Annotated in this window: 103 protein-coding genes (1 of these 103 running past the window's edge); 70 read left to right on the top strand and 33 right to left on the bottom strand. The window is 39.7% G+C overall.

The window, feature by feature from the left end; genetic code table 11:
• Positions 1-123 precede the first annotated feature (123 nt).
• Positions 124-849: an ABC transporter ATP-binding protein gene (locus BK583_RS16845; protein ID WP_055735564.1), complete on the top strand. Its 726-nt coding sequence runs from the start codon at positions 124-126 to the stop codon at positions 847-849.
• The gene (locus BK583_RS16840) at positions 846-1,592 is read left to right on the top strand and encodes an ABC transporter permease (protein WP_038477277.1); all 747 of its coding nucleotides are present in this window, start codon (positions 846-848) and stop codon (positions 1,590-1,592) included. Before BK583_RS16845 ends, BK583_RS16840 begins: the two co-directional genes overlap by 4 nt.
• Before the next feature lie 35 nt (positions 1,593-1,627).
• On the opposite strand, the gene BK583_RS16835 is transcribed toward BK583_RS16840, so the two are convergent.
• The 3 genes from BK583_RS16835 to BK583_RS16825 all read right to left on the bottom strand — a co-directional run bounded on the left by BK583_RS16835 (position 1,628) and on the right by BK583_RS16825 (position 4,079).
• Positions 1,628-1,870 (bottom strand): hypothetical protein, encoded by a 243-nt coding sequence (locus BK583_RS16835; protein ID WP_038477279.1) that lies wholly within the window; start codon positions 1,868-1,870, stop codon positions 1,628-1,630.
• Positions 1,871-1,936: 66 nt separating this feature from the next.
• Positions 1,937-2,671, bottom strand: a complete 735-nt coding sequence (locus tag BK583_RS16830) for an NADPH-dependent oxidoreductase (protein WP_055735565.1) — start codon at positions 2,669-2,671, stop codon at positions 1,937-1,939.
• A gap of 109 nt (positions 2,672-2,780) precedes the next feature.
• Positions 2,781-4,079 carry an alpha/beta hydrolase gene (locus BK583_RS16825; RefSeq protein WP_055735566.1) on the bottom strand — a complete coding sequence of 433 codons (1,299 nt, stop codon included), beginning with the start codon at positions 4,077-4,079 and terminating at the stop codon, positions 2,781-2,783.
• A 183-nt stretch (positions 4,080-4,262) separates the two neighbouring features.
• On the opposite strand from BK583_RS16825, the gene BK583_RS16820 reads away from it, so the two are divergent.
• A complete protein-coding gene (locus BK583_RS16820; RefSeq protein ID WP_055735567.1) occupies positions 4,263-4,871 on the top strand; it encodes a DUF998 domain-containing protein in 609 nt (202 codons plus the stop codon).
• A gap of 51 nt (positions 4,872-4,922) precedes the next feature.
• Here the strand turns inward: BK583_RS16820 and BK583_RS16815 are convergent, their stop codons facing one another.
• The 3 genes from BK583_RS16815 to BK583_RS16805 all read right to left on the bottom strand — a co-directional run bounded on the left by BK583_RS16815 (position 4,923) and on the right by BK583_RS16805 (position 7,999).
• Positions 4,923-5,636, bottom strand: coding sequence for a TspO-related membrane protein (locus tag BK583_RS16815; RefSeq protein ID WP_055735568.1), 714 nt, complete (start codon positions 5,634-5,636; stop codon positions 4,923-4,925).
• A gap of 109 nt (positions 5,637-5,745) precedes the next feature.
• On the bottom strand, positions 5,746-6,603 hold the full coding sequence (locus BK583_RS16810) for a phosphotransferase family protein (protein ID WP_055735569.1): 858 nt from the start codon (positions 6,601-6,603) through the stop codon (positions 5,746-5,748).
• 154 nt (positions 6,604-6,757) lie between these two features.
• A complete protein-coding gene (locus BK583_RS16805) occupies positions 6,758-7,999 on the bottom strand; it encodes a hemolysin family protein (RefSeq protein ID WP_055735718.1) in 1,242 nt (413 codons plus the stop codon).
• 225 nt (positions 8,000-8,224) lie between these two features.
• Here BK583_RS16805 and addB point away from each other — a divergent pair, with 225 nt between their 5' ends.
• Positions 8,225-11,671, top strand: a complete 3,447-nt coding sequence (gene addB / locus BK583_RS16800; RefSeq protein ID WP_055735570.1) for a helicase-exonuclease AddAB subunit AddB — start codon at positions 8,225-8,227, stop codon at positions 11,669-11,671.
• Complete coding sequence (addA, locus tag BK583_RS16795; protein WP_055735571.1) at positions 11,664-15,335, top strand: helicase-exonuclease AddAB subunit AddA; 3,672 nt, start codon at positions 11,664-11,666, stop codon at positions 15,333-15,335. The genes addB and addA overlap by 8 nt, the downstream gene beginning before the upstream one ends.
• Positions 15,336-15,393: 58 nt before the next feature.
• Here addA and BK583_RS16790 read toward each other — a convergent pair whose 3' ends face one another.
• Complete coding sequence (locus BK583_RS16790) at positions 15,394-16,611, bottom strand: CynX/NimT family MFS transporter (protein ID WP_055735572.1); 1,218 nt, start codon at positions 16,609-16,611, stop codon at positions 15,394-15,396.
• Positions 16,612-16,860: 249 nt separating this feature from the next.
• On the opposite strand from BK583_RS16790, the gene BK583_RS20865 reads away from it, so the two are divergent.
• From BK583_RS20865 to BK583_RS16780, 3 genes are read left to right on the top strand one after another with little or no spacing between them, the layout of a single operon-like run.
• Complete coding sequence (locus tag BK583_RS20865; RefSeq protein ID WP_160319274.1) at positions 16,861-17,031, top strand: NUDIX hydrolase; 171 nt, start codon at positions 16,861-16,863, stop codon at positions 17,029-17,031.
• The gene (locus BK583_RS16785) at positions 17,019-17,453 is read left to right on the top strand and encodes an NUDIX hydrolase (protein ID WP_055735573.1); all 435 of its coding nucleotides are present in this window, start codon (positions 17,019-17,021) and stop codon (positions 17,451-17,453) included. Before BK583_RS20865 ends, BK583_RS16785 begins: the two co-directional genes overlap by 13 nt.
• Positions 17,454-17,458: 5 nt before the next feature.
• The gene (locus BK583_RS16780; protein ID WP_055735574.1) at positions 17,459-18,427 is read left to right on the top strand and encodes a phosphotransferase enzyme family protein; all 969 of its coding nucleotides are present in this window, start codon (positions 17,459-17,461) and stop codon (positions 18,425-18,427) included.
• Between the two features lie 32 nt (positions 18,428-18,459).
• Here the strand turns inward: BK583_RS16780 and BK583_RS16775 are convergent, their stop codons facing one another.
• Positions 18,460-18,912: a MarR family winged helix-turn-helix transcriptional regulator gene (locus BK583_RS16775; RefSeq protein ID WP_055735575.1), complete on the bottom strand. Its 453-nt coding sequence runs from the start codon at positions 18,910-18,912 to the stop codon at positions 18,460-18,462.
• 90 nt (positions 18,913-19,002) lie between these two features.
• Here BK583_RS16775 and BK583_RS16770 point away from each other — a divergent pair, with 90 nt between their 5' ends.
• The 4 genes from BK583_RS16770 to BK583_RS16755 all read left to right on the top strand — a co-directional run bounded on the left by BK583_RS16770 (position 19,003) and on the right by BK583_RS16755 (position 21,695).
• Positions 19,003-19,437 carry a GNAT family N-acetyltransferase gene (locus BK583_RS16770; protein WP_055735576.1) on the top strand — a complete coding sequence of 145 codons (435 nt, stop codon included), beginning with the start codon at positions 19,003-19,005 and terminating at the stop codon, positions 19,435-19,437.
• 20 nt (positions 19,438-19,457) lie between these two features.
• On the top strand, positions 19,458-20,864 hold the full coding sequence (locus BK583_RS16765) for a DHA2 family efflux MFS transporter permease subunit (protein ID WP_055735577.1): 1,407 nt from the start codon (positions 19,458-19,460) through the stop codon (positions 20,862-20,864).
• Between the two features lie 99 nt (positions 20,865-20,963).
• Positions 20,964-21,233: a hypothetical protein gene (locus BK583_RS16760; protein ID WP_055735578.1), complete on the top strand. Its 270-nt coding sequence runs from the start codon at positions 20,964-20,966 to the stop codon at positions 21,231-21,233.
• 279 nt (positions 21,234-21,512) lie between these two features.
• Positions 21,513-21,695: a hypothetical protein gene (locus BK583_RS16755; protein ID WP_035393082.1), complete on the top strand. Its 183-nt coding sequence runs from the start codon at positions 21,513-21,515 to the stop codon at positions 21,693-21,695.
• A gap of 105 nt (positions 21,696-21,800) precedes the next feature.
• Here the strand turns inward: BK583_RS16755 and BK583_RS16750 are convergent, their stop codons facing one another.
• Positions 21,801-22,505, bottom strand: a complete 705-nt coding sequence (locus tag BK583_RS16750; RefSeq protein WP_038477320.1) for a 3D domain-containing protein — start codon at positions 22,503-22,505, stop codon at positions 21,801-21,803.
• 544 nt (positions 22,506-23,049) lie between these two features.
• A complete protein-coding gene (locus tag BK583_RS16745; protein WP_038477323.1) occupies positions 23,050-23,751 on the bottom strand; it encodes a DUF554 domain-containing protein in 702 nt (233 codons plus the stop codon).
• Positions 23,752-23,810: 59 nt separating this feature from the next.
• Here BK583_RS16745 and BK583_RS16740 point away from each other — a divergent pair, with 59 nt between their 5' ends.
• Positions 23,811-24,203, top strand: a complete 393-nt coding sequence (locus tag BK583_RS16740) for a hypothetical protein (RefSeq protein ID WP_055735579.1) — start codon at positions 23,811-23,813, stop codon at positions 24,201-24,203.
• A 210-nt stretch (positions 24,204-24,413) separates the two neighbouring features.
• Positions 24,414-28,091: a YobI family P-loop NTPase gene (locus BK583_RS16735; RefSeq protein WP_055735580.1), complete on the top strand. Its 3,678-nt coding sequence runs from the start codon at positions 24,414-24,416 to the stop codon at positions 28,089-28,091.
• A 71-nt stretch (positions 28,092-28,162) separates the two neighbouring features.
• Here the strand turns inward: BK583_RS16735 and BK583_RS16730 are convergent, their stop codons facing one another.
• Entirely contained in the window at positions 28,163-28,654 is a 492-nt protein-coding gene (locus BK583_RS16730; protein ID WP_055735581.1) for a primase-like DNA-binding domain-containing protein, read from the bottom strand.
• A 57-nt stretch (positions 28,655-28,711) separates the two neighbouring features.
• Between BK583_RS16730 and BK583_RS16725 the strand changes: the two genes are divergently transcribed.
• Positions 28,712-29,116: a hypothetical protein gene (locus BK583_RS16725; RefSeq protein ID WP_055735582.1), complete on the top strand. Its 405-nt coding sequence runs from the start codon at positions 28,712-28,714 to the stop codon at positions 29,114-29,116.
• A gap of 240 nt (positions 29,117-29,356) precedes the next feature.
• Positions 29,357-30,559, top strand: coding sequence for an FRG domain-containing protein (locus BK583_RS16720; protein WP_055735583.1), 1,203 nt, complete (start codon positions 29,357-29,359; stop codon positions 30,557-30,559).
• Positions 30,560-30,797: 238 nt separating this feature from the next.
• On the opposite strand, the gene BK583_RS16715 is transcribed toward BK583_RS16720, so the two are convergent.
• The 6 genes from BK583_RS16715 to BK583_RS20860 all read right to left on the bottom strand — a co-directional run bounded on the left by BK583_RS16715 (position 30,798) and on the right by BK583_RS20860 (position 38,703).
• Positions 30,798-31,421: a uridine-cytidine kinase gene (locus BK583_RS16715; RefSeq protein WP_055735584.1), complete on the bottom strand. Its 624-nt coding sequence runs from the start codon at positions 31,419-31,421 to the stop codon at positions 30,798-30,800.
• A 3-nt stretch (positions 31,422-31,424) separates the two neighbouring features.
• On the bottom strand, positions 31,425-32,369 hold the full coding sequence (locus BK583_RS16710) for a DMT family transporter (protein ID WP_055735585.1): 945 nt from the start codon (positions 32,367-32,369) through the stop codon (positions 31,425-31,427).
• 1 nt (position 32,370) lies between these two features.
• Entirely contained in the window at positions 32,371-33,555 is a 1,185-nt protein-coding gene (locus BK583_RS16705; protein WP_055735586.1) for a nucleoside triphosphate pyrophosphohydrolase family protein, read from the bottom strand.
• A 1,506-nt stretch (positions 33,556-35,061) separates the two neighbouring features.
• Complete coding sequence (locus BK583_RS16695; protein ID WP_055735588.1) at positions 35,062-36,354, bottom strand: PQQ-dependent sugar dehydrogenase; 1,293 nt, start codon at positions 36,352-36,354, stop codon at positions 35,062-35,064.
• Positions 36,355-37,413: 1,059 nt separating this feature from the next.
• The gene (locus BK583_RS16690) at positions 37,414-38,529 is read right to left on the bottom strand and encodes an RNA-guided endonuclease TnpB family protein (protein ID WP_055735590.1); all 1,116 of its coding nucleotides are present in this window, start codon (positions 38,527-38,529) and stop codon (positions 37,414-37,416) included.
• 3 nt (positions 38,530-38,532) lie between these two features.
• Positions 38,533-38,703 carry a hypothetical protein gene (locus BK583_RS20860; protein ID WP_160319275.1) on the bottom strand — a complete coding sequence of 57 codons (171 nt, stop codon included), beginning with the start codon at positions 38,701-38,703 and terminating at the stop codon, positions 38,533-38,535.
• A gap of 72 nt (positions 38,704-38,775) precedes the next feature.
• Here BK583_RS20860 and BK583_RS16685 point away from each other — a divergent pair, with 72 nt between their 5' ends.
• Complete coding sequence (locus BK583_RS16685) at positions 38,776-39,549, top strand: hypothetical protein (RefSeq protein ID WP_055735591.1); 774 nt, start codon at positions 38,776-38,778, stop codon at positions 39,547-39,549.
• A gap of 96 nt (positions 39,550-39,645) precedes the next feature.
• On the opposite strand, the gene BK583_RS16680 is transcribed toward BK583_RS16685, so the two are convergent.
• Complete coding sequence (locus BK583_RS16680; RefSeq protein ID WP_139366202.1) at positions 39,646-39,891, bottom strand: hypothetical protein; 246 nt, start codon at positions 39,889-39,891, stop codon at positions 39,646-39,648.
• Positions 39,892-40,303: 412 nt separating this feature from the next.
• Between BK583_RS16680 and BK583_RS16675 the strand changes: the two genes are divergently transcribed.
• From BK583_RS16675 to BK583_RS16655, 5 genes are all read left to right on the top strand, one after another.
• The gene (locus BK583_RS16675) at positions 40,304-41,611 is read left to right on the top strand and encodes an ABC transporter substrate-binding protein (RefSeq protein ID WP_055735593.1); all 1,308 of its coding nucleotides are present in this window, start codon (positions 40,304-40,306) and stop codon (positions 41,609-41,611) included.
• Between the two features lie 82 nt (positions 41,612-41,693).
• Entirely contained in the window at positions 41,694-42,635 is a 942-nt protein-coding gene (locus tag BK583_RS16670) for a carbohydrate ABC transporter permease (protein ID WP_206698866.1), read from the top strand.
• A gap of 11 nt (positions 42,636-42,646) precedes the next feature.
• Positions 42,647-43,498: a carbohydrate ABC transporter permease gene (locus BK583_RS16665; RefSeq protein ID WP_038477329.1), complete on the top strand. Its 852-nt coding sequence runs from the start codon at positions 42,647-42,649 to the stop codon at positions 43,496-43,498.
• Between the two features lie 50 nt (positions 43,499-43,548).
• A complete protein-coding gene (locus BK583_RS16660; RefSeq protein WP_038485249.1) occupies positions 43,549-44,163 on the top strand; it encodes a YesL family protein in 615 nt (204 codons plus the stop codon).
• Positions 44,164-44,184: 21 nt separating this feature from the next.
• Positions 44,185-45,192, top strand: a complete 1,008-nt coding sequence (locus BK583_RS16655) for a LacI family DNA-binding transcriptional regulator (protein WP_038477332.1) — start codon at positions 44,185-44,187, stop codon at positions 45,190-45,192.
• Positions 45,193-45,257: 65 nt separating this feature from the next.
• On the opposite strand, the gene bglS is transcribed toward BK583_RS16655, so the two are convergent.
• From bglS to BK583_RS16625, 6 genes are all read right to left on the bottom strand, one after another.
• Entirely contained in the window at positions 45,258-46,016 is a 759-nt protein-coding gene (gene bglS, locus BK583_RS16650; protein WP_078440230.1) for a beta-glucanase, read from the bottom strand.
• A gap of 108 nt (positions 46,017-46,124) precedes the next feature.
• A complete protein-coding gene (locus tag BK583_RS16645) occupies positions 46,125-46,640 on the bottom strand; it encodes a type 1 glutamine amidotransferase domain-containing protein (protein ID WP_176463710.1) in 516 nt (171 codons plus the stop codon).
• Between the two features lie 77 nt (positions 46,641-46,717).
• Positions 46,718-48,136 carry a sodium/glutamate symporter gene (locus tag BK583_RS16640; protein WP_055735594.1) on the bottom strand — a complete coding sequence of 473 codons (1,419 nt, stop codon included), beginning with the start codon at positions 48,134-48,136 and terminating at the stop codon, positions 46,718-46,720.
• A gap of 223 nt (positions 48,137-48,359) precedes the next feature.
• Complete coding sequence (locus tag BK583_RS16635; protein WP_038477341.1) at positions 48,360-49,325, bottom strand: N-acetylglucosamine kinase; 966 nt, start codon at positions 49,323-49,325, stop codon at positions 48,360-48,362.
• Positions 49,326-49,402: 77 nt separating this feature from the next.
• Positions 49,403-50,254 carry a MurR/RpiR family transcriptional regulator gene (locus BK583_RS16630; RefSeq protein ID WP_038477344.1) on the bottom strand — a complete coding sequence of 284 codons (852 nt, stop codon included), beginning with the start codon at positions 50,252-50,254 and terminating at the stop codon, positions 49,403-49,405.
• Between the two features lie 81 nt (positions 50,255-50,335).
• Positions 50,336-51,484, bottom strand: a complete 1,149-nt coding sequence (locus tag BK583_RS16625; protein WP_055735595.1) for an exo-beta-N-acetylmuramidase NamZ family protein — start codon at positions 51,482-51,484, stop codon at positions 50,336-50,338.
• Between the two features lie 188 nt (positions 51,485-51,672).
• On the opposite strand from BK583_RS16625, the gene BK583_RS16620 reads away from it, so the two are divergent.
• The 14 genes from BK583_RS16620 (at position 51,673) to BK583_RS16555 (ending at position 66,225) form a co-directional block, all read left to right on the top strand.
• Entirely contained in the window at positions 51,673-52,935 is a 1,263-nt protein-coding gene (locus BK583_RS16620) for an AAA family ATPase (protein WP_055735596.1), read from the top strand.
• Positions 52,936-53,053: 118 nt separating this feature from the next.
• Positions 53,054-53,428: a GntR family transcriptional regulator gene (locus BK583_RS16615; protein WP_038477350.1), complete on the top strand. Its 375-nt coding sequence runs from the start codon at positions 53,054-53,056 to the stop codon at positions 53,426-53,428.
• A gap of 5 nt (positions 53,429-53,433) precedes the next feature.
• Positions 53,434-54,306 carry an ATP-binding cassette domain-containing protein gene (locus BK583_RS16610; RefSeq protein ID WP_055735597.1) on the top strand — a complete coding sequence of 291 codons (873 nt, stop codon included), beginning with the start codon at positions 53,434-53,436 and terminating at the stop codon, positions 54,304-54,306.
• Positions 54,307-54,311: 5 nt separating this feature from the next.
• Positions 54,312-55,037, top strand: a complete 726-nt coding sequence (locus tag BK583_RS16605) for a hypothetical protein (protein WP_055735598.1) — start codon at positions 54,312-54,314, stop codon at positions 55,035-55,037.
• Between the two features lie 183 nt (positions 55,038-55,220).
• Positions 55,221-55,922, top strand: a complete 702-nt coding sequence (locus BK583_RS16600) for a GntR family transcriptional regulator (protein WP_236702359.1) — start codon at positions 55,221-55,223, stop codon at positions 55,920-55,922.
• 57 nt (positions 55,923-55,979) lie between these two features.
• The gene (locus tag BK583_RS16595) at positions 55,980-57,029 is read left to right on the top strand and encodes a Gfo/Idh/MocA family protein (protein ID WP_055735600.1); all 1,050 of its coding nucleotides are present in this window, start codon (positions 55,980-55,982) and stop codon (positions 57,027-57,029) included.
• A gap of 22 nt (positions 57,030-57,051) precedes the next feature.
• Positions 57,052-58,059 carry a TRAP transporter substrate-binding protein gene (locus BK583_RS16590; protein ID WP_139366201.1) on the top strand — a complete coding sequence of 336 codons (1,008 nt, stop codon included), beginning with the start codon at positions 57,052-57,054 and terminating at the stop codon, positions 58,057-58,059.
• An 8-nt stretch (positions 58,060-58,067) separates the two neighbouring features.
• Positions 58,068-58,601, top strand: coding sequence for a TRAP transporter small permease (locus BK583_RS16585; protein ID WP_038477364.1), 534 nt, complete (start codon positions 58,068-58,070; stop codon positions 58,599-58,601).
• A gap of 8 nt (positions 58,602-58,609) precedes the next feature.
• A complete protein-coding gene (locus BK583_RS16580; protein ID WP_206698865.1) occupies positions 58,610-59,890 on the top strand; it encodes a TRAP transporter large permease in 1,281 nt (426 codons plus the stop codon).
• A gap of 83 nt (positions 59,891-59,973) precedes the next feature.
• On the top strand, positions 59,974-60,798 hold the full coding sequence (locus BK583_RS16575) for a citryl-CoA lyase (RefSeq protein WP_055735601.1): 825 nt from the start codon (positions 59,974-59,976) through the stop codon (positions 60,796-60,798).
• Positions 60,798-62,240: an aldehyde dehydrogenase family protein gene (locus BK583_RS16570; RefSeq protein ID WP_055735720.1), complete on the top strand. Its 1,443-nt coding sequence runs from the start codon at positions 60,798-60,800 to the stop codon at positions 62,238-62,240. Before BK583_RS16575 ends, BK583_RS16570 begins: the two co-directional genes overlap by 1 nt.
• Before the next feature lie 13 nt (positions 62,241-62,253).
• Positions 62,254-63,246: a zinc-dependent alcohol dehydrogenase gene (locus BK583_RS16565; protein ID WP_055735602.1), complete on the top strand. Its 993-nt coding sequence runs from the start codon at positions 62,254-62,256 to the stop codon at positions 63,244-63,246.
• On the top strand, positions 63,246-65,009 hold the full coding sequence (locus tag BK583_RS16560; protein WP_055735603.1) for a thiamine pyrophosphate-binding protein: 1,764 nt from the start codon (positions 63,246-63,248) through the stop codon (positions 65,007-65,009). Before BK583_RS16565 ends, BK583_RS16560 begins: the two co-directional genes overlap by 1 nt.
• A 16-nt stretch (positions 65,010-65,025) precedes the next feature.
• A complete protein-coding gene (locus BK583_RS16555; RefSeq protein ID WP_124741490.1) occupies positions 65,026-66,225 on the top strand; it encodes a CaiB/BaiF CoA transferase family protein in 1,200 nt (399 codons plus the stop codon).
• A gap of 98 nt (positions 66,226-66,323) precedes the next feature.
• On the opposite strand, the gene BK583_RS16550 is transcribed toward BK583_RS16555, so the two are convergent.
• Both BK583_RS16550 and BK583_RS16545 read right to left on the bottom strand, forming a co-directional pair.
• Positions 66,324-67,607 carry an ArgE/DapE family deacylase gene (locus BK583_RS16550; protein WP_055735604.1) on the bottom strand — a complete coding sequence of 428 codons (1,284 nt, stop codon included), beginning with the start codon at positions 67,605-67,607 and terminating at the stop codon, positions 66,324-66,326.
• A 100-nt stretch (positions 67,608-67,707) separates the two neighbouring features.
• Positions 67,708-69,456, bottom strand: coding sequence for a glycoside hydrolase family 13 protein (locus BK583_RS16545; RefSeq protein ID WP_055735605.1), 1,749 nt, complete (start codon positions 69,454-69,456; stop codon positions 67,708-67,710).
• A gap of 208 nt (positions 69,457-69,664) precedes the next feature.
• Here BK583_RS16545 and BK583_RS16540 point away from each other — a divergent pair, with 208 nt between their 5' ends.
• The 5 genes from BK583_RS16540 to BK583_RS16525 all read left to right on the top strand — a co-directional run bounded on the left by BK583_RS16540 (position 69,665) and on the right by BK583_RS16525 (position 75,853).
• The gene (locus BK583_RS16540; protein WP_055735606.1) at positions 69,665-70,921 is read left to right on the top strand and encodes a sugar ABC transporter substrate-binding protein; all 1,257 of its coding nucleotides are present in this window, start codon (positions 69,665-69,667) and stop codon (positions 70,919-70,921) included.
• Entirely contained in the window at positions 70,918-72,198 is a 1,281-nt protein-coding gene (locus BK583_RS21035) for a sugar ABC transporter permease (protein ID WP_055735607.1), read from the top strand. Before BK583_RS16540 ends, BK583_RS21035 begins: the two co-directional genes overlap by 4 nt.
• Before the next feature lie 3 nt (positions 72,199-72,201).
• Positions 72,202-73,044 (top strand): sugar ABC transporter permease, encoded by an 843-nt coding sequence (locus tag BK583_RS21030; protein WP_035393052.1) that lies wholly within the window; start codon positions 72,202-72,204, stop codon positions 73,042-73,044.
• Between the two features lie 77 nt (positions 73,045-73,121).
• Positions 73,122-74,774 carry a glycoside hydrolase family 13 protein gene (locus BK583_RS16530; RefSeq protein WP_055735608.1) on the top strand — a complete coding sequence of 551 codons (1,653 nt, stop codon included), beginning with the start codon at positions 73,122-73,124 and terminating at the stop codon, positions 74,772-74,774.
• A 38-nt stretch (positions 74,775-74,812) separates the two neighbouring features.
• Positions 74,813-75,853 (top strand): LacI family DNA-binding transcriptional regulator, encoded by a 1,041-nt coding sequence (locus BK583_RS16525; protein ID WP_055735609.1) that lies wholly within the window; start codon positions 74,813-74,815, stop codon positions 75,851-75,853.
• 16 nt (positions 75,854-75,869) lie between these two features.
• Here the strand turns inward: BK583_RS16525 and spoIIP are convergent, their stop codons facing one another.
• Positions 75,870-76,961 carry a stage II sporulation protein P gene (gene spoIIP / locus BK583_RS16520; protein ID WP_055735610.1) on the bottom strand — a complete coding sequence of 364 codons (1,092 nt, stop codon included), beginning with the start codon at positions 76,959-76,961 and terminating at the stop codon, positions 75,870-75,872.
• A 159-nt stretch (positions 76,962-77,120) separates the two neighbouring features.
• Between spoIIP and BK583_RS16515 the strand changes: the two genes are divergently transcribed.
• From BK583_RS16515 to BK583_RS16485, 7 genes are all read left to right on the top strand, one after another.
• Entirely contained in the window at positions 77,121-78,467 is a 1,347-nt protein-coding gene (locus BK583_RS16515) for a TrkH family potassium uptake protein (RefSeq protein ID WP_055735611.1), read from the top strand.
• A 15-nt stretch (positions 78,468-78,482) separates the two neighbouring features.
• Entirely contained in the window at positions 78,483-79,148 is a 666-nt protein-coding gene (locus BK583_RS16510; protein WP_055735612.1) for a potassium channel family protein, read from the top strand.
• Between the two features lie 98 nt (positions 79,149-79,246).
• The gene (locus BK583_RS16505) at positions 79,247-79,423 is read left to right on the top strand and encodes a helix-turn-helix transcriptional regulator (protein WP_055735613.1); all 177 of its coding nucleotides are present in this window, start codon (positions 79,247-79,249) and stop codon (positions 79,421-79,423) included.
• Positions 79,424-79,816 (top strand): hypothetical protein, encoded by a 393-nt coding sequence (locus BK583_RS16500; protein WP_055735614.1) that lies wholly within the window; start codon positions 79,424-79,426, stop codon positions 79,814-79,816.
• Positions 79,817-79,978: 162 nt separating this feature from the next.
• Positions 79,979-81,133 (top strand): DUF418 domain-containing protein, encoded by a 1,155-nt coding sequence (locus tag BK583_RS16495; RefSeq protein WP_055735615.1) that lies wholly within the window; start codon positions 79,979-79,981, stop codon positions 81,131-81,133.
• Positions 81,134-81,245: 112 nt separating this feature from the next.
• On the top strand, positions 81,246-81,698 hold the full coding sequence (locus tag BK583_RS16490; protein WP_169789531.1) for a GNAT family N-acetyltransferase: 453 nt from the start codon (positions 81,246-81,248) through the stop codon (positions 81,696-81,698).
• 50 nt (positions 81,699-81,748) lie between these two features.
• On the top strand, positions 81,749-82,210 hold the full coding sequence (locus tag BK583_RS16485) for an NUDIX domain-containing protein (RefSeq protein WP_038477414.1): 462 nt from the start codon (positions 81,749-81,751) through the stop codon (positions 82,208-82,210).
• Positions 82,211-82,333: 123 nt separating this feature from the next.
• Here the strand turns inward: BK583_RS16485 and BK583_RS16480 are convergent, their stop codons facing one another.
• Positions 82,334-82,900: a flavin reductase family protein gene (locus BK583_RS16480; RefSeq protein WP_038477417.1), complete on the bottom strand. Its 567-nt coding sequence runs from the start codon at positions 82,898-82,900 to the stop codon at positions 82,334-82,336.
• 156 nt (positions 82,901-83,056) lie between these two features.
• On the opposite strand from BK583_RS16480, the gene BK583_RS16475 reads away from it, so the two are divergent.
• Positions 83,057-84,742: a M3 family oligoendopeptidase gene (locus BK583_RS16475; RefSeq protein ID WP_055735616.1), complete on the top strand. Its 1,686-nt coding sequence runs from the start codon at positions 83,057-83,059 to the stop codon at positions 84,740-84,742.
• A gap of 45 nt (positions 84,743-84,787) precedes the next feature.
• Here the strand turns inward: BK583_RS16475 and sda are convergent, their stop codons facing one another.
• Positions 84,788-84,940 (bottom strand): sporulation histidine kinase inhibitor Sda, encoded by a 153-nt coding sequence (gene sda / locus BK583_RS16470; RefSeq protein WP_078440228.1) that lies wholly within the window; start codon positions 84,938-84,940, stop codon positions 84,788-84,790.
• 162 nt (positions 84,941-85,102) lie between these two features.
• A complete protein-coding gene (locus BK583_RS16465; RefSeq protein WP_038477423.1) occupies positions 85,103-85,456 on the bottom strand; it encodes a YolD-like family protein in 354 nt (117 codons plus the stop codon).
• A gap of 151 nt (positions 85,457-85,607) precedes the next feature.
• Between BK583_RS16465 and BK583_RS16460 the strand changes: the two genes are divergently transcribed.
• Entirely contained in the window at positions 85,608-88,652 is a 3,045-nt protein-coding gene (locus BK583_RS16460) for an efflux RND transporter permease subunit (RefSeq protein ID WP_055735617.1), read from the top strand.
• Positions 88,653-88,716: 64 nt separating this feature from the next.
• Here BK583_RS16460 and BK583_RS16455 read toward each other — a convergent pair whose 3' ends face one another.
• A complete protein-coding gene (locus tag BK583_RS16455) occupies positions 88,717-89,181 on the bottom strand; it encodes an Asp23/Gls24 family envelope stress response protein (RefSeq protein WP_055735618.1) in 465 nt (154 codons plus the stop codon).
• 374 nt (positions 89,182-89,555) lie between these two features.
• On the opposite strand from BK583_RS16455, the gene BK583_RS16450 reads away from it, so the two are divergent.
• From BK583_RS16450 to cysI, 8 genes are read left to right on the top strand one after another with little or no spacing between them, the layout of a single operon-like run.
• Complete coding sequence (locus BK583_RS16450) at positions 89,556-90,260, top strand: phosphoadenylyl-sulfate reductase (protein WP_038485278.1); 705 nt, start codon at positions 89,556-89,558, stop codon at positions 90,258-90,260.
• Entirely contained in the window at positions 90,260-91,393 is a 1,134-nt protein-coding gene (sat, locus tag BK583_RS16445; protein WP_055735619.1) for a sulfate adenylyltransferase, read from the top strand. The genes BK583_RS16450 and sat overlap by 1 nt, the downstream gene beginning before the upstream one ends.
• On the top strand, positions 91,390-91,995 hold the full coding sequence (gene cysC, locus BK583_RS16440; protein WP_055735620.1) for an adenylyl-sulfate kinase: 606 nt from the start codon (positions 91,390-91,392) through the stop codon (positions 91,993-91,995). Before sat ends, cysC begins: the two co-directional genes overlap by 4 nt.
• Positions 91,996-92,005: 10 nt before the next feature.
• Positions 92,006-93,391: a uroporphyrinogen-III C-methyltransferase gene (gene cobA, locus BK583_RS16435; RefSeq protein ID WP_055735621.1), complete on the top strand. Its 1,386-nt coding sequence runs from the start codon at positions 92,006-92,008 to the stop codon at positions 93,389-93,391.
• Positions 93,339-94,106 (top strand): sirohydrochlorin chelatase, encoded by a 768-nt coding sequence (locus BK583_RS16430; protein ID WP_236702354.1) that lies wholly within the window; start codon positions 93,339-93,341, stop codon positions 94,104-94,106. The genes cobA and BK583_RS16430 overlap by 53 nt, the downstream gene beginning before the upstream one ends.
• Positions 94,103-94,735 (top strand): precorrin-2 dehydrogenase/sirohydrochlorin ferrochelatase family protein, encoded by a 633-nt coding sequence (locus BK583_RS16425; protein WP_055735623.1) that lies wholly within the window; start codon positions 94,103-94,105, stop codon positions 94,733-94,735. Before BK583_RS16430 ends, BK583_RS16425 begins: the two co-directional genes overlap by 4 nt.
• A 13-nt stretch (positions 94,736-94,748) precedes the next feature.
• Positions 94,749-96,569 carry an assimilatory sulfite reductase (NADPH) flavoprotein subunit gene (locus tag BK583_RS16420; protein ID WP_055735624.1) on the top strand — a complete coding sequence of 607 codons (1,821 nt, stop codon included), beginning with the start codon at positions 94,749-94,751 and terminating at the stop codon, positions 96,567-96,569.
• Positions 96,570-96,582: 13 nt separating this feature from the next.
• Complete coding sequence (gene cysI, locus BK583_RS16415; RefSeq protein ID WP_055735625.1) at positions 96,583-98,307, top strand: assimilatory sulfite reductase (NADPH) hemoprotein subunit; 1,725 nt, start codon at positions 96,583-96,585, stop codon at positions 98,305-98,307.
• 116 nt (positions 98,308-98,423) lie between these two features.
• On the opposite strand, the gene BK583_RS20505 is transcribed toward cysI, so the two are convergent.
• Complete coding sequence (locus BK583_RS20505; RefSeq protein WP_124741506.1) at positions 98,424-98,564, bottom strand: lmo0937 family membrane protein; 141 nt, start codon at positions 98,562-98,564, stop codon at positions 98,424-98,426.
• A gap of 221 nt (positions 98,565-98,785) precedes the next feature.
• Between BK583_RS20505 and BK583_RS16410 the strand changes: the two genes are divergently transcribed.
• From BK583_RS16410 to BK583_RS16370, 9 genes are all read left to right on the top strand, one after another.
• Positions 98,786-99,220, top strand: a complete 435-nt coding sequence (locus BK583_RS16410) for a stage II sporulation protein P (RefSeq protein ID WP_055735626.1) — start codon at positions 98,786-98,788, stop codon at positions 99,218-99,220.
• A gap of 145 nt (positions 99,221-99,365) precedes the next feature.
• Positions 99,366-99,983 carry an NUDIX hydrolase gene (locus tag BK583_RS16405; RefSeq protein ID WP_055735627.1) on the top strand — a complete coding sequence of 206 codons (618 nt, stop codon included), beginning with the start codon at positions 99,366-99,368 and terminating at the stop codon, positions 99,981-99,983.
• A 123-nt stretch (positions 99,984-100,106) separates the two neighbouring features.
• Positions 100,107-100,970: a M23 family metallopeptidase gene (locus BK583_RS16400; RefSeq protein ID WP_055735628.1), complete on the top strand. Its 864-nt coding sequence runs from the start codon at positions 100,107-100,109 to the stop codon at positions 100,968-100,970.
• 74 nt (positions 100,971-101,044) lie between these two features.
• Entirely contained in the window at positions 101,045-102,832 is a 1,788-nt protein-coding gene (locus BK583_RS16395) for a S9 family peptidase (RefSeq protein WP_055735629.1), read from the top strand.
• Positions 102,829-104,055: an MFS transporter gene (locus BK583_RS16390; RefSeq protein WP_055735630.1), complete on the top strand. Its 1,227-nt coding sequence runs from the start codon at positions 102,829-102,831 to the stop codon at positions 104,053-104,055. The genes BK583_RS16395 and BK583_RS16390 overlap by 4 nt, the downstream gene beginning before the upstream one ends.
• Before the next feature lie 87 nt (positions 104,056-104,142).
• Positions 104,143-105,504, top strand: coding sequence for an NADP-specific glutamate dehydrogenase (gene gdhA / locus BK583_RS16385; protein WP_055735631.1), 1,362 nt, complete (start codon positions 104,143-104,145; stop codon positions 105,502-105,504).
• Positions 105,505-105,622: 118 nt separating this feature from the next.
• Positions 105,623-106,156, top strand: coding sequence for a dihydrofolate reductase family protein (locus BK583_RS16380; RefSeq protein ID WP_236702356.1), 534 nt, complete (start codon positions 105,623-105,625; stop codon positions 106,154-106,156).
• Between the two features lie 258 nt (positions 106,157-106,414).
• Positions 106,415-107,782 carry a sodium-dependent transporter gene (locus tag BK583_RS16375; protein ID WP_038477462.1) on the top strand — a complete coding sequence of 456 codons (1,368 nt, stop codon included), beginning with the start codon at positions 106,415-106,417 and terminating at the stop codon, positions 107,780-107,782.
• 355 nt (positions 107,783-108,137) lie between these two features.
• Positions 108,138-108,551 (top strand): PaaI family thioesterase, encoded by a 414-nt coding sequence (locus BK583_RS16370; RefSeq protein ID WP_038477465.1) that lies wholly within the window; start codon positions 108,138-108,140, stop codon positions 108,549-108,551.
• Positions 108,552-108,590: 39 nt separating this feature from the next.
• Here BK583_RS16370 and BK583_RS16365 read toward each other — a convergent pair whose 3' ends face one another.
• Entirely contained in the window at positions 108,591-108,803 is a 213-nt protein-coding gene (locus BK583_RS16365; protein ID WP_038477468.1) for a hypothetical protein, read from the bottom strand.
• Between the two features lie 132 nt (positions 108,804-108,935).
• Here BK583_RS16365 and BK583_RS16360 point away from each other — a divergent pair, with 132 nt between their 5' ends.
• The 3 genes from BK583_RS16360 to BK583_RS16350 all read left to right on the top strand — a co-directional run.
• Positions 108,936-109,991: an MBL fold metallo-hydrolase gene (locus tag BK583_RS16360; protein WP_055735632.1), complete on the top strand. Its 1,056-nt coding sequence runs from the start codon at positions 108,936-108,938 to the stop codon at positions 109,989-109,991.
• Positions 109,978-110,265 carry a DUF3006 domain-containing protein gene (locus BK583_RS16355; RefSeq protein ID WP_160319276.1) on the top strand — a complete coding sequence of 96 codons (288 nt, stop codon included), beginning with the start codon at positions 109,978-109,980 and terminating at the stop codon, positions 110,263-110,265. Before BK583_RS16360 ends, BK583_RS16355 begins: the two co-directional genes overlap by 14 nt.
• A gap of 159 nt (positions 110,266-110,424) precedes the next feature.
• Positions 110,425-115,343 carry the 5' portion of a DNRLRE domain-containing protein gene (locus BK583_RS16350; RefSeq protein WP_078440226.1) on the top strand. The gene runs 2,161 nt beyond the window's last position, so only the first 4,919 of its 7,080 coding nucleotides appear in the window; its start codon is at positions 110,425-110,427; the stop codon falls past the right edge of the window.

Here is a 115,343-nt window from a genome sequence, read left to right as displayed (position 1 = left end):
GTAAATCTCTTCTTATTTATATTGATTATTAATTAATATTTGTTATAATTAATTAGTGAAAGTCGCATAGAAGTAAGAAAATCGGAGAATAGTATGGATATCTCCTTTGAAAGGAAGCAATCAATGAACGACGACAAAGTAATTGAGCTTAAAGGCATTACATATAAGGTTGACGAGACAACGATTCTTAAGGATATTACCGGTTCGTTGAATAAAGGGAAGATTACGAGCATCGTTGGACCTTCAGGAGCAGGGAAAACGACTCTCTTTCGTTTATGCAATGGTATGAGGACGCCAACAGCTGGAACCGTTACATTCAATAACGAAAAGATTGAAACTTACGAACCATCCGCGTTACGTAGAAAAATTGGCATTGTGTTACAACATGCTACCATGCTAACTGGTACAGTAAAGGAAAATTTATTACTGCCCCTTACGTTGGCGAATCAACAAATTAGTGATCGAACGATTAAACAATCATTAGAAGAAGTAGGACTTTCAGCGGCGTTACTTAATCAACAGGCAAAAGAATTATCTGGTGGTCAGAAACAAAAGCTGTCTATTGCCCGGACGTTGTTAAATCAACCGGAAGTTCTGCTGTTAGATGAAATTACGTCCTCGCTAGATCGTGTGTCGGTTCAAGAAATTGAACGTTTAATTGTCACAATTAACGAAAGCTACGGCACAACCATTAGCTGGATTACGCACCAAATTGAACAAGCAAAGCGTTTATCTCATAATAGCTGGGTTATGATGGACGGGGAATTAGTCGAACAAGGAACGGTGGAGTTGTTAACAAAACCTAAAGAGGACCGGGTGAAGGCATTTCTCCAGGAGGAGCCTGTATGAGTTTGACAACGCTAATTCTTACGCTCATTTTCGTGCTCATACCGTTGCTCATGTCTCAAGTGCTAAAGCTTGGCTTAAATCGTGATATCCTTGTGGCTACGATACGTTCAATTGTTCAGTTACTTGCTGTTGGCTATATTTTGCAATTTGTTTTTGACTCAGAAAGCTATTTGTATATTTCCCTTATGATTGTCTTAATGATTACGGCGGCAACACAAAATGCAAGAAAAAAGGGGAAAAGGATCCGTGGCATAACTTGGAAACTAATTGTGACGTTTTTAACCATTCAAACGCTAACTCAAGGCATTTTGTTAGGGTTACACATTACACCTGCTACAGCACAATACATTATACCGATTAGTGGGATGGTCATTGGAAATTCCATGGTCTTAGGCATCTTATTTTTAAATCGATTTACTGCCGAGGTAGAAGCAAAGAAAGATGAGGCAGAATTGATTTTAAGTCTAGGAGGAACACCAAAACAAGCTGTACAGAAGCAATTGATTTCTTCTATTCAGGCGAGTACTATTCCCACGATAGAGAGTCAAAAAACGATCGGGCTTGTCCAACTTCCAGGAATGATGAGTGGACAAATCATTGCTGGAGCTGATCCAGTTCAAGCTGTACTGTTTCAATTGCTCATTTTATTCCTATTATTAACAACAGCGATTGTAACAAGTATTATGCTCGGTTTTTTATCGTACCCTTCATTGTTCAATGAACGGATGCAGTTCCTGCGTTAAAGAATAAAAGGAACATGGCCTAGGCCATGTTCCTTTTATTCTGCTTGTCTCTTGAATGATTCAATTAACTGTAAAGTTGGTTGTAAATCTTCAAGGGTAATCTGATCCGCATCTTTCTTGTGTTTAATGATGGCTTCTAAGGCATGGTAAAAATTACTGTAAATGTACAAGTGCTTGTTTTCATCAATAGAGTAACTATTCATGTACTCTTTGATTCTTTTTTTCATGGTCGTCTCGAGAAAGTGTAAACCGTCTGATTTCGTTTCGATCTCTTTCATTTACATCCCTCCTACTTATCCACTTCCCTCATGAATGTGTTGTGAAACAACAGGTCAGGTGTTTAATTACTTCTTCTTAAAGTGAAATCCTTGTTTATTGAGTGATTCAGTCGTCTGTGGAATTCCTTTATCATGGCTATAATAACGTGCAACTGTTTCCGTCCACGTTTTTTGAATAGGGCGAGACTGCATGTATGTTTTCATTTTATCTTCGTATGCTCGGATATGTGACAAGTGATCGTGTTGATAGGTTTCTTTATGATAAAACGAATCAAGAGGCAAACGAGGCTTTAAGTCATTTTCTTCAGCAGGGTGACCAATGACAAGCCCAACAATAGGAAAAACGTATGATGGCAAGTCTAAAACGTCAATAATGCGATCTGACTTTGTTCGAATGGCTCCAATTGGTACTATACCAAGCCCAAGAGACTCAGCAGCGGCAATGGCATAGCCCATCGCAATTCCTACGTCAGTTGTACCTACTAGCAAGGTATCAACGTTTTCACTAGCTTTAAATGTTTGCCCATTTTGTTCTAACGCTTGACTAATTCGATGAAAGTCTACATTAAACGAGAGAAATACAGGCGCTTGGTCAATCCACGGTTGACCAATGATTTCAGAAATCTGCTTTTTTTTCTTTTGATCTGTCACGCCCACAATGCTGAGTTGTTGCCCGTTTCCCCAAGTGGGAGCCGCTTGAGCCGCCTCAATAATTGTTTGAAGTTGTTCCTCTTCAATTGGGTTTGGTAAGTAATTTCGAACAGAATAGTGATTGGTCAATACTGATATGGTTTCATTCATTTGTGATCCCTCCTATAGCTGTTATAACAAAAAAAGAGAAGGAACGCATACCAGAAGGATTCTATGCTACAGATGCCAGTCGTTATCTACAAAAGAAACGACGAAGCGTTTACTTCGTCGTATGAATATGGTTTTCAAGAATGGCTGTTGTGAGAATGGTTAGTAATTCCTCAGATAAAGGTGTGTCATGACTCATAGCAGCGATACTTTCTTCTTCTATATCGTCTGAGACATGACGCAGTCCGTGTCCCATTTGATCGATCAAGTAAAGCTCACTAGTTTGATTTGCGTCATGTAGTAGCTGAGCATCATGAACAGGAATTTGCTGGTCGTTATTTCCATGAATGATGTATGTGGGAAACGTAGCCTTCTCAATTAATTTAGCTGGATCGACCGCCATCCATGAGGACAAAAACGGTTGCACACTGTGATTGAAAAGGGATTCAAGTTCTAGGCTAACCTCTTGAACCATGTCTCCTTGGACAAGCTGTTCAAGGATGTCTGCAGATTCTTCTAGAAGTTCTGGTGTGATAAAAGGATCATTTTCTAATTGCTCAACTAATACTTTATCAATGGTTCTTCCAGCACCTGCAACGGAAAAATACGACTGAACCCCTTCTTGAATGGCTGCTGCTAAGCCGATTAACGCCCCCTCGCTATGTCCGATCAGGTGGACAGAAGAAAACGATTCCTGCTCTTTAGCATACCGGAGCCAAGCTTGAGCATCGGTAATATAATCATCAAAGCGTGTTTCGATACTATTCGGTGCCAGAGAAACGTTATCGCCGATTCCTCGTTTGTCATAGCGAATTGTGGCAATCCCATTGTCATTTAGATGTTCTGACAAAAGTTTCAAGTTATCATTTCGCCCAGGCATTAAATACGAGTTACCATGTTTATCTGTTGGCCCCGAACCAGGGAGGATAAGAGCAACAGGCATGTCCTTCGATTCGTTTGCTGGTAAATCTACCTTTGCTTTTATAACTTCAGATGCATCAAGGGAAATCTCTGTTAACAATTCCTCTTCCTTAAAACGCAGTTGGAAAGGAAGCTCTTGACCAAGCTGAGTAAACTCTCCTTGAATGTTATCTCCATCTCGTTTTCCAGTAAATAGAATTGTTTGATTTTGAATCGTTGTCTCCAAGGATAATGAATCTTCATCTGCATCTACGACGTCAAAAGGTTCATCCAATATTCCTTGAATTGGAATCGATAAAGTTGCCGTCTCGTTCTCGACAGAGACTTCAATCGAAAGCGGTTGCATAGGAATAACAATTTCACCTTCCCATGTACCTGCATACGCTTCTAATGGATTTATCTTAGGCTCTTCACTGGTTTCTTGTTGACAAGCAGTGAGAAAAACAACTAAAAAAATACTGGTTGTGTAGAAATAGGATGGTTTTTTCATCCAATAAAGCCTCCTTCACATGTACCAATGGCTATATGTACAGAATTAAAGCGTAATCAATAAGGCGTTCATTCGTCAAGTGTCTACTAGATAGATTCGGTGTGTATTGGTAGAGTCCTTGAAATTTACTAGAAGTTTACAGAAAAAAGATACGGGTAATAGTCAAAGAAAAGAGGTGTTGCCATGAAAATTCCTTTTCGTATCGGTGTAGGAAGCTGGATTGTCTTGCTTAGTTATTTCGTTTATGAGCCGTTTGCTATTCGCGCTTCTATTGCCCCGTATTCTTATTTATCCCAGCCAATGAGCGACTTAGGAATAACAGAGTGCGGTGTGGGAACCTATCCGTGGGCTGACTATTTTATTTGTTCACCCCACGCACCAATTGTAAATAGTCTTTTTCTTTTAACTGGAATTGTTCTCTTAATAGGGTTGTGGGCTCTGAAAGAAAGGTTAAAGCTGAGCAGAATAGGAAAAGCTGGATTTGTCTTCTTGTTCCTGTTTGCAGTGGGCTTTAGCTTTAGCGTCATACCTGCAAATGTAAGTTTTGAATGGCATACGTATCCTGCGCTCGTAATGTTCGTAGTCGCACCAGCTCTTTTTTGTATCAGTGTAAAACTAAATAAAGGAAAAAGGCTAACCATGATAAGCGCAGGGCTATTAACGATGATCAAAGTAGCCATTATGGCTGTCGCTTTTCTTCCAATTGAATGGGGCGGGTTACTTCAACGCTTGTTCTACTTCGTCTTTTATTGTTGGGGCCTTGGCATGATGGTTCGTTTGAAAGGAAAATAATAAGAAGAAGAAAAACCAAAGGCCTCAAGTAAAGTAGACCTTTGGTTTTTTTCATTTCTTGCGAAGTAGGATAAAGACAACCAGGGCAAGTTGGATGGCAATACAAATGACGGTTACGACGATAATACTTGGCATACTGTTCTCTACAACAATCGCTGAATAAGCCCAGATGAACACGAGAGGATAAAAGATATCTCGATATGCAAAAGCAATCATGACAGCAAGTAATGTACCAACCAGAAGCATAATAATCGTCCATGGTACTTCACTCAATCCTAAAAAGGTTGTGGTATTACTTTGTACAAACCATGTAAATACATTGACAATAGTAGCAACAGATACCCAGCCGAGATAGATAGAGAATGGTAAGCGATCGTACCAACGAAAATCAAGACGATTGATTTTGAAGTAAATGACAATTAATGTGAGTAGCAATCCAATGATAATAATGACCGATAGGAAGACCCATTCCTGTGTAAATGCAATAATCCATAAACTATTTAAAAGAAAATTTGCTGGCAACCAATACCCAATGCGAGTGTAAATCTCTCCGCTCCAGCGATTCACAAAGAAGATACGCATAATCCAAATGAATAAGAGAAAATAAATTATTCCCCAAATGGAAAATGCAAATCCTGCGGGTTGAATCAATGCTTGATCTTGATTCGCAACAGTGCCAACATTTGTCGCAGACATATAATTTGTCACAATCATAAAAGCAAAAAAGAGTAAATAGATAACGCCTAAGCGTGTGGTTTGTTTCATGGTGGTCCTCCTTTTAATATTCCTATTTACCTCTATTCACTCTTTTATTTCGACATAAACGTCGGATTGTAAATATTTTTATTGAAACAGCCATAATCGTTCTATTGCGCTACTTTCCATATATCCACCTATGTAATTGTTCCTTGGAATCAGAGGCAACATTTTCAGATAAACGTGCACACGCAAGGATGGGAAGCCAATTTAATACTTCTTCTTCATCCAACTTCCCTTCCGCACAGTAAAGGTATAAGTAAAGTGTGGCTAGCGCTTGAGAAATGCTTGCGTACAGTAAGTAAGAGCGACAGGCATCAGCGCAGGGAAAGCCAATACTCGCATCTACCCAATCGATCATGCTTATTCCTTTTTTTGTTTTAATCAGATTAAAGAAGTGAAAATCTCCATGACAGAGACTCTGGGAAGTCGATGATTCGACGAGCTGTTGTAAAAGATTCAGGAGATGATGCTTTCTGGAGGAAGAGAGATCATCGACTTGATGAATTTGGCGTCTTAGCTTCTGTGGCATTAATTCTATTTTTTCTGTCTTTTTTAGTGGGATTCTGTGTAGGTGATGTTGTTGCTTAACTGCAGTTAACATACATTGATCCAATGTGTATAGAGATTTCCAGCAATTTGTACCTAATGGTTCTCCATCCACATAGTCGAGAATTAAAGCGTGTTGTAGTTGATACGAGGTAATGCGGTGAACATCAGGAACAAAGAGATTAAGCTGATATGCAAAATGATGATTTCGATATTCTTTTTCAACTTCTTCAGCGGGTAAATGAGGATGGTATAATTTGATAGCGAAATTTCCTTGGCGGTAGAGAGTAGCTGTATTCCCAAACGCAAACGGCTTCCCTAACGTTGGGTGTGTAGAATCAGTCTCAGCATTTGGTTTCTTTTTTTCATTAAAAAGCAAAAGATCTTCTCTGGCTTGTGTTAATAAAGCAGCATAGGGATAGGCCATAATGTTGCACTCCTTTCGACTTATCTTCAGTTAATCATATAGCAGGTTATTTGGACATGGTTGTTTGACTACTGTTTCCACTTATAAAGCAGACCATGTATTCTCTGGAATTAATCGTAAGAAACAGCCGAGTAGCTACTTCGGCTGTTATGGGTTATTGAGAAAGCATAGGGTCAATTTTTTTAGTGAGTTGTACGCGATTTACTTTTTTGTCGTCCATATCCAAGATCTCAAAGCGTAGTTCTTTATAATCTAGTTGTTCTCCTTCTGTAGGCAAGTAGCCGAATTGCTGGATTAGGAAACTAGCTAAATTATCTTCTTCTTCTGGTATGTTGACATGAAACACATTATTTAATCGACGAAGGGAGATTTTGCCGTCGCAGACAAGCCGTGACTCTGACTGTTCTTCAATTAAAACATCGTCAACATCTGTTTCATCTTCAATATCTTGCCCAATCATCGCTTCAATTAAATCTTCGTGTGTAATGATGCCTTCTGTCCCACCGTATTCATCTAAGACAATAGCAAAATGCTTCTTTTCCTGTAACATTTTTTGGAAGACGCGGTTGACTGGATGAAATTCATAGACATAGAGAGGCTGTAAATCTGCCATTTCTTTAAGTGGCTTTGAGGGTTCTTGGCTCCATTTCAATACAAACTTTGAATGGAAGACACCGATAATATGATCAATATCTTCTTCGTAAACAGGGTATCGTGTATATTGGTTGTTCAAAATAATTTCTTTTGCTTCTTCGAATGTACTCTCAGCTGGTAATCCTTGTACGTCAATACGTGGTGTTTGTAGCACATCTGCCACATTTAATTGATCAAAATCGAGCATGCCCTTTAACCGATACACTTCATCATTTTTAAACGTTCCTTCTATGTGCCCAATGTCCACCATGGCCCGCATTTCCTCTTTTGAAAAAGTCGTTTCTGTTCCAGCATTTTTTCCTAGCATCCGAATGACAAGACGTGTAAATGCGTTAAGAAGAAAGGTAAAAGGCTTTAACAGCTTTAGTAATAGGTTGGTAAGCGGGTAAACAGCATAGGCAATTCTTTGTGGATAAGCAGCAGCCACAGATTTGGGAAGTACTTCTGCGAAAATGATAATTAAGACTGTTAATACACCCGTTGCAATTCCGACGTTTAAGCCATAATCAATGGCGACAATGGTTACAAGGGAAGGCAGAATAATATTTGGGACGTTGTTTGCAATAAGAATGCCTGGAATAAATTCTTCTGCGTTGTTTACTAGCTTTAATAAACGCTCGGACTTTTTATCTCCTTGAGCGGCTTTTGTTTGTAGTTTTATTTTATTTGTTGCAGTTAGAGCGGTTTCACTACCAGAAAAGAAACTTGATGCAATAAATAAAAGGATAATCGCAACGAATATCAAGATGTTTCCTCCAATTTTAAGTTGTCAATTGTAACAGACTTCAGTAATGAAACATTGTACCAAGAAAACATGCAGATGAAAAGAACGAACAACAGAATGTTATCATTAGTGTTCGTTATTTAAAAACGTTTATACCCAATAAGGTGAGGTTAAAAGGGATATAGTGTTGAAGTTGTTTCATGGTAAGATGGAGAAAAGTTTGAACGAAATGGAGTCGGTAGCGTGATTCACTTTTATCTAGGAAGAAGTGGCAGTGGTAAGTCGACGAAGCTAAAAAAAGACGCGATCGACCAACTGAATCGCTTCCCAATAGAAGGGCCTGAACAGCTGTTTTTGGTTCCAGATCAAATGTCATTTCAAGTTGAATATGAGCTGGCAAAGGAGTCAGGTGGTTTTTCGAAGTTAAGCGTTCTAAGCTTGCATTCATTAGCAGAGAGAATTCTTGTGGATTCGGATCAACCAGAACTGCCGTTACTTGATCGAACGGGTATGCACGTTTTACTTAGGAAAATCATTGAAGACCAAAAGGAAACGTTACGCATATTTAAGCGTTCAAGTCATGCAATCGGTTTTGTTAAAGAGATGGAGCAGGTCATTCTAGAGCTTCGTCAACAAGAGCTAACCGCAGATGCGTTCTATAAGGCAAGTCGTAATCAGTCACAATTGATGCAAGAGAAGATGCATGATATCTATGTTGTTTATAAAGCGTTTGAACAAGCTTTTCAACAGCAGTTTTCGGACAAAGAAGATCAATTAAAACGTGCTACGGACGTTATGGCAACGTCCACTATTATAAAAAATGCCATTATTTATGTGGACGGGTTTTATGATTTTAACATGCTAGAACGTCGCTTTTTAACGACACTGTTTAAAGAAGCATCGTCTGTACAGATCGCCTTCACTTTAGACAAGGATGCAACAGTAGATACGTTTTTCTACACGAATGAAACCTATCATAAATTCGTCGAAACACTTCAAGAACAAGGGTTATCGTATAAAATAAGTTGGTTTGAACCGTGCTTGGAATTTAAGAAAAAAGGTATTGCCTCATTAGAAGAAGGCCTCGTCTATCAAGATCGCGAAAAACGAGAGAATGATGGAAGTGTCGAGTTACTAGAAGCAGTAAATCGACGGGTTGAAATAGATGCACTGGCGCGATCCATTCGGTCTTATGTTCGAATGGAAGGCTATCGATATTCAGACATTGCCGTTGTCACAAGGGATTTAACTCTTTACAGTAGCTTAATTGAACGAATCTTTCCGATGTATGACGTGCCGTTTTTCATTGATCAGGCAAAGCCGATGATTCATCACCCATTGATTGAATGTATTCGCTCTTCCTTTGAAGCAATCATGCAACGCTATCCTTATGAAGCGCTTTTTCGCGCTTTTAAAACCGATTTATTCACTCCCCTTGATGAAGATTCAGTACGCTTTCGCGAACAAATTGATCAGCTAGAAACAATTGTTCTAGCGCAGGGAATCAAAGGGAAATTATGGTCAACAGAAGTAGAGTGGCGAGTGAAAACGGTGCGACATGGCTATGAGGATGAGCCAACAGAAGAAGAAAGGGAAACGAATCGTGCTGTAAATGAATTAAAAAACCACTTGATTGCACCTCTAAATCAATTAGAGAAGCAGATAAAGCAAAGTAAAACCGTTGTCGAGATGAGTCGAGCTGTTTATACCTTCTTTGAGGCTTTATCTGTTCCTGAAAAGGTACAACAGTTTAAACAACAAGTGGACGCGGAAGGGGCTATTCAACTAGGTAGTGAATACGAACAAGTCTGGGAAGGCGTCATTCGAATTCTAGATCAGCTGGTTGAAATCGGTGGAGATGATGTCACAACTCCCCAATCGTTTTTCAAGACAATAACCGCTGGTTTTGAGAATATGCGCTTTCAAATGGTGCCACCAGCAATTGATCAAGTGACGATCGGTGATATGGAGCGATCCCGCTTGCCGAAAGTACGGGCAACCTTTGTCATCGGTGTAAATGAAGGTGTGATTCCATCGAAGCCACGAGACAATGGGATTGTTCGTGCGCAGGAACGCCATGAGCTAAAAGAAAAAGGTGTCTCTTTTGGTTATAGCTCGTTTGATCGAATGTGGCACGAACATTTTTATGCTTATATGGCGCAAGTAAATGCGTCAGAAAAGCTGGTTGTTTCTTATGCTTTAGCTGATGAAGAGGGCACCGCGTTACTACCTTCGCCTCTTATACGGCATATAAAGGACACCCTTGATTTTGTTCCGTTAACCTTTGTTCAAAATGAGGCTGATGCTGATAGTGAGAATCATTCTATTGAATCTGTATCTCATCCAAAGCAGGCTTTTATGGAACTCATCCGTCAGCTGCAAAAATGGAAGCAGGGTGAAACAATTGATTCCATTTGGTGGGACGTGTACCACTGGTTCATACAGCAGGAACAATGGCATAGCTCCTTAAAGGCAGCGTTAGAAAGTCTAGACTATGCATATAAAGAAGTGCCATTACCTATTGAAAAAATAAGAGACTTATATGGTTCGGAGCTTGTGATGAGCGTAAGCCGTATGGAATTATTTAAGCAATGTTCATTCCGGCATTTTGGGCAATACGGTTTAAAGTTAAAAGAAAGAGATGTGTATAAACTAGAAGCATTTGACATCGGTGAATTGTTTCATATGGTACTGAAGTTAATGTCGCATAAGCAAAAGGATCGTAATAAAACATGGAAGAAGCTATCGTTCGACGAGTGCCGTGAAATGACGATAGCGGCAGTGGAAGAAGTCGCTCCTATCATTCAAAGGAAGATTTTACTGAGTACCAATCATTATCAGTATATCAGTGACAAGCTAGAGGAGATTGCGTTAAACGTAACAGAAGCAATCCGTCAACAAGCGTTACTCTCGAAGTTTGAGACCATTGGGCTAGAGGTTGCCTTTGGTCCACAGACGAACTTGTCTCTCCCCTCGTATCCACTTGAACACGGTATGAGTATGACTGTACGAGGGAGAATCGACCGGATTGATCAGGCAACCGTTGATGGACAATCTTATTTAAGTGTCATTGACTATAAATCAAGTGCAACAGCGCTTGCTTTCTCTGACGTAATAGAAGGGCTATCCTTACAAATCCCTGTCTATTTAACTGTCGCGTTAAAGGGTTCCGAAGCATGGTTAGAGCAATCATCCCAAATTGGCGGCATGTTCTATTTCCATATACACAACCCGGTGCTAGAAGATACAGAACAGGAAGAAGAAGAACGCCTAAAAGCATTTAAGTTAAGTGGGTGGATGCCTAAGGATCGTCAACTCGCAACGTTATTTGATCAGTCGCTAGAAGAAACAACGAAGTCAAATGTTGTGCCCATAGAATTTAAAAAAGACGGTACGTTTCATAATCGCTCAAAAGTCGTAACGGAGGATGATTTTCGTACACTCTTTGCTTACACTGAACAAAAAATTGTTGATATTGGCAATGAGATTGCTAACGGAAAAACAGAAGTAAAGCCGTTTCAACGTGAAAACGGTCATGTCGCTTGTAGCTTTTGTCCAATGCATGCAGTGTGTCAATTTGACCCGTCCTTACCTGGCTATGGCTATAATGAAATTTACAAAAAAACGAATCAACATGCACTTGAAGAAATGCGAGATCATCTCGGTGAAGGAGAGAATGAAGATGCCTAAATGGACATTACAAGAAAAGCCAGTAGATGTGAGCTGGACTGATGAACAGTGGCAGGCAATCTCTCTGACAGGTGGAAATATTCTCGTCGCAGCAGCTGCTGGTAGTGGGAAAACCGCTGTTCTAGTTGAACGAATTGTGAAGCGGGTTATTGATCCAGATGATGAAGTTGAGATGGATCGATTGCTTGTTGTCACATTTACAAAGGCAGCCGCAGCCGAGATGAAAGCGCGTATTGGTAAACGGATAGAAGAGGAGTTAAGCGTTCGTCCTACTCCTTATTTAAAACGCCAATACCGTTTATTAAACCGGGCGTCCATTTCTACTCTGCATGCCTTTTGTTCTGAGCTCATTCGTGCCCATTACTATGAAATCAATGTTGATCCGACAATTCGATTGGCAAATGACACGGAAAGAGAATTGCTTAAAGAAGAAGTACTTGAAGCGTTATTAGAGCGTTATTACGCTTTCAATAAAGAAGAGATGCCCGACTTCTATACAATGGCAGAAGCGTATAGCGGCGACCGGTCAGATACAAGCCTAAGAACGCTCCTGTTACAGCTTTATACGCGTTCCAGATCTCATCCAGATCCGGATAGGTGGCTCGAGGAAAGCGCAAGGATGTATGAACAGCCGTATGACGATGTAGGGGAAAGTCCGTGGGGGAAGGTGATTTTAGAAGAAGTGCTTAGCTTTGTCTCAGGTGCTATTGCTAATCATTCACGAGGTCTCCAGCTTGCTGAGCGAGGGGACGGACCTGCCTTTTATCGTGAACGGCTAACAGAAGAGCTTGAAGCACTACGAGGGTTTACGAATTGTCAAACCTGGGATCAATGGCAACAGCGGCTACATGCTTTTACATGGAAACGGCTACCTAGTAAGAAAAAAGATGATCCATCTGATCCTCAATTGGCCGAACGAGTAAAAGGACTACGGGACAATAGTAAAAAATTAGTCCAAAAAGCACAAGAACTTTTAATGACGAATTCAAAAGGAAATCAGATGCGGCTACAACAGATGCAAGGGCGCGTTCGAATGTTAACAACTCTTGTAAAAGAATTCGCTAAAGCGTATCGAGAAGAAAAGGCAGAGCGCTCGCTGATGGACTTCGACGACCTTGAACACTTTGCTCTCGATATACTCAGTGAACAATCCATTGCAGAACCCTCCGCCATTGCACGTCAATATAAAGCTCGGTTTCAAGAAGTGTTAACAGATGAATATCAAGATACAAATCAAGTCCAAGAAGCAATTTTACAATTAGTCGCAAATGGTGAGAACCGGTTTATGGTAGGGGATGTAAAACAGAGCATCTATCGATTTCGATTAGCTGAACCGGGTTTGTTTATAGAGAAACAAACAACGTATGAAAAGCTAGCGTTTCCTCTTGATACACTAAGTGAAGCAAAAGGAATTCGGATTGATTTAGCGCATAATTTTCGTAGCCGAAAAGAAGTTCTAGATGCTGTAAATTACGTTTTTGCAGAGACAATGGACAAGCATGTAGGTGAAGTGGAGTATGATCAAACGCAAGCGTTGCAGTATGGCAATCAGGATTATCGAAAAGAGGATGAAGGCTACGACGTTCATGTTGCTTTAGTAGAAAAAGAAGATGAGGAAAACATGAGTGGTTTTGAATTATCCGCAGAAAAAGAAGCGAAATGGACAGCAAATAAAATTAATGAGTTACGAGAGAGTGGCTATCTCGTTTATGATAAAAAGCAAAACCACATGCGCCCCATTGAGTACCGAGACATAACGATTTTAATGAGATCCCTTCCGTCAGCGCCCGTTTTTGTAGACGTATTCAAAAAAGCGGGTATTCCACTTTTTTCAGATCGAGATGAAGGGTACTTTCGCCATGTAGAAGTGCAGATCATGCTGTCGCTACTGAAAATTATTGATAATCCATTTCAAGATATTCCGTTAGCATCGGTACTGCGCTCGCCAATTGTCGGGCTGAAAGATGACGAGCTAGCAAGTATACGCCTACATGATCAAGATGGGTTCTTTTATGAAGCGGTGCAAGCCACCCTAATGAATGAAAAGAAAAAAAGTGAATGGATGGAGAGGCTTACTCATTTTAATAAGCAACTTCAAAATTGGCGGACGAGAGCACGAACAACTGCAATATCTACATTTATCTGGGAACTATTCACAGAAACAGGGTACGATGTGTTTGTAGGTGGATTACCGGGAGGAAAACAGCGTCAAGCAAATGTGCGAGCCTTGTATGATCGTGCAAAGGCGTTTGAAGATACATCGTTCCGCGGCATCTTTCGCTTTTTGCGCTTTGTTGAGCGGATGGAAGACCAAGGAGACGATTTTGAGAGTGCACGTACTGTTAGTGAGCAAGAAAATGTTGTTCGCTTAATGTCGATCCACAAAAGTAAAGGGCTCGAATTTCCAGTAGTCTTTGTAGTAGACATGTGGAAGCAATTTAACTTAATGGATACGAGACGTCAAACACAAATTCATCAAACACTAGGATTTGGCTCTACTTACTTAGATATAGAACGGCGGGTAAAGTACCCTACTATGGCAGAGACAGCCATAAAGAAATTGCAAGAAAGAGAACAAATCTCAGAAGAACTACGCGTGCTATATGTAGCTCTAACAAGAGCAAAGGAAAAACTGTTTCTCCTAGGTAGTGTTAAAGACAGAGAGGCAAAGATGGAAGTGTGGATGGAACAAGCGGAATCTTCCCTTTCTCTACATGAGCGCAAGCAGGCTCGTCGGTTCTTTGACTGGGTCGTACCTGTTGTTCTCCAACATGAAGGTGTGAATCGTGTTTCGAACAAAAAACAACATCCGTCAAAGTGGACGTTAGATGATTTAGTAGAAGTCCCTACATTAGCGCTTACTCAACCTCAGTCCACGAACCCAACTGTTCAATTACTAAAGCAGTTAGAGCGAGTGGACGGAAGAACTGCTGGAATGGAGTTCGAAGTGGAGCGCCGGCTGGCCTTCCATTACCTATATCCTGAAGCGACCAAGACAGCTGCTAAACAAAGTGTGACCGAATTAAAACAAAAAACAAACTGGCATTCCCTTAATGATACGTATGAGAAGAACATTTCCCATTCAATAAAGGAGCCAAGGTTTTTAAAAGGAGAACAGAAGCTAAGCTCTACTGAAAAAGGATCGCTTATGCATCGTATAATGCAGAGGCTATCATTTCAGACAAGCGATCCGTCTCACATTAAACAAGAGATTGAAGCCATTTCGAATCGGCTCTCGTTGAATCAAGAAGAAAGACGGGTTATCTCTTACCAACGTATTATTGAGTTTCATCAATCATCAGTAGGAACTCGTTTACTCCATGCGAAAAAAGTAAAAAAAGAGGTGCCTTTTTCATACATCCAACCTAAGGATCGATTCTCCTCTCATGAGGAGGGGGCAGAAGATGATGGCGTTTTAATTCGAGGAATTATTGACGTATTATGGTGGGATGAGAACGGTGAGTTATGTTTACTTGATTATAAAACCGATCGGATTCCATCTTCTAGCTTAGATAAACAAGAAGTCGAAAAGGTCTTAAAAGAACGTTATGAGCATCAAATCGCGTACTACAAGCAAGCAATCGAAACAATTTGGCGTGTGCCGGTAAAGGAATGCTGGCTGTATTTCTTCGACGGAGATATGGACATTCAACTATTCAAATAAAGGCAACTGTTGTACAAAGGTAAAAGCGCCTGACTCATGGAGAAAGGCGCTTTATCATTTAAGAAGGTGTAGGATTGTCAATTTTTTGATCCTTACCAGCAGCATAGCCAAATAAAGAAATGCCAATAGCCGCAACCATAAGAATAAAGAGTGGCACAGTCCAACTTTTTGTACTATCCGCGATGAATCCGAGAAGAAATGGTCCTGTAGCGGCAATCATATAGCCAATAGATTGGGCCATACTAGAAAGCTGTGAAGACTGTTCGACAGTATGCGTACGCAAGACAAAAAACATCATGGCTAAACTAAAGGTTGTCCCCATTCCCATACCTGTAACAACAAGGAATAGAAGAGTTAACGACGATGCAGTTAGAGTGACACCAGCAAGCCCTATTAAAAATAGTAGCCCTGATGCAACAGCAAGCCACGCTTGACTCTTTAATTTAGCTGCAAAAATCGGTACAAAGAATGTAGCTGGAATGAGCCCTACTTGCATTAACGCCATAAACCATCCTGCCTCACTTTCTGTAAAGCCTTTATTTAGCAGAATGTCTGGTAGCCAAGTGAACAAGCTATATGGAATGAACGACTGAAGTCCCATAAATAACGAAACGCACCAAGCGAGCTTCGATTTAAAGATGGAAGAAGAAGGTTGGTTATCTACTTTTCCAGGAACTTTTTTTCGAGACGACAGCATAACAGGCAGCCGTAAGCAAATAAAAAGAACAGCAATTGCCGATAAAACAGCCCATAAAAGCAAAGCATGTTGCCAATTAAAAGCGTTTGACTCAGCTATTGGAACAGATAAGCCAGATGCAAATGCGCCAAAGAGATTCATAGAAACAGAGTAGATGCCCATCATAATACCAATTCGCAATGGAAAACTAAGTTTAATTAGTCCAGGCATTAGAACGTTTCCGACTGCTATACCAAGACCAAGTAAAAGGGTACCTACTAACAAGAACGGTGTATATCCAAGGGAGCGGAACACAATGCCAATGGTTAAGACAATCATAGCGAATAAAAGCATGAATTCCATCCCTGTTTTCCGAGAAATTCTCGGTACGAGAGGTGAAAATAAACCAAACATTACTAGTGGCAATGTATTAACCAAACCAATGGTTACATTTGAAATGGCTAAATCCTCTCTTATAAACGGAATTAACGGTCCGAATGAAGTCATAGGAGATCGTAAGGTAGCGGCAATCAATAAGATAGACGTAAGGAGCAAAAACGTATAATAGTGTTCCTTGTTGTTGGTTCGCAGTTTTTGCATAGTAATCTCCTTCACAATGAGTAAACATTATTAAGTCACAATGTATTATTTTACTCCTGAGGAGAAAGGGAAATCAAGCTTTCTTTCAGCGCAACCATTAATAGGAAATGTCAGTGGTTTAAACGAATAGCTCAGAGTTTTAGAAAACGCTATCAATGTTAACTCGTTTAATGAAATGAAACGAGTTAACAAAGAGTGAAGGGCTTTTTTTATGTTATAATTAAAACTATTCAGTCTAATAAGGGAGGAATGAGTGGGGTTTTTGAACACAGTGAGTATCGCTGGCTGACTTTTGAAGACGCAAAGAGTATGTTGTCAATACCAGGGACAGAAGATGTTCTATCGTTTATTGAAGACCATTTTGTGAATAAAAAGCCAAAGAATTTTTTGAGAATTGAGGTGGAGGAATGTTCATTGTAAATGTAGAAGGGGCAGTTTGGAATGATGGAAAATGGCTTGTTATTGAAAGAAGCTCAAAAGAAGCACATGCAGGAGGACTACTGTCATTAGTAGGTGGTAAAGTCGATGCATCTGGAATCGATAAAGATGTATTAGAAAAAACGATACAGCGTGAGTTTTTAGAAGAAGTTGGTTTGAAATTGAAAAATGATATGGTCTATGTGCGAAATACGACTTTTGCAGTGAACGGAAAGCCTGTCATTGACATTGTGTTTCTATGTGAACGAGAAGAAGGAAGCCAACCTTCAATCGTAAGTGCAGATGAGGTTGCAGACATTCATTGGATGACCTTTGAGGAGATCCAATCACATAGCAAAGCACCGGATTATTTTATAGAAAGTATTTGTATGGCAGAGAAAGTACGATTACGCCAAAGGGAGTGATACATTTGGAACAGCTGTTAAAGCAAGCATTAAGAGAATCTTATGAACTGAATATGGATCAGGTGAAGGCCGTTACAAACGAAATGTTTTCGTGTTCAAGTGGTCATAAGCGTTATTTTGTTCGCGTAACAAATTATAAAACGATAGTAGAGCAGCAAGCAGAAGTAGACTGGACTGTTTGGCTACATGATAAAGGGCTGGCTGCACCGGAAGTTCTGTTTTCGAAAAGAGATCGTTCAATTGAATCAATCACTTACAAAGATAAAGAAATACGTATAGTTGTATATCGGGCAGCACCAGGTGAGCATGCAAAAAAAAATCAATGGAATAAGGAGACGTTTGAACGATTAGGAGAAGAGATTGGACGGATTCATACAATGTCTAAATTGTATCAAGGAAATACGCGGGCCATTAATGATTGGCACATGAATGATGAATACAATTGGAGGAAATACATACCGAAAGTAGAAAAGAGAGTACGAGAGACGATGGAGAGCATTTTTCGTGATCTTGAAGCAGTGCCAAAAACGAACGATACATACGGACTCGTTCATGGAGATGTATGGTTGGAGAATGTTTTGGTAGAGAAGAATAAACTCACCCTTATTGATTACCAAGATTGTGAGAAGCATTTTTTACTGTTTGATTTAGTTGTGCCGGTTTATAGTGCAATGGAATATTCCTTTCATGGAAATGGAAGCATTGTGGCATATGTTCATGAACTGACCAAAGCAATCTTTCAAGGGTACGCTCGAGAATGTTGGCTACCGCCCACTTATCTAGATCATCTGCTGCTTATGTTCCGATTAAAGGAAGTAGCGGATTACTTGCTCATGCATATCTATGGCCATGAGGTGCGAGGAGAAGAGGAAGAGCGTCTGTTTAATCTGTATCGCATAAAGATTGAACAAAATCATCTTCAGTACTTGATTACAAAGGAGCTTATTGAGGAATTAAAAACGTTAGTTGTCTAAGAGAAAGGGATCCCTCCCTCTCTTTTAGAAGTTTAATAGCCACGTTTGTTGCCTTTTTTCACTTCATTCCAATCCACATCAATATTTTTCCGCACGGTTTGAAGTAGGTTAAAGAGGGTTTCTACTTCGGTAGATGATAACCCCTTTAAAGCGACCGCCTCTGAATGGTTATTTTCTCTAAGTAAAAATTGATACACCTCTTTTCCTCGCTCAGTGGGGAAAAGCTTTTTTATTTTTCGATTGGATGGATCTTCTTGTTTATAGATAAAGCCTTGATTTTCCAGCTTCGTAATGGCTCTGGCTGCAGTCGTTCGATCGACTTTTAACATTTCGGCGATCTTTTCTTGAATAGAACCGGGGTGTTCATAAATTCGAATTAAATAAAGGTATTGGCCCTTTGTAAGATCAATTTCTTTAAATTCAATATTACTTATTGAATCGAGGGCACGAGCAATGGTCCCTATTTCGCGAAGAATTTCTTTCATAGAAAAACTCCTTTCATTTTTTGTTGCAAATACAACAAAAATACGTTACGTTAGATTGTGAGTACATGAGAAAGAAATGAGGATACGTTTATGAATAAACAGATTATTGTTAATCAAGAGCAGTTAGAGCTTGCTTTTTCTATTAGAAAGAAGGTTTTTGTTGACGAACAATATTGCCCAATAGAAGATGAATTTGACGCCTTTGATGATTTAACGTCCCCTTGCACACATGTTTTAGTTTATTATAACGAAAAACCAGTTGGAACGGGAAGAGTTCGTCAAGTAGAAGGAAAAGCAAAGTTAGAGCGAATTTGCCTACTTAAAGAATATCGGAAGCACGGGTTAGGTAAAGAGATTATTACGTTGCTAGAAGAGATCGCTCGAGAAATGGGTTGTGTGAAGGCTCTTTTACATGGTCAGACACATGCAGAAGGGTTTTATGAAAAGCTCGGTTACGTGACAACCTCTGACGTTTTTGAAGAAGATGGCATTCCTCACGTTAAAATGGAAAAGTCATTTCAATAAATGAAAAAGGAGGGGGATGTATGTCAGTTGAGTTATTAACACCCTTTCGAAAAAAGATGCTTGTTGTTTCCATACTCTCAGCATCTTTTTTATTTTTGCTCAATCAATTTTTGCTTATTACGGCTTTTCCACAAATTATGGAAGATTTTTCGATTAATGCGACCCAAGTTCAGTGGTTAACCACTTCTTTTCTGTTAACGACAACAACGTTAATTCCAACAATGGGTTATTTCATGGGAAGGTTTCAAGCACGTACGTTAACGTTCGTTGCTATTTCGTTCTTTATTTTGGGAACCCTATTAGCCATTTTCGCACAAACGTTTACGCTTCTCATTGTAGCAAGAGTTATTCAAGCAGTTGGTGCTGGGATGATGCTTCCCCTCGTACAAACTGTTCTCTTGCTCGTCTACCCAATTGAAAAACGTGGTTATGCGATGGGCCTGATGACCATGGTTGTGAATGTAGCACCAGCTATAGGTCCTTCCATTGCAGGCTATATCGTTGATTTATCAAGCTGGCGTTTCTTATTTTGGCTCGTGCTTCCTCTGGCGATTGCCCTTTTCGTATTAAATAGTATATTCATGCAGAACATTACAGAGAAAGGGCAGGCGAGGTTAAGTATACCGTCGCTGTTTTTCTCAGCCATTGGCTTTGCCGGTACCATTCTGGCGATAAGTAATTTCAGTGTGTACGGACTAGCCAGTATGTATGTCATCATACCTGCAGTAATCGGCATGCTAGCGCTAACGACGTTTATTTGGATACAACTTATATCTGATCAGCCGATGTTAAATGTGCGGCTATTTCGTTTAAAATGGTTTGTCCATGGTACGTTATTGTCATTTGTCATTTCGATCTTACTGTTATCAACAGAAACACTCCTCCCGTTGTTTATTCAAGATGTACAAGGGCGGACTGCTTTTATTTCGGGCATGACCTTGTTGCCTGGCACATTGTTACTATCTGTAACTTCTTTTCTAGCTGGAAAATGGTTTGATCAATACGGTGGCAAAGTGCTCGGTATCATTGGCTATTCGGTTATGGCCGTGACATTTATGTGGTTTACGATAATGGGGGCAGACACAACTGTAATCGCTATGATTGTTTGTTTTAGCTTATTTATGGGAGCCGTTGGGATTGTGATGACACCGGCAACCGCTATCGCTATGAATGCTTTACAGCAAGAAGACCTTCCTCATGGGACAGCGATAGTGAACACCGTTAAACAATTTGGAGCTGCACTCGGCGTTACAATTTTAACAACCGTTGTAAGTATTCAAGCGGCACAGCCGGAATACTCTTATATTGAGGGTACGTTAAGAGGTCTCTCGATGGCTTTTGCTACAATGGGCGTTTTTTCTTTTATCGCATTACTGCTTGTGCTCTATACAAAGAATCGTAGTCGATCAAAAAATACACTTTTGTAGGAAGTACCCCACTAATGTTGTTGGGGTATTTTGTTTAATGAAAATCGTTACAGGTGGGAGTTAATCTATTATAGTAAGTAGTGAAAGGGGCGGAATAGAGTGAAGGAAAATGGAAATCGAGGCCTTTTAACGGCCATTTTAGTTTGTTTGATTTTACTTGTACTTGGTTTTGGTAATGGTGGTACTGACATGGGGTCTGATTTTCCTCAACAAATTGAAACCTTCGCAAATGAAGATCAAGTGCTATCATTAGGGGATGATAAAATCATTATACACACCAGCTACAATGAAATCATTGTGTTGCAGTGGAACATTGATACGCAAACGTTTGAAAAGATTCAAACCTACGACTATATGTTGGAAGAATAAGCAGTTAAACAAATGAGTTCGTTTCATATTGGATGAGTGGAGAACGCTTCCCCTTTAAAGCGTTTGGTAAGATAGCTATCTGTTCGTTCTAAAGCCTTATTTTGGAATCAGCCAACTCATAAATAGGCGCATGGTTTTCAATCATGTTTAAAAATTAGACAAAAAGGGTATGAAAATTTAATTATTTTTAAAATATACTGTCTTTTTATCTAATTGTGTGCCACAATGTAGATACAGCAATCACTTTAGGCTGAATAAATAGTAGGGAGGTCCCGTACATTGTATAAAATTATACGAATGTTAAACGGGGCAACAGAAACCCTTAAAGACACGAACAGCCAACTAGATAAGGTTTTTATTGATCCTGTTGCCGCGCAATCTTTGGCAAGTAAATTGAACAATCATCTATACTCGAATGCTGAACGTTGGAAAGTGACAACCATTAATGGCGTTGATTATTAAGATATAAAAGCAATTACAGCTTATGTAATTGCTTTTTTGTTTCGCTAAAAAGATGATTTGTATAAAACAAGCTAGCCCTTACACAGGCTAGCTTGTTTTGATGATTTATTCATAAACGTGGATCGTTACGTTTTGACGACCAAAGTTTAATGCATCTTGACGTTCAGGCATAAACAGGTCAATTTTGTTGCCATTAATAGCGCCACCAGTGTCACCAGCAATCGCTTCTCCATAGCCTTCTACGTATACTTTGCTACCAAGCGGTATAACGTTAGGATCAACAGCAATCACTTTTTGATTCGGATTCGCTCTTAAATCAATCCCAGTAGCTGTTACCCCAGAGCACCCTTCACAGAAGGCAGTGTAGGCCGTAGCTTCCACACTCATTGTTGTAGTGCCTTCAGTTTGTGTTGGCTCAGAACTAGTGGATTCAGTTGAATTCGTTGATTCAGTCGTTTCAGCTGGTGCTTCAGAAGAGCTTGTTTCATTTGAAGCACTTGTCGATTCTGAATTTGTTGACTCAGCTGCAGTCGATTCATTTGAAGTTGTTTGAGGTGCAGATTCATTCGATTGAATTTCACCTTTCACTTGACCTTGTTCACCTTCACCAGGCATTGTTAATTGTTGACCGATAAAGATTAAGTTCTTATCGTAAATGTCTGGATTTAATTCTACTATATTTTGTACGTCTGTTTGATGCTTGTTAGCAATTTGACTCAATGTATCTCCGCTTTTGACTTCATATGCAAATGCTGGAGTGGCAACAAGTATTGATCCTAAGACAGCAAGTGACGTGACTAATTTTTTCATACTGTAAAACTCCCCTTATAATGTAGTATTCATCCCCAAGTAATGGAACTATGAAAATGTGTAAGATGAGTCGTTCTTGTGTGTAATTCCATTTTTGTGCGGAATGTCTCTCGCAAGATCAAACTATACAGAACATAAGTTACTCTTTCAACCCATTTTCCGCGAAGTAATGAACTTGTAAAATGACTGTAATCCGCATAGGTACAGGGATTATGCGTGTAAATAAGGGGAACTATAATAGTAGTAGGACGTTCAGCTTGTTCGACAAAACTTGATATTACATAGATATTACAGGAGAAAAGTCATGGGAACGTGTGATTTCGTCTAAAACTGACATAAAGAGACGTACTCAACAAACTCTACTTAAATCGCGTATGCTGAGGTTTAACTAAAAGCAGGAGATGAATAAAGGAATGACAAGGTGAGAAAAAGAAAGTAAGGCGATCGAATGTGAGACTATTAATGAAGAAAAAGAAAATCGGTGCGTTGAGTTTTATAGAAAAGGTCATAAAAAAACACAACTCAGTAGAATTGTGTTAGATCATTAGAGTAACCGTTGAAAAGAAACAACAAGAAGAACAACGATCACGAGACTTGGAAGCAAGTTAGCAATTTTAACATTAATCACATTTAATAGGTTAAGCCCTATGGCAAGTATGAGAATGCCTCCAATACATGTAATCTCTGCGATGATCATGTCCATTAGCATATTCGGTACAAAAGCATCGATTTGATTGGCTAGCAACGTAATACTAGCTTGATAAAGAAAGACAGGAATGGCAGCAAAGAATACGCCGATCCCTAGTGTTGAAGAGATAATAAGTGCAGAAAATCCATCAATGGACGATTTTGTAAATAATAAACTATGATCACCACGAAGTGCTGCTTCTAGTGGGCCGATAATAGCCATTGCCCCTGTTGCAAAAATAAGTGTAGAGCTAACAAAAGCTTGAGCTACGTTACCTTGGCTGTTCTTACCAATTTTTGTTCCTAACCATTGACCAAGCTGATTTAAGCGTTCATCAATTTGGAGCCAGCTACCGAGTAATGCGCCACTTGTCAAACTTATAATGATAATAAGGAAATTTTCACCTGTGACGGCCATTTGAATCCCGATGACAATTAATGCAAGGGAGAGTGCTTGCATGATAAGCTTACTTATCTCCTCAGGTACGTTTCGAATTCGTACACCAATTAATGAAGCAACAGCAATGGCTGCTGCATTAATAATCGTTCCTAATAACATTTCACGCCTCATTCCATCTAGCAATGCTTCATTATAGCAAATTCGTTTAGCATGTTAAAGTGATTCTGAATGCTAAAGAGTATTCAGTTAATTGGAAGAAGGATAGAGAGGTTTTCCTTTATATATATGGAAAAAAGCGCACAGGTGAGCCATTCAATGTTGCTGTTACATTTGAGTTAAAGGAATTTGAAGGGAATAAGATGTGGGGAATTGAGCCGCATTTCGAACCAAGAAAAGATCCGAGCTCATACACCAGGGCAGACGCTCCATTTAAGCCTGAGTTCTTGGGTTATACACTGACAAAAAAAGAGATCCAGGATGTACGAGCTGGTGGGAAAGTTATGATTACAGCAACAAGTAAAAAAGGAAAGAGTTTTGATTGCAATGTCTCACTTGAGCTTAAAGAATTCAAAGGGAACAAGTTCTGGGGGCTAGAGGCTCATTTCGCTTAATAGAGGTTAGATGTTACGTTAACGACCAGACTTTTGTCTGGTCGTTTTTGTGGTTTTGAAATAGTCATTATAAGGAGTCTATTGAGGTATTTTAATATAAAGTGTTACAATTTCACTATGGTTAAAGATGGAACCACGATAAAATTTATGTGAAAGTATGCAATAAGTATCTAGTTAAATAAAGATTAAATAATTTAGGGAGGTTAATATTTGAATCAGTGGAAAGTGAAATCTAAAAAATGGATAGTCCGCTCATTAGAGAAGGTTATTGGTAAGTTGAAAGACCTTCCTGTGACACCTCTATATGATGATTTAACGCCCGATGATGACGTTGATAAAAACGGTATCTACGCTGGGGCTATTAGGTCTGGTTTAGAAAATAAGAAAGTATATAACATTGCAGTTACTGGTCCATATGGTTCTGGAAAAAGTAGTATTCTGAAAACCTTTGAAAAGAATCATGACAATACCTATCACTTCTTAAACATCTCACTCGCCACATTTAGTAATAACACATCTAATAATTTTCAAGATGAAGAACACATGGAAAAACATAGAGCGTTAGAGAAGAGTATTCTCCAGCAGATGATTTACAGAGTTTCAACTAAAACCATTCCGTTTTCGAGATTCAGAAAAATTACACACGTAGACAATGGAACGACAATTAAACAAGTCTTTTTATTTATGCTGTTTATTGCAGGGCTTATCTATTTTTTTCTACCAAACCTCTTCGGATCAATCTTTGAAAATTCATTGTTAAACCAGAGCGAAGAAACAATATCACTTATATTTGCGCTTTTGTTATTCGCTTTTATTAGCCTATATGCGTTTTTTTTTATTAGCAAATTATATCGATCTTTGCGGGGAAATATCAACTTTAATAAGGTGACACTGGCCAATTCTTCAATTGAAATGGAAAAAAGAGTGGATAAGGATTCAATTTTTGATCGATTTATTGATGAGATACTTTACTTTTTTCAATCAACTAAATATGATGTTGTATTTTTCGAGGATTTAGATCGATTTGATAGTTTAGATATTTTCGAACGGTTAAGAGAACTTAATTCACTTATTAACAATTCCGAACTTGTAAATAGACGTGTGGTTTTCATTTATGCGATTAAGGATGATATCTTTGGAGAAGAAGAAGTTGATACAATTGAGCAGAGTCGCAATCGGACAAAGTTTTTCGACCTTATTATACCAATAGTTCCTATTATACATAGTTCTAATTCTGCAGAAAAACTAAGTGAAAAAATTAACAGTTCATCGTATAAAGATGATATAAATCCTGATTTACTTCAGGATATAAGTCTTTATATTGATGATATGCGTATTTTAAAGAATATATATAACGAATTTGACATTTATATGAAAAAGCTTGGAGGAAAGATTGCACTCGATGCAAATAAGTTGTTCGGATTAATTATCTATAAAAACCTACATCCAGTTGATTTTTCACAACTCCAATACAATCAAGGCCTCGTCTATCAAATGATAAATCAAAGGGGTATGATTATTCAGCAAAGATTGTCGTCATTAGACAAGGAAATAAACAATATAGAGAAAAGAATAATAGCGGCTACGGATGAAGAACTAAACTCTATTGAGGAATTACAGCTAATTTATTTGAATGGTTTGAATGCAAAAGTTAGCCCTTCTAATGTTTATCACATTAAGTTAGAAGGAGAGGATTTCGGAAGAAGCAACTACTCAATTAAACCACCTTTTTTTGAGAAATTAAGAAACTCGGAAAGAGTTGATTATAATATTGGAAATAACCATAAAAGGCATAAGGGAATTTCTAAAAAATCTGCTATTGCAACAGTGTTTGGAACAAAGGAAAATTACTTTGAACGAGAATCAAGAATTCAAGATAGAACAGAGGGTAAAGTAGAAGATTATAAAAATCAGCTTTCAAAATTAAAGAGAGAGAGAGCAGATGTCAATGATCTAAGCCTAAAAGAACTAATTGCAGAAAGCGGTAGAGATATTTTTCCAGAAGATTTGTTAAATAATGATTTACTCATCTATCTCGTTCGTCATGGGTATATTGATGATACATACAATTATTATATCTCTCGTTTTCACACAGGCAGTCTAACAAAGAATGATATGGATTTTATTCTTAATGTTAAGAACTACAAAGAGAGTGGTTTTTCGTACTCTCTAAATAATATTGGTAGCGTTATCTCTCGACTTAGATTAAGTGAATTTAAACAGCGAGAGATCCTCAATTATGATTTATTGGACTTTGTATTAGAGAAAAAAGAATTTCAGGCACATGTGAGCTTTATACTTTCTCAATTAACAAATGAAGAGGGAGGTACTCTTGAATTTATTACAGTGTTCAAAGAAAGAACAAATCATAAGGAGACTTTTATCAAACATATTTGTCATAAATGGAGCAACATGTGGGTTTACATCGAGGAGAGTTCTAACCTGCCAGAAAAAGACATTCAGGCCTTTTTAACTGACATCTTAACTTTTGCTGATGTGTCAGACATTGGTGAGTTAAATAAAAAGGATCACTTAGCAAACTACCTCTCAGAGTTCACAAATTACCATAGAGTATCGGAGAACTTACCTATCGAAAAGGAGCAAGCTATTCTCCGTGAGCTTCAGGTGAAATTTAAAACTACAGAGCATCTTAGACAGAAGGAAGATGTGTTTAACTTTGCTGTGCAGGAAGATTTATATCAAATTAATAAGGAGACACTGTCTGATATTTTACAAGGTAAGGTCAACAACTTAACTTATTCGGAAATCAAAGGTGCGAATATGGAAGGCGTGATTGCTTATGTTGATCAAAATATAAACGAGTATGTCCGCAGAGTGCTGCTAGATGCAGAAATACATCAAGAAACAGAAGAGATGATAATAGAGTTATTAAATGAGGAATTACTGGACAGAGACTTGAAGGAGCAAATTGTTCATCAACAAACTGTACGCATTCAAGATGTGACCGAGGTTGATCAAGATTTATGGGAGGTTTTATTTGCACAAGACAAGCTCTCAATCAGTTGGCATAATGTTTCACACTATTATAGAGCGGTAGAAAGCTTCAATGAAACAATGACTGGCTATCTAAATGATACGCACCGTGCAGATGAACTTTCCAAAGAGAATCTATCTGATGTTAAAACAATAGATGAAGTTGACCGTGATATAGTATCAAGCGCAATTATTGAAATTGAAGGTATTAAGAATTCTTCATATAAAAAATTAGCAAGTAGTGTTATCCATTGGGATTTCTACTCGACAGATAAGTTATCTGAAGAACGCGTACAGATCCTAATTGAACTAAAAGTATTGACCCTAACAGTAGAGAATTATAAGGATTTAAAAGAGAAACACCCTAGTCTACATGTTAAATTAATTGAAGAGAACATTACAAGCTTTATTAACTTTATTAACGACCAGGACAAATATGAGTTAGATATACACGATTTCGAAACTCTTTTCAATTCACAAAAAACCAATGCCTATAAAGAGGAGTTACTTTACATTCTTTCAAAATCGCTCGTTTCAGATTTGAAGGAAGAAGGATCACGTGAGCTAGTGATGACATTAATTAAGTTTATAGTTAAATCACGTTTGGAGATTAATTCAGATTTGACAGAAGTGCTGTTTTCGTTTCGAGGGCAACAAAGTCTAAAAATCATGTTTCTGACTAGCCAGATACCATACTTGGAGCATCAAACAATTACTGGACTGCTACAACAGTTAGGCGAACCTTATAAAAGCATTACAGAGAATGGAAGGAAGCCAACCCTTGATGATAACGAATGGAATCAAGCGCTTTTAAGCGAATTGGTGGAATCTGATTACATTTCATCTTACAAAATTGAAAAGGATAAACTTAGAGTGTATACAAAAGCTGCATAATGTTTGAGGTAGTACGCTTAATTTTATTTATATCGCAAAAAAAATCCGTTAAGCATATGCTTAGCGGATTTTTATTCGGTCACTACCGCCTCACTATCCCACAGTACTTTGATTTCTTTGTAAATTGATTTAATTTTCCCCTTATTTGTTCCGTTGTAATTCGAATCGACCCAGGGGGAAGGAGCGCCATTCCGATAGGGCTTATCGAGTCCATATTCAAAGATAAGCGGTTCATCGGTATCCATCTTCGTTCCTGTTCGTATATTCGTTTTATCGGCACCGATGTGATTATCCCAATTGCCATCTGCATCAATAATAGGAGAGAGTTGATCAAAGAATGTCCGTTGACCAATAACGGTTCCACTTGGGTTGCTACGTTCAAACCACTTTACATACAAATCATAAAGGAATTGCTTTGGTATCAGGTCCCATTTAAACTCTTCGTTTAATTCATTCCAGAAATCGAGGATAGGGTTATTCTTCTCTCTATATTGATCTAGGAGATACGCTGAGGCTTGTGGGACGATGAATTCATCAAACTTGAGCGATAAGGCTTTAAACAACACATACTCCAGCATTTCTTTTCTCGCTATATAATCACTCTTAATATAAGACTTCTCGTGGCTCAATTCGTCAATGCGCTTGGTTTCTCAGTTGGAAATTTATCACAAGGAGATGTTGTTTTACTTCATGGTGCTGAACAGTTAGCCCCTGGGATTAAACAATATGTTCGTGATGTGTTTGATCAGCTAAATGACAACGGGGTCAGCGTGGTTTTCATTTATAACAGCATAGACCGAATGCTTACTGACCGTGGTTTTAACCAATTCGAAAGCTCTGATTATACGCTGCTCGGTGGGATGACTAAATCGACGATTGCGGATTATGAAGACCTACTTAAACAAGAAGTTCCGATTGCATTAAAAACACTATTGGAGCACAAAGAGAAGTGTCGATACTATTTGCGTCGAGGATTTGACAATTTGGTCTTTTCAAGTGATATCCAAATGGGGTTTAAATGTTAAACCTGTTACGTAATATGTAATATGTTTACTTAACTGAATTAGTAAAACAAAGCCTTTTCCTAATCTCACAGGAGAGGCTTTTTTGTTTTGCTGGTACTCGCTTTAGTTGTGTGAACTTTTAATTTATAATTAAGTGAAAGAAGTAGTTAAGGCTACTCTGTTGGTATTTTATTTTTGGTTATAGAGATAGTTTTGGTTGTTAAAAAAGAATAGTTACTATTAATATATGAGGTGGGTTCATTGAAAAAAAGAGTTGAAATCAACACTATTCAGGAATACATATCGGCTTTAGAAAACTTGGACGGTGATAAACATTATTTTAGAGGTGAACCGAGTATAACCTACGAAAAAGTAATGGCTTCTGCGTACAGACCACATAATTCTTTATTCACAGAGAAAGAGGTGTATATAGAATATCAGAAAGCATTAAACGAATATTTTTTAGAGATAGCTCATGATATTTCTGAAATAGAAAGAGATAACTTCATGCATTATGCTCAACATCATGGACTACCTACACCTCTAGTCGATATTACATCTAACCCAAGCACAGCATTATTTTTTGCAACTAGTTCAAATTTTGAAGAGAATGAAGCGAGGGTGCATGTTTTCGACAAGAGAAGATTTCTTGATTTTTCTAAATTTAAAAAGAAAGATAAAATGACTTTGAACGATTTTTATTTTAATAACGATTTTACAAAATACTTGTACATTACTATGAGTAAACTTCCTAATGTTATTAAAGATCAACTTATAATAGAATGTGCGGAAAATTTATCTGCACAGGAACATGTGTGGAAGAATCAAAACTATGATGAAGAAGTTGGTAAGTATCTAGAATCTACAGTGAGACATGCTTTAAATGAGGCCTTAAAGTCAAATAATGATTTTTCAAGTGTAACCGTAGGGGAAATCATTAATCAATTTGATAAATATTTTAATTATGATCGTTCTTATATTAATGATGAAAATACATACAAGCACACATTTAATTCTCCAGGCAGCCCATTTCCACACTTAGTATTAGAACTACCTTTTAAACACAACAGTCTAGATAAGAAGACAATAATTACTTTAACATTAATTAAAGTTCAAATTATGTTCCTACTAGAAGATCTATTTTCAAGGGGAGGTACACCTGAAAGATATTTAAGTTTGAAAGATCGTTTTGACATTGTATTTCCACTTATAGTGGATCATCCCGCGATGAGATCAGGAAGAATGAAATCTCAAGAAGGAACTTTTCTTTTTCAACTTACTCATTATGCTATAGATTTTCCTAGATACATTAGTTTTAGTAAAATTGAAAGTGACATTGAATTCGTGATAAAAGATAAAGAAAAAGTCTTCAGAACCTTAGATAGAATGGGGATTAATCAGAAAATTATATTCCCAGATCACGACAACATTGCAACGTTTTTAAAAACAAAACATTTAATGTAACCGATTGCCATTTTTTTAACTAACCGGTGCAATATGAGTATATCTTCTATAGGGAGAATTTTTATTAGGGAGGAGAATGTTTGTTGCTATAAACGATTCCTTTAGGGATTGGTCTTGCTATTGGTCTTAGGGGATGTTAGTTAAAGAAGACCAAAGAAAAAGCACTCTAATTCGAGTGCTTTTTTTAAATCTTTTGGATTAAGATCCACATTTGAACAGGGCTTAGTCCAATCCTTTTCTAAATGTCACACGCGGTAGGATTTCTTCTCTCATTCAATGTGAGTACCAATTTATGCGCAATATCTAGAGAAGTACTTTCATCTTGCATGTCTAGAACTATATCTGATGTTAATTTGTTTGGTTCAATGTAATCATTATGCATCTTTTTGACCGACAGAAAATACTGTTCAACTACACTTCGCAACTCTCTTCCTCTATCAGTTACATCTCTAAGCACCCTTCTTGCAAGACGAACATCTGGTTCTAAATCTAAAAAAATTTTCAAATCAAACATATTGTTCAAAGCTTTTATGTTAAATAAAAGAATACCTTCGACTATGATATATTTCTTCGGAAAAAATTCCTCATAGTGCGTCCTTGTGCTAGTGATAAAGTCATAAAAAGGGATATCGGAGCGTTTCCCCTTCTTAAACTCTTGCAAGCAACGGAACAATAAATCAGTATCGTAAGCTTCAATTCGGTCAAAATTAATCGAGTGCAGTTCACTCCCAACTGGATTCTTATAAAATCTGTCCATACTCAATACACAAGCATCAGTAAAACCTATTTTACGAGCTAATAACTCAGAGAACGTTGATTTGCCTGAGCAACTTCCTCCTGATATACCTATTAAGTATGTCATGAGCTATACCTTCCTTTTTAAAACCAGCGGATCATATTGTCCATTAAGGTTTTTGGCTTTTTTCTTGAAATTAAATTGAACTAAGAAGGTGCCAACACAAGTTAGAACGATTCCGATGATTTCAATTGTTGAAACCCGTTCCCCATAGAAAATCGCAACCATTAATGTTATTTGTATAGGCATCGTATTTGTCGTAATGCTTGACTCAGCTGCGGTTAGTTCTCTCAAAGAAATGTTCCAGAGTGTAAATGCAAAAGCAGTATTAACAACTGCTAGCCAGATTACCAGAGACCATTGGTTAAACCCAAGGCTCGGCATCGTTTCTCCAACTGATAGACTGGTTAGGGAGAGCAGTGCGGACCCAACAATCATGCTCAAACACGTTATAACGACTGCTGGGATCTTTTTTGCCCTATTTACACTCCGACCTAAAAGACTTGAAACAGCATTGAAGAATACTCCTATTAAAGCAATGGCCAGACCAAATATACTCAAAGTTAAATTACCATTTGGAATGAAGAATATAATGATTCCCGTTACGTTTATTGCAATACCAATCCATTTCTTCATTGATAATTTTTCAGATAAAAAAGTCCAGCTCATTAGAGCTACTAGCACAGTCGTAAAATTTAGTAAGAGAGTAACCATTGAAGCTGGAAGGTGATCTAAAGCGACAAATTGAGCACCTTGTGTGAACGTATAGTGTGTAAGACCCAAAATTGCAATTAAAATCCAATCTTTCCTGGACAAATTTTTTATGGCAAAGAGGTTCTTTTTAAAAAACAAAAATGGCAGTAAGCACAGGCTAGCTATTCCATACCTCAGAGCAGCATATATTAACGGAGGAATGTCTTCTAAACCATACTTTATAAAAACCCAAGAAGTCGACCATAAGAAAGTAACAAATATGGCAATGAAGATGGCTTTTGTGTGGTTACTTATTTTCATGTTACCACCATGCTATTGGCTCAGAACCAACTTCAAGCGGTTTAATGTATTTATAAGCTTCAATTGGTTGCTTTATCAAATCAATGTCATAATAACCACCTGTCTTGATAAATTTATCTCTGATAGAGTCCTTAATGTTGTCTCTTTTCTCGTTTCCCTTATGAATTCCATGGTGGTCAAATGAGAACTCGGGTTGTAAAAAAATAAAGTAAGAGCCCTCTATAGGAGAGTATCTCGGATGGTTTTTTGGATAAAAAGAAGCAAAGGTTGTAGTGAAAAGTCTCACACCATTAAAAGTAAATTGCCAGTCACTATGATCTATTTGCGTTTGCATAACGTTTTCTCCAGTTGGGTCAAAGGCAGATAGGTTATCCATCGTATTCTTCAAGACCGAACAAAGTCCGTCAAAACTGTCCTCTAGATTAGAATTTTTAATTTCAAATACATACCCATCTAACCCTTCCGCATCCGCAGCCTTTGTAAACCTTATCAATGAAGGAAGGCTATTTTGAATGTTTCTTTCAAAACTCAACATTTCATCCCATTCATAATTACCCCAAACTTTCGCAGTCCTCGCAAAACTGCATTTTGTATTAAATACTATACCTTGGAAGTTTTTCAGAGAGGGTTCAGTAATCGGATCATGTGCGATATCAAACCTGTTTTTATCACGATGAACAGATTTTTCTAGAACTTTATCTATATTTTTAAATAAATTAATATTGTGATATTTAGAGATTATGAAGAGCTCTCTATGTAATTTCGATATTTCACAACCAAGAGTCATCACTGTTTCTGTTTTCTTTTTCTTTTTGTCTCCCTCGTAATGGTTGATAATGCGTGAAACTTTCCCTGAAGCGATGACAATATTTAAGAACATATCTTCAGCGGATTTCTCTTCAGAATTTAAAATAGATAGTTCATTTATTGCTCTAGGTAATCCCACCTGTTTGTACTCTTCATCTAATCTGTTTAAGTACTGGTTCGATATACAAGTAGATATCACAAAAATATCCGCTAATTCCATTGCCAGCTCTTCCATATCTAACTCTGGTTCTAATAAGATTTCTGCGAGTTCTCCCACCTCTTCATTCAATCTTGCCAATGCAGATATGGATCTCCAGTAACCACCCAGGCTTCTTATATGCTCGTCAATCCTCAGTTGATAGTCTCTTATATTTTCCACACACAATCCTCCTAATTTTTGTCGTTTCAGTTAAATATTTTAACATATTAGTGTAAAAATTGTAATTTATTTATTAAGTGTGTATTTTATAACAGATTCTGGATAAGTGAACATGGTTTGATTATATGTATGAAGCTTCAATTAATGGGTAGTCGACTGGCTACTTTTTTTCTGTTTAAGTGTGGATGGTGCGATACTCATCACTGAAATGGATAAAAGCATAGCTCGTGATGAGCTATGCTTAACTTGTCGGTGAGAGACCAGAATTATCGAAAAAGATCTCTTTTATTTGATAAAAAGAAGGGAATTCTATAATCTTCAACCTTCAAGATAGAACTCTTTTTATTGCTAATTTCTTGCCAAAAAAGTCTTTGAATTATTAAATACGTTCGCTCAGATAACGGTGGTTCAAAGAAAGAAAAAAATATGCTTATTATGACAAAACCTACGATTAAAATTACAAAAAATATAATTACTATTAAATAAAAGAGATGGCTCGCCTCTTCATAAGCTGACGTATAGCTAAATACAGTCAACATGAGATTTGTTAAGAATATGGATACAGTTAAGATAGAGCTTGTTAGAACGAGATGTACAATCGTTTTTAATGAAAATCTGTTCTTTTCAATAAGTATTCTATCTAGATAGGGGAGTAGTTGTAGTTCAATTTGTTCCTTAGTGATTCCTTTATTGGTTATCCAGCTTTTTATTTCAATTTGAGCTATATGCTCAGTGACTTCATAAAATTTCTCGTTATGACCATGGGGATATAACTTAACGATCTTTACCATAAAACGCTTCAATGATAAAGAAAGGATGAACAGTACTGACGGGAAAAGAATTATACCTAAGGAAACTTTAAGATCGAGTGCTATATTCATATTCATAATTGCACCGCATACTAAAAAAAAGAGAAGTAATATGACCAAAAAGAAAAAACCATGACAATAAATTGCTTTTTGTTTATCTCGTCTATGTTTTTTAGGTAATTTTTCATCCCCCTTTATAAAAATATTGTACCAACGTATACGTTTTTGCAGTTTTTATGCTAAACGATCTAATTCTCGAAAATAGTTCACAGGACACCTCGATAATTTTTTTATTCCTCAATGGTTCTATCGGATGTAATGTTCCTGTAATTCACCCACCTTGATACAAAGATCGCTGAGTGGTATCTACTATAATACATCATTCGAGGAATGAGTCCTTTTAAGTGTGTGGTGTTTAAAAATAAAAACCCCAACAAACACTGTTTGTCGGGGTGGTATTGTGATTTTGAATTAAATGGATGTCGGTTCAAAGTACGCCGATTATCTAATTTCATCTTCTTATCTGACTACTCCTGTGAGGTTCTATTCTACGACTTTCTTAGCTAAAAAAAGAAGCAGACATTCATGGATTTCCATGAACACCTGGCTTCTTTACTATTTTCAAGCACCTTACGTTAATGACATCGACATATAAGGTTAGGTGCTTTTAGAGAATAATAAATGATTCAGCGTCACCTTAACCTGCTGCAGCAATCTTATAAATCTTACCGCCATCAGTGATGGCAATAAGTGCGCCATCCTCCGTTACAAGAATATCACGGAAACGTTCGCCTTCGTCAGTTAGTAGGCGTTCTTCTCCAACGATGAGGTCATCTTCAATCACGACACGTGCAATATAGCTTGACGCTAAACCACCGATGAACAAGTTGTTCTCCCATTCAGGAATGGCGTCACTATCATAGAATGACATCCCACTTGGTGCACTTGTTGGATCCCAATAGTATCTTGGTTCAACAAAGCCTTGCGCTTCGTGTTCTGAAATACCATCATTAATTAATTCACCACTGTACTCGATCCCATAGGAAACAATTGGCCAACCATAGTTATTACCTGGTTCAATAATATTCAGCTCATCCCCAGCTTGTGGACCGAATTCAACAATCCACAAGTCTCCTGTTTCAGGGTGGAAGTCCACACCTTGAATATTACGGTGACCGTAGCTGTAAATACCATCTAATGCATCTTCATCTTCAATAAATGGATTCGTATCTACTGCTTCTCCATCTTGTGTAATGTGAATGACTTTACCGAGGTAAGCATCTAAGTCTTGTGCACGTTCGCGAATTGGATCATCTGAACGTTCACCAGTTGTTAAGAACAGGTTGTCTTCATCGTCAAAGATAATACGTCCACCATAGTGTAAGTTACCTTCATATGCTGGTTCTGCTTGGAAGATTACTTCAAAATCTTCAAGTGAAGCTTCGTCGTCTGATAAAACACCTTTACCGACAGCCGTTACAGTACCACCTTCAATATCTTGAGCAAACGTCATAAATACTAATCTTGATTCGTCAAAATCTGGCGCAATGGTTACATCAAGTAAACCACCCTGACCTTCGCTATTTACTTCTGGTGTACCTTCGATTGGATCTGAAACAGAGCCATCTTCAAGGTCCACAATCAGAAGTTCTGCTGAATCTCTTTGCGTAACAAGTAAGCGATTTGTATCAAATTCTTCCATACCCCAAGACACGCCAAGACCCTCAGCAACAACTTCCACATCAAGTTCTGCTTCAGTCTCTACTGCAGGTGCTCTTGTTTGTTCTGGAAAAGCTGGTTCAAATTCAGTAACTTTTGGTTCAGACTCTGCACTTTCATCAGCGCCCTCGTCAACACTTTCTTCTGTATCAGCATCCGAGTTATCCGTTGATTCTTCGTCTGAAGTATCACCATTTCCACATGCTGCCAAAGTTAATACAAACATCACCATTGTAAAGAACATTAATCTTGACCACGAAACTTTCGTCATTGTTTTTCCTCCACGTTTCAAAATAGTAAATTGGCTATATGATCTGAAAGTCATAACCTGTATTTGATACTGAGTTTCAAGGGACTGAACTTTACAAAAAGAAAACTCCTTTGAAAATAACACTATCAATACTATACCCAGATGACAAATAATCAAACGAATGTTCTTAAACAATGCCAGAAAAAAGCATCAGCAAGATGCCGATGCTTTAACACTTTTAAGTAATTTGTGAGATTCAAGCTGATTTGCACCAACTTGAACCAAAAACCCTCTCTGCTCCATAGAAGCAAAGAGGGTAAACATTGATATAGCAAGTATATTAACGTTTGTAAATTTGTCTGAAAAGATAAAGCTACTTGATGCAGAAGATGAAATTCCTTTTTTTGTGATTTATTTATATAGTTTCTTAATTCCTAAGTTGAAGTCCTTATATAACTATGCTTCAACTCAGTTTTTAGCTGAAGAAAAAAAACAATTCTCAGTAAAGATAGGTCTAGAAGTTATCGAATCAATAATTAAACACAATCAATTGAATATGAATGACGTTTCAGCTTTATATAATACAAGTTCAAAAACAAATAAGAAAATCCAAATAAAGTGAAACTAAAATATGAATTCTTACTTATCATGTTTTACTTTGAAGATATTTTCCGTGTACACCTTCGTTTAAAAATAAAAACCCCAACAAACAGTGTTTGCTGGGGTGGTATTGTTAATTTATACATGATCACTATATTAGCTCTTGGATAACAGGTTACAAATGCTTGAGGAAAAAAATAGCGATAGTCTCTTAGTTAGCCGGAAACGCGGGCTCATTGCTTGGGTATGCCGATATTTTATCTGACGATACGGGAATTATTGGCTGGCTGATCAACACTCTAGATTTAATGACCTTTTAGGATTCACTAAATCTGAGTTTGCGTCTGTTAAATTTACAGTGCTTCTATCCTCATAGAAAACAACTACGCTTGTTCCTACCCAGTAGTGCTAATGAGCTGGGCTCTCCTACCTTGAGGTGGTGGAACGTAAGGACGGTTGACTTCGCCCCTACCGCAAGAGCTATACTCCTGCAGTAACTACACCAATCTGTTTCATTCCTATTTGATGTAGATTCATAGCACCAATACGGTCATCATTTGATTGGTATTGACAATTTTTACATTTAAAAATGAGTAGCTTTTTATTTCGATTTGCTTTCTCAATGTGTCCACATTTAGGACATGTTTGGGATGTATACTTCGGATCAACTACAATTACTTTCTGCCCATTTAATTCAGCCTTATACTCAAGCATCAGGCGAAATTGATAAAATGCCCATGACACAGACACATATCTATTTTTCACACGTACTTTTTTAGTAGCCGAACGGACACCTGTTAGATCTTCTAAAATAAACAGTGTACCTCTCGGATATTGATTAACGATTGCCTTTGTCGTTTGATGATTTACATCTGTGACAAAACGGCTTTCTCTTGAACCAATTTCCTTTAACCGCTTACAAGCAGAAGGTGTCTGTCTCATTTGTAGTTGTTTACGTATAGCTTTATATTGACCACGCTTATGTTTTATAACACCACCACTATAAAAAGTAGTCTTCCCTTGACTATCGTAAGTAGTCGCTAAGAAATTAATCCCTAAGTCAATACCCACTATGTTCGTCACTTCCGACGTATCTAACACTGGAAATGCTTTAGTCATCGGTATGTGCAAAAACCATTTTTTATCTTTACTCACTAATTTAGCCGTGCCGAATTTCCAAGTACCATTAAAGTATTTTTTCATACCTTTCCGCTCATAGTTTAGCTTTAGCCGACCACCAAGTGTGTTTACAATAAATTGATTTTGAGTTAGTGAGTAATCGCGTTTCCATACAAGATCAATTAATGGACGTTTAAATTGAACTAAAGACCACTTGTGCTTATTCGACTTATTAGACTTGTACGAGGCGACGACGGTTTTTATTACAGATTGAGCCATTTGACTTTTTAAATTAAACCGTTCTCGTAAACTCGAATAATGCAACTTATTAAGGTAAAATTTATCTAAACATTTCGTCTCAAATATATATTTAGATAACCAATTGCAAGCTTTTTGATAAGCATCACGTGTCAGAACCAACATATTTACTTGTTCATCAGGTACATAGATTTGTACTTTTGCATAAATTATAGTCATGTGTTATTCCCCCTCCATGTTTTTAATCAAGTTCTTCATCGCCCGGCTTGCCGGGAAGGTTTGTTGTTTTTTATTGTTACAACTTCGTTGAGGTATTTCTATCTTTCCATGACTAAAGCTAGTTTCAGCCTTCAATAAGGTAAATTCCCCCATTAATGCTGTTTTTTTCTTCACAAGTCCTCTTATAAAGTCGATAGTAATGTTGAGTGGAATGTTGACTTAATTAATTGAGGGGGAGTTAATCCAATGATTAAAAAGATAAACGGTTTAGTGATACTCACAACGATTACTGCTCTATCGCTTTTAGGGGCGTGTGGTAGCGAAGAGAATTCTAGCGAGGTTCAAGCGAATGAAGGACGACAAGACTATTCACCAGAAGATTTCAAGAAGATAAGTGATGGCTTTGAAGAATATTCTGTTTGGATAGAGACTAGCAATACGCCATCGAGAGAAAGTTCTATTCGTGCTCTTTTTGTTTTTTCAGATGAAAATTTAACAAGTTACGGTAATATTAATGACGAGGATAAACTGACACTTGAGGAAGTTAATGAATTAACCGATGATGAGTTAATCAAACAAGTCGAAAAACATGCAACAAGAATAAGTGAAGGAGAGTATACATTAGATATAACTTTAGATGAATTTGGTCAGAATACAAAAGAAATCTCTCTTATATTAGAAGAAGATTACAACCATATAATAACTTATGATTTAAAATCTTTGTATTGGGAAAGCGGTCTCTCAAGCGAAGTAGAATACATAGCATCCTTGGAAGAAAAAGGAGATCAATTTGAAGTTAATAATGAGGACATCACATTCACATCTATTGAGGACGAACCAAAAAATTTACTTACTATAAACGGAGGGATGATCTCCCAAAGAATATTTGATACAACATATTCAGGATTAAGTATTGGCGAACAGACGGCGTTACTATCACGTGTAGATGAAGGATTTATTGGTTTCGTAATAGATAGTCCAGATACTACTAATAATCGTGTAACAATTGAAGGGAAATAAGATGTTTTGCATCATAAAAAAAGAATTGCACTCGATAAGCCTGGAAAGGTTAATTTTTCTAAAGAGAAAAGAAAGTATCACTAAAGGTACTTTCTTTTACGCACTTATTTTTTCTAAATAAATAAAATTCCTTGTGTCTGCGCTTATTGCATCCACCGCTAGTTGTTCATACCCGAGATCATCTTTATCTGGCGCCTCAATGTTTACTAATTTAATAAATTCTTCTTCTCTCTCATCATTGAGAATACTAAATGTATTTTCATCACTGATTCCACTTATACCCATTAGCACCGCATTCTCTTCCAATTCACTGGTGTCCATTTCCGAATACGTAGGTTTCACATTCTCTTTCTCAGCTACCTCTGGTCAGGGTCCTTAGGTTCAGGGATGGCATCAGCAGCATCACCGCATGCAGTCATAATAAATGCAGATAATAAGCACGAAAAATAGAAGTGAATGTCTTTTTAATTTGTTTGTTTTACGCATATGTACACCTAACCAATCAACAGTTTAGACGATGGATCATGCCATTCTGAACGTTCCGATAAAAAAGGTATTGCTAAATAGAAACCTGCCCTATATAATTATTTACGAAAGCGGTTTCGTAGAAGTCTTACAGCGAATATTACTTAATAAGTAGTTACAGTTGTATGTAGACATTCTTTGTAAGCGCTTAATTAAAACTCTTTTCCGAAAGCGCTTTCTGGTTGTCTTTTATGCAGTACTCATTCAATGATTAGAGGGGGAAATGGCAATGAAAAAATGGTTCATTTACAGTGCAGCACCTTTGTTATCAGTTTCTTTATTGGCAGCTTGTGGAGGTTCAGACGGTGATGATGGCGGTAGTAGTGAAAGTGTAGAAGGGGAAACAACGAGCGAAACGATCGGTTCAGGGGATATTGAATTGGTTTTTTGGGAGTTTGGAAATACTGGATATGATAAATTAATTGAGGAATATGTAGAAGAAAATCCAGACATTACCATTAATCTTCAAAATAGCGATATGAATGATATGCATGATAATTTGTTTACATCGATTTCTGCCGATACTGGCGCACCTGATATCGCGATGATTGAGGAAGCGCAAATTGAGCGGTACCGAACAGCGGAAGATTCATTCAACAACTTATATGACCTAGGCGCTGGAGATGTTCAAGATGAATTTTTAGACTGGGTCTGGAACAATAGTGAAAGTGCGTCTGGTGATTTTGTGTTTGGTTTGCCAACAGATATTGGTCCGACCGTTATGTTTTATCGCACAGATGTGTTTGAAGAGGCAGGTTTTGACTCTTCGCCTGAGGCTGTTTCTGAATTAATTCCAACGTGGGATGCTTATGAAGAAGTGGCTGTGCAAATTTATGAAGAAACAGGAAAGCTTATGACGGATGCAGGTGAGCTTATTTACAATGCGAGAAGAGACCAAGCCTCCCAGCAATACTTCAATACTGATGAAGAGTTAATTATAGATGATCATCCAGAAATACGTGAAGCGTATGACTATACAGCTGATTTCTTTGATCAAGACTTAGCAGGAGATATTCCGCTATGGACACCAGAGTGGTTTGCAGGTATGGCTGATGGTTCTTATGCAACGATGCTTGCCCCAGCTTGGATGCAAGGGGTTATTAAAGACAATAGTCCTGAAGAAGGTATTTGGTCGATTACAACGATGCCAGAAGGAGCAGGAAACTGGGGAGGATCGTTTTTGACGATTCCAAGTGAATCTGAGCATGCAGAAGAAGCATATGCGTTTATTTCGTGGTTAACAGCTCCAGAGCAACAGCTAAAATCATTTTTAGATTATGGATTGTTCCCTTCAGCCCCAGCGGTGTACGAGATGGACGAATTCATTAATTATGAAGATGCATATTTCGGTGGAATTCCAACAGCACAAGTATTCTCAGAAGCAGCTCAGCAAGTTATTCCTGTTTATAAAGGACGCAACTACTATTCGATTGATGATGTCATAAAAGAAGCAATAGATAACGTATCTGCTGGTGATGATCGCGATGAAGAATGGTCGGCTTCTTTAGATACGATAGATCGTATTTTAGCCCGTTAATCTTTGCGATTTTAGGGTGGCTCTCATGTTAATGAGTCATCCTTTTTACTACTCTTAAAAAAACCAGTAGGGAGGTTTAACGTTGAAGGCAGCTCAATCAACTCAAATAGACCCAAACATAAAGCCAAAAGGCAATCGAGAGAAAAGACGTACAGCATTAGCTGCGTACTTCTTTGTTTCACCATTTTTTATTTTGTTTTTAATTTTTGGGCTTTTTCCGATGGTGTTTAGCTTCTACTTAGCTTTTTTCCGGTGGGATGGACTTGGAGAGATGACGTATGTGGGTCTAGCAAATTTTCAATTTATTTTCAATGATCCTGTTTTTTACTCCTCTATTCTAAATACCTTTATTATTGGTCTATTAGGAACGCTACCACAAATTATCTTCGCTATATTAATTGCCTTTGCTTTAAATTCGGCGTTAATAAAGTTTAGAAATACATTTCGCACGATTATTTTTTTACCATACATTACGTCTGTCGTCGCAGTAGCGATTATTTTTGGAGTCGTTTTTAACAACCAGCCCTTTGGTTTTGTGAACTATCTTTTAAGCTTAGCTGATATTGACCCAATCAGATGGAATGCGGAATATTGGCCAGTGAAACTAGCAATTGCAACAATGGTGTTTTGGCGTTGGGTTGGATACAACACCATAATCTTTTTAGCAGGTATGCAAAGTATTCCGAAAGAATTATATGAAGCTGCCAAAATTGATGGAGCGACAATTAGTCAGCAAATACGTTTAATTACATTGCCGATGTTAAAACCAATTACACTTTTTGTCGTCTTTACTGCAACCATCGGAAGCTTGCAATTATTTACTGAACCACTTATCTTCCTTGGTCGTAATTTAAGAGAAGAAGGTATTACAATGGTTGCTTACTTATGGCGGGATGCGTTTGTCTATAATTCATTTGGCACTGCTTCTGCAGCGGCAATTGCTCTATTCTTTATTATTATTGTATTAACAGTTGTGAATTTACTTATTACAAGTCGAATGGGACGGTCTAAAAAAGTCGGATAGGAGGTTAGGCAATGGGAAAGGAAAAGAATCATGGGAAACGAAAATTTTCTGTTCAAAAACTGTTTGTCTATCTATTTTTAATTGCTGGTTCACTCGCGTCCCTGTTTCCGTTTTATTATATGTTTGTTATGGCAACTCGTATTAACCGTGAAATTAATCAAGTGCCACCTCCATTTACACCGGGAGCAGATTTAGTATCAAACTTTCAAAAAGTCCTAAACAACATTGATTTCTTTGGGGCAATGTGGAATAGTTTTTTTGTCGCAACCGCTGTTACGGTTGGGACGTTGCTATTGTGCTCTCTTGCTGGATATACATTTGCGAAACTTGAATTTAAAGGAAAAGCCTTTCTCTTTACAGCTATATTGGTAACGATGATGGTACCACCACAGCTCGGTTTAATCCCGCAGTATTATATTATTACGTCCTTAGGATGGTTAAATGATTTTAAAGCAATCATCATCCCAGGACTTATTAACGCATTTGGGATCTTTTGGATGAGACAATATATTAAAGAAGCCGTACCATTTGAAATTATTGAAGCGGCTCGAATTGACGGTTGCTCGCATTTTCGTACCTATTGGAATATTGTTGTACCAACCGTGTTGCCAGCGTTCGCAACATTAGGCATTATTGTGTTTATGACCGTGTGGAATGATTTCCTTTGGCCACTAGTAGTACTGAGAGATCCATCTATGCAGACTCTACAAGTAGCGCTTCGTTCATTAAATGATGCTCGTCAATTAGATTATGGTATGTTAATGTCAGGAACATTTTGGGCAACGGTTCCGTTACTAATTGTCTTTCTACTCTTTAATCGCTTGTTTATTCAAAGCTTGTCTGAAGGTGCAGTTAAGAGTTGAGTTGTAGGAGGCTGGCTATTTGTCAGCCTCAATCATGGAGGTGAAAAGTGTTGACAAGTATCGTAATAAAAGTGGCAGAACGGATTTATGCATTCGTCGCGTTAAATGTTTTATGGTGCTTTTTTGTTTTGCTCGGACTCGGTGTTTTTGGTTTTATGCCGGCTACTGTTGCGCTTTTCCGAATGATGAGAGAGTGGAATAGCGGGAAGAAAGACCTGCCTCTTATGAAAAGTTTTTTAACATTTTATAAAGAAGCGTTTATACGAGCAAATCTATATGGTGCTATGTTTTTCAGCGTGTTCTATATTATCTATGTCAACTATCAGTTCGTTTCATACTTTTATGAAGCGTCCATTCATTTCTTTTTATATGTAGTCATTTTTAGTATCACTGCAGTAGCGATCATGACATTTGTCAATTTATTTTCCGTTATGGCTCACTTTGATCATCGTCTCTTTCACTATTTGAAGCTTGCTTTTGGGATGGTTTTTGCTCATCCATTTAAATCGTTCTTGCAGTTGTTTTGGCTCATTGCTTATGCGCTAGTTGCGATGTTCTATCCAAAAGCATTTTTACTTATTGGCGTAAGCGTCTTTGCTTATGTGATCATGAGCATTAATTTTACTACTTTTAATCAATACAAAAAAAATACCCCTGTCCCGTAAAAAAGGTAGGAAGGAGAAGCAATGATAACGATATACGACATCGCAAAGAAAACGGGATTTTCTATTAGTACCGTTTCTAAAGTGTTAAATAAACGAAATGACGTAAGCGAAAAAACAAAAAAAATTATTAATGAGGCTGTAACGGAACTAGGTTATTTGCCGAGTTCAAATGCTCGCTCTCTTTCAACCAAAAAATCATGGACGATTGGGGTTGTGTTTGTCGAAGATGCTGGAAATGGTCTTGAGCATCCTTTTTTTAATGCGGTTATTGAAAATTTCAAGAAAACGGTTGAAATTGAAGGATATGATTTATTATTCGCTTCAAGAAAAATTGGTAAAGAGAAGCGATCGTATTTAGATCACTTTATGTATCGTGGTGTTGATGGCGTTGTTGTTGTCTGTTCTAGTCATACGCCAGAACTTCAAAGATTAATCAATTCCGATATACCCTCTGTTGTGATCGACTTGGATACACGCGGAGTCAGCGTTGTTTATAGCGACAACTTCTATGGTGCTGAATTGGCTGTGAATCATCTCATTACTCTAGGGCACAAAAAAATTGCCCATATTTCTGGACATAAAAAGCTCTATGTTGGAGAGGAACGGCTTCAAGGCTATAAGCAAACGATGGAAAAACACCAGTTGCTCATTCCAAAAGACTATATTGTTGATGGCGGTTATTTTACATACGAGGGGGGAAAAGCAGCGATGGAAACCTTGCTAGCTGCAAAAGACACTCCAACGGCCGTTTTTGTAGCAGGTGATTTAATGGCAATTGGAGCGATGGCAGCAATATACGAAGCAGGTTTAACCATTCCTAATGATATCTCCATTGTGGGATTCGACGATATCCAAATCGCAGAATACGTACATCCACCCTTGACAACGATACGGCAAGATACGAAATTGATTGGGAAAACAGCCGCTACATTAATAATGGACCAAATGGCAAATAAAAAGAAAGCGCATATGTCGGTCAAGATTCCTGTATCCCTTGTTACGAGAAACTCTTGTAGGGAGCGCAAATAGTTCATTCTTTGGCTGGCAGTTTCATCTATGAGAAGAATGTGCGTGCTTCAGCAACATGACAGCGGTTAGTGAACAGTTCGTGCAAACGTACTTGGCGTGTATCGAACCCACTCGTAGGTTGCTTGGGTGGCTTCACCTGTATACCGTCCTGCCCATTCGTCGATTCCATATGTGTTCCATAAATTCATCATTATTTTTCCTGGTGTTGTTGGGATGTTTTCCGTTCGAGTTGCAATTGGCACCCCATTGACATACCACGTGATGGAGTGCGGTTGCCAATCAAATGCATACGTATGAAAATCTTGGGAAGCATCAAAGCCTAAATCGTGTAAGATTTCGTTGTTCCCAACTCCGTTCGTGTAATAGTTAAATTGCACTTTTGTTGTATCTTTTCCTAAAAATTCAATGTCAATCTCATCCCACGGATCTCCATTATACGATGGACCTGTATAGGTGAAAAAAGAAGAAATCATACCCGGCACATTTGATGGCTTCATTGATACTTCATATAAACCATAGCCATAAAAGTCGTGAGTGGTGTATTCGGCACATTCATAAGAATAGGGGGCGGCCAAAGAAGGGTTACTTCGAATGGAGAGTTCTAACTGCCCGTTAGGGAAATTAACACGATCGGCCCGCCAGTGACAGCCGAAAAAGGGATCATTATTGCGCCACCCGTTTGACATTTGCCAGTGTTGTTGATCATGTTGAGTAAAAACAGTAAACAACTCTTGCTGCTGAGCAGTTGCATTTGCAGGTGGAAGAAGAAAGAAACAGAAAAAAATAAAAACGAAACTGACGAAGTAGTGCTTCATACAAATCATCCTCTCAAAAAAAATTATGACACTCAATCAGTGTACGGAGTGGTTGAACAGAATATGAATAAAAAAGCCTCCAAAACCAGAATAGGCGTTGGAGACTCATTCTTTCACTTATAATTGATCTAACAAGTTAAGAGATTCCTTATTAAATGCTGGGATATCATCAGGAACTCGACTCGTGACGAGATGACGTGAGACAACTACTTCTTTATCTACAACAGTAGCCCCAGCGTTTTCTAAATCTTTTCGAACCGAAACAAAGCTTGTCACTTCGTGGCCTTTTAATAAATCAGTGTCTACGAGAAATTGGGGTCCATGACAAATAGCAAAGACTGGCTTTTCCTCTTTCATAAAGTGTGCAGCAAATTCCGCGTTCTTAGGATCTGCTCGAAGCATGTCTGGAGAAAACCCACCTGGCACAAGTAATGCATCAAAGTCTTCTGGTTTTACATCATTTACGTTTTTATCGGCTTTAAATGTTTCACCGTTTTTTCCTGTAATCTTGCTGTCTTCATTCGAATTGACTAACGTAACTGAGTGACCAGCTTCTTCATACGCTTTAACTGGATCGGTTAATTCAACTTCTTCTACCATATCCGTAACAAGTACTGCTACTTTTGCCATAATCAATCACTCCTAAATGAATCTTGTCTATTTTATGTTTACCCGATTTGGATTGTTAAAAACATCAATTTTTGAAAAGATTAGTCAGGTTTTTTATCGGAAGGCTTCATTTTGCCTGTATGGAAGACACCTAAGCACCAAAAAGCAATCATCAAAATAAGAGCTGCAATAAGTACAGGAACAGAACCGAACTGAATAATAAATGGAATCGCTGCTGCCGTTACGAGACCGCCTCCGACCATTGGTTCAAATAGGATTTGTTTGTAGCCAAATGCATCAAGGGCAGGTGTCTTATTTTCAGGGTCAACAATCCGCATGAGCATAATACCGGTTGCGGCAACACCCATACCTTGTCCAAAGTCACCGATCCCTCGTTCAAACCAATAGGTTGGGATCATTTTCGGACCTAGCCAAAGAAAGAATACAATATTACTAATAATACCAGCTAGTGCCAATAGGATAAACGGGACGATATGATCTCCTATGACCGTTAGAGAAAGGGAAGCAATTGCACTTATAATTAAAAGGTCGAGTGCAAGCCCTTGAATGCGTGAAATGGTCTTACGGTCGACTAGTTTTCGTTTATCAAATTTGGCTAAAAATACTTGTAATAGAATACCACCAATCATGGCCATAGGAAATAAAGGGACATACTCAAATAAGTAAACGTTAAATGTTTGGCCATATGTAACCTCTTCCAACCAAACGAATGCCTCCAGAATGAGATAGCCAATAAAGATGGCAACAGCAATAAATCCAACGTGAAGTGCTAACGGTTCAATCGAAACAGGAGAGGTTGTTTGAACACCAGAAGCTTCTCGATTCTGTTCTTCAATGACACCGCTTTTTTGATCAACAGAAATATCCTTTGGATGATCGAGGGTGGTTGTTTTTCCTCTACGAGCCGCCCAATTCACTAACACCATTCCAATGATTACTCCTGAAAGCATGCCAATTGTAGCTAAACCAATAGCGAGGTCATAGCCTTCTTCAAAGCCGATGTCTTCAAAAGTTCCCGATAAGCCAGCTGCTGTTCCATGCCCCCCGACAAAACTAATTTCGATTAGGGCCCCTGCTGCTGGATTCAGTCCGAAAAGGGGCGTGAGAATTGTGATTGCGAGTAAAAGTCCAATTACATAGTGTGCCCAAGACATGGTATAACCTAGTGCGATTTGAGGTCCACCGGTTTGCCAAATTTCCTTTGGTTTCGGTAGCACGAAGCCAATAAATAATGAGGCAAAGACGACATTTATTAATAAGCCAGGAAGCTCTCCCCAAACATCAACAATAGAAGCAGTAAATAATCCACCGTCACTAAGAAAGTCGCCTCCAAATCGCCCAATGACTTCCGGTCCTATTAGAAGGGCTAAGAAACCTCCGATTAACGAACTAGGAAGAAATAAAGATTGAAACAAAGGAACTTTCAGGCGTATCCACTTTCCAATTACGAGCATGATCGCGATAATGACAATGGCCATTCCGATAACCTCAAGACTCATGTACAGATCCCCAATACTGAAAAATTAGCTCAAAAAATGCTTTTAATTCGTGAAAATAACGATACACAATTTTTAAGCCTGGTAATGACGCTTTTTACCCGTAATGGGTCGCAAGAAAACCTACACGCCGCTTTAGAGATCGGAACGTTCACGACAATGTGTTTAATTGATTTGCTCCGAAGGATGGAAGTTAATAGCAAAAATTCGGTGAAATGGGTGGTGGTTACATAGAGTCTGTATCTTGATTTAGAAGGTGTAACGCATTGGTCACGATTGCTTTAGTAACGTTTTCATAAGGCTGGATAGCAGCAATTAGGGCACCGATCACCGGTGGGACGGTAGGAGTCAGAATGGACCAGGAAGAGGCTTTTTGGGAAAGTGTATGCTTAATCATCGAGACGATTGCTGGCTGATTCATGACACCTCCTGCTAAAACGATTGTCCAATCCTCAGCGTTGTGAACTTTGCTCATAAGAGAGGCAAGTTGTACAGCAATCCCATTTGCAGTGTCCATTAGAATCTGCTTTGCCATGACATCTCCCTCTTCATAGGCTTGAAAGACGTAAGGACAAAGCTTTGCAACTGCATCGCGACCATTTTCTTGATACACTGCAGGAATAACATTCTCTATGGCATCGGTTGAAAAGTGTTGGAGGATTAGCTTTTGTAGTGGTGACTTTCTTTCATTGTGAGTCAAAGCAGCCCGAATGGCTGAACGACCAATGGCAAATCCACTACCTTCATCACCTAGCAAGTAACCCCAGCCACCTAAACGGTGCTCGTTCCCTAATGCATCCAAAGCGTATGTGACAGAACCTGTTCCTGAAATGTGAATGATTCCAGGTCGTCCAAGTGTGGCGGAATAAAGAGCAGCAATCCCATCATGATGAACAGTAATGGTACTATGTTCTGGTAAAATAGGGCGTATTGAGGCCGTAATCGCTTGTTGATAACTAGAAGAACTACCGCCTGCTATTCCGCAGTAGATTGATTGAACATGGGCATAGGCAGTGGGATGATGTTCTTTTAAATGAGTAAGCAATTCATGTAGTCTGGCTAGGCAAGTATCAAGCCCAGCTCGATTAGGATTAGTGGCACCGGTTCGTCGATACGCTAAGATGTGACCTTTTGAAGTGCCTAAAACTGCCACTGTTTTCGTTCCGCCACCATCAATTCCGATATAATACATAGCCTTCCGCCTTTCTTTACTTCAATGTGTAAAGGTTTTTGGGGAAATCGACGAAACCCGCTTGTTTGAATGAAGCCCTAACGTAAAAATTCAATCGCTGCACGGGTTTCATGTAAGTGAGTCACTGTTTCCTCATATTGATGAGAAGCGACACACATAAAGAGAATATCAATCACTTGCAGTTGCGCAATTCTTGAAGAGGTAGCGCCGCTTCGAAATGTCGGTTCCTTTGTCGCAGATGTATATAAAGGAATGTCTGCTTGCTCAGAAACAATCGATTGGCCATATTTGCATAAACTAATCGTCGTCATTCCTCTCGAATTAGCAATCTCCAAGAACTGTTTTACTTCTTTTGTTTGACCTGAAAAAGAGATTCCCACAGCGACGTCTTGCTCATCGCCTGTAGAAACAAGCGTTGCCGCCATATGAAGGTCAGAAAATGCGTATGCGGTCTTGTCAATACGGAGCAATTTTTGCATGGCATCTTGAGCAATAATGCTCGAAGCACCGATTCCAAAAAAATGAATCTTACGTGCTTTCCTTAATGCTTGAACAGCCTTTTCAAGCTGATGAGTGTCAAGAAGTTCTGCAGTTTCCTGAATCGTCTGTATGGTGTTGGTTGTCATTTTATCAATTATGGAAATGACCGATTCGTTCGGTTCAATATCACGTAAACCAGATTCCTTTGTTTTCTGAAGATCACCGGCAATTCGAAGCTTTAAATCAGGTAATCCCTTTAGCCCTAATGATTTACATAAACGGATGACGGCGGCGCCACTAGTATCGCTTCGTTTCCCAATTTCATTTGCTGTAAGTGAAATGACTTCTTTTGGATGTTGGATCATGTAATTGGCAATTTTTTTCTCGGATGGTGGAAGGGATGAACGCATTTCGGTAAGCATGACTAGACCGCCGGTCATAAAGGCCATTATAATCAACTCTTTCTATTTTTAAACTGATGCCTCTAGTATACTAAATTTTGAGTAATGAAGCATACAACCATTGAGGACTTAGGAATAGAGGAGGTAGCGACTTCGTTGTTTTAAGAATGCCTCGGATTGTTTTTTACTTGTAGTGAAAAAGGATGTCAGATCTCCGTTTCGTATGGCTCTTCGTAAGCTGTCTGTACCAGCAAGGAGATCAAACATATAATGACCACTTGTCGGCTTATTGAAGCGGAAATGCTCAGGGTAACGCTCAGCGATGAGTTGGATGATTTTAATTCCGCTTGAAAAAGGTTCATAGAGACTTGTATCGGTTAAATGAAGTTGAACCCCATGACATTGTGTACCATTATACTTTTGATAGGTTGGTACAAAGGAGGCTTGTCTGGCAATGACTCCTGGTAGATGAAGACGATTAATAGCTTGAGCAAGTTCAAATCCATTTATAAATGGCGCACCGAATTGTTCAAAAGGTTTGGCTGTGCCTCTGCCTTCTGATAGGTTGGTTCCTTCAATCAAGCAAGTTCCTGGGTAAAGGAGAGCCATGTCAAGGCTAGGTGCATTTGGTGAAGGCGGTACCCAAGCGTATCCTGTATCGTTGTGAAGCCTATCTCGTGACCAACCTTCCATTTTCACAATATGAAGGTCGCATTGGTAACCAAACTCATGCTTAAACAATAAGGCAAGTTCACCAACGGTCATGCCGTGACGATTAGGGATAGGCAAAAGACCTACAAAGGATTGAAAGCCTTCCTCAACTAAATTGCCTTCAACGTTAAGACCACCAATTGGATTTGGTCGATCAAGTACAATAAAGGTTTTATTCTGTTCCTGACAAGCTTCCATCATATAAGCCATTGAATAAATGTACGTGTAATAGCGAGAACCAATATCTTGTAAATCAAAAAGAACAACATCAATGTTTTCAAGCATTTCAGGGGTGGGTTTTCGAGTTTGACCGTAGAGGCTATAGACTGGTAAACCAGTATGAGGGTCAATGCTAAATTCAATGTGCTCGCCTTCTTTTGCATCTCCTCGAATGCCGTGTTCTGGAGCGAAAAGAGAGACCAAGTTTACTTTTGAGTGTTGATAAAGAAGGTCGATCGACGGTTGGAGCGATTGATTCACTCCTGTTAGATTGGATAGAAGACCAACCCGTTTTTTTTCAACTAATGAATAATCCCTTTCAAGAAAACAATCTAAGCCGAGTTTCATTTGTATCCCTCCATAGCGTTTTAACGTGTATTCCCTATTTAGAAACAAACAATCATCCTGGTATCTATAATCTCTCTTTCTAATTTATGCAGCTAATCGCTTCATCAATTATAAAAATAAAGTGACGCAAGCGAGTATGACAATGTATAGTAGTACTGTATTCATGCGAAATGATCGGAGAGGTTAGAATGGAATCTATTATTTCATTTAAAAATGAAAACAATCAGAGTGCATCTGGTTACCCAGCTTTATCAATGATAGTAAAAGGCATATTAGATCGATTAGAATCTACATACAATGAGACATATGAGGTATTCACAATAAATGAATATCATTTTGAATTGTGGTCTCTATTTGAAGAGGACCTCATGACGAATAACGATCAGTTGGAGCATGTAGCGATGATTGTTGAAAAAATGGAGCGTTATTCGTTTACTTATGATGCAGAAGGTGATGAACCAATTTACAAAGTGAAGCAGGCGTTAAGCAATAATGTATATGCCTATCGTGAACAAGGCATTGCTTTTGCACAAATTCCAATAATGGATGGTGCACATTTAACAAATGTGGAATGTGTTTTTGCTACAAGCTCACTCGCTATGGAACGTTTTTTAGAAACAATAAAAGGACGATTATGGCAAAAGAGTCGTAACGAGCTGCTTATTTTTACAGATGGAATGGATGGTCTTAATCATGAGCATCAACCAATCACAAAGCGGGTAAAGCGGGAAGATGTGTTATTGAAACACGAGATAAAAGAAGAAATTTATCAAATGCTCGATTGTCTCTTTGAAGAAGATCGATCCTTTTTTGAAACCTATCAGATTCCTTATAAACGCGGCATTTTACTTTACGGACCTCCAGGAAATGGAAAAACAACCTTAGCAAAGTCCATTGCTCATACGGTAGATGCCCCAGCTGCTTACTGGCAGATTACAGAGTTCACGTCTAGTGAGTCCATTGCCCAAGTATTTCAAATGGCGAATCGTTTAGCTCCTATTATATTAATTATTGAAGATATCGATTCTATGCCAGATGGAGTTCGTTCCTATTTCCTTAATACTTTAGACGGGGCTACATCGAAAGAAGGCATATTCTTAATTGGGACAACAAATTATCCCGAAGAAATTGATCCGGGATTGATGAATCGCGCTGGCCGATTTGACCGGGGATACGAATTTGCGCTACCGGATGAATCACTGAGAGAACAGTATGTTCACGAGAAGAAGTTCGACAAACTCTTGTCATCAGAGGAAATTGCTGCAGTGATCAAGCATTCTGAAGGTTTTTCTTTTGCTCAATTAAATGAGCTTTTTGTAAGTTGTGCACTAGAAAGCCATCAAAAAGGAACCGTTGATCTCTACCGTTTGATCAAGCGGATGAAAGAAGATCATAAGAAGAGTAAGACAGGTAAGTGGCAAGAGGAAGATGGTCAATTAGGTTTTTATTAAAAGATACAATGCTTTGGCATAAATGAGCCAAAGCATTTTTTTTTGTTGACATGTCACATTTATACTGATACGGTTATATACATAACTATATAACCATAAGTCGATTATGGAGGTGCGAATGAATCATCTAACGAATAGCGATAAACCCTTGTATTTGCAAATTAAAGCGTTACTAGAGGATCAAATCGTGAATGACCAACTTAAAGAAGGGATGCAAGCCCCGTCAACTAATCAACTAGTGAAATTCTATGGCTTGAATCACGTTACGGTAGCAAAAGGAGTGAACATGTTAGTCGATGAGAACATTCTTTTCAAAAAGCGAGGCATTGGTATGTTTGTTTCAGAAGGAGCCAAAGAAAAATTGCTTTATAGTCGTAAGTTAGATTTTGTGGATAAATACGTGCTGAAAATGGTCGAAGAAGCAAATCGTCTAGGCATTAGTGAACAAGAAATCATTCAATATGTAAAGGAAATTAAGAAAGGGGAGTTGTGAAAAGCATGATTACAATTAAAAACCTTTGTTTCTCATATGGAAAAACAGAGATCTTAACGAACGTTTCTAGCCAATTCGAAGAGGGCAAAATATATGGTCTATTAGGAAGGAATGGAGTAGGAAAAACAACGCTCCTTTCATTGCTAGCAGGTGCTCGAGAAGCAAAAGAAGGTATGATTTTATATAACAATAAGCCACTGTTTGAAAACCAAGACGCCATTTCAGCAATCGGATTATTCTATCAGCGAAATGATTTAGATCGTGATATGGATCATTCAAAGGTAGAAGACGTGTTTAAAAAAGCGAAGCAATTTCGTGAACACTTTGACTTGGATTATGCCTATGAGCTTGCACGAAAATTCAACTTAAAAACATCGAAACGAATGAATAAATTATCAAAAGGAAATGAAGCTGTGACCCAAGTAATTTTAGGCCTCGCCAGTCGTTTACCTGTTACGATTTTTGATGAAGTCTATCTTGGGATGGACGCACCTTCAAGAACGCTTTTTTACAGTGAACTGTTAGACGAGCAAGAACGGTTTCCGAGAGTGTTTATCGTATCGACCCATCTTGTTTTGGAAATGGAACATTTATTTGATGAAGTGAAAATTATAGAAAATGGTCAATTTACTCTCGACGAATCCTATCAAACAGCAGTAGAGAAAGGGAACACACTGACAGGAGATGCAGAAATAGTATCCAATCTCACAAAAGGATTAAAGGTTATACGGGAACAAGTACTTGGAACAACAAAAGCTGTTTCTGTCTTTGGTGAATTAGGAGAGCATGTTCGTGAACAATGCAATACACATAAGATAACGATTAGTCAAATGCCTTTACAAGATTTATTTATCGCTTTAACAGAAGAAAGAGGGTGACTAGAATGAATCAATTAACAAAAGTCCTTTATCAAGAGCAATTTAGATGGTTCTTATGGTTTCTGCTCTTTGTACTATTGTTTCAAGGCGCGTTGCTTGCTTTAGCTTTTTATTTTGAAGGAACGATTCAGCCGTTTATCCTGTTATCGTTTGGACCTTCAAGAATTTTTCTGCTTGTCCTGGGGATTATATCGGCATATGCGTTTTTAGGTTACTATTATCAGCTTGGACAAACGCGAAAAAGATACTATAAAAGTACGATTGTCTCTTCCATTTTGTTAGCCGTCACAATGGCATTTATAGTGAAATTGCTCTCTCTAATAGAGGCATTTGTAGTTGGAAATCAGTCAGTTATTTCCGATCAAACCGAAGGAACGACTATAGCAAATGACAGTCAATCCATTACGATAACCATAGATATTTTTTCAGAGGGGCTCCAATTTCTTGACTCTTCCCTTTTGTTCATGCTCTTTTTTGTCTTGCAACTCTTGTTTTATTATGCGGTAGGCTGGTTTATCAGTGTAGGCTTTTATCGGTATGGATGGGTAATTGGCTTAGTATTTATTGTGTTTGCCCTCGGCTTTTTAGGGCTGAATCAATCTATGTGGTCTAGTTCGCTCGTTGATGATTTGCCTGCTATTCTTCAATTCATTGGAACTGGTGCTTTAGTTACCATTGTGTTTTCCTTTGTCTATCTCGTTGTGAAACGAACGCCTATAAAGTTAAAATAAAAGGAAAATCCCCCTCTGTAACGTTTGGTTAAAAAGGGGGATTTTTATTGCTATTGACCATGAACTGCTGGTAGTGTAGGTATATAAAGGTAAAGCGACAAAGACATTCTAGTAGCTATTGACATGTATACTAGTACCCATATATAATTTGGAGTATTCAGGACAAATAGTGAGTTGAATCGAGTGAAAAAATTATCTGTTGAGCGAAAGACGTTAGCTAGTGAAGCTTATCATTATCTTTATAAAGACATTATTACGCTGAAATACAAGCCTGGACAAATGATTTATGAAAATGATATTGCGAAGGAATTAGGCATTAGCAGGACACCAGTAAGAGAAGCGATCCATTTGCTTGCATCTGAAGAATTTCTTGCTATCAAGCCACAGAAAGGCATACAAGTTCAATACATTTCCAAGAAAAAAGTACAGGAATCTTATCGGGTAAGGGAAAGCTTAGAAGTGACAGCTTTTAAAGAAGTAGCGAACCTCTGGGATAGTAGCAATCGCATCTATAAAGCTGCAAAAAAAGATTTGCTTGCTATAATAGCTGAACAACGCTATGCCGCTGAAAACGATCAAGTAGATGATTTCTACCAGTACGACGAAGTGTTTCACGACAAAGTGTTAGACATATGTGGAAATCAAACGTTAACAAGTATTGTCCGTCAAGTGCGTGGACATGTGAATCGGATGCGTTATCTTGAATTTTTTGAAACGCGAGAAATGGACCGAATTATTGAGGATCATGACCAACTGGTCACACTAATTGAGCAAAACAACGTTTTAGAAGTTGAAAAGCTTTTAGTAAGCCACTTGCGCAATGTATCCAATTATTATGATGACATTATGAGGAAATATCCTGACTATTTTAACGCCCAATCGTAATTGGGTTTCCTTTTTAAGTATACTTGTATACTAGTATTGAATGGTGGTGAGGGAAAATTGAAATTGGCTGTACTCGGCTTAAATCATGGTTTTCAATTTGCTGAAGCAATTGTAAAGATGAAAGGGGTTTCACTAGTTGCTGTAGCTGGTATTAACGATTTAGCGAAACAACGTGCGAATTGTTTAGATGTTCCGTTATATGAGAATTATAAACAATTAATTCAAGAACAGTCGTTAGACGGAGTAATTATTACATTACCAAATCAACTACATCATGAAGCTGTAACGTATTGTGCTGATGCAGGCGTGCATTGTCTAGTGGAAAAACCAATTGCCGACACAACGGTTCAAGGTGTTGAAATGGTTCAGTATTGTAAGAAAAGGAAGGTAAACTTACTAGTAGGCCATCATCGTCGTTATTCGAGCAAGATAAATCTATTGAAGCAAACACTTGAAACAAAAAAAATTGGCGACATTATTGGTGTAAACCTCATGTGGGCATTAGCAAAAGATCGGCCATACTATGATGAGACATGGCGAATGAATGAAGGCGGCGGCCCGTTACTAATTAACGGGATACATGATATCGACAATTTACGTTATGTAACTGGCAGTGAAGTTGAAAGCGTTTACGCGACAGCTAAGAGTTTAATACGCGGCAACCGTGTAGAAGACTCGGTATCGGCTATACTGCATTTACATACAGGTGCGACTGTCAATTATTTTTTAACAGATGGTGTTCCTGCTCCTTGGTCGTATGAGTTAACCATGGGAGAAAATAGCAAATATCCATTTTATGAGGAAGATTGCTACTACTTTTTTGGAACGAAAGGAAGTATTGCTTTTCCTAGCATGCGTATGTATCGCTATGATGAGTCTGCGTATGGGTGGGAGCATGCTTTAGTTGAAGAAACATTGACAATAGACCAGTTCATTGATCCTATTGTCGAAGAGCTCAAGCACTTTATCCTTGTTATAGAAGGAATTGAACAGGCTCGGGTTCCTGGTGAAGACGGAGTAAAAACGTTGGAAGTGATTGAAGCTATGCGTCTATCCATTAAAGAAGAGAGAAAAGTGAATATCCTTGCGAATACGCTAATAAAGTAGTCTGTTAAAAGGGGGAACAGGTATGAAACGTCAATTGTTGTTAGCCAGTTGCTTCATTTCACTGGCTGCGTGTAGTGTAATTGGTCATGCTGAAGAGCCAAAGATGATGAGAATTGCCAACACAACACCTGAAGATCGTTCTTTAAGCCAAGCACTCTATCACTTTGCTGACCGCTTAGAGGAAGAAACAGACGGCTCCATTCATGTAGAGGTCTATACGAATAGCCAAATAGGTGGGGATCGAGAGTTATTTGAAGGGATGCAATTTAATACCATTCAAGCAGCAACAATGTCTACGGGCCCGATTGCACAATTTGCGCCAACGTTTAATGTGTTAGAACTACCTTTTTTGTTTGAAAACGAAAGTGAAGCGTATGAATTACTAGATGGTCCAATCGGCGAAGAGTTGTTATTTGAGTTAGAAGCGCAAAAGGTAGTTGGTATTAACTATTTTGAAAACGGATTCAGAGTATTGACAAACAATGTAAAGGAGATTAAGGAGTTAGAAGACGTAAAAGGATTAGACCTTCGTACACTTGAAAATCAGTGGCATATGCAAATTTGGAGTGAATTAGGAGCTAATCCAACACCAATGAATTATAGCGAATTGTACATTGGCCTAGAGCAAGGGACGATTGCAGGGCAGGAAAATCCAATTGGAAACGTTGTAAACAGTCATTTCTATGAGGTTCAGCAATATTTGACGATGACCAATCATATCTATAATGCTAGTCCGTTTATGGTTAGTAAAGCGTTTTGGGAAATACTTACGCCTCAAGAAAGACAAGCCATTGAAGAAGTGGCAGACGAAGTGCAAGCCTCTCAACGTTTAGCGAATCAAGAAGAGGCACGGGTCAGTCGTGCTTATCTGGAAGAGAAGGGTATTACGATCACTGAATTAACTGATAAAGAACGAGAACGTTGGATTGCAGCAAGCAACCCGGTTAGAGAACGGTTTGGAAATCAAGAAGATCATCATGGTTGGGTTCAGCGTATTGAGCAAGCATTACAAGCTGACAGCCAGGAATAGGAGGGGCTATGAAGGTCTTCCAGTTAATTGAACGTCATGTAGAAGAAGTTCTGTTAGTCGTTATTTTATCTACCATGGTGATAGCTATATTTCTCCAGATTGTTATGCGGTTCGTTTTAGGAACCTCTTTAGGGTGGTCAGAGGAATTAGCTCGCTATAGCTTTATTTACCTTGTCTTTATTGGAATCAGTTATGGTGTCAAACAAGAAAAGCATATAAAGATTGACACGATTATATCGTTTTTAACTGAAAAGAAACAAGTCATCCTACACTTGATTGTCTATGGCCTTTTTCTGTTATTCGCTGTATTTATCATCATTTATGGCGGTGCGATGAGTATGGAAATCTTTCGGCTTGGACAAGTGACCCCGGGCCTTGGAATAAAAATGGGGTATGTGTACATGGCAGCGCCTCTTGGTATGGTTTTAACAACCTTAAGGATTAGTCAAAAGATGAAGCAAGAATTTGAGCATTACTTGTATGCTAGACCATACAAACTGAATGGAGAAAAGAACGTTCAGGAGGTTCACAATGAACAATAGGGGGAGGGATGATCGTGACGGCAGTGGTTTTATTTGGTAGTTTTGCAAGTTTGCTCGTTCTAAGTGCTCCAATCGGCATTGCGCTCATCTTAGCTTCATTACTTGCTTTAGTAGTAGCCGGAAATATGCCATTTGAGTTTGCTATCCAAAGTTTTATAACAGCCATCGATTCCTTTCCGATTATGGCTGTACCGTTTTTTATTTTGGCTGGAGAACTTATGGCTAAAGGAGGATTGTCACGACGGCTATTTGTGCTTGCAAAAACACTTGTCGGTAATTTCACCGGCGGATTTGCCATGGCTGCGGTGATAACGTGTCTTTTCTTCTCCGCAATTTCTGGTTCTGGACCGGCAACGGTAGCTGCTGTAGGTGGGATTATGATTCCAGCAATGATTGAAATGGGGTATGATAGACGGTTCGCAACAGCTCTGATCGCTGCCGCCGGTGCACTTGGTGTCATTCTGCCGCCGAGCATTCCGTTAATTGTTTATGGTGTGACCAGTGGTGTTTCTGTAGGAGACTTGTTTATTGCGGCGGTGATCCCAGGACTTATCGTCACAATTAGTTTAGTCATCTACTCGTTTCTCTATGCAAAAGTAAAGGGACATAAGGGGTCAAAAGAAGGCTTCTCAATGAAAGAAGTAGGAAGAGCGTTTTGGGATGCGAAATGGGCTTTACTTGTCCCGTTTATTATTCTTGGTGGGATTTATAGTGGCTTTTTCACCCCAACAGAGGCAGCTGCTGTAGCTGTTGTCTATGGCTTATTAGCTGGATTCTTCCTTTACAAAGAATTAAAGTGGCATCAACTATTTGCTATTTTAAGAAATTCAGCGCTAACAACGGCAACGATCCTCTTTATTATAGCTGCAGCGACGGTGTTTGGACGAGTGATGACCATTGAACAAATGCCAGGGCAAATTGCTTCCAGTATTCTTAGTATTTCCGATAACCAACTCATCATTATCTTGTTGATTACTGCGATGTTGCTAGTAGTCGGGACCGTAATGGATACAACGGCAGCAATTATTATTTTTACTCCTCTTCTGGTACCAGTAGGAATGGAGTTAGGTTATGATCCGATTCATTTCGCCATGCTCGTTGTTTTGAATTTAGCAATTGGCTTTATTACACCACCAATCGGTGTCAATTTGTTTGTAGCATCGAGTCTTTCAAATCTATCCATCGTCACTGTATCAAAAGCAGCTCTACCATTTGTCTGTATTTTAATTTTTAATTTACTGCTAGTCATTTTCATACCACAGCTCTCATTGTTTTTGCTAGATCGATAGTGGAACAAACGAAAGATGGTATGATACACTTATACTTGTATACAAGTATAATCTAAAAATTTAGTAAAAAAGGTTGTGAGGATATGGCAGGACGGAGCGCATTAGAAACGTATAAAAAAGGTGGCGCTTGGTGGGAAACGGAGATTAGCGATTGTAAGAAAAACAGCATTATCATTAGAGGCAAAAGAGTAGAAGACTTAATTGGAAATGTGACCTACAGCCAAATGCTCTATTTTCTTCTGGTCGGTGAAGAGTTAAGCGAACGTAAAGCTACATTGTTTGAAAGCGTTCTTGTTGCTGGCTCTGATCATGGTCCGCGTGCGCCATCCATTGCAGCAGCGAGAATGGCTGCTACATGTGGCGTTACATTTAATTCGGCAGTTGCGACAGGGATAAATATGCTTGGTGATGTGCATGGTGGTGCGGTGGAAGGGGCTATGTCCATTTTGTATGCTACAAAGGAGGCAGTTGACGAAGGACGGGGAAGCGTTACAGAAGAGCTAGATCGACTTTTACAAGCAGGAAAAAAACTGCCCGGCTTTGGACATCAATTGCATGATGACGATCCGAGGGTGAAGCGACTTATTGAATTGTCTCAATTATTGATTGAGGAAGGTGATATTTCAGGGGTGTACTTACGCTTGTTAGAAGACTTCCGTCAAATCATATCTCATCGAAAGAAACGTACCCTTACGATTAACGTTGATGGTATTTCAGCAGCCATTCAGTGTGAGCTAGGTGTACCATCTGAAGCAGCAAAAGGAATTTTTGCTTTATCAAGAGGCATGGGAATTGTTGCTCATGCGTATGAGGAATTACAAAAAGGCATGTTAATAAAAGGACCTTGTCCGAATGGAGAAGCTCTTGTGCGCTATACAGGTAAGAGCGCAAGGGAGGAAGGAGAATGATGACAGTGAAATCTGCACAGTCGTTTATAGATGGACAATGGGGTGCGACCTTAGAAGATCAAGGTGTAGAAGTAAGAAGCCCTTATTCAAACGAATTAATTGGCTATCAATACGAGACAAATGAACAGGGCGTAGAAGAAGCACTTGCTTCGGCATTTCGATATAAGAATGAGTTGAAGAAACTAGAAGCCGTTGATCGTTCTGCCATTCTTTATAAAGCGGCAACGTTAATGGAAGAGCGTCAAGAAGCGTTTGCTCAATTAATTTCTTTAGAAGTAGGAAAAGCGTTAAAAAATACCCGAGATGAAGTGGGGCGTTCAATAGAAACCCTCATTCAGTCAGCAGAAGAAGCAAAGCGCCAGTTTGGTGAAACGATTCCAGGCGGTGCATCTTCAAGAGGGAAAGGTTCGACTGCGCTTACATTCCGTGTGCCAGTTGGGGTGATAGCAGCAATTACGCCATTTAACGCACCGTTAAATTTAATTTGCCACAAAATTGGTCCAAGCTTTGCTGCAGGCAACGTAACTATATTAAAACCTGCACCACAAGCACCTTTTATTGCGAAAGCATTTGTAGAGCTACTGCTTGAAGCTGGTATGCCGAGTAAAGCCATTCAAATGGTGCTCGGGGGGAGAGAAATAGGCGAAATCATTGTTGCCGACTCTCGAACAAATCTTGTTTCGTTCACAGGTAGTGTGCCTGCAGGCCAACAAATTAGTAAGCTAGCTGGGATGAAAAAAGTGTTAGTAGAACTTGGTGGAAATGCTGGCACGATTGTCCACGAAGATGCGGATATAGAGCGGGCAGCAACCCTTGCAACAAAAACTGCTTTTAGTAACTCAGGTCAAAGTTGTATTTCTGTGCAGCGTGTCTATGTACATGAATCGGTCTTCCAGAAATTTAGCGAAAAGGTAAAAGAAAAAACAGAAGCTCTTCATGTAGGAGATCCTCTTGAGGAGAAAACGGATATCGGCTGTGTTGTATCAAAGGAAACAGCTAAACGTATTACGAGCTGGGTAAAGGAGGCTGTTGCTGACGGTGCTGATATTCTTTACGGTGGGTCTGCAAATGGAGCACAGGTACAACCGACGATTCTTGTCAATCCAAAGAAAGAAAGCAAAGTAGTTTGCCAAGAAGTCTTCGGCCCGGTGGTTAGTTTAATACCTTATCGTGACGTAGAGTGGGCCATTCATGAGGTTAATGAGTCAGCGTTCGGTTTGCAAGCGGGGGTGTTTACCCAGTCGTTAACAGTTGTAAGAAAAGTTGTTCAAACCCTTGATATGGGAGGCATCGTCGTAAATGGAACCTCAAATTTCCGTTTGGATCATTGGCCGTATGGAGGCGTTAAGCAGAGCGGAATCGGTCGGGAGGGTCCTCGCTTTGCCATTGAAGAAATGAGTGAAACGAAGATGGTTGTTCTACAAGATTTTTTAACACTATAAGGAGAGATGTACGTTGAAAGAGATCTACTTAGATCAACCACAAGTCATGCACGTTCGCGATGCTTTGCCACTTCCGTTATTACAAGATGGAGAAGTCAGAATAAAACTCCTTTATGGAGGCATTTGTGGATCGGATCTATCTGTTTTTAAAGGGAGATTACCGCACGCCCAGTATCCATTGCGTCCCGGTCATGAGGTAGTCGGTGAGGTAATAGAAAGTCGAGCAAGCCATATAAACGAAGGTAAGCGTGTCGTGATTACGCCAAACACGTTTTGCGGAAAGTGTGAGTTTTGTTTAAAAGGGAAGCCGAATATTTGTCTAGAGAAACAGTCAATTGGTATTACATGTGACGGTGGATTTGCAGAAGAGCTCCATATTCATTCTCGTTATTGCCTACCCATACCTGATGAATTATCAAATGAAGCTGCTGTTCTCATCGAGCCTTTATCCGTCATTGTCCATGGTATGAAACAAATTACAATTCAGCCAAGTATGAGCGTACTAGTTGTCGGGTGTGGTACGGAAGGGTTACTTGCAGCTGCCTTAGCAAGACATGTTGGTGGAGAAGTGACAGCAATTGATATAAATGCAAGCAAGTTAGCTATGTTAAGAAGCTTTCATGATATAACGCTAGGTCATCCAATGGATATAGCGGGCAACCAATATGATGTTGTTATTGAAGCAGCTGGAACGAAACAATCAGTAGAATCGTGCTTCTCGCTTTTGAAGCCTGGAGGTGAGCTATTGCTCATTGGCATTACGCCAGAAGCAACAATACCAGTAGCGCAAGTTGTAAGAAAAGAGCAAAAAATAGTCGGAAGCATTATTTATGAATTTCCAACTGATTTCCAAACAAGCGTGACGTATCTTCTGGACGAACAGTTTGATCCAACGGTCTTTATATCAAAAATAAAACCGTTTTATGAATATGAAGAAGCGTATCAGATGGCGTTAAGCGGGAATTACGCCAAAATCGTATTACAATTTAAAGGAGCTGCTGTCTAATGAAGAAACTAGTATCTGAACAACTTGTAACGTATTTAGAGAGTCGTGGTGTAGAGTACGTTTTTGGTTTATGTGGACATACGAATATTGCCGTTTTAGCTGAACTTGATAAGAGTCCCATTACATTTATTAATGTGCGCCACGAACAAATTGCGTCTCACGCGGCTGATGGTTATGCACGAGCAAAGCGGGAAACATCTGTGGTTCTCAGTCACTTAGGTCCGGGCTTAACAAATGCGGCTACAGGTGTAGCCAATGCTGCCCTTGATTCCATTCCGATGGTCGTTATTGCCGGAGATGTGCCTAGTCATTACTACGGCAAGCATCCACATCAAGAGGTGAATATGCATGCTGATGGCGCACAATGGGAGATTTATCGACCGTTCGTTAAGCGTGCATGGCGTGTGGATCGGGAAGACTTATTCCCGGAAATTATTCAAAAAGCATTCCAACTAGCAGAAAGTGGTCGACCTGGACCTGTTCTAGTATCGGTACCGATGGACATCTTCTCAAAAGAAGTTGATGAAGAGAAGTTTGCTCTATTAAAGCACCACACTCAAGTGGTTGAGAAACCTGCATTAGATGAAGAAACGGCTGAACGGATTGTTGAAACGTTAGCCAATGCAGAACGTCCTGTTATTTATGCAGGTGGAGGCGTGGTTTTATCCCAAGCGGAAGAAGAGTTAAGAGAATTTGTTGAGCATATGAATATTCCAGTTGCCCACTCGTTAATGGGGAAAGGTGTTTTACCTGATGACCATCCGTTAACAGTAGGGATGACAGGTTTTTGGGGAACGACATTTATTAATGATCAAACAAAGAATGCGGACTACTTATTTGGTGTGGGGACACGTTTTTCAGAAGCAGATTCAAGCTCTTGGTATCAGAATGTCACGTTCAATTTTCCGAAAACAAAATTAATCCATATCGATATTGATCCAAGTGAGATTGGCCGAAATTATCCAGTCGAAATTGGTGCAGTAGCAGATTTGAAGCGTGCTCTTGTTGCTTTGAATCGAGTTGCGAAACAATTGTATCCAAATGGAATGGATCGCAATGAGAAGCTAAAAGAAGACATTCAAGAATATCGAAAGTCATTACGCGCTTCAATTCATGAAAATGTAACCAGCGATGCTTTCCCAATGAAACCGGAACGAATTTTAGCTGATGTACGTGAAGTGTTACCACGAGATGCTTATATTACAACAGACGTCGGTTGGAATAAAAATGGTGTTGGACAGCAGTTTCCAATTTATACACCAGGCTCGATTCTAACGCCAGGTGGCTATGCAACAATGGGATTTGGATCTGCCGCCGCACTAGGAGCGAAACTTGCACAACCAAATAAAGTAGTTGTTTCCCTTATTGGCGATGGTGGATTTGGTCAAAATCCGTCTTTGCTTGCAACAGCTGTAGAAGAGAAGATCCCTGTTGTATGGGTGGTCATGAATAATAGCGCATACGGAACGATTGCTGGTTTAGAGATGGCACATTATGACACAACATACGGCACGTTGTTTAAGAAAGACGGCGAGAGCTACACACCTAATTTTGCCGAAATCGCAAAAGGCTTTGGTGTAAAAGGAGTAAAAATCACGTCTGCCGCTGAATTTAAGCATGAACTGAAGGCTGCGATTAAAGTAAACGAACCAGTCGTTCTTGATGTAGCAATGCGGAACGAGCCAGTACCAACTGATGGACAATGGAACATTAATGATATTTATTCACCTAATAGTGAAAAGTCCCACGTCAGTATTCCATAAAGTAATAGAGGAGTGTATGAGAATGAGAACACCATTAGAGGGCGTTAAAGTACTTGACGTCTCCACAATGATTGCCGCTCCTTATGGAACTGCCCTACTTGGAGACTTTGGAGCTGATGTGTTAAAAGTGGAGATTCCAGGCAGAGGAGACACATCGAGAAGTGTGGGACCCTTTAAAGGGGATGAACCGCTTCGATGGCCTGGCTTGTCACGTAATAAGAAATCGTTAACTCTTGATCTTCATCAAGAAGAAGGAGTAAGGATTTTAAAGAAGTTAGCTGTAACGCATGATATTCTCGTTGAAAATTTTCGACCGGGAACATTAGAGAAATGGGGAGTTGGCTATGATGTGCTGAAAGAACTAAACCCAAACTTAATTATGATTCGGGTTTCTGGGTATGGGCAAACAGGTCCTTACAAGAGTAAAGCTGGATTTGGAACACCTGCGACGGCGTTTAGTGGGTATACGTATTTACAAGGATTCACTGATCGACATCCAGTTAGTCCTCCTTTTTCATTAACCGATTACATTTGTGGAATATATGTAGCGTTTGCCGCGGTAACCGCTCTTTATCACCGTGATGCCCACGAAAACGGGGAAGGACAAATGGTTGATATTGCCCTTTACGAGACCGTTTTTCGGATGATGGAATTTCTTATAGCAGAATATGACCAGCTAGAGAAAGTACGTGAGCGTGCGCCTGGATTGGCAGGTCATTCTTCCCCCTCTGGCACGTTCCAAACGAAGGACGGTCACTGGGTTGTCCTCGTAACAAGTACAGATACAACGTTTAACCGTTTGGCAAAAGCGATGGATCGTGAAGATATGCTAACAGATCCGCGCTATCATACGAATGCCTGTAGACTAGAACATAACGATGAAACGAACGGAATTGTGGAAAAGTGGATTCAAGCGCAGGAGCGAGAATCCTTGCTTGAAAAACTGGACCATTTCGGTGTTCCAATAAGTCCCGTTATGAGTATTGCTGATATAGTTGAAAATGAACAGTATAAAGCGAGAGAGAACATTGTCGAAGTAAAGCATCCTCGTTTAGGTTCAATTAAAGTACCAGGCATTGTACCGAAGTTTGAAAAAACACCGGGGAGTATTCGATCCATTGCACCAGACCTTGGTGAAAATAATGAAAGTGTTTTACTGGAGCTTGGTTTTTCTAAAGAAGACATTAAAACGTTAGAACAAAAAAACGTGATTTAACGAATACCTTCTTTATTTACTAACGGCAGCTTAAAACTGTACACATTTAAGGGTTTACGAAAAACAGGATGTGCGCCATTAGGGCCCATCCTGTTTTATTATTTTTTTTCAACGCCACACCAATTAGCTAAAAAAGTGGCATACACTTTTGTCACATCTTTTATGCTGTTTAAATCAACCCATTCATTGACTTCGTGAAATTGACCGCCAACCGGTCCATAACAAATCGTATCGATGTCGTAATAAAGCTGAAAGTGGCGTGCGTCTGTTGTAGACGGAAGTGTACGTCGCGTTGGTTTCGTTTTTGTCACACGTTCGTGAGCGGCATCCAGTTCTTGAAACAATGGAGAAGTGTCATCGCTTAACGTACCTTCGGCATGAAAGCCGTAGAAGTCAATAGTTGGTGGATTTTCTTTAAACCATATGTCATTCTTCGTCTCTTGCTTAATCCAGTCGAGTAATTCTTGTTTTCGTTCACTAATCTGTTCCCCGGGTAGTAAAGCGACGCGTCCTTCTATCGTGGCATGTACCGGTTCATTTGAAGCGAAATCGCCAGCTGTTACTTTACCAATATTTAAATCGATTGGATTATCTTGATCGGAAAAGGCAAGATGAGAGCGAGTTTGGTTCAAATAGCGTTCAAATGCCATTAGCGAAGATGTAATGGTATGAAGTTTTTCAATAACGTTTGTTTGGGTTTGCTTATATTCATCTTTTTTTATGGTACGTAAAGAAATTTCAAACCAAAGCGCTCCCACTTGACCAACAGATGCTTGTAAGCCAAACGGTTCTGGGATAAGCGCAGCATCGGCAGTATAGCCAGCTTCGAGGGCTGCTAAAGCACCATTTCCTGTGCGCTCTTCATCAGGAACGACTTGGATCATAAAGTCATTTTTAGGCATATAGCCACATTCAATAACAGCACGATAGGCAAAAATCATAGCGGCAATGCCGCCTTTCATGTCCGCACTTCCCCGCCCGTAAAGGCGTCCGTCTTTTTCAAATGGTTCCCAAGGTGAAGAATCCCATTCTGTGGCAGGTTCAGCACTGACAACATCAGCATGCCCTTGGAAAATAAGGGTTTTCCCTTCTGAGGGGTTAATTCCTTTATGGGTACCAATAACAATATCACTGTACTCATATGTCCACTTTGGTGGAGAGTAACCGGGATGTTTTTCAATCTGTTGAATGGCTGGTGTAAATCGATCAACCTGTAATTTTAATTTCGTCGTTAAATAATCCGCTAAAAAGAGCTGTAAGCGGTGTTCTTTTCCACTTAAAGAAGGGAAGCGAATCATTGTTTTTAAAAATTCAAGCTCTTCTTGCCATAACTCCTCCACTTTGTGGTTAAGTTGTTCGTGTAGTGAACGCGAATCGACCATTTCAGTTAGTATCCCCTTTATATTTGAACGTTATCATTTGTTTCATACGTGTAAAAAAACTTGCCAGCGCATTCATACGCTTGGCAAGTTAATAAAGCAATTATGATGTGCGCTTTAATTGTAACACGCGGAAGCTTTCTTGTTCTAATAAGAAGGTGGTCGAACAAGCTTTTTCAGTAAAAAGATCCATCCATTGCTCTTGGTTTTCCTTAGGAAGTGTAATCGACTTGGTTGCTAAACTACGGTTGAATACGAAATATAAGGTTTCATCAGCTGTAGATGTTTGATAGTGAAGTACTGCTGGGTCGTCAGATTGATGAAAGAAAAGCTCGTCATACGTGCCAAATGCAGGATGATGTTTTCGTAATGCGATCAGTTGTGTTAGAAAAGCAAGCATGTCTTTGTCTTGCTTTGCTTCATCCCATATCATGCAAGCCCGACAGCCTGGGTCGTTTTCTCCAGCCATGCCAATCTCATCTCCATAGTAAATACAAGGGGAGCCAGGGAATGAAAATAAAAGGGCGTACTGTAGCTTCACTAACGCTTTATTTTCTTTGCTCGTCGTTAAGATTCGTGCTGTATCATGACTGTCGAGCATATTAAATTGAACGGCGTTGACGGACGCTGGGTAGCTCATTAAATGTTTGGTTAACGCAACTTGTGCGTCGTGACTTGATTGTTGGTGTAAAGCATATCCCTGTATGGCATCCGTTAAAGGATAGTTCATAACTGCATCAAATTGATCCCCTTGTAACCACGGACTTGATTGATGCCAAATTTCCCCGAGAATATAAACGTCTTTTTTCAAATTCTTTACTTCGTTTCGAAACGAACGCCATAAATCATGATCAACTTCATTGGCAACATCCAGTCTCCATCCATCAATATCAAACTCTTCAACCCAATACGTTGCCACTTTCAAGAGATATTGTCGCACATCTGGGTGTTTCGTGTTTAATTTAGGCATAGAGGATACAAACGCAAATGTCTCATAGTTAGGACGGTCTCCATCTGGTTGAAGTGGGAGCTCAAAAGGATGGAACCAGTCTTTGTAACGCGAGTTTTCCCCGTGCTGTAACACATCTTGAAATGGGGCAAAATAATACCCACTATGATTAAAAACGGCGTCAAGCATCACGCGAATGCCTCGTTTGTGACTTTCTTGAATAAGTGTGCGGAGCGTGTCTTCATCGCCAAAGTGAGGATCAATAGATAAGTAATCAATCGTATCGTATTTATGATTTGAAAACGCTTCAAAAATAGGCGTGAAGTAAATACCCGTAATACCTAGTTGCTGTAAGTAATCTAGATGCTGAATAACGCCGTCTAAGTCACCGCCAAAGAAGGTGTCTGGTTTTGGTGGTTCACTCCCCCATGGTAATGTCGTATCTGGATCGCGAGAAGGGTTTCCATTTGCATAACGTTCAGGGAAAATTTGATACCAGACTGTGTTTTGTACCCATGGAGGGGGTGAAAAAACTTCTGTATCATGTGCATAAGGAAGACAGAAATAGGCAGAAATCTCGGCAGGACGCTCGGTATAAAACCCACGTTCTGTATAGAATAAAGTCTCTGTCTCTGTTTTAATTCTAAATCCGTAGCGCATACGAGAATACGGCATAGAAACGCTCGAAGACCAATAATCATACAGGTCATCGGTTTGAAGAAGCTTCATTTCTGTTTGTGTTGCTTGCCAGCTACCGTCTTTCCAATCGTAAGGATCTCCGTGAATAATAGTCACGTTTACACTTTCCCCTTTTGGCGTTTGTATTCGAATAATCGCTTCATGAGACGACGCTAAATAAAGGTGGTGGTGTTGCTGTGTATGAATAATGCCAGCTCGATTCATCCTATACCTCCTGCTTGTTTTTAGTAAATCATATAGTTGATTTAGGATCTGTGTCAATCTTTTTTGCAAACGATTTCCTAATAGAAAATTTATATATTGCCTATTGGTGAAATTAGCCGTATACTATGGATGTAAATTGATATGTAAACGGTTTAACTTTTTATGCAAACGTTTGCCTTTGTTAACGATAGAGTAGGGGGGATTTAAGATGAAAAAATGGCAGTATCCAATTAGTGCAATAGCAGTTCTTGCCTTGTTCAGTGCATGTGGTCCTGATCGAGAAGGGGTTTTGGAAGAGCTTGAAACGGAACCAGCTACAGAAGAAAATAAACCAGAATCACTTCATATATGGGTTAATGATGATGAACGTGAACTTGTTGCCTATCGCGAAATTGGTGATAATTTTGAAGAAGAGACAGGAATCGAAGTGCGAATTACCCCTTTTGGTATGGGTGATCAATTAGAAGCAATGTCGCTAGATGCACCTGCTGGCGGAGGACCTGATTTATTTTATCAGCCAAACGATATGGTTGGAAGTATCACACTTCAAGGGTTGGCAGCTGATATCGAGTTGACTCCTGAGCAAGAAGCTGGTTATTTAGAAGGAACATTGGATGCGCTTACGTATGAAGGGGAGCTTGCTGGCGTTCCTGCTGCTGTGGAGACCTATGCTTTGTTTTATAATACAGATATTCTTTCCGAACCACCTACAACGATAGAAGAGCTCGAAGCCATAGGGGAGGAATATACAAATGCAGGAACAAATGAATTCGGTTTTCTATTAGAGTCGAAGGAGATGTACTTTGCTTATCCATTCTACGATGCATACGGGGGGTACATTTTTGCTGAAGATGGTGGCGATTACGATACCCTTGATTTAGGCTTAGCCAACGATGGTGCCGTTGAAGGTGGAGAAGTCTTGCAACGGTTTCACCAAGAAGGGTATTTGCCTCAAAATCTCAATGCAGATATTTTAAACGGATTGTTTCTAGATGGTAGCGTTGGAGCAGTCTTTTCAGGGCCATGGAATATTGCTGAATACGGAGAAAATCTTGGAGATTCATTAAAAACAGCTCCACTTCCAACGGTTAATGGAAATCCGATGCGCTCACTTGGCGGTGTAAAAGCGTGGATGGTTAATGGGTATAGTGATCACATTAGTTGGGCAACAGAATTAGCTGTATTTATGACAAATGATGAAAGCGCTCAAATTTTCTTTGAGCATAAAAGGGAGATTCCAGCACGAGCAGAAGTGAACCTAGATGATGAGCTTTATGAGGGGTTCCAAGAACAGTTAGAACATGCTTATTTCATGCCTAATGTTCCAGAGGTTTCAGCGGTTTGGGGGCCAATGGGGGATGCGAATGTTTTTATATCTCAAGGACATGATGTAAGAGAAGTATTAGAAGAAACTGTGGATCTAATTAATGATGAAATACAAATTATGGGGGCTGGTCGAGAATGAAAGAAGTAGCGCCGATGAAAAATCACAACCCCAAACTAGCTGGCATTCTGTCTATTGTGCCTGGCATTGGACAACTATATAATCGTCAATGGTTAAAGGGGAGTTTACTTCTCCTTATTACGGCTGCGTTTATTTTTGTGTTTTACGATATTTTTAATATGGGCTTTTGGGGGTTATTTACCCTCGGCACATTAGATGGCGTCGATGATTCTCGGGTTTTAATTGGACAAGGAATAGTCGCTGTCTTTCTAACGGTATTTGCAGCAATTATGGTGTTGTTAACGATGAAAGATGCTCGTCGTGTCGCGAAGATGCGAGTGGAAGGAGAAGCGATTCCGTCTTTACGTGAGAGAACGAAGCATTCCTGGGATAAAGGATTTCCGTACTTACTTGTATTGCCAGGCTTAGCATTACTATTACTCGCGGTGGTATTTCCGCTTCTTTATATGATTATACTTGCGTTTACGGATTACAATTTGTTCAATTCCCCACCGAGAAATGTTTTGAATTGGGTTGGTTTTCAAAACTTTATTGATCTAGCAACGATTCCAATTTGGCGTCAAACGTTTATCTCAGTACTATCGTGGACGATCGTTTGGACCGTTGTGGCAACCACTCTTCAAATTGCACTTGCGCTTTTTCTTGCAGTGATTGTGAATGATAAGCGTATTAAGTATAAAAAACTTATCCGTACCGTACTTATTTTACCTTGGGCTGTCCCGAGTTTCGTTACGATTCTTATCTTTGCTGCTATGTTTAATGATGGATTTGGTGCTATTAACAGCGATCTTTTTGTGCCATTGTTTGACTTTGCAGTGCCGTGGTTGTCTGATCCTTTCTACACGAGAATTGCGTTAATTATGATTCAAGTGTGGCTCGGCTTTCCATTTGTTTTTGCACTCTTTACTGGTATTTTACAAAGTGTATCTGATGACTGGTATGAAGCAGCTGATATGGATGGAGCAAGTCGTGTACAGAAGTTTCGGTTTATCACGCTACCACACGTCCTATTTGCAACAGCGCCACTATTAATTATGCAGTATGCTGGTAACTTTAATAACTTTAATCTTATTTATCTATTTAATGAGGGTGGACCACCAGTACGAGGGCAAAGTGCAGGAAGCACCGACATTTTAATTTCGTGGGTGTACAGCCTTGCATTTGAAAACTCTCAATATAGTATGGCTGCAGCAATCTCCATTATTATTGGAATTCTCGTCGCGCTTTTTGCCGTCTTCCAATTCCGTCGCAGCGCGTCATTCAAGGAGGACAGATAAACCATGAATCTTAAAACAAAGTCTAAAATCGAAGTCTTTCTTATGTATGCGTTTATCTTCTTTATGTTCGTAATTATTGCATACCCTTTACTATGGACGATTGGTTTATCCCTTAGTCCAGGAACGAATATCTATGGAGCAAGTTTGTTACCGGAAAATTGGTCATTAGAGAATTATCGTTGGTTATTTTTTGATGAACAAAGTCAATACACAACATGGTATATGAACTCGTTGTTTGTTGCTACGATTACATCCATTTTATCAACCATTGTTGTTTGTTTTACGGCTTATGCGTTTTCACGCTATCAATTCGTCGGCAAGAAAAACGGTTTGTATCTGTTCCTTGTGTTGCAAATCTTCCCAGTAATTATGGCCATGGTAGCCATTTATGTATTGTTAAATACAATTGGGTTGCTTGACAGTTTATGGGGATTAATCCTTATCTATGTTGGTGGGTCCATACCGATGAATGCGTTCTTAGTAAAAGGTTACTTTGATACATTACCAAAAGAATTGGATGAATCAGCTAAGCTGGATGGTGCAGGGCATTTTCGGATTTTCTTCCAAATTGTTTTACCACTTGCCAAGCCCATTTTAGCGGTTGTTGCTTTATTTAACTTTATGAATCCTTTAATGGACTTTATTTTACCTAGAATTGTTTTAAGAAGTCCGGAAAATTATACATTAGCACTCGGTTTGTTTAATTTCGTAAGCGATCAATTTGCAACAAACTTTACCCGATTTGCGGCTGGAGCGGTATTAATCGCTGTACCGATTTCCATCGTATTCTTATTCTTACAGCGCTATCTGATTTCTGGACTAGCGTCAGGTGCAACAAAAGGATAATAAAAATTCAAGAAGGTGCAGAATGATTTTGCACCTTTTTCTACAGAAAGAGAGAAAGTAGATAGGAGTCGATTAACATGTCCAAGCAATGGTGGAAAGAAGCTGTATGCTATCAAGTATATCCTCGTAGTTTCTATGATGCGAATGGAGACGGAATAGGAGATTTAAGAGGTGTCATTGAAAAACTAGATTATTTGCAGTGGATGGGAATTGATGTTATTTGGATGAGTCCAATGTATGACTCGCCCAATGATGACAATGGCTATGACATTCGAAATTACAAAGAAATTATGGCAGAGTTCGGAACAATGGCTGACTTTGATGAGTTGCTAGAGCAAGTGCATGCGAGAGGGATGAAACTTATCATTGATCTTGTCATCAATCATACGTCTGATGAGCACGAATGGTTTGTAGAATCTCGTTCTTCAAAAGAAAGTGAAAAAAGAGACTGGTATATTTGGCGTGACGCAAAGGAAGATGGAAGTGAGCCAAATAACTGGGCGTCCATCTTTAATGGATCTGCTTGGCAGTGGGACGAAAAAACAGAGCAATATTACATGCATATTTTCTCCACAAAACAGCCTGATGTAAACTGGGAAAACAAAGATGTGCGCACAGCTCTTTATGAGACGATGAACTGGTGGATGGATAAAGGAATTGATGGTTTCCGTGTTGATGCAATTAGCCATATTAAAAAAGTAGACGGTTTCCCGGACCTACCAAACCCAAATGAAGAGCGCTATGTAGAATCCTTCGATGGTCATATGAATCGTCCAGGTATTCATGATTATTTGCAAGAAATGAAAGAAAACACACTTGATCATTACGATGTTTTTACAGTTGGTGAAGCAAATGGCGTTCGAATGGAAAATCCTGAAGACGTGGCAGCATGGGTTGGGGAGCAAAACGGTGTTTTTAATATGGTGTTTCAATTTGAACATCTTGGACTATGGAACAAAGAGAATGAACAGAAGTTAGATGTTCCTGCTGTGAAAGAAGCACTGTCTAAGTGGCAATATGGTCTTGAAGGTGTTGGCTGGAACGCTTTGTTTATTGAAAATCATGATCAGACTCGGGTTGTATCTTCTTGGGGAAATGATCAGGAATATTGGAAACGCTGTGCAAAAGCGCTTGGTACCATGTATTTCTTCATGAAAGGCACACCGTTTATTTATCAAGGTCAAGAGATTGGAATGACGAATGTTCAATTTGAATCAATTGATGAATACGATGACGTGTCCATGCGTAACTATTATAAACAAGAAATTGAAAAAGGGGTTCCGCATGAAGACATTATGCACGTGATTTGGGAATCGGGACGTGATAATTCTCGGACGCCGTTGCAATGGAATGCATCAAAAAACGGGGGTTTTAGTTCAGCCGATCAAACGTGGATGAAAGTAAACCCAAATTATAAAACCAATAATATTGAAAGTCAGCAGGACGACCCAGACTCCATCTTGCACTACTATGTGAAAATGATTGAAGTTCGTAAACAATTTGATACACTAGTATATGGAAACTATCAACTGCTTAAGACGGCAGATCATATAGTTGCGTATAGTCGAACAAGTCAAGATGAAACATTTTATGTAGTCGTTAATTTATCGGAGAAGGAGCAACCTTTTTCTACCATTAAGAATGCTGAACTTGTTTTATCAAACGTAGATACAGAAGTGAGTGATACACTTAAGCCGTATGAAGCCCGTGTGTTTCGTACAAAGAACTAAGTGTCACAGCTGGACAATGATAAAAGGGATGAAGTCTAGTGAGTACAATTAAAGATGTTGCAAAGTTAGCAGGCGTGGCACCGTCAACCGTTTCTAGGGTGATTGCCGATAGTCCGAAAATAAGTAAACGAACAAAAGAGAGAGTCAAAGAGATAATGGATGAATTAGGTTATTATCCTAATGTTCATGCCCGCAATCTCGTAAATAAAGAAACGAATGTCATTGGTGTTATTATGCCAAGTGCATCCTACGCTCCTTTTCAAAATCCTTTTTTTCCAGAGGTGTTGCGAGGTATTACAGCGCAAGCGAATAAAGATAAATATGGCTTATATTTATCAACTGGACAAACAGAAGAAGGGATTATGGAGGAAGTAAAGGAAATGGTATATAGCCGTCGTGTTGACGGTATTATCTTATTGTACTCTACTACATCTGATCCAATTATTCCTTTCTTACTTAGAGAGAAATTTCCATTTGTTGTGATCGGTCGTCCACCAGAAGACTATGCAGACGTTGTCTCTTATGTAAATAACGATAATGTGAAAGCGGCTAAAATGCTAACTGAGTATGTGTTGCTATTAAAACATGAACGCATTGGCTTTATTGGTGGAAGAAAAGATGCATATGTCACACTTGATCATAAGCATGGATACGAGCAAGCACTAAAGACAGCTGGTATTGATATAAATCCGATGTACTTTGTTTATCATGATGAAGTGTTTGAAGGTGGGGAACAAGCCGTTATCGAATTAATGGCACAAGCAACACCACCGTCAGCTCTTGTTGTAGCAGATGATCTTATGGCTCTAGGTGTCTTGCGAATGTTAACGAGTATGGGCTACCGTGTACCAGAGGATATATCTGTTGTCAGCTTCAACAATGTACTCATGTCAGAGCTTTCGGCACCACCATTAACAACCATGGACATCTTTATTTATGAATTAGGCTTTCAAGCGGCAACCCTTGTTCGGGAACAAATTGCCTCACCACCATTGGATGCTCAAGCTAGAATTGTCGGACATAAGCTCGTTCGCCGTTCATCAACAAGTAGAAGAATAACAAAAGAAAGCACGCTTTAAACGGCGTGCTTTCTTTTTATTCACCCATTGTCTCTTTGTAATAATCAGCTAACAAATCTGCTACGGCATCAGCGCTTCGTAAGCTTTCTTCCATTGTATTATCGACTCCACCAAACTCGATCAGCATAGCAGTATTGGCTAAGTCTTGATTGTAAATACCATTCCCCTGTGATTTGTCTTTTGTAAATACGCCACGACTTAAGCCGGGATAGGCTTCTTCAATGCGGTTATGAAGTTCTGTTGCGGCAGCTAGTTGAGCATCTGAATTCGCGTGTGCCGTTCCGACAACGAAAAGAATACGGGCGAAGGTTTCATTGTTAATGGTCACTGCTGTGAGATCACGACGAGCAGAGTCGCGATGAAAATCAAGCAGTAAATCGTATTGCTGTGTCTCTAGTTTACCCTCGATTATCTGACGAGAAGCCGAATAATAATTGGTCATACTACGCTCTTGCATGTAGGCATTCATATTGGTTTTGTCTACATCAGCAACAATTCCATGGGTGGAGAGCCTGTCCGCAAAATGTTTCCCAACGTTAATGATGTTTAAATCAGGATTGCTGGAAATGGCTTGATCCGCATTTTCTGCACCTTCTAATCCTAATTCTGGTAAAAATGATTCATAGCTGTGTGTATGATAGATGAAAACAGATGGATCGGTATGTTCAGATTCTTGTTCAGGCGATTCTTCTTCATTTGTATGTTCTTTTGCGAGTTCTGCTAATGCTTCTTCAGGGGGCAACGTTTCTCTTGGCATATTGGTAACATCTGTTCCTTGTCCCGCAACAGCAATGGTTGTATCAAATGCCGCCATAGCTGGAATCCCTTGTGAAAGCAATGAAAGAGGATGACTGAAGTCTAAACTTGTTGCGGTTGATACCATAACGTTACTTAACGATTTTGCTTTAAATTCAGGAGGGAGTGCTTCTTTAAAAATAGGATGTTCAAGTGAAATTAAATGGAGTAAATCAACGCCTTCTAAAGGCGATACAATCGTATTCAGTCCACGGTTATACCAGGTTTGATTTGTTGCTAGAATGCTAATAATAAGAAGTGTGGATAGAAGCATAATAGAAATACTTCCTAACCATTTAACGACTACGTTCACAACACAATCACCTTCCTCTACTTTACTCTATGAAACTAACAATTAAATTAGCACAAAATAAAAAGAGAAGAGGCATTGGAAAATTTTTATTGCATTCCTGATAGGTTAAGCCTAGTATAAGACGTATCTTTTAACGTGAACGAGAATAAGGAGTCTATAATGAACCGAAAAAAGAGTAATCCCTTTCGTGTAATTCTCTTCGCTTATTTACTTTCCATGTTCGTGTTTAGTGTTCTGTTTTATTTGCCGGTGTTTCATGAACCTGGTGTTTCGTTGACGTATCGTGATGCATTATTTACGTCTGTTAGTGCAGTGAGTGTAACGGGACTAGTGACCATTAATGTGGTCGAAACGTTTAACTGGGGTGGGATACTCGTACTATCTCTTGCTATACAACTAGGTGGAATTGGTATTATGACACTTGCCACTTTTGCATGGATGATGCTAGGAAAACGAATTAACCTTTCACAGCGTTTGCTGATCATTGTCGACCAAAACCGAGTACAAAACCAGTTTTCGGGTCTTGTTCGTCTAATGAGCAGTCTTATAGTTATTGCACTATGTATTGAAGGAGCAGGCGCTCTTATATTAGGGACCTACTATTTACGTTTCTTTGACGAACCCTTTGAAGCTTACTTACAAGGTGCCTTTGCCTCGTTAAGTGCTTTTACAAACGCTGGTTTTGATGTAACAGGTCAATCGCTAGCTCCATTTGTGGATGATTACTTTGTTCAATGTATAACTATTTTACTTGTTTTTGCAGGTTCAATTGGTTTTCCAGTTATTTTAGAATGTATTGAATACATAAAGAGCCGAAAACGCACATTTAAATTTAGCTTATTTACGAAACTAACGACAACAACGTATTTTCTTGTGTTCTTAATTGGAGCCTTTGGGATCTGGTTTTTAGAGAGAGACTTAGCGTTTGCTACCTTAAGCTGGCACGAACAGTTATCACAAGCGGTCTTTTTTTCGGCAACAACAAGAAGTGCAGGTCTATCCACAGTTGATTTAGCTGCATTTCACATCCCTGTTCTCTTATTTATGTCACTATTAATGATAATTGGAGCGAGCCCATCAAGTGTTGGTGGAGGTATTCGAACAACGACGCTAGCGGTTATGGCCCTTACATTACGAAGCTTTGCCATGGGAAAAAAACATGTGCACGTATTTGGCCGGAGAATTCATGAAGAAGACCAACAAAAGTCATTCGTGGTGCTATCCATTTTTGCGGGTCTTTTGTTTCTAGCCATTTTGCTTATTATGGCTTTTGAACAAGACACACAGGTTACACTACTGCAAGTCTTAGTTGAAACGGCTTCGGCATTTGGAACGTGTGGCTTATCTTTAGGGATCACATCTGAGTTGTCTTTACCAAGTCAAGTTGTATTAATGGTCTTAATGGTAATTGGACGAGTGGGAATTATCGCCGTGCTATTTTCATTTAGAGGCGATAGAAAAGGGGAACACTATCAATATTCTACAGAACGGATTTTAATTGGATAATAAGGAAAGGTGTGGATGGAGTTGCGAAAAAAACAATTTCTAGTCATTGGTCTCGGTCGATTTGGAACGAGCGTATCAAGAGAGCTCTATAAACATGGGCATGATGTTGTTGTCGTTGATTCAGATGAAGAACGAGTAGAAGATGCAGACGGATTTACAAGCCGAGCCATTATCGCTGATACCACCCATGAAAAAACGTTGCGCTCTCTTGAGCCGGAAAGTTACGACGCCGTCATTGTTGCCATTGGAGATCATATTCAAGAGAGTATTTTAACGACTCTTTTGTTGAAAGAACTAGGCGTTCAGAAGTTATGGGTAAAAGCACGTAACCAACAACACCATCGCGTCCTTGAGAAAATTGGCGCAGATCGCATTATTCATCCGGAGCTTGATATGGGGATACGCATTGCTCACAGCTTAGATTCCGATAAAGTCATAGATTATGTGGAAATTTCGGTTGACCATAGCATTGTCGAACTTGTCGCCACAAAAAAAATCGCTGGAAAAACGTTGGCAAAATTAAATATACGTAAGCGCTACAAGTGTAATGTGCTTGGCATAAAATCAGGCGAAAACCTGACCATTACGCCAATGCCGGACGATATGCTGAGCGCAGGAGATGTGTTGATTGTTTTAGGAGGCAATCGTGATTTGAAAAAGCTTGAATCCGATTTGTTATAAGGTGGGGCGAGAAAAAAAGAAAGACATTCGATAGTGGATGTCTTTTTGATTGTCGTTTACTAACTTGGGAAGGACATTGATTTGAATGCCACCTTGTATTGCGAGGAAACTACGGTTTAACCCAAGATGAGTTAGCAGATCAATTAGATGTTTCAAGGCAAACGATTATTTCATTGGAGAAAGAACGCTATAATCCTTCTATCACGTTGGCATTCAAACTGTCACGTATCTTTAGCTGTACGATTGAAGATATTTTTATTTATGAGGAGGACTAAATGATGGAGAAAAAAAGAAAAGTAAAGGAAAACCAACTACTGTTTTTCATTACTGGTCTCTTTTTAACTGGAGTTGCCATTTACATCATGATTGATCCACTACTCCATCGTCAATTTACGATGGCAGTGGCATTAATGGCGTTAGGGATGAATCAGCTATTGATGGTTTACCTATCCCCTCACTTATTCCCAAAGGATGAACGGGCAAAAACAATAATAGGAAAATCGATGGTGGTGAATTATTTCGTTCTCTTCAGTAGCATCTTTTTGTTATTTTTTGTAGCCGGATTTAGTGAGATTCATTGGGACGCCCAACAAGTCTTAGTCTTTTTAGCGTCTATTTTGTTGGTAACGATTCCATCGACGATGGTTTTTTATGCAAGACGAATCTAAGTAGGGCTAATGAAAGTCTTCCTGAAAGCACACTAGTTGTGACAGCTGTCATGTGAATGAAGTGACATCGATGAATAGGGAATCAAGTGAAACATTTGTAAACTAAGATCAGCGACATCGTGTAGAGTGAAGTACAAATAAACGGTGTGCAAGGAGCTTAGGATGGAACAAAGTGAAAAGCGAATTCGTTTGATAGACGTCTTAAGAGGTTTTGCCATTATTGGCACATTAGGAACGAATATTTGGTTGTTTGCGCAACCGGGAAATCTTCTTGGTGTCTTTGTAAACGCAAATTGGTGGGAGGATATACAGTCTTTCTTACAGGCGTCTCTTTCTGTGTTTGTAAATGGGAAGTTTCTAAGTCTGCTGACAATTTTATTTGGAATAGGCCTAGAGTTAAAATACCGTAAAACAAAAAGAGACGAATTACCATGGATACCGTTGTATCTATGGACGATGGCTCTCCTCTTTATTGATGGTTTTTTGCACTTTGTTTTTGTTTTTGAGTACGATGTGCTCATGAGTTACGCCCTCACAGGAGGAATCGTAGCGTTCATGATAAGTAAGCGTGAAAAGCTTCTAAAGAAGATAATGATGATAACCGGATTCATTCATCTTTTTGGTGTGGTGTTGGTGTCGATTCTCTGGTTTTTTATTTTAAAAGATGATTCATTTCTTTTTGAAATGGAGCGTATGGGTGAAGAGATAAGCTCAGTCTATCAGAATCAATCCTATTGGCAACAAGTCCGCTATCGTGTGGGTCATTTTATAGGATTGCGAGCGGAAGCCATTCTGATTCTTTTTATGAATATCACACTGTATTTAGTTGGCATTCACTTGTATCGCGCAGGTGCTTTTTTAAACAATGAACGTGGAAGAGTCATCCGTAAGAAACTAATGATCTATGGTTTGGGGATAGGAATACCCTTAAATTTATTGGCGCTTGTGTCAGGTGGTTATTTTGACCTTGCGACGAGGTATATCTTTGCCCCTGTTTTAGCATTAGGTTATATTGGACTGTTTGCTTGGGTTCTTCATAAAAAGATGGTCCCGTGGATCATGAAGCGGTTTGAAGCTATAGGAAAAACAGCATTAAGCTGTTATATTTTACAAAACATTGTCGCATCTCTTATGTTTTATGGTTGGGGTTTCAATCTTGCCCCCGTTTCTTCTGTCTATGTTGTGCTTCTATGTTGGTTGTTCATAACAATAATTATGATGGTAGCAGCAGAGCTGTTTGTTACATATTTAGGAACGGGACCTTTGGAGTATGTATGGAAAAAACTATCGTCTGCTCCGTTTAAAAATAGAGATTAGCCCTCAGTAAAAAGTAACGTAATCACGTTTCTATTATCGCGTGCAGTAAGGTTGCATAGGGGGAGAGCAAAGAATGAGGATCTTGTGATTTCATGAAAACGATACAGAGGAAGTGGTTTCGCTCTTTTATGAAACCGTTCATTCTGTTAATGCAAGAGACTATTCACGAGAGCAAGTAGAGGCTTGGGCGGCATTAGAGGATATAAGTGAAAGAATAAACCTGTGGAAAAGGTCATTAAATGAAAACCTAACGTTTGTTGTAAAAGTAAACGATCGAATCGTCGGCTTTGCTGATCTAACGTTTAAGGGTTACTTAAACCGATTGTTTGTTCATAAAGAGTATCAAAGACAAGGGATAGCATCTCTACTAGTTGATAAACTTGAGAGGGAAGCAAAGGGATTAAAGCTGCAAGCAATTGAAACAGAGTCTAGTATAACAGCAAAGGTATTTTTTACACATAGAGGCTACGTGACTGTTCGCCAACAAACCGTTGAACGAAAAGGTGTGAATCTAACAAATTTTAAAATGAGAAAAGAACTAAGTGCGACTTCGTTTCATGAATAATCATGAATCGGAAAGCATTTTTTACTAGTGGATGGAAAGGAAAGGTGCTCATGGGTATTAGAAATTCAGCAAAAGGAATTATGATTAGCGAAGATAAGATCTTAGTAACAAAAAACCGAGATGCTGAAGGGGATTTTTATCTTTTTCCTGGAGGTGGACAGGAGTGGGGTGAACCGCTGCATAACACCTTAAAAAGAGAGTTTTTAGAAGAGGTCGGGAAAGAAGTAGATGTGAAAGAACTCCTTCACATCCGTGAATACATCGGGAAGAATCACGAATATGCTGCATTTGATTCCAACGTCCATCAAGTTGACTATTATTTTTTGTGTCATGCAGTAAAGGAGTGTCGTGATCAAGCACCTACTCAACCAGACAAAAATCAAGTCGGTATAGAATGGCTCCCTATAGATGCGTTGCTTGAATATAGGATATACCCTAAAAGTTTGAGAAGTTATCTCATTGAGTACCACAATCATAAAAAAACGATTGTTTATCTAGGAGACATAAATTAATCGTCTTGACTGAGACCCTCTTGGAATAAAGGTAGAGATCCAAGAGAGTGCGTTTGTCAAAGTAAGTAGATTTTTATTATGTAAGTTGTTTAAATCGTTCTTTCTGAAGGCGTCCTGTATTGGCTACAAATGATTGGGTGGTTGATGGAGCATTTGGGGTGCCTCTTTTGTAAGCGCTCGATATTCAGATCGTCCAATATACATTGGAATCGATAGTTGCTCAAAGTCGATTGTATTGCTTGAAGTAAATGCCTGCTCATGTCGATAGCTTTGTATGACTTCACCGACAATCCATTCATGAGTACCATAGGTATGCTCGCCTACTACGTTGCATTCATAAGCAAAATAAGCTTCTTTAATAATAGGAACAGCACACAACTCACTTAAGTGGTAAGGAATATTAAAAAGATCAAATTTGTTCTGTTCTCTGCCACTATATGTTCCACTAAGTTGAATCCACTGGGAATATTCGCTCGGGAGAAACTGTACTGCAAAGGTTTTACTTTGTGAGATTAGCTCATATGTAAACGTTTCTTTTCGTAAAGCGAACCCATAATGTCCCGGGTTTGTTCCCATAAAGGTGTGCCAGCCTGATGCCATTACATTGACTTGATCATTTGATTGACTCGTTATGACAGCTACCATACTTGGATAGGTATGCCATGAAGCTTTTGAAACAGGTTTTAACATGTGCCCTACTCCTTCTTTTATCCTCGTCTTGAGTTCATCTTAAAAGGACTTTGCGTTTCGATCAACACATTTTCAATAAAGTGACGAGCAGAAGTGCCTTGAACTAGTCCCTGCTCTGTATGAATGCTAAAATGGGTGGAAAGGAGTTGGTAGACGATGACAACCTTTTATAAGGAACCTTTTTCACTTGAAGAGACGGATAAGCTTGAAGCACGGTACAACGAGTTGTTGAACATTCCGCTTGATTCAGTGGAGCAGGTGGAAGTATTTCTCCAAAAGGAATCGGACTTATCCGATGAACTGGAAGAAATGATGACAGGTCATTATGTTGAATTTAATAGTTATAACGACTCTAAGGAAGCAAAGCGTGTATTTGAGCATGATCAGCAAGTTGTGTTGCCAATTGTAAAGAAATATTCCGCTTTATTAGATGATGCGTTTCTCTCATCAAACGTTTTAGCTCAATTACCAGAAGAACAGTATGGCTACTTAGTAAAAAGAAGAAAAAGTGCACAGGCATTATTTCAAGAAGCAACAATTCAGCTAGAGGTAGAAGAAGATCAACTAGCCACTACCTATTTTGAACATACTGGATCAATGACCGCTGATTGGGATGGAAAAGAACTAACCCTTCCTCAATTAGCTGCTTATGCTGAAAGTGTTGACCGTGATCAACGAAAACGTGCTATGACAAAATTACGTGAGGCTTACATAAAAAAAGAAGAGCCTTTGCAGGAAATTTTATCAGAGCTTATTCAACTTAGGCAGAAAAAGGCTGAAAATGCTGGGTTTACGAATTTTGCAGATTATATGTTTCAGAAATATGATCGGTTTGATTACACACCAGCGGATTGCAAACGCTTAGCAGAGAATGTGGCGACGTATGTGAAGCCGGTTGTTGAAAAAATTCATAAGCGCCATCAGCAAGGATTAGGGTTAGATTCGTATTTACCATGGGATCGTAGCGCTATCAAGCCTGGTGAAGAGCCGTTAAAACCATTTGACACAACAGAAGAGCTTATTTCAAAGACAGAAAAAGTGTTAAATCAGCTTGACCCTTCTTTTGGTCAGCTTCTTTCTCAGCTTAAAGAAGGAAACACGCTTGATCTTGAAAGCAGGAAAGGGAAGTCGCCAGGTGGGTTCTGTTCGTCACTGCCACTTTCGCAGCTTTCTGTTATTTTTATGAATCATGCGAACCAGCATGAGGATATGATTACCCTTATCCATGAAATGGGGCATTGCATTCATAACGATAGGAAGAAAGAGCTTTCGTTAGCGGCTTATCGTGATACGCCGATGGAATCAAGTGAACTCGCAAGTATGTCTATGGAATTATTTACGTTGCCGTTCTGGGATGTTTACTATGAGAACCAGGAAGAGTATGAGCGTGCCAAACAGAAGCAGTTAGAATCAATTGTAACGTTCTTACCAATTGGAATGGTGATTGATTCGTTTCAACATTGGCTGTATGAACACCCGAACCATTCAAAGGAAGAGCGCAACAAGAAGTATCGTGAGTTGCTGACAAAACTTCAGTCGAATGTCGTTGATTGGTCTGGTTATGAAAAGTGGCAAGAAACTCAATGGCTTAGCGTGCTTCATATTTTTGAAGTGCCATTTTATTATATTGAATATGTTATTGCCCAGCTTGGAGCCATGCAGCTATACAAGCAATATAAAGAACACCCAGAAGAGACATTAAAACGGTATAAAGCCGCGCTTGCCCTAGGCAGTTCAACGTCATTAACGGATGTCTATAAAGCAGCAGGAATAGCGTTTGATTTCTCAGAAGACATGATTCGTTCGCTTATGGCGTTTATGGAAAAAGAATTAAAGTTATAAAAAGCCTACCACATAAAAGGGTAGGCAAAGAAGATCGTTCTACTACTAAGAACGATCTTTTTTCATATGTATATGTTTCAGGAGTCCTCGACGCCGAAGTTCTTGTTTAATAATGGAAATAAAGTCAGCATTCAAACAATGTTGGATCGCACGATCATATGCTTCTAGAAGAAGATCATCGGATAGTTGCTGTAACATGACGAGGCTCCCCTTTGTTTTAGGATTCTGCTTGTATACATGTAATTTATCACAATATATAGTGTTTATCAATATAATCTCACACTATATATACTTATTTTTTGTGCTTAATCGAAGTTCGACATAAAGCGACTGTCTTCCATCATAACAGTCAAATAGAGGTTAATGTTTTCGACAAACATCTTTGATCATACGAAGGTTTAACCATTCGTAGTCGTCTGATAAAAGGAGTTTAATGCGCTTGTTCAAATCATCGTACTTTGTGACCTTTCCATCTAGTGAGTGGTAACGACCATCATGCCAGAATGTTACGGTAGTGTCGTACTGTTGCCTAATCGCATCCATAATGATTTCACCTAGCTCCTGCCAGCTGTCTTCGGATAACGGCTCATGTAGTGGAATATAGCTTTCCTGTTGTTGTAGTTTAAGCCATCCTTCTTTGTGCTCTGGCAGCATCATCCGACTGCCTTCCCAAAGCAAATTTCCTCGTTTAACGAACAATTCTTCTTTACGCATAGCGAACGTCCTTTCGTCTTTTTCTTTTTATTATAGACGAATGTGCGTTCGTTATACAATGGTGATTGTTGGATATTTAGCAAATAGGATGTTTTTCAAGCTCCTATAAAGGGTATGAAGTGGTGATACTTACTTAGAAAAGAGGGAATGTATGCGCTGGATTATTGATCGACCAAAGCTAACGGTCTTATTCTTTACCATGCTAACGATTGTCGGAGCGATTAGCTTTACACAGCTTTCACAACGGGAAATACCAGAATTTGAACCACCAATTGGTCAAATTATAACCGCTTACCCTGGTGCTTCATCAGAAGAAGTGGAGCGGCAAATTACAAGTCAAATTGAAGGTATTTTAAGCGAGTATGAAGAAATCACTTCCTATGAATCGGTTTCTGCGCCTAGCTTATCTCTTATTACGGTTGAACTCGACGAAAGTGTCGGAAAAGAATCGACTATTTGGAATGACGTATCTCAAAAAGTAAATGGGCTCTCTTCTACGTTACCAGACGATGCTTTAAATCCTGAGGTAGAAACAGATCTAGGGGATCAAGGGCTCGCTACATATCAAATAACCTATAATGACGATGTAGACATGGATGAGCTCCTACAGCTCATTGATCTGTATGAAGAAAAGCTGTCATCACTTGTTGATATAACAGGTGTTGACGTACAGGGAGTCGTGGAGGAAGAAATAGCGGTTAGGCTCGATGCGGAAGCAATGGAAGAAAATAACCTTTCATACGCACAAGTACTTGGAGTCTTGCAAGGTGAAGAAAATACATCACCGATAGGCGAATGGGAGACAGAAGGGGCCATCGTTCCTGTTAATATGGAGACCTATCAGGATGTGTCTTCCTTTAATAATCTGCCTGTTGGTGTAGATGAAGAAGGCAATATCGTTCGACTGCAAGATGTTGGAGTAATGGAAAAAAGCTATAAAGCACGTGAAGAAGCTGTCCAATTTAATGGGGAGCGAGCGTTGTCATTAACGTTTACGTTACAGTCAGGCAGTAGTGTACCTGCCGCACAAAATGAACTCGACGGGTACGTTGATGAACTCGAAAGCGAGTTACCCGCGGGAGCAGAAATGGAGCTGTTATATTCCCAAAGTGACCTCGTATCAGAGCTTTTTGTAGATTTAGCGTGGTCATTTGGATTTGCTTTTCTAGCTGTTCTCATTGTGTGTTCATTAGGCTTGCGAATAGGGTCTGCGATTAGTGTGGCGATTGCCGTTCCAGTATCGCTTAGCATTGGCTCACTGGCACTACCATTTGCAAATGTTGATTTGAATCAAATTTCGTTAATTGCCTATATCCTTGTGTTAGCTATCTTAGTCGACGATGCCATTGTCGTTAATGATAATATTGAGCGTCAATTAAGGTTAGGAAAACCAGCAAAAGAGGCAGCGAGAAAAGGAACGACAGAAGTACTCGGTTCTGTTATTACGTCAACCATTATTGTGGTGTTTACATTCTTTCCGATTTTATTCTTACCAAGTGGAGCAGGTGAATTTATTCGTCCGCTACCTGTTGTTGTTATTAGTGCCATCGTTGCATCGACGGCTGTTGGCTTAATCGGTGTCCCTGTTTATCGTGTATGGAGGGAGAGACGAAAGCCAACAAAGCAAGATGGGCGATCAGCAGGTCTTGCAGGACCACTTTTAGAAAAAGGTGGAAACTGGTATGGGCGGAAATTAATGAAAGGCGTTGTCAACCATCCCTTTATTGTTGCTTTCACGGGTTTAATTGTTGGGACAGCTGCATATGCTCTTATCCCATGGATTCCAATTGAGTTCTTCCCAGATTCTGATCGAGAAGAGGTGTTTGTTGAGACGACGTTAGCTGATGGTACACCACTTGCACAAACAGAGGAAGAGGCGGAAGCCATTGCTAGTTGGTTAGGTCAGCATGACTTTGTTCGGTCTGTATCTACCTATTCAGGAACATCCATCCCACGTTTGTTTAACGCCAATGGTGGCAGCGAAGAAAGTCAAAACCTAGCAAACTTCCTAGTGTTCATTGATAAAGAAGAGATTGAAGCAAGAACAGCAATGGATCTGTGGAGCGAGACGTTACCTGAAGCTTTTTCTGTTATTGAAACGTACGAAGTGTCCATTATTGAATCTGGTCCTCCAGTAGGTGCACCCATTGCGATTGACATTAGTGGACCATCTATTGATGAATTAATGATGAAAAGTGCCGAGGCTAAGGAGCTTTTACTGAATGTAGACGGCGTGTTAAACGTAGATGATACCATTGGGAATCCCGTTCAATCGTATGTAGTTGAATTAAATCGAGAGGCAATGGAGGAGAATGGATTAACAAGTGATGAGCTTTCTCAGTCGTTGGCAGTACTCGGCGAAGGCATTCCGCTTGGAACATTTGATGAAGACGGAGAGTTGCTTGATTGGCGTCTTGTCATTGAAGGGGATGAGCGTGAACTACTTGAGACGGTAACGATAGCTGGTGAAACAGGAAACCGAGTTCCGTTAGCTGACGTTGTTTCTTTCTCAGAGGAAGAGATCCAACCACGAATTCCTCGTCAACAAGGAGAGCGCACCGTTACCGTTCGTGCTTTTCCAGCAGAGAATCAATCAGCTGATGATATTATTGCAGAAGTTGAAGACGAGCTACTTGCGTTAGAAGAAAGTGACTACAGTGTGCAGATCGGTGGGGAAACGTCTGAGCGTACGGAAGTTTTTGTACAGATTGGCCAAATTTTTCTTATTGTAGTCTTTCTTATTCTGATAGCGATGGTCATTCAATTTTATTCATTAACGATTCCGTTCATTGTTCTTAGTGCAGTGTATTTGGCTTTTTCAGGAGCGATGATTGGGCTGTTTCTAACACAAACAGGTTTAGGCTTTATGTCGTTGATGGGTGGCGTTAGTCTAGCTGGGATTGTGGTTCGAAACGGGATTGTGCTCATTGAATTTATTGAACAGCGAAGAAAAGAGGGGCTTCTACCTAAAGAAGCGGTGATGCTTGCAGCGGAACAACGTTTTCGACCGATTGTATTAACCTCGCTTGTAACAATTGCTGGTTTAATCCCAATTGCGTTTGGAAACAGTACGTTGTTTCAACCACTAGGTATTACCATTGTGTCGGGTGCATTATTTTCAGCGATATTAACGTTATTTGTTGTTCCAGCCCTTTATCTAGTAAGAGTTCGTTGGAAAGAAGGAGAACTAGAGTAAAGAAAAGAGTAAAAAAGCTGTTTTAGTAGGTGAGTTCCTGCTAAAAACAGCTTTTTTTTGCGTTTTATTCAACTCGGTTTGAATCTGGTCGAGATTTTGAACTTGAACGGTTCTCTTCAAATTCTTCACGTGTAAAAACATCGTCTACATTCATATTGAATTCAACAAGCTCTAATCCAGTCATTTGGTGAATATTTCTTGCTACACTCTCTTTAATATCCTTATAAATAGCTGGAATGCTCTTCCCGTACTCAACATATACTTCAAGGTCAATAGCGACTTGCTTTTCACCGACGTCTGCGCGAATGCCTTTTGTAATACTTTCTTCTCTGCCGAATGTCTCTTTCATTCCTTGGAAGAAGCTTCCGCTCATACCGAGAATACCGTCTGTTTCAATGGTTGCTAATGCGGCAATTTTTTTTATGACTTCATCATCGTACGTTAAATGATTACGATTTTCTTGTTGCGTATTCTGTTGTTCCTGTTCTATTTGTCCTGTTTTTGCTGTTGAACCAATTGTTGAGGCCATAGAGTATCTCTCCTTTTTATCGTTCATCCTACCGAGTAGGAACGATGACTTATCCTGTGTGTAACCGTTCTTTAACAAGATTAAACATTTGAGTGATTGAACTCCCTACACACTTCTTGAAGAACATCTTCTTTTACTAACAGGAGGAGCTCTCCAACATCAGTCTGAAGGAGAGGCGCTAAAAGCTGCTCGCTGTTTCACATGCATAGGAAAAAAACAGTCAGCTTACAGAAAGAATTATTAGAAAATAAGTAGTTGACAGTCTATTTAATCAAGAGTAGAATTTTCTTAAATCATATTAAATTACAAGGGATTATCGGAATAATGCGAATGGAAGAGAAGGAGGAGCACGATTGAGCTATCTCTATAAAGAAATGCAAGGTGAGGACTATGCGGTGCTGAATTCGAAGTTAAAGAGTCGGGATAGTATCGATATTTTACGTTTTGCTCACCAAACTTATGGAAAAAACCTTGTTTATGCGTGTAGTTTTGGAGCAGAAGCAATGGTCATGCTAGATTTACTGTCCAAAGTTCAAAAAGACGCACAGATCCTATTTTTAGATACAGACTTTCATTTTAAAGAAACGTATGAACTTATTGAAAAAGTAAAGCAACGGTATCCTCATATGCAAATTAAGTTAGCAAAATCCTCTCTTACCCCAGAAGAGCAGGAGAACCAATTTGGATCGAAGCTTTGGTTAACCAACCCTGATCAATGTTGTCAAATTCGAAAACTAGACGTGCTAGAGCGTGAGATGGCACCGTTTGATGCGTGGCTGTCTGGCTTACGTAGAGAGCAGTCACCCACAAGAGCGAACACTGAATTTATTAATCAAGATAATCGATTTAAAAAAGTGAAAATTTGCCCACTTATCCATTGGACGGAAGAGGAAATTTGGATGTACATTGAGCTCCACAAGCTTCCGTACAATCCGCTTCATGACCAGCATTATCCAAGTATTGGCTGCACTTATTGTACGAAGCCGGTTATGCCAGGTGAGGATAATCGAAGCGGGCGTTGGCAAGGCAATCAAAAGACAGAATGTGGGCTACACGCACCGACGAAAGGGGAAGAATAATGGTAGTAAAAGAGAAGGAACTTGTACAGTTATACGAGCCGACTTACACAATAAAAGGGATAGAGGCAGAGATTGAGCTGGATGCTTTTGCTTTATCGGACTTGGAGTTAATTGGGATTGGTGGGTTTTCTCCATTAACGGGTTTTTTAAATGAAGAGGACTATCATGCAGTTGTTGAGAGTATGCGCTTAGTGAATGGAGAGCCATGGAGCATCCCTATCACATTACCAGTTGATCAACAAAAAGCCGAAGCATTGAAACATCATACGAAAGCAAAGCTTGTCTATAAAGGCGACGTTTATGGTGTGATTACGATTGAAACCATCTATCAACCTGATAAAAAGCGAGAAGCGAAACATGTGTACCGAACCGAGGATACTGAGCATCCAGGTGTTGCAAAGCTCTTTTCTAGACCGAGTGTCTACGTCGGTGGCGATATTGTACTAATAAAGCGATTAGAACGCGAACAGTTTGGTTCATATTATCTAGATCCAGCAGAAACCCGAAAACAGTTTGCCGAAAAGGGTTGGAAAACCGTTGTTGGCTTCCAAACGCGCAACCCGGTTCACCGCGCCCATGAATACATACAAAAAGCAGCACTAGAAACGGTGGATGGGTTATTTTTAAATCCACTTGTTGGTGAAACAAAGGCAGGAGATATTCCAGCAGACGTTAGAATGGAAAGTTACGAGGTCTTACTAGCAAATTACTATCCTGAAGAGCGTGTTCATTTGTCTGTTTTTCCAGCGGCAATGCGTTACGCTGGGCCAAGAGAAGCAATCTTCCACGCCCTCGTTCGAAAAAATTACGGCTGCACCCATTTCATCGTTGGACGTGATCATGCTGGTGTTGGAAATTATTATGGAACATATGACGCGCAGGAAATTTTTAAGGAGTTTCAGCCTGACGAACTAGGCATTAAACCTCTTTTCTTTGAGCATAGTTTCTTCTGCAAAGCATGTGGCAATATGGCTTCGTCTAAAACATGTCCACATGAGCCTACTCAGCATGTCATTCTATCTGGTACGAAGGTTCGTGAGATGCTAGCAAACGGAGAGCTGCCACCGGCGGAATTTAGTCGGAAAGAAGTCGTTGAAATTTTAATTCGTGGGCAACAGGAGGCAGGTGCATGAGTAAATCGGTTGACAATCTTGTTTGGCACGAAGCAACGATTACAAAAGCAGACCGCCAAGCGAAAAACAATCATAAAAGCTGTTTACTTTGGTTCACTGGCTTATCAGGATCAGGAAAATCGACATTAGCAAATGCTCTTGATCAAGTGCTGTATAACAATCATCTAAACAGCTATGTGTTAGACGGTGATAACATTCGCCAAGGACTGAATCAAGATTTAGGATTCACTGATGCAGATAGAGTGGAAAATATCCGTCGTATCGGTGAAGTGAGTAAATTGTTTGTTGATGCAGGCACGATCGTATCCACAGCTTTTATTTCGCCATTTGAAAACGACCGTCAGCGTGTGCGGGAGCGTTTCACTGAAAATGAATTTATTGAAGTGTATGTCAAATGTGATTTAGAAGAGTGTGAAAAGCGAGATGTAAAAGGCTTATATAAAAAAGCAAGGGCAGGAGAAATACCATACTTTACAGGCATTAGCTCCCCTTATGAAGCACCGAGTCAACCAGAAATTATTGTAGACACAGCAAATGAAACGATTGAACAGTCGGTAGAAAAACTGGTGAACTACTTAAAAGGAAAACAGATTGTAAGGTAGGGGGCAACACATGAGTAGAGGAACCGTTTACCTTATTGGAGCAGGTCCTGGGGATATTGGGCTTATTAGTTATAAAGGAATGCAGCGATTGCGACAAGCTGATGTGGTACTGTACGACAGACTTGTTAACCCTTTGCTTCTAGAAGAAGTAAAGGAAGGAGCAGAGTTGATTTACGTCGGTAAGCTACCAAATCGCCACATTCTTAGGCAAGAGGCTATTCATGATGAACTGGTACGTCAAGCCGATCATCATCAAACCGTCGTTCGATTAAAAGGAGGCGATCCTAGTGTATTTGGCCGGGTAGGAGAAGAGGCGGCGTTTCTGGATCGCTATCAAGTCCCCTTTGAAATTATACCAGGTATAACATCTGGCATTGCAGTACCAGCTTATGCAAATGTCCCAGTCACCCATCGAACAAAAGGTACGAGCTTTGCTGTTGCAACCGGGCATAGTCAAAAAGAAAACTCACTTGAGCTGGATTGGTCAGGGCTTGCCAAAATCGACACGGTTGCTTTTTATATGGGGGTAAAAAACCTTCCGCGAATTGTGGAAAATTTTATTCAACACGGCCGACCTGAAAGTGAAAGTGTCTTATGTATTCAATGGGGGACGACGAGCAAGCAAAAAGTAGTGAAAGCAACATTAGCGACCATTGTAGAAGAAGTGAAAAGTCATGGGATTGGCAATCCAGCCATTACCCTTGTCGGCAAAGTGGCGGAGCTTTATAAGGGTAAAAGTTGGTTCGAGGATCAACCTTTATTTGGACATTATCCACTTGTTTTAGCAGAAGGGGCTTCGAGCTTGGTAAGTGATTTAAGACAAGCTGGTGCCGAGGCATTCGCTCCTAAAGTAGCGCTTCAACACGATGAAAATTGCGTTACATTTTATTCTAGTGATGATGTAGAGGTATTTATTGAACAGCTAAGAGAAGAGGCGGTGGATATTCGGACCATTTCCCTCGACCTTGTTGCAGTGACAGCAAGTGCACAAAATGCACTTAAGCACTATGGTCTTCTAGCCGCCTCGTTAGAAAGAAAAACGGAGGACGAATCAATACTGTCAAATTTGGATGAAAAGTGGACAACAGCAACAAACGTTATTCTAGGACGTTTGCAAGAGGAGCAGTCTATTACCGATATTATTTTATCCTCTTCTCAACAGCTTCCACACTTATTTAGAATAGTTGAACAGTACCCTGAATTAAGAGAGGTTCCTATCTATAGTGACCAAGAGGAAGTAGTAAAAACGTTATGTACATTAGGGTTTCTTGGAGTAAGAGTGAGCGGGCAAACCCCAAGTGTATTAGGGCAGTGGTTACACGCAAGGCAAGGGAAGGTGATGAATGATGCAAGCTATTCTTTACGTCGGTCATGGCAGCCGAGTCCAAACTGGTAATGAGCAGTTTAAGACGTTTATTGACCGTATAAAGTCATCCTTTTCTCATTTTCAAACTTATGCCTTTATAGAATTAAGCGCGCCGACCATTCAAGAAGGGATTGATCGTTGTGTAAAGGCGGGAGCGACAAAAATTGCTGTAGTCCCGGTCTTGTTGTTAACAGCGTACCATGCTAACAAAGACATCCCAGATGAATTAAAAAAAGCAAAGCGACGGTACCCATCAATAGAGCTTACATATGGGCGCCCTTTTGGCATTCATCAAGATGTCATTCAAGTAGCTATGGATCGTCTTAAACAGGCAGGGTTACAAACCATGAATGGTACTCGTGAAGAGGGGACGACCATTTTAGTCATTGGTCGAGGATCAAGTGATGGCAACCAACCAAGTGATGTAGCAAAAATTGGACGACTTCTTTATGAACGTCTAGCGTGTGATAACGTGGAAATCGGGTTTCTTGCTGCGACAACACCGACTGTAGAGCAGGGGTTATTGAAGTGTGAGCGATTACGTGCAAAGAATGTTTACGTGTTGCCCTATTTATTATTTACAGGCGTACTAATGAATGAGCTAGCACAACAAATTAAAGTGAGAAATCAAGGTACAGATACAAACTACATTCTCTGTGACTTTCTAGGTTTTGATTTCGGTTTAGAAGGTGTACTAGAAGCGCGGGCAAAGGAAGCGATCGAAATGGAGCCAATGAGTCTATGAGCCATGCTGCCCTTCCTTATATGATTCAAGTTTCACAACTATCGATTACAGTCGTTGGTGGAGGAATGGTTGCGAAGAAACGCACACAATCACTCATTGATGCTGGTGCGCATATTCATCTCGTTACCCCGCGTTTAAAGGGTGATTGGGATGAACTTATTCGTTCACACAACCTAACGTGGGAAGCGCGCAAAGTAACAGATGAAGAATGTCTTTTAGCAGATTGGGTTTTTCTTTGTACCAATAATTCAGCTTTACATGATAGGTATAAACAAAACAAAGCACCCCGCCAAATGGTTTATCGTTGTGATCTAGCCCAAGAAGGGAATTTCTATGTACCAGCGTCTATTGAACGAGGGCTGTTAAGTGTGAGCGTATCGACAGCCGGTGCAAGTCCTTCATACACGAAACATATAAAAGAAACACTTGAAGCCGTCTTGCCTTCACATGCAGCTGAGGATTTACAATTTTTACAGCAGGCGAGAAAAAGGATACTTGCTCAAAAAGGCGAAAGACAAGCTAAACTAAAAGTGTTAAAAGAATTAGCGTCAAAGGACCGTTTGAGAGATCCTAACCGGGAAGAGTGGTTAAACGAGGCGTGCGCGTTAGTAGAAAAAGAGAGAAGATAAGAGGTGGAAGAACTTGCAGTTGCAACCAACGAATAGCCCATTTACTCAACAACAAGTTGAATGGCTAAATCAATTACTACCAACCTTAACGCCTGAACAAAAAGTTTGGCTGAGTGGCTTTATGGCGGCGTCAGGAAGCACAGTCAGTCTCGAAGTAGCGGCTAGTACGGAGGTAAAGAGCGAGCCAACAAAAGAAGAGGCTATCGCGGCGAAGCGTGAGGTAACGATCTTATATGGCTCCCAAACAGGGAATAGTCAACAGCTAGCAGAGCTAGCAGCGACTCAGTTAAAAGAACAAGGCGTAGACGTGATCTTGTCGTCTATGCATACATACAAACCAAAACAATTAAAAGACGTCAAGCATCTACTTATTGTCGTAAGCACACATGGAGAAGGTGATCCGCCAGACCATGCGATTACGTTCCATGAATTTTTATACAGTAGGAAAGCGCCTAATGTAGAGGGATTAGCTTATTCCGTTCTCGCTTTAGGAGACTCTTCTTATGAATTTTTCTGTCAGACAGGAAAAGACTTCGATGAGCGTTTAGCAGCATTAGGTGGAACCCGATTATACCCTCGTGTTGATTGCGATCTTGATTTTGATGAAGAAGCAAATGAGTGGCTAACAGGTGTGGTGAAAAGCTTAGCTGAACAAAGTGGAGAACCTCAGGCGCAAACAGAAACAAAAGGACCATCAACAACAAGCACCACCTATTCTCGTTCAAACCCTTTCCAAGCAGAGGTGCTTACCAATTTGAATTTAAATGGTCGAGGCTCAGCTAAAGAAACTCGGCACTTAGAATTGTCACTCGAAGGGTCGGGACTATCTTATGCACCTGGAGACAGCGTTGGTATTTTTCCAGAGAATGACCAAGCGCTTGTGGAAGCATTATTAGAGAAAACAGGCTGGGATGAAGAAGAGGCAGTTACCATTAACAAAAAAGGCGATGTAGTACCTTTAAAGAATGCACTTTGTTGTCACTTTGAAATTACGGTGCTCACAAAGCCTCTACTCGAAAAAGCGTCTTTGCTGACAGATCATCAAGGGTTGAAGACGTTGCTTCATCCAGATCATGCAGAAGAATTAAAAGCCTATTTAGAAGGAAGAGATCTTCTTGATTTATACGAAGACTTCGGCCCATGGAACGCAGGAGCAGCTGAATTTGCTGGGATTTTAAGAAAAATCCCACCTCGCTTGTACTCGATCGCAAGTAGTTACGAAGCAGAACCAGAAGAAGTCCATTTAACCATTGGGGCTGTGCGCTATGATGCAAACGGTCGTAGCCGTTCAGGGGTATGTTCTGTGGAATGTGCTGAGCGGAAAGAACCAGGCGATACAGTATCTATTTTCATACAAAAAAATGAAAGCTTCCGTTTGCCAAGTGAAGAAGCACCTATTATTATGATCGGTCCAGGAACAGGAGTAGCACCTTTTCGTGCTTTTTTAGAAGAAAGAGACGAGCGTGGTATTGAAAGCCCAGCTTGGTTGTTTTTCGGCGATCAGCACTTCACAACTGATTTTCTGTATCAAACTGATTTTCAACGCTGGTTAAAAGACGGTGTTCTCTCGAAAATGGATGTGGCATTCTCGCGAGATACAGCGGAGAAAGTGTATGTGCAGCACCGAATGAAAGAGCATGGGGCTGAACTATTCACATGGTTAGAGGACGGGGCTTATGTGTATGTATGCGGAGACGAAAAACGCATGGCAAAAGACGTACAAGATACACTGATTGCCATTATTCAAGACGAAGGTCAGAAAACAGAGGAAGAAGCCGTTGCGTATTTAACGGCTATGCAGCAGCAAAACCGCTACTTGCGAGACGTATATTGAGGGAGGGATACAATTGACGAATAAAGATGCAATTCAAGCACAGGATGGACCTCCGAGTGACGTAGAGCGGATAAAACAGGAAAGCAATTATTTACGAGGAACGCTAACAGAGGCGCTGGCAGAACCTATTTCGTCAGGTATTAATGATGATGATAACCGCTTATTGAAATTTCACGGCAGTTATTTGCAAGATGATCGGGACTTAAGAGAGGAGCGCAGACAGCAGAAGCTTGAGCCTGCTTACCAATTCATGGTTCGAGTTCGATTGCCAGGAGGGGTGGCAACACCTGATCAGTGGTTAAAAATGGATGAACTAGCGCACCAATATGGAAATGGTACATTGCGCTTAACAACGCGACAAACGTTTCAAATGCACGGCATTTTAAAATGGAATATGAAAAAAAGCATTCAAGGTATAAACGAGGCATTAATGGATACCATTGCCGCGTGTGGAGATGTGAATCGAAATGTCATGATTACACCGAATCCTTATCAATCGGAATATCATCAAGAAGTATACGAGTATGCACGGAAATTAAGTGATGATTTATTACCGAAAACAAGAGCCTATCATGAGATATGGCTTGATGAGGAGAAAGTGGCAGAGACACCGAAGCAAGAAGAAGTGGAACCGATGTATGGGGCGCTCTATCTCCCTCGTAAATTTAAAATTGGTGTAGCGATTCCACCAGCAAATGATGTAGATGTGTTTTCTCAAGACATTGGCTATATTGCGGTTATTGAAGATGGGAAGTTAAAAGGCTTTAACGTGGCTGTCGGTGGAGGCATGGGGATGACCCATGGAGATCAACAGACCTATCCTCAGCTTGGGCGTGTCATTGGCTTTTGCAAACCAGATCAAATGGTAGACGTTGCAGAAAAGCTCATTACGATTCAGCGAGATTACGGGAATCGTTCTGAACGGAAATATGCGCGCTTCAAATATACAATTGATAAACGTGGTCTTGATTGGTTAGTAACAGAACTACACAATCGTTTAGGCTGGCAGCTTGACGTAGCGAAACCGTTTCAATTTGATCATAATGGCGATCGCTATGGTTGGATGAAGGGCATTCGGGGGCGTTGGCATTTTACATTATTTGTGCAAAACGGCCGAATTAAAGACGATGCCGACTATCAACTGATGACTGGATTGCGAGAAATTGCCAAGGTTCACACAGGTGATTTTCGTTTAACAGGAAACCAAAACGTCATTATTAGCAATGTGCCAACTGCGAAGAAAAAACAACTAACAGCGTTAATCGAACAGTATGGTTTATCAGACGGCACATATACGTCTGGATTACGGAGAAATTCAATGGCATGTGTTGCCTTTCCTACATGTGGCTTAGCGATGGCAGAATCAGAACGGTATCTTCCTTCTCTTGTAACGAAGCTAGAATATGTACTAGATGACGCGGGCTTAAAAGATGAAGATATCACGATTCGAATGGCAGGCTGTCCTAATGGCTGTTCGCGAGCCGCGATTGCAGAAATTGGCTTCATCGGTAAGGCCCCAGGGAAATACAATCTTTATTTAGGAGCCGGTTTTGCCGGTGAGCGTCTGAGTAAAATGTATAAGGAAAACATCGGCGAAGCTGAAATTCTGGATACGTTGTCTCCAATCATTCATGAGTATTCAAAAAGTCGCACAGAAAACGAGCGCTTTGGCGATTTCGTCATTCGTTCGGGTTACATTAAGAAGACAGAGGGAGGAACGGATTTTCATAAGTCATGAGGCGACACTTTTTACTAGGATGGAAGGTCTGTTGTCTTAGCTGATGTACAAAGCATGAAAGAGAATAATGAAGTACGAAACAAAACCCCGACACGATAAACGATGTCGGGGTTTTGTTATTTTCGACCTTTCACGAGCTGAACGATTAATACAATTAATGCAACAATTAGAAGTAAATTAATAAAGCCACCGGCAACATCAAGCACAAGTCCGACGAGCCATACAGCAAGAATGATGCCAAGAATGGTCCAAAGCATAATGAAGTCCTCCTTATTTGAAAGTCATATTACTATAATCCCCTATTGTGTAAACAGATAAACATTGGCTGTGATTTTTACTGCTTTGTTATCACGCCATTTCAACCAATGGGTCATTTGGAGAAGGAACCTCACTTTAAACATAAAAGAAAAAAAGACATATTATGAACGTTACTTTCATAGAATACTAGGACAGCATTTATTTCTAAGGAGGACGAGTCGTGCACAAATGGTTGATAACGAGTCTGTTAATCATGCCTTTGTTTCTAGGAGGGGAACAGGAACAAGAAGACAACATCGGAGTAGATTGGACAAGCTCTATAGAAGTAGATTATCGAGTAGGAGAAGAGCAGTTATCAAAAGCATATTCTACCTTGGCTACGAACCAGGGTAGCCAAGCGAGAATTCTAATTGAGATTGATACAGCTTCTGCGCATGGTGAAGAACTGCTTTTGCTGGCAAAAGAACTTCACTTGGAATTGGAAGAAAAGGAACCCGGTTTAAGTCGGGGCATTATTGCTAAATCCGATTTATCTCCACAGCAGCGTCATGTGAAAGTGACGATTGGGGGCGTTGACAACACAAGCGAAGAATTAGAGAATTCATTGTCGTTAGTGAAAGAACTAGTAAATCAGCTTGAACAGAAGGCGTTATAAGGCGTTTGTCCGTTTAGCGGCAAACGTTTTTTTTTTTGCTTACTGTCCTGACGATTGACATTTCTCTATTGTAGGTACAAACTCAAATGGTAGAAAAAGGAACAATGGAACAAGATTTAATAATGAATAATGAGGTGGATGAAACGTGGAACCGAAATGGTTATTATGGGCAAAACAAATCCAAGGGATTGCGCAATCAGGAAGAGCTTTTTCAAAGGATCCGTACGATCAAGAGCGATACAAAGAATTACTAGATTTAAGTGCTGACATCCTAGCTACTTATGGAGATGTAGATACAGAGATTGTGAAAGCATTATTTGCTAGGGAATCGGGCTATCAAACCCCAAAAGTGGATGTCCGTGGCGTCGTCTTTCAACACGAAAAAATCTTGTTAGTTCGTGAAAAAGCAGAACAAAAGTGGTCGTTACCGGGAGGTTTTTGTGATGTTGGACTGTCGGCAAAGGAGAATGTTGAGAAAGAAATAGTTGAAGAGGCTGGGTTTCGGACGAAGGCAAGCGAGCTACTAGCTCTTTATGATATGCAAAAGCATGGACATCCTCCTCAGCCCTTTCATTATTATAAAGTGTTCTTACAATGCGACATTATAAATGGTATTGCAACAAAAGGTCTCGAAACCGATCAAGTGATGTTTTTTTCAAAAAACGAGTTGCCTGAACTATCGGCGAATCGGAATACAGAAGAACAGATTTTGTCTATGTTTTCTTTTATGAATGAGCCAAATCAACCTCCATATTTTGATTAAATAATTCGTGACGAAACTGGGAACAGCATTTACAAAAACAGTAGGGACTGCGAAAATAAAATGAAACCTTTTTCGGAGAAGCAAAGTAAAGAAAGTAGATTAATGTATGATGGAGTGTGAAAAATGAAAAAAACGGTTAATGTGACACCCTCCCATTTCATAGAAAACTTACAAAAGAAAGACTATCGTTCTATTTATGAGCAATTAAGTGTGAATTATCAAGGTGAACTAAGCTATGAAGCGCTTGAAGCTATCTGTGAAGAGGTAATGAAGGATCATCCAACATTCGAACTGGTTTCTAGGATGGCTTTACAGGAGTTTATGGAACATCAGTGGTTGGCAAAAGAAGAACGACTTGGTATTCGAGCCTGGTTTACAGAAGATGGACGTATTCATTTCCTTCATTTTATGCCAGTAAGCATGAATGCAAACAGCGACAATGTTCTTACAGCAAACACCTATCAATTTCCTTTTAAAGGAGAGTGGATGACATTTTGGGGCGGACAGAATGAAATCCTTAATTATCATTATCCGTTTGAATCACAGCGCTATGCCTATGATTTTGACGTTAACCGTAATGGCTTTACATTTGATGGTGCACCTGATCAAAACGAAAACTATTACGCTTTTGGCAAAGAAGTATTCGCACCTTGTAAAGGGAAAGTGGAAGCGGTTGTATCGAATCAAAAGGATGTGACACCGGGAACGGTGACAAACGAAACAGAACCGTTTGGAAACTATGTAATTCTAGCCCATGAGCATGATGAATACAGTCTCATTTGTCATTTAAAAGAAAATAGTATAACGGTTAGAGAAGGAGACAGAGTAGAGCAAGGTGCTTTGCTTGGACAATGTGGCAATTCTGGTCATACCTCTGAGCCTCATATCCATTTTCAAGTGATGAACGGTCGTGACCCGTATAGTGCGGTATCCATTCGTATAAAAAGTGAAAAGGAGCCTGTTCGAGGTACATTCGTTTGTGTGTAGGATGAGGCGTCCTTCCTTTAAAAAACTGAAAGTTAAAATGATTCTATCCAATGGGAATAAAAGGGGCGATCAACATGATACCATTTAAAAAGCCAGATGTACGTGCATTTCTAAAATCATATTCCATAAAAACATTTGCAGTCAGTCCTGATGCGCAAACCATTGTCTTTCAAGCAGACTTCACAGGAGCTCCAGAATTATGGGCGATGGAACGAGGGACAGGGTTTCCATACCAGTTAACAACGATTGGTCAAAGTGTATACGATCTCCGCTTTAGCAAGGATAGCAGCTACATCCTTGCCAGTTTTGATTATGATGGAGATGAAAAACCACAAATTTATGCACTTCCTTTAAAGGGTGGGGAACTTACACCAATTCGAACCCTTCCAGGAACACACTTTTTTGTTCATGCCCAGTCTGAAGATGGAAAACGATTGTATTATACATCCGATGAGTCGAACAAAACGTATTTTGATATTTGTGCGTACGATATTGAAACAGAACAAGAGCGTACATTGGTAAAAGGAGACGATGCAAGACTTTATCTATCTTCTTTGAGTCAAGATGAAAAAGTATTTACCTATGCTAAATTTTACAGCAACACATCGATTGTCGGATACTTATGGAACAATGGAAAAAGTGAGCCATTAATTCCGGGAGCTGACAATGAGCATGTGACAGGAGATAGTACGTTAGGAAAAGATGGAACCGTTTACTTTTCAACGAATGCGGGAGAGGAATTTAGCTATCTTGCTCGGTATAGCCCAGTGTCAAAGACGTTTGAAAAGTTGTTTCAACTCGATCAAGAATCAATAAAGAGTGTACATCTATCAGAGGACGAATCTTTTTTATATGTCGTGGCTTCAGCAGGTGTGCAAGATAAATGTTATTCCTTTACCGTTGAAACAGGTGCCTCAAATGAGCTTTCATTGCCTGTCACCATTGTAGAAAAGCTACTAATGACCAATTCAGGAGAACTCATTGTACTTGGTTCAACACCGACCAAACCAAAGAATATGTATCGATACACGCAGGGCGATTGGGTGCAGCTAACGGATGTACGTATTATGGGTTTAGAGGAAAAGGAATTAAGTGAGCCTGAAGTCATTCGCTATTCTTCATACGATGGTTTAGAAATAGAAGCGCTTCTTTATCAACCACATAACGAAAACAAGAATGGTTACACGGTGTTGCTTCCCCACGGAGGACCTCAATGGGCAGATGTATTAAGCTATGATGCACAGGCTCAAATTCTTGCTTACGAAGGCTACCAAGTGTTCTCGCCGAACTATCGAGGATCGACTCGTTATGGAGCGACATTTACGAAGCTTGTAGAGGGAGACTGGGGAGAAGGCCCGCGCCTTGATATCCTTGAGGGCTTAGATTATTTAGAATCAAAGGGTCAGCTACAACCAGATAAGGTTATTGTTTTAGGTGGGAGTTACGGTGGATACATGACTTTATTGCTTCATGGACGCCATCCAGAACGGTTTCAAGCAGCAGTGGATATTTGTGGGGTTTCCAATTTATTTAGCTTTATTGAAACGGTACCTGAATCGTGGAAACCAATCATGGATCGTTGGGTTGGTCATCCCGAGCGAGATAAGGACCGTTTGGTAAAAGATTCACCTATTACCTATCTGGAGAAAATGACAAAACCTATGCTCGTTGTGCAAGGTGCAAACGATCCTAGAGTAGTGAAGGAAGAATCAGATCAAATTGTAGAGGCACTTCAAAAACAAGGTACCGAGATTGAATACTTGGTATTTGATGATGAAGGGCATGGATTTACGAAAATAGAAAATCGCATTTCCCTCTATGAGACGGTAATTCGGTTTTTAAAGAGACATCTTCACGCATGAAGAGCTGGAAGCAACCAGCTCTTCTTTTAACGACAACAGGGCTTTCTGCTATTGGGGACTTTATTTATTTAATTGTTATGAACATCCTTGTGTTTCAATTGACTGGATCAGCAGTGGCAGTTGCTGGATTTTGGATTATCTCTCCACTTGTAAACATAGTAACGAAATTTTGGACAGGCAGCTTTATAGACTATAGGAGCAAACGGCAGATTATGATGGCAACGTACATCATACGTGCAATTGGTATAGCACTTATTCCTTTTGCACCTACTATGTTTGCTATCTATGTCATCCTAGTGGGGTTAAGTGTAAGCCAATCTTTCTTTTTCCCAGCTTCGCTAACCTATACGACAATGCTTGTTCCAATGGAAAAACGAAAACGCTTTAATGCAATACGTGCATTTGTATCGTCAAGTGCGTTTATTATCGGACCGGCAATTGGTGGGGCGCTTATTCTTTTGTTTTCCACTTCTGTAACACTGTGGATAAATGCGTGTTTGTTTTTACTTGCATTCGCTCTGTTAACCTGTTTACCAGAAGAGAGGAAGGGCGATATCCAGACGAAGCCACCCCGATTAACGCTAGCTTTAATCAAGTCAGATGTAATGGTAGTGTTTTCGTTTGTGAAAAAACAATCCTATGTGATGGGAATTTATATCGCCTTTCAAGTAACGTTTTTGTTTAGCTTTCCGATGGATGTTCAAGAAGTCGTGTTTATTCAAAATGCCGTTGGCTTGTCTGAACTCGACTATAGCTTGCTCGTTAGTATAACAGGCATTGGCGCATGTGGATCAGCTATCCTGCTGTCTGTATTTGCAAATCGGTTTCCGCTACGTTGGATGATCGCAAGTGGTATGGTCTTTACGACACTAGGATATGTTCTATATGCCGTCTCATGGTCGTTTACTTCCATCGCTATAGGTTTTGTCATTTTAGGTTTTTTTAATGTCATTGTTAATGCAGGAATGACAACCTTTTATCAAAATCATGTTCCTGTCACGATGATGGGGCGTGTCACAAGTATGGTTCAGTTAGGACAAAGTATTGGTCAAGTTTTTCTCGTAATTGTAACAGGGATAACCATTGATATGCTTTCTCTTCGCACAACCATTGTTGCTCTCTCTTTATTCATGACAATTGTAGCGATAGGGTTTGCTATTCAAGTTCTTCGAAAGAAGCATCGACGTTATTTTATTGAACAGGAAATCGTAAACAGAGCGTGAAAGGTTGGCAACCTTAAAAGGGGCTGCTGTTTGCGTTTAACCAGAATCAAAAAAGGGGAGAAGGTGTAGAAATAAGGAGGTCGTGTTATGACTACAATAAAAAAACAAGATGCCAAAGCTTATGTGGACCAGGTTATTGGTCAAGTGAAAGAAAAAAATCCGAGCCAGCCTGAATTTTATCAAGCGGTGCAAGAAGTAGCCAAGTCTCTCATTCCATTATTCGAGAAATCACCTCATTACATGGATTATGCCATTTTAGAACGAATGGTGGAACCAGATAGATTCATATCATTTCGTGTGGCATGGACCGATGACGACGGAAAGATTCATGTAAACCGTGGCTATCGTGTTCAGTTCAACAATGCGATCGGTCCTTATAAGGGAGGCCTTCGCTTTGACCCATCTGTAAATGAAAGTGTCGTAAAATTTCTTGGGTTCGACCAAATTTTTAAAAATGCGTTAACCGATCAAGCAATTGGTGGTGGAAAAGGCGGTGCAGACTTTGATCCAAGAGGAAAATCCGATATGGAAATTATGCGCTTTACACAAAGTTTTATGAACGAGCTGTCTAAGTATATTGGACCAAACGTGGATGTTCCTGCTGGCGATATTGGAGTGGGAGGACGCGAGATTGATTATATGGTCGGCCAGTACAAGCGATTGCGCGGTGCCTTTGAAAAAGGAGCTTTTACAGGAAAAGGAATAGAGGTAGGTGGAAGTTTGATGCGTACCGAATCTACAGGATACGGTGCGGTTTACTTTGCTGAAGAGATGCTCAAAGATGAACAGGACAAGCTAGAAGGAAAGCGCATCATCGTCTCTGGAGCTGGTAAAGTCTCTCTTTACGCCATGGAGAAGGCTGTCGATTTAGGGGCAGTAGTTGTGGCTTGCAGTGATTCAAGCGGGTATATTTATAAGGAAGAAGGATTAGATGTTAAAACGATTAAGCAAGTAAAAGAGCAAGAACGCAAGCCTCTTTCGGCTTATCTTGATCATGATCAAGATGCAACCTATAACGAGGAAGACCGGATGTGGAACCTGTCCTGTGATCTCGCTTTTCCTTGCGCCACTCAAAATGAATTAGACGAAGATGATGCTAAAGCCCTTGTTCAGAATGGTGCCATTGCTGTGATAGAGGGTGCGAATATGCCTTGTACAGAAAAAGCCATTACGTATTTTCAGAAACATACGATTCAATTCGGTCCTGGAAAAGCCGCGAATGCTGGTGGAGTAGCGGTTTCCGCTTTAGAAATGGCACAAAATAGTTCAAGAGTTTATTGGTCTTTCGAAGAGATTGATAACATGTTACAAGAGATTATGGCAAGTATTTATAAGAAAAGCGCTACTGCTGCAAAGGAATTTGACTTAGAAGGTGATTTCATAGCTGGTGCAAATATCGCCGCATTTAGAAAAGTCGCTGATGTAATGGTCGCCCAAGGAATTATTTAATTTTATCGGAAGCAGGAGATTAATGATACCCAACATCATTAATCTTTTTTAATGTGACATGAACTGTCATCATTTTCGGATAGACTAAACGTATCGAACGAAAAGGAGTTGGTAGAAGGTGACTAAACGAAAAGTCATGTTGTTTATTGCGACAAGTTTGGATGGGTACATAGCGACAAAAGAAGAGAAGCTAGATTGGTTATTTGCAGTAGAAGGAGAAGGTGATAATGGTTTTTCAACGTTTTATCAAACTGTAGACACTGTTGTGATGGGGCGTAAAACGTTTGATTGGATAAAGAACGAGATGGAGGAGTATCCCTATCAAGATAAAGAAAGCTATGTATTTACTCGTTCGAAAACTCGCGCGCATTCGTATGCTCAATTTACAAATGAGAATGTCAAATCATTTTTTACGACATTGAAGCAACAAGAAGGGAAGGCCATATGGCTAGTAGGGGGAGGCGACCTACTTAAGACTTGCTTAGAGGAAGAGCTCATTGATGAAATCATTGTCACTGTTGCGCCCAAAATGATTGGAGAAGGGATAGCGTTGTTTCAAGAAGGCGAGTATCATGTGAATTTACATTTGTTAGGAGTCCAAACGTTCAATCAGTTTGTTGAATTACATTATAAAGTAGAGAAAGAAACGTAAAGCGTAGAGGAGAGATGTTTTTATGACAAGATGATTTATGAAAAAGCCTAAGGTTCAATGAAAGTGTAGACATCACCTTGGAAGATAGCGACTTAGCGTATATCTCCCCTATGAAACGGCATGGCAGTATCGAACGCAAACCATAATTGGAGATTACTGGAATGGAATGCTTGTTGCTCTTTTTACAGCCGTAATGGTAGGCTTAATGACAAGAGAAAAGAATGAATGACTCTTGTTAGTTAGGAAGGGAGCTTTACTATGGAAAAACAACAATGGTCCTCAAAATACGGCTTTATCTTAGCCGCTGCAGGATCAGCAATTGGGTTAGGAGCGATATGGAAATTTCCGTACGTAGCAGGAAGTAATGGAGGTGGCGCTTTTTTCCTTATTTTTATTTTGTTCACCTTACTTGTAGGGTTACCGTTACTTATTGGCGAATTTGTTATCGGACGGAGTACACAAAAGAATGCCGTTGATTCATACAAAACGATAGCACCTGGAACGGCATGGCATCGTCTAGGAAACCTTGGCATGATTACAGCGTTTCTATTGCTGTCCTTTTACAGTGTAGTAGGTGGATGGATTGTTATTTATATTTGGAAGGTAGTTACAGGTGAATTAGCAGGGTTAGACGGCGAAGCATACGGCGCCATTTTAAATCAAACCATAGCAGATCCGTTTCTTGTGATTATCGGTCATTTATTCTTCATGCTATTTGTGATTATTGTAGTAGCGAAAGGTGTACAAGCTGGAATTGAAAAAGCAAGTGTCATTATGATGCCGGCATTATTTATTTTATTTCTAGTCATAGTCGTTCGCTCCGTGACGTTAGACGGTGCAATGGAAGGAATTGAATTTCTACTTATTCCTGATTTTAGTCAATTAACGAGTGATGGTGTGTTATTTGCAATGGGGCAGTCATTCTTTGCTTTAAGCCTAGGGATTTCAGTGATGGTCACATATAGCTCTTACTTATCGAAGGAAGAGAATTTAATTCAGTCGGCAAGTGCGATTGTGATTATGAACTTCATTGTTGCACTGCTAGCAGGGTTAGCCATTTTTCCAGCTGTCTTTTCATTCGGTCTAAGTCCTGATGAAGGACCAGCATTAATCTTTGCTGTCTTGCCAACTGTATTTAGCCAGATGCCTTTTGGAATGGGCTTCCTCCTTATTTTTCTTATCTTGTTTTTATTCGCTGCTCTTACTTCTGCATTCTCCATGCTTGAAATTATCGTGGCAGCACAAACAAGAGGTGATGTAAATAAGCGTAAAAAGTCTGCTTGGATCATTGGTCTTGCGATCTTTATCGTTGGTATACCATCTGCTTTATCGTATGGTATCTGGTCTGATTTCACGATCTTTGGTCAAATCTTTTTTGATGCGGTCGATTTTCTAGTGAGCAACATTCTATTACCAGTAGGGGCATTATTAATTGCGATCTTTATTCCGTTACGTATGAAAAAAGAAGTATTATATGCAGAGTTTAGCGCTGGGAATACAGCTGGTCGTAGATTATTTGCTGCGTGGCTACTGTTTATTCGAATCGTTGTACCAGTTGCGATTGTAGTCGTGTTTCTACATGCTTTAGGCATTTTTGATTGGTTAATTGATGTAATAAAAGGATGAGAAATGAAGCATTGATGCGACGGTATTTCTTTCATGAAAGATCGAACAGATTGTTTTAAAACGATAAGGTAAATGGATTAATGGCAATGAGTATCATCCATGGTACAATTCTCGGTCCCGCCCTAGGTGGGGCCAGATGTACCCTTATGAAACGACTGAAAAACCAGTAGAAGTGAGCAGCTACCTCTAGACCTTGGTCATGAAAATGCAGGAATGAGCGGCATTCTGCTGTAGATAGATTCCTCAATGTATTCCCTTAAAGGTCCATTTTGTATAGAGACAAACATGAGAATAAGAGTGGAAGCAGCTGAAGATAAACGGAAAAATGAAAACGTTTTAAAACGGAGGATTGTTTATGTCGAACCCTTTAATGGATGTCATTCATTTTAAAAAAGAACCGCCACCGTGTGATACCTTCACAGGAGTTGAAATAGTGGAAGCGCATGAGGGAATGGCTCATGCCATTTGGCGACCAACTGAACAAATGCTTAATGGAAATGGTGTTGTGATGGGTGGGTTTGTTTCATCAGCTGCGGATGTAGCAATGGCGTATGCAATCTCTTCCTTAATGAACGATAAGCAACTGTTTGCTTCTGTTACCCTTAATGTTGCTTTTCACCGCCCGGCTCTTCCTGGAGAAATTGAAGTAAAAGCAGTCGTTGAAAAATTTGGACGTACCATGAGTTATGTGACAGCTAATTTGTATCAAAACGATAAACTGGTTGCAAGCGCTGTTTCATCTGTTTTGGTACATGAAGTCAACGATTAAGCTTAGAAATAAAGAGTCGAGACGTGCACGACTCTTTTTTTAATAGAAAATGAAATAAAACAATGCAACTGCGCCACCGATGATTAAGTAGATTACGCGCATGTTTCCTTTCGGTTCTTTAAAAAACAAAAATAAGAAATAGGCCACGATGCTAGCAATGAAGAAGCGAATCAATGTAGGATCATTATACAAAACGGCAATAACGCCGATGACAAGAAGGAACGCACGAAACACATAGTCAATCAATTTCAAGGAAGACCACCTACTTTCTGTTACCAAGAGATATGGTATCAAGAAGAATAGAAAGTGTCAAAAGAGGGTGGTCTATTTAAATGGTGATTGATACACTTGGAGTAAATAAAAAAGGATAAAAACGGAGGAAACATGACTCGAAAATGGATTTTAACTATAGTGTGCCTCTTACTAGTAACGGCTTGTGCAGGAGCTGATACGCCATCTACATCACTCGCAGCCGATGCGCCAATTTTGGCTGTACATTACATAGACGTAGGTCAAGCAGAAGCCACTCTCGTAACATGGGAACAGGATGAACAAGCATTCAACATGCTGATTGATACAGGCGACTGGAATGACCAGACTACCATTGAGTACTTACATGAACAGGGCGTCGATGAGCTAGATCTAGTGGTAGGCACTCACCCCCACGCTGATCATATCGGTCAAATGGCAGACGTCATCAACGAATTTACTGTGTTGGAGGCTTGGATGTCCGGAGATGAAACAGATACCCTTGTTTTTGAACGGACATTAGATGCGGTGTTAGAACATGAGGTGGATTACCACGAGCCAAGAGCCGGTGAGCAAGTTGAAATAGGTGGTGTTACCATTGATGTACTTCATCCTGAAACCCTTAATGGCGATTTAAACAACGGATCCATTGTGATGAAATTGACATATGGAGAGGTGTCTTTTTTGTTTACAGGTGATGTAGAGCTACAAGGGGAAGAAGACATGCTCGATCGAGGTCAACATTTACAGGCAACCGTCTTAAGCATGCCGCATCATGGGTCAAATACATCGTCATCAGAGCCTTTTATAGAGGCTGTTCAACCTTCCTATGCGATTTACTCTGCAGGTGTTGACAACGCCTATGACCACCCAGGGGAAGAAGCTCTTGAAGTAGTGCGAGGAACAGGTGCTACGATTTATGGTACGGATGAAGTCGGAACCATTATTGTTTCTACAGACGGAACTACTGTAGCTATACAAAGTGAACGAGAAGAGGCAGATTGTGTCAATATCAACAAGGCAAGTGTAAAAGAGCTAGAGCAAATTGCGGAAATTGGACCAAGTCGGGCACAACAAATAGTAGACCTTAGACCGTTTGCAGCCCTTGATGAATTAACAGATGTAGATGGAATTGGTGAAGCAAGACTAAAGACCATTAAGGAAGAAGGGATTGCTTGTGTCGGACAGTAAGTATCATGGTGTTGTCGATCGCGTGACGAATGGGATCGCCGTCATTCTCGTTGACTCCTTACAAAAACAATTTGAAATGAGACAACAGGATTTACCAATTGATGCAAAAGAAGGCACTTGGCTTTTGCTCACTTTAGATAACTCCCACGCACATGTTTTAAACGCTACTGTTGACCATACTCAACAAAAAAAGAAACAACAAACCATTCGAGAAAAATTAAATCAAGTAAGAGAACAGTCGTCTAAAAATAGCAAACGAAAGAGAAAGCACTAATGCATGAGCCTCAAAGGAATAAGCCTTTGAGGCTTTGTTGTGTATAGGCAACATTTTGTCGAACAAATGTGCTTGTCAAAAAGGAGAAGAACACATATTATAAAAATGTTACAAATGTAACCAATTTGTTACAAAAATTGAGAGAAAGTGGGTTTGAAGATGAGGCGAAAGGTACAAAAGCTTTTTATTTGGTTGCTTACCCTGCTTATTGTGGTTGGTGGCATGCCATTACAAGCAGTTGCAGAACAGGTTGGTGGACAAAATCAATCAGAGCAACAAGAGATGGAGAATCATGAAGACGAACGAGAAGAAGTAGTAGAAGAAACGAATGACGAAGAAGAAGATGGAGACGATCACCTTCTTTATGAAGATGTTGAACCAGACTTTGAGTTCGTCGAGGGTGAAAGTGATAAAAATTCTGAATTGGAAGATAATGATGACCCTGGGTCACAAGAAGAGCTAGTTGATGATCGTACAGAGAATACGAAACTTTTCTTGAATGAGGATGGCTCTTATACCCAAGAGGTGTATTTTGAACCTATTCATACGCTTGATGATGCAACAGAGGAATGGCAAGACATATCAAGTGAGCTAGAGAAGGTTTCGTCTGACGAAATTACGACAGAGAACACAAACCTCGCCTCAAGCTTCAAACCTTTCATGGAAGATGGAGAGTATGCCACATACACCCAAAATAATGACACCATTACGTTTTCGCTTCTTTCGGCAACGGATGAAGATGGAGAAGTGATTCCAGTTGAAAACCAACATGCCTCTTTTAACGAAAATGAAATTACCTACCAAGATATCTTTTCTAATATTGATTTAAGACATTTTACATTTGATCAAAGTACGAAAGAAGATCTTGTATTACATGCCTATAATGGCCTTCATACATTTACGTATCATATTAAAACCAAACTAGTGGCACAAGAAAATGAAGATGGTTCAATCACTTTTTCTACGACAGAAGGGGAAGCGACGTTTGAACTGCCAAAACCCTATATGGCAGATTCACAGTACGATGATGCAAAAGGAGAAACCGCTGAATCACAGGATGTGCGTTATACGCTAGAAGAAATGGAAGATGGCTATGAGCTAACAGTGGAAGCGGATCGTGACTGGTTAACAGACGAAGCTCGTGTTTATCCTGTTTATATTGATCCAACAACCTCTGTGAACGTGAGCTCAGATGCGTTTGTCATGAGCGCCTATCCGACAACGAACTATAGTTCAACGAGTAGTAAATGGGATTCCTCTCAGAATGCCCACGTTTTAAAAGTCGGGAAATACGATAACACGACAGGAACAACGTATGGCTACTTAAAGCAAAACATTAATGCTGTTAAGAATATGACTGTAACAAAAGCGACATTTAACGCCCATGTTATTCACCATTACTACGGCGACAATCCAAACGGCTTGTGGTTAGATACCGTTAATAGTGATTGGACACCGAGCACACTGAATTGGAATAATAAGCCTGGCTCTACAAATATTGCGAAAGTAGATGTTGGTCGAAACAAAAGAGCTAGTTTTGACGTAACAAACACGGTAAAAGCTTGGTTGAACGGGTCAAAAGCTAACTATGGCTTTAAGCTACACACAAATGGGAACGGAAAAGAATTTTGGAAAAAAGTCGTATCGACTACAAATTCAACAAATAAACCGCACATCAGTATCACATACACCATTCCAGCACCAGCGGCACCAACGTCTAAAACCTATACAACTGGGGATGGTGCAGGTCATGTGAACCTAAGCTGGAAGAAGATGCCGGGTGCAACAGGCTACAAAGTATGGGTGTACAACGGAAAGGATTATCAAGCCTTTAACGTTGGCGATGTAGCAAGCTGGTCAACAGAAGGAAAGAAAATTTGGCCAACAGCATCAGACATTGCGGCAGGAAAATTTGCGCTTTATACAAACGGAAAAGGGGCAGAGCTTGCAGTTGACCCTTCGCCTGTCTACAAGAACTCTGGCGGGAGTTATCCAACGAGTAAAAATTACTGGTTTCGAGTTAGCGCAATTTACGGACAAGGTGAAAGTGCTATGTCAGACGCACATAAGCCGAACATTCCAAACTTAAAGAAACCAGACAAACCAGCCTCGAAAAGCTATAGTAACGGAAACGGTACAGGCTACATTGATTTATCATGGCCAGCCATAAGTGGTGCAACAGGCTATAAGCTTTATCTTTACAATGGCACTAAGCATGAGATGGTCGATGTTGGAAATGTGACTTCCTACACTACAAAAGGAAAGAAAATTTGGCCAACAGCAGCAGAAATTAAAGCAGGCAAGTTTGCTCTCCATTTAACGGATAATGCTGGAGCAGAGCTACCGGTTGATCCATCACCTGTATACAAAAACTCTGGTGGGAATTATCCAAATGCAAAAGACTTTAATTTTAAGATTCAAGCATACAATGCTCATGGTGAGACGGTCCGCTCGGCAAGCGCCTTACCGTATATTCCTGATTTAGAAAAACCAAAAGCACCAAATGGTGTGGCTTACACGAATATTAAAGTGGAAAACACAGGCTACATTATGCTGGATTGGGAAGAAGTCGAGAATGCGACAGGCTATAAAGTGTGGATGTCAAATGGTAAATCGTTCACGAGCTTCGATGCAGGGGACGACACCCAATGGACGACCCAAGGAAAAGGGATCTGGCCAACTGCCGCAGACATTGCCGCTGGGAAATCAGCCTTATACACGAATGGGAAAGGATCAGAACTTGCAATTGATCCGTCACCTGTTTACAAGAACGCAGGCGGTAACACAACAGCAAAGAACTACTTTTTCAAAATAACCGCTTACAACAAGCATGGCGAAACGATTCAATCACCTGAATTCAAACCATCTATTGGACAGCCGACGGAATTTTTTGGTGAAGAAGATTATTGGTCGATTCTTTCTGTTCCATATGGAAAAGTGAACGCCGCAACAGGAAACTTGATCGTTTCGGAAGAAGACCTTTCTATTGGTGGTCGTGGACCGGGATTAGGGTTTTCACGAACGTACAACAGTCTAGCACCGACAACAGGCATGTTCGGTTACGGTTGGCATGCTGATAGTGAAATGACACTGAAGCTTTCTGGTAACCAAGCGCTATTCGTTGATGATGACAGTACGCTACACATTTTTACAAAACAAAGCGACGGCACGTACAAGCCACCAACAGGCGTATACCTTGAGCTAGAAGATAAAAACAACGCGTTGATTTTGACGACGAAAGACCAAACAAAAGCCCACTTCTCAAAAACGACAGGTAAGCTTGAAAAACTTGTTGATGGGCATGATAACACGACGACCTACACGTATAAAAACAATCGTTTAGAGACGATGAAAGATGCTTCAGGTCGAACCGTTACCTTCGTTTACAACGCTGATGGCACAGTAAAAGAAGTACAAGCACCAGGATCTCGTAAACTTTTATACAGCTATGAAAATGGGAAACTCGTAAGCTATACTGATTTTGATGGTGCTGTTACGAAGTATGAGTATGCAGCAGATGGTAAATTACTAGCGGTGTACGAACCAACCCACACCGATGCAAAACCAGTAGTCAATCGTTTCCTTTATAACGGTGATATGCTGAAAGAAGCGATTAACCCGAGAAACGAATCATTCAAACTTGCTTACGATTTAACGAAACGGACGCTTCTTTTTACGCAGCCAAACAATCGTAAACTATCTTACACGTACAACGCAGCTGGGAACCCAATTCAGTACGTGGAAGATGTGGACAGCTTAAAGCTAACAACGAATTACAAGTACGTTGGAAATAATTTAACAGAGACAACAGATCCAAATGACATAGCTTCTGGAAAACCAACGGAATCCTTTCAGTATGATAAAGATGGCAATGTGATTAAAGCCGTTGATGATTACGGAACAGAAACGTATACGTATAACGACAATCATGACGTCACATCAATGATTGATACAGAAGGTGACGAAGTAACGATTGCGTATGACGGTCTTGATGCTGTATCGGAAACCGATCAAAGTGGGAAAACCGCATCGGCGTCTAAGTATGCGAAAAACGGAAACCTAACCGAAGAAAGCCATGAACTCGCAACGGCAGCCAATCTTCTAGCAAACAGTCGCTTTGAAGACGGTACGACGAGCTGGACACGTATTGATAAACAGTCAAACGGTACGTATGTAGTTGAAAAGCAGTCTGCTGGAAAGCTGGCAGGTCCGAATTCGTTGAAAATGACGATGCAATCCGATGTGACCGAGCATGTGTATCAAGCAGCAACTCAAGTCGTTGATGCCTTACCAGACGTTTCCTATACATTAAGCTCACTAATTAAAACGGATACAGTAAACGCTCGTGCATTTCTAAATGTAGAAGCGCTAGATGCCAGCGGCAAACGAATTAAATGGATTGATAATCGACACAGTCATCTTGTCGGTAAACAAAACTGGGCAGAGCGTCAGCTTTCGTTCGTAACGCCAGCAAATACGGCAAAACTTCGCGTTTATTTAGAGCTAGAAAAAGTAAAACCAACAGCAAGTGGAAGCGCATGGTTTGACCAAGTACAGCTAGAACGAGCAGAAGTATCATCAAGCTACAACCCGATTCAAAACTCAAGTTTTCTAAACAATTTAACAAGCTGGAGCGGTTCTGGTGGCTCAGTAGACAGCGCTGGATTTGATGACAAGAAATCCGTTAAAATTGTTAAAACAGCAGGACAAGCAGTCAGTGAATACAAACAAACGGTTACGTTAAACCAAGCAGCCAATGAACAAGCAATGGATTTAACGTTCACAGGTTTATCAAAAGCAGACAATGTAAAGTCAACGAACTACGGCTTAAAAGCAAAAGTATTTTATACAGACGGCACGACCGCAGACTTTGGCCCAGCGACGTTCCCAGAAGGAACGAACGACTGGAATCGAACGGCATTAAAACTAACGAAGAGTAAGCCAATCACAAAAGTAGATGTTTCTTTCTTTATTCAAGGTAGTGGAACGGCTTGGTTTGACGACATGCGTTTGCTTGAAGGCAATGTCATTAAGAAACAAACGTTTGACAATCAAGGAAACTATGTCACGAAAGTAGA

It is taken from the genome of Shouchella oshimensis, from assembly GCF_002019765.1.
GTDB lineage: Bacteria > Bacillota > Bacilli > Bacillales > Bacillaceae_D > Shouchella > Shouchella oshimensis.
Note: the sequence above shows the minus strand (reverse complement) of the source record. Positions and strands in the feature narration are given on the sequence as shown.

Coding starts and splice junctions, on each gene's coding strand:
- BK583_RS16580 (WP_206698865.1), top strand. CDS start 58,610: ATGATCGTGACGGCAGTGGTTTTATTTGGTAGTTTTGCAAGTTTGCTC.
- BK583_RS16655 (WP_038477332.1), top strand. CDS start 44,185: ATGATAACGATATACGACATCGCAAAGAAAACGGGATTTTCTATTAGT.
- BK583_RS16620 (WP_055735596.1), top strand. CDS start 51,673: ATGGAATCTATTATTTCATTTAAAAATGAAAACAATCAGAGTGCATCT.
- BK583_RS16590 (WP_139366201.1), top strand. CDS start 57,052: ATGAAACGTCAATTGTTGTTAGCCAGTTGCTTCATTTCACTGGCTGCG.
- sda (WP_078440228.1), bottom strand. CDS start 84,940: ATGTTACAGCAACTATCCGATGATCTTCTTCTAGAAGCATATGATCGT.
- BK583_RS16710 (WP_055735585.1), bottom strand. CDS start 32,369: ATGAAAATAAGTAACCACACAAAAGCCATCTTCATTGCCATATTTGTT.
- cysC (WP_055735620.1), top strand. CDS start 91,390: ATGAGTAAATCGGTTGACAATCTTGTTTGGCACGAAGCAACGATTACA.
- BK583_RS16395 (WP_055735629.1), top strand. CDS start 101,045: ATGATACCATTTAAAAAGCCAGATGTACGTGCATTTCTAAAATCATAT.
- BK583_RS16715 (WP_055735584.1), bottom strand. CDS start 31,421: ATGACATACTTAATAGGTATATCAGGAGGAAGTTGCTCAGGCAAATCA.
- BK583_RS16545 (WP_055735605.1), bottom strand. CDS start 69,456: ATGAATCGAGCTGGCATTATTCATACACAGCAACACCACCACCTTTAT.
- BK583_RS16750 (WP_038477320.1), bottom strand. CDS start 22,505: ATGAAAAAATTAGTCACGTCACTTGCTGTCTTAGGATCAATACTTGTT.
- BK583_RS16830 (WP_055735565.1), bottom strand. CDS start 2,671: ATGAATGAAACCATATCAGTATTGACCAATCACTATTCTGTTCGAAAT.
- sat (WP_055735619.1), top strand. CDS start 90,260: ATGGTAGTAAAAGAGAAGGAACTTGTACAGTTATACGAGCCGACTTAC.
- BK583_RS16530 (WP_055735608.1), top strand. CDS start 73,122: ATGTCCAAGCAATGGTGGAAAGAAGCTGTATGCTATCAAGTATATCCT.
- BK583_RS16825 (WP_055735566.1), bottom strand. CDS start 4,079: ATGAAAAAACCATCCTATTTCTACACAACCAGTATTTTTTTAGTTGTT.
- gdhA (WP_055735631.1), top strand. CDS start 104,143: ATGACTACAATAAAAAAACAAGATGCCAAAGCTTATGTGGACCAGGTT.
- BK583_RS16515 (WP_055735611.1), top strand. CDS start 77,121: ATGAACCGAAAAAAGAGTAATCCCTTTCGTGTAATTCTCTTCGCTTAT.
- BK583_RS20505 (WP_124741506.1), bottom strand. CDS start 98,564: ATGCTTTGGACCATTCTTGGCATCATTCTTGCTGTATGGCTCGTCGGA.
- BK583_RS16770 (WP_055735576.1), top strand. CDS start 19,003: ATGAATAAACAGATTATTGTTAATCAAGAGCAGTTAGAGCTTGCTTTT.
- BK583_RS16690 (WP_055735590.1), bottom strand. CDS start 38,529: ATGACTATAATTTATGCAAAAGTACAAATCTATGTACCTGATGAACAA.
- BK583_RS16390 (WP_055735630.1), top strand. CDS start 102,829: ATGAAGAGCTGGAAGCAACCAGCTCTTCTTTTAACGACAACAGGGCTT.
- BK583_RS16400 (WP_055735628.1), top strand. CDS start 100,107: ATGAAAAAAACGGTTAATGTGACACCCTCCCATTTCATAGAAAACTTA.
- BK583_RS16605 (WP_055735598.1), top strand. CDS start 54,312: ATGAATCAATTAACAAAAGTCCTTTATCAAGAGCAATTTAGATGGTTC.
- BK583_RS16845 (WP_055735564.1), top strand. CDS start 124: ATGAACGACGACAAAGTAATTGAGCTTAAAGGCATTACATATAAGGTT.
- BK583_RS16695 (WP_055735588.1), bottom strand. CDS start 36,354: ATGACGAAAGTTTCGTGGTCAAGATTAATGTTCTTTACAATGGTGATG.
- BK583_RS16585 (WP_038477364.1), top strand. CDS start 58,068: ATGAAGGTCTTCCAGTTAATTGAACGTCATGTAGAAGAAGTTCTGTTA.
- BK583_RS16370 (WP_038477465.1), top strand. CDS start 108,138: ATGTCGAACCCTTTAATGGATGTCATTCATTTTAAAAAAGAACCGCCA.
- BK583_RS16560 (WP_055735603.1), top strand. CDS start 63,246: ATGAAGAAACTAGTATCTGAACAACTTGTAACGTATTTAGAGAGTCGT.
- BK583_RS16675 (WP_055735593.1), top strand. CDS start 40,304: ATGAAAAAATGGTTCATTTACAGTGCAGCACCTTTGTTATCAGTTTCT.
- BK583_RS16480 (WP_038477417.1), bottom strand. CDS start 82,900: ATGTTAAAACCTGTTTCAAAAGCTTCATGGCATACCTATCCAAGTATG.
- BK583_RS16835 (WP_038477279.1), bottom strand. CDS start 1,870: ATGAAAGAGATCGAAACGAAATCAGACGGTTTACACTTTCTCGAGACG.
- BK583_RS16375 (WP_038477462.1), top strand. CDS start 106,415: ATGGAAAAACAACAATGGTCCTCAAAATACGGCTTTATCTTAGCCGCT.
- BK583_RS21030 (WP_035393052.1), top strand. CDS start 72,202: ATGAATCTTAAAACAAAGTCTAAAATCGAAGTCTTTCTTATGTATGCG.
- BK583_RS16820 (WP_055735567.1), top strand. CDS start 4,263: ATGAAAATTCCTTTTCGTATCGGTGTAGGAAGCTGGATTGTCTTGCTT.
- BK583_RS20865 (WP_160319274.1), top strand. CDS start 16,861: ATGAGTGGGGTTTTTGAACACAGTGAGTATCGCTGGCTGACTTTTGAA.
- BK583_RS16815 (WP_055735568.1), bottom strand. CDS start 5,636: ATGAAACAAACCACACGCTTAGGCGTTATCTATTTACTCTTTTTTGCT.
- BK583_RS16615 (WP_038477350.1), top strand. CDS start 53,054: ATGAATCATCTAACGAATAGCGATAAACCCTTGTATTTGCAAATTAAA.
- addA (WP_055735571.1), top strand. CDS start 11,664: ATGCCTAAATGGACATTACAAGAAAAGCCAGTAGATGTGAGCTGGACT.
- BK583_RS16550 (WP_055735604.1), bottom strand. CDS start 67,607: ATGGTCGATTCGCGTTCACTACACGAACAACTTAACCACAAAGTGGAG.
- BK583_RS16485 (WP_038477414.1), top strand. CDS start 81,749: ATGGGTATTAGAAATTCAGCAAAAGGAATTATGATTAGCGAAGATAAG.
- BK583_RS16510 (WP_055735612.1), top strand. CDS start 78,483: ATGGAGTTGCGAAAAAAACAATTTCTAGTCATTGGTCTCGGTCGATTT.
- BK583_RS16610 (WP_055735597.1), top strand. CDS start 53,434: ATGATTACAATTAAAAACCTTTGTTTCTCATATGGAAAAACAGAGATC.
- BK583_RS16425 (WP_055735623.1), top strand. CDS start 94,103: ATGAGCCATGCTGCCCTTCCTTATATGATTCAAGTTTCACAACTATCG.
- BK583_RS16765 (WP_055735577.1), top strand. CDS start 19,458: ATGTCAGTTGAGTTATTAACACCCTTTCGAAAAAAGATGCTTGTTGTT.
- BK583_RS16640 (WP_055735594.1), bottom strand. CDS start 48,136: ATGAGTCTTGAGGTTATCGGAATGGCCATTGTCATTATCGCGATCATG.
- BK583_RS16810 (WP_055735569.1), bottom strand. CDS start 6,603: ATGGCCTATCCCTATGCTGCTTTATTAACACAAGCCAGAGAAGATCTT.
- BK583_RS16555 (WP_124741490.1), top strand. CDS start 65,026: ATGAGAATGAGAACACCATTAGAGGGCGTTAAAGTACTTGACGTCTCC.
- BK583_RS16570 (WP_055735720.1), top strand. CDS start 60,798: ATGACAGTGAAATCTGCACAGTCGTTTATAGATGGACAATGGGGTGCG.
- BK583_RS16665 (WP_038477329.1), top strand. CDS start 42,647: ATGGGAAAGGAAAAGAATCATGGGAAACGAAAATTTTCTGTTCAAAAA.
- BK583_RS16625 (WP_055735595.1), bottom strand. CDS start 51,484: ATGAAACTCGGCTTAGATTGTTTTCTTGAAAGGGATTATTCATTAGTT.
- BK583_RS16575 (WP_055735601.1), top strand. CDS start 59,974: ATGGCAGGACGGAGCGCATTAGAAACGTATAAAAAAGGTGGCGCTTGG.
- BK583_RS21035 (WP_055735607.1), top strand. CDS start 70,918: ATGAAAGAAGTAGCGCCGATGAAAAATCACAACCCCAAACTAGCTGGC.
- BK583_RS16465 (WP_038477423.1), bottom strand. CDS start 85,456: ATGCGTAAAGAAGAATTGTTCGTTAAACGAGGAAATTTGCTTTGGGAA.
- BK583_RS16775 (WP_055735575.1), bottom strand. CDS start 18,912: ATGAAAGAAATTCTTCGCGAAATAGGGACCATTGCTCGTGCCCTCGAT.
- BK583_RS16455 (WP_055735618.1), bottom strand. CDS start 89,181: ATGGCCTCAACAATTGGTTCAACAGCAAAAACAGGACAAATAGAACAG.
- BK583_RS16460 (WP_055735617.1), top strand. CDS start 85,608: ATGCGCTGGATTATTGATCGACCAAAGCTAACGGTCTTATTCTTTACC.
- cobA (WP_055735621.1), top strand. CDS start 92,006: ATGAGTAGAGGAACCGTTTACCTTATTGGAGCAGGTCCTGGGGATATT.
- BK583_RS16840 (WP_038477277.1), top strand. CDS start 846: ATGAGTTTGACAACGCTAATTCTTACGCTCATTTTCGTGCTCATACCG.
- BK583_RS16450 (WP_038485278.1), top strand. CDS start 89,556: ATGCAAGGTGAGGACTATGCGGTGCTGAATTCGAAGTTAAAGAGTCGG.
- BK583_RS16630 (WP_038477344.1), bottom strand. CDS start 50,254: ATGGCCTTTATGACCGGCGGTCTAGTCATGCTTACCGAAATGCGTTCA.
- BK583_RS16500 (WP_055735614.1), top strand. CDS start 79,424: ATGATGGAGAAAAAAAGAAAAGTAAAGGAAAACCAACTACTGTTTTTC.
- BK583_RS16790 (WP_055735572.1), bottom strand. CDS start 16,611: ATGCAAAAACTGCGAACCAACAACAAGGAACACTATTATACGTTTTTG.
- BK583_RS16685 (WP_055735591.1), top strand. CDS start 38,776: ATGATTAAAAAGATAAACGGTTTAGTGATACTCACAACGATTACTGCT.
- BK583_RS16360 (WP_055735632.1), top strand. CDS start 108,936: ATGACTCGAAAATGGATTTTAACTATAGTGTGCCTCTTACTAGTAACG.
- BK583_RS16785 (WP_055735573.1), top strand. CDS start 17,019: ATGTTCATTGTAAATGTAGAAGGGGCAGTTTGGAATGATGGAAAATGG.
- BK583_RS16635 (WP_038477341.1), bottom strand. CDS start 49,325: ATGTATTATATCGGAATTGATGGTGGCGGAACGAAAACAGTGGCAGTT.
- BK583_RS16495 (WP_055735615.1), top strand. CDS start 79,979: ATGGAACAAAGTGAAAAGCGAATTCGTTTGATAGACGTCTTAAGAGGT.
- bglS (WP_078440230.1), bottom strand. CDS start 46,016: ATGATTTGTATGAAGCACTACTTCGTCAGTTTCGTTTTTATTTTTTTC.
- BK583_RS16540 (WP_055735606.1), top strand. CDS start 69,665: ATGAAAAAATGGCAGTATCCAATTAGTGCAATAGCAGTTCTTGCCTTG.
- BK583_RS16745 (WP_038477323.1), bottom strand. CDS start 23,751: ATGTTATTAGGAACGATTATTAATGCAGCAGCCATTGCTGTTGCTTCA.
- BK583_RS16475 (WP_055735616.1), top strand. CDS start 83,057: ATGACAACCTTTTATAAGGAACCTTTTTCACTTGAAGAGACGGATAAG.
- BK583_RS16430 (WP_236702354.1), top strand. CDS start 93,339: ATGATGCAAGCTATTCTTTACGTCGGTCATGGCAGCCGAGTCCAAACT.